The 115,343-nt window shown below is 59.5% G+C and carries 105 protein-coding genes and 1 pseudogene (2 of these 106 cut by a window edge); 54 read left to right on the top strand and 52 right to left on the bottom strand.

What is annotated here, in order from left to right:
- Positions 1–976: the 5' portion of a sigma-54-dependent transcriptional regulator gene (locus BLQ41_RS13170; RefSeq protein WP_090181473.1), read on the bottom strand. The gene continues 587 nt to the left of window position 1, outside the view; 976 of the gene's 1,563 nt are visible here — the first part of the coding sequence; its start codon is at positions 974–976; its stop codon lies beyond the left edge, outside the window.
- A 280-nt stretch (positions 977–1,256) separates the two neighbouring features.
- On the opposite strand from BLQ41_RS13170, the gene phhA reads away from it, so the two are divergent.
- The 6 genes from phhA (at position 1,257) to BLQ41_RS13145 (ending at position 5,666) form a co-directional block, all read left to right on the top strand.
- Positions 1,257–2,042 carry a phenylalanine 4-monooxygenase gene (phhA, locus tag BLQ41_RS13165; protein ID WP_090181471.1) on the top strand — a complete coding sequence of 262 codons (786 nt, stop codon included), beginning with the start codon at positions 1,257–1,259 and terminating at the stop codon, positions 2,040–2,042.
- Positions 2,043–2,147: 105 nt separating this feature from the next.
- The gene (locus tag BLQ41_RS13160; RefSeq protein WP_064679132.1) at positions 2,148–2,504 is read left to right on the top strand and encodes a 4a-hydroxytetrahydrobiopterin dehydratase; all 357 of its coding nucleotides are present in this window, start codon (positions 2,148–2,150) and stop codon (positions 2,502–2,504) included.
- The gene (locus tag BLQ41_RS13155) at positions 2,504–3,697 is read left to right on the top strand and encodes an amino acid aminotransferase (protein ID WP_090181469.1); all 1,194 of its coding nucleotides are present in this window, start codon (positions 2,504–2,506) and stop codon (positions 3,695–3,697) included. The genes BLQ41_RS13160 and BLQ41_RS13155 overlap by 1 nt, the downstream gene beginning before the upstream one ends.
- Before the next feature lie 274 nt (positions 3,698–3,971).
- Positions 3,972–4,103, top strand: a complete 132-nt coding sequence (locus tag BLQ41_RS31120) for a hypothetical protein (RefSeq protein ID WP_010461912.1) — start codon at positions 3,972–3,974, stop codon at positions 4,101–4,103.
- A gap of 76 nt (positions 4,104–4,179) precedes the next feature.
- Positions 4,180–4,362, top strand: a complete 183-nt coding sequence (locus tag BLQ41_RS13150) for a hypothetical protein (protein ID WP_090188525.1) — start codon at positions 4,180–4,182, stop codon at positions 4,360–4,362.
- A gap of 104 nt (positions 4,363–4,466) precedes the next feature.
- Entirely contained in the window at positions 4,467–5,666 is a 1,200-nt protein-coding gene (locus BLQ41_RS13145; RefSeq protein WP_090181467.1) for an MFS transporter, read from the top strand.
- On the opposite strand, the gene arfB is transcribed toward BLQ41_RS13145, so the two are convergent.
- Positions 5,663–6,076 carry an alternative ribosome rescue aminoacyl-tRNA hydrolase ArfB gene (arfB, locus tag BLQ41_RS13140; protein WP_090181465.1) on the bottom strand — a complete coding sequence of 138 codons (414 nt, stop codon included), beginning with the start codon at positions 6,074–6,076 and terminating at the stop codon, positions 5,663–5,665. The two genes, BLQ41_RS13145 and arfB, sit on opposite strands and share 4 nt — an antisense overlap.
- 219 nt (positions 6,077–6,295) lie before the next feature.
- Positions 6,296–7,711, bottom strand: coding sequence for an amino acid permease (locus BLQ41_RS13135; protein ID WP_090181464.1), 1,416 nt, complete (start codon positions 7,709–7,711; stop codon positions 6,296–6,298).
- Between the two features lie 930 nt (positions 7,712–8,641).
- Between BLQ41_RS13135 and BLQ41_RS30675 the strand changes: the two genes are divergently transcribed.
- Positions 8,642–8,779, top strand: a complete 138-nt coding sequence (locus tag BLQ41_RS30675; protein ID WP_167360483.1) for a hypothetical protein — start codon at positions 8,642–8,644, stop codon at positions 8,777–8,779.
- Between the two features lie 68 nt (positions 8,780–8,847).
- Positions 8,848–9,813 carry a M29 family metallopeptidase gene (locus BLQ41_RS13130; protein WP_090181462.1) on the top strand — a complete coding sequence of 322 codons (966 nt, stop codon included), beginning with the start codon at positions 8,848–8,850 and terminating at the stop codon, positions 9,811–9,813.
- A gap of 200 nt (positions 9,814–10,013) precedes the next feature.
- On the opposite strand, the gene rluB is transcribed toward BLQ41_RS13130, so the two are convergent.
- The 6 genes from rluB to BLQ41_RS13100 all read right to left on the bottom strand — a co-directional run bounded on the left by rluB (position 10,014) and on the right by BLQ41_RS13100 (position 15,095).
- Entirely contained in the window at positions 10,014–11,282 is a 1,269-nt protein-coding gene (gene rluB / locus BLQ41_RS13125; RefSeq protein WP_090181460.1) for a 23S rRNA pseudouridine(2605) synthase RluB, read from the bottom strand.
- 143 nt (positions 11,283–11,425) lie between these two features.
- Entirely contained in the window at positions 11,426–11,617 is a 192-nt protein-coding gene (locus tag BLQ41_RS13120; protein WP_090181458.1) for a DUF1289 domain-containing protein, read from the bottom strand.
- Positions 11,618–11,759: 142 nt separating this feature from the next.
- A complete protein-coding gene (gene scpB, locus BLQ41_RS13115) occupies positions 11,760–12,758 on the bottom strand; it encodes an SMC-Scp complex subunit ScpB (RefSeq protein ID WP_090181456.1) in 999 nt (332 codons plus the stop codon).
- 11 nt (positions 12,759–12,769) lie between these two features.
- The gene (locus BLQ41_RS13110; protein ID WP_197678948.1) at positions 12,770–13,528 is read right to left on the bottom strand and encodes a segregation and condensation protein A; all 759 of its coding nucleotides are present in this window, start codon (positions 13,526–13,528) and stop codon (positions 12,770–12,772) included.
- Positions 13,529–13,588: 60 nt separating this feature from the next.
- Positions 13,589–14,218 (bottom strand): L-threonylcarbamoyladenylate synthase, encoded by a 630-nt coding sequence (locus tag BLQ41_RS13105; protein WP_090188522.1) that lies wholly within the window; start codon positions 14,216–14,218, stop codon positions 13,589–13,591.
- Between the two features lie 13 nt (positions 14,219–14,231).
- Positions 14,232–15,095, bottom strand: a complete 864-nt coding sequence (locus BLQ41_RS13100) for a PHP domain-containing protein (protein ID WP_090181452.1) — start codon at positions 15,093–15,095, stop codon at positions 14,232–14,234.
- Positions 15,096–15,182: 87 nt separating this feature from the next.
- Between BLQ41_RS13100 and BLQ41_RS13095 the strand changes: the two genes are divergently transcribed.
- The 6 genes from BLQ41_RS13095 (at position 15,183) to BLQ41_RS13070 (ending at position 19,326) form a co-directional block, all read left to right on the top strand.
- The gene (locus BLQ41_RS13095; RefSeq protein ID WP_090181450.1) at positions 15,183–15,779 is read left to right on the top strand and encodes a septation protein A; all 597 of its coding nucleotides are present in this window, start codon (positions 15,183–15,185) and stop codon (positions 15,777–15,779) included.
- 1 nt (position 15,780) lies between these two features.
- Positions 15,781–16,080: a YciI family protein gene (locus BLQ41_RS13090; protein WP_090181447.1), complete on the top strand. Its 300-nt coding sequence runs from the start codon at positions 15,781–15,783 to the stop codon at positions 16,078–16,080.
- Between the two features lie 109 nt (positions 16,081–16,189).
- Complete coding sequence (locus BLQ41_RS13085; RefSeq protein WP_090181445.1) at positions 16,190–16,603, top strand: translation initiation factor 2; 414 nt, start codon at positions 16,190–16,192, stop codon at positions 16,601–16,603.
- A 7-nt stretch (positions 16,604–16,610) separates the two neighbouring features.
- Entirely contained in the window at positions 16,611–17,288 is a 678-nt protein-coding gene (locus BLQ41_RS13080) for a response regulator transcription factor (RefSeq protein ID WP_059407604.1), read from the top strand.
- Between the two features lie 125 nt (positions 17,289–17,413).
- Positions 17,414–17,872 carry a Spy/CpxP family protein refolding chaperone gene (locus BLQ41_RS13075; protein WP_090181443.1) on the top strand — a complete coding sequence of 153 codons (459 nt, stop codon included), beginning with the start codon at positions 17,414–17,416 and terminating at the stop codon, positions 17,870–17,872.
- A gap of 113 nt (positions 17,873–17,985) precedes the next feature.
- Positions 17,986–19,326 carry a sensor histidine kinase gene (locus BLQ41_RS13070; protein ID WP_090181441.1) on the top strand — a complete coding sequence of 447 codons (1,341 nt, stop codon included), beginning with the start codon at positions 17,986–17,988 and terminating at the stop codon, positions 19,324–19,326.
- Positions 19,327–19,569: 243 nt separating this feature from the next.
- On the opposite strand, the gene BLQ41_RS13065 is transcribed toward BLQ41_RS13070, so the two are convergent.
- Complete coding sequence (locus BLQ41_RS13065) at positions 19,570–20,136, bottom strand: nitroreductase family protein (protein ID WP_090181439.1); 567 nt, start codon at positions 20,134–20,136, stop codon at positions 19,570–19,572.
- 122 nt (positions 20,137–20,258) lie between these two features.
- On the opposite strand from BLQ41_RS13065, the gene BLQ41_RS13060 reads away from it, so the two are divergent.
- Complete coding sequence (locus BLQ41_RS13060) at positions 20,259–21,713, top strand: TrkH family potassium uptake protein (protein ID WP_090181438.1); 1,455 nt, start codon at positions 20,259–20,261, stop codon at positions 21,711–21,713.
- On the opposite strand, the gene BLQ41_RS13055 is transcribed toward BLQ41_RS13060, so the two are convergent.
- Positions 21,670–22,731, bottom strand: a complete 1,062-nt coding sequence (locus BLQ41_RS13055; RefSeq protein ID WP_090181437.1) for an AraC family transcriptional regulator — start codon at positions 22,729–22,731, stop codon at positions 21,670–21,672. The genes BLQ41_RS13060 and BLQ41_RS13055 overlap by 44 nt on opposite strands.
- Positions 22,732–22,894: 163 nt before the next feature.
- Between BLQ41_RS13055 and BLQ41_RS13050 the strand changes: the two genes are divergently transcribed.
- The gene (locus BLQ41_RS13050) at positions 22,895–23,206 is read left to right on the top strand and encodes an Mpo1-like protein (RefSeq protein ID WP_090181435.1); all 312 of its coding nucleotides are present in this window, start codon (positions 22,895–22,897) and stop codon (positions 23,204–23,206) included.
- Between the two features lie 95 nt (positions 23,207–23,301).
- Positions 23,302–23,892, top strand: coding sequence for an HD domain-containing protein (locus BLQ41_RS13045; RefSeq protein ID WP_090181433.1), 591 nt, complete (start codon positions 23,302–23,304; stop codon positions 23,890–23,892).
- A gap of 108 nt (positions 23,893–24,000) precedes the next feature.
- On the opposite strand, the gene BLQ41_RS13040 is transcribed toward BLQ41_RS13045, so the two are convergent.
- Positions 24,001–24,816: a UDP-2,3-diacylglucosamine diphosphatase gene (locus BLQ41_RS13040; RefSeq protein WP_063342878.1), complete on the bottom strand. Its 816-nt coding sequence runs from the start codon at positions 24,814–24,816 to the stop codon at positions 24,001–24,003.
- A gap of 129 nt (positions 24,817–24,945) precedes the next feature.
- Here BLQ41_RS13040 and BLQ41_RS13035 point away from each other — a divergent pair, with 129 nt between their 5' ends.
- Positions 24,946–25,710 carry a helix-turn-helix transcriptional regulator gene (locus tag BLQ41_RS13035; RefSeq protein WP_090181432.1) on the top strand — a complete coding sequence of 255 codons (765 nt, stop codon included), beginning with the start codon at positions 24,946–24,948 and terminating at the stop codon, positions 25,708–25,710.
- Between the two features lie 74 nt (positions 25,711–25,784).
- On the top strand, positions 25,785–26,678 hold the full coding sequence (locus tag BLQ41_RS13030; RefSeq protein WP_090181430.1) for a DMT family transporter: 894 nt from the start codon (positions 25,785–25,787) through the stop codon (positions 26,676–26,678).
- On the opposite strand, the gene BLQ41_RS13025 is transcribed toward BLQ41_RS13030, so the two are convergent.
- From BLQ41_RS13025 to recQ, 4 genes are all read right to left on the bottom strand, one after another.
- Positions 26,672–26,959, bottom strand: a complete 288-nt coding sequence (locus tag BLQ41_RS13025) for a SelT/SelW/SelH family protein (RefSeq protein WP_090181428.1) — start codon at positions 26,957–26,959, stop codon at positions 26,672–26,674. The two genes, BLQ41_RS13030 and BLQ41_RS13025, sit on opposite strands and share 7 nt — an antisense overlap.
- Before the next feature lie 45 nt (positions 26,960–27,004).
- The gene (locus tag BLQ41_RS13020) at positions 27,005–28,786 is read right to left on the bottom strand and encodes a FimV/HubP family polar landmark protein (protein WP_090181427.1); all 1,782 of its coding nucleotides are present in this window, start codon (positions 28,784–28,786) and stop codon (positions 27,005–27,007) included.
- Between the two features lie 128 nt (positions 28,787–28,914).
- The gene (locus tag BLQ41_RS13015; RefSeq protein ID WP_090181425.1) at positions 28,915–29,349 is read right to left on the bottom strand and encodes a MarR family transcriptional regulator; all 435 of its coding nucleotides are present in this window, start codon (positions 29,347–29,349) and stop codon (positions 28,915–28,917) included.
- Positions 29,350–29,468: 119 nt separating this feature from the next.
- Entirely contained in the window at positions 29,469–31,595 is a 2,127-nt protein-coding gene (gene recQ, locus BLQ41_RS13010) for a DNA helicase RecQ (protein WP_090181423.1), read from the bottom strand.
- A gap of 400 nt (positions 31,596–31,995) precedes the next feature.
- On the opposite strand from recQ, the gene BLQ41_RS13005 reads away from it, so the two are divergent.
- The 6 genes from BLQ41_RS13005 to BLQ41_RS12980 all read left to right on the top strand — a co-directional run bounded on the left by BLQ41_RS13005 (position 31,996) and on the right by BLQ41_RS12980 (position 39,525).
- Complete coding sequence (locus tag BLQ41_RS13005) at positions 31,996–32,583, top strand: UPF0149 family protein (protein ID WP_090181422.1); 588 nt, start codon at positions 31,996–31,998, stop codon at positions 32,581–32,583.
- A 10-nt stretch (positions 32,584–32,593) separates the two neighbouring features.
- A complete protein-coding gene (locus BLQ41_RS13000; protein WP_090181420.1) occupies positions 32,594–32,989 on the top strand; it encodes a YbaN family protein in 396 nt (131 codons plus the stop codon).
- A 92-nt stretch (positions 32,990–33,081) separates the two neighbouring features.
- Positions 33,082–33,789 (top strand): cysteine protease LapG, encoded by a 708-nt coding sequence (lapG, locus tag BLQ41_RS12995; protein ID WP_090181419.1) that lies wholly within the window; start codon positions 33,082–33,084, stop codon positions 33,787–33,789.
- A 22-nt stretch (positions 33,790–33,811) separates the two neighbouring features.
- A complete protein-coding gene (lapD, locus tag BLQ41_RS12990) occupies positions 33,812–35,752 on the top strand; it encodes a cyclic di-GMP receptor LapD (RefSeq protein WP_090181417.1) in 1,941 nt (646 codons plus the stop codon).
- A gap of 139 nt (positions 35,753–35,891) precedes the next feature.
- Complete coding sequence (locus tag BLQ41_RS12985) at positions 35,892–38,558, top strand: hypothetical protein (protein ID WP_157695017.1); 2,667 nt, start codon at positions 35,892–35,894, stop codon at positions 38,556–38,558.
- Positions 38,559–39,165: 607 nt separating this feature from the next.
- Positions 39,166–39,525 (top strand): DUF6124 family protein, encoded by a 360-nt coding sequence (locus BLQ41_RS12980; protein ID WP_090181413.1) that lies wholly within the window; start codon positions 39,166–39,168, stop codon positions 39,523–39,525.
- A gap of 165 nt (positions 39,526–39,690) precedes the next feature.
- Here BLQ41_RS12980 and BLQ41_RS12975 read toward each other — a convergent pair whose 3' ends face one another.
- A complete protein-coding gene (locus BLQ41_RS12975) occupies positions 39,691–46,863 on the bottom strand; it encodes a retention module-containing protein (protein ID WP_090181412.1) in 7,173 nt (2,390 codons plus the stop codon).
- 590 nt (positions 46,864–47,453) lie between these two features.
- Between BLQ41_RS12975 and BLQ41_RS12970 the strand changes: the two genes are divergently transcribed.
- The 3 genes from BLQ41_RS12970 to BLQ41_RS12960 are packed head-to-tail and all read left to right on the top strand — an operon-like array spanning position 47,454 to position 52,380.
- On the top strand, positions 47,454–48,812 hold the full coding sequence (locus BLQ41_RS12970; RefSeq protein ID WP_090181410.1) for a TolC family outer membrane protein: 1,359 nt from the start codon (positions 47,454–47,456) through the stop codon (positions 48,810–48,812).
- A gap of 19 nt (positions 48,813–48,831) precedes the next feature.
- On the top strand, positions 48,832–50,991 hold the full coding sequence (locus tag BLQ41_RS12965; protein WP_090181409.1) for a type I secretion system permease/ATPase: 2,160 nt from the start codon (positions 48,832–48,834) through the stop codon (positions 50,989–50,991).
- 9 nt (positions 50,992–51,000) lie between these two features.
- Positions 51,001–52,380, top strand: coding sequence for an HlyD family type I secretion periplasmic adaptor subunit (locus BLQ41_RS12960; protein WP_090181407.1), 1,380 nt, complete (start codon positions 51,001–51,003; stop codon positions 52,378–52,380).
- Positions 52,381–52,518: 138 nt separating this feature from the next.
- On the opposite strand, the gene BLQ41_RS12955 is transcribed toward BLQ41_RS12960, so the two are convergent.
- A complete protein-coding gene (locus BLQ41_RS12955) occupies positions 52,519–53,115 on the bottom strand; it encodes a tRNA-uridine aminocarboxypropyltransferase (protein ID WP_090181406.1) in 597 nt (198 codons plus the stop codon).
- Positions 53,116–53,119: 4 nt separating this feature from the next.
- On the bottom strand, positions 53,120–54,013 hold the full coding sequence (locus BLQ41_RS12950; RefSeq protein ID WP_007945995.1) for a LysR family transcriptional regulator: 894 nt from the start codon (positions 54,011–54,013) through the stop codon (positions 53,120–53,122).
- A gap of 335 nt (positions 54,014–54,348) precedes the next feature.
- On the opposite strand from BLQ41_RS12950, the gene speB reads away from it, so the two are divergent.
- From speB to BLQ41_RS12915, 6 genes are all read left to right on the top strand, one after another.
- The gene (speB, locus tag BLQ41_RS12945) at positions 54,349–55,299 is read left to right on the top strand and encodes an agmatinase (protein WP_090181405.1); all 951 of its coding nucleotides are present in this window, start codon (positions 54,349–54,351) and stop codon (positions 55,297–55,299) included.
- Between the two features lie 10 nt (positions 55,300–55,309).
- Positions 55,310–55,732, top strand: a complete 423-nt coding sequence (locus BLQ41_RS12940; RefSeq protein ID WP_090181403.1) for a YybH family protein — start codon at positions 55,310–55,312, stop codon at positions 55,730–55,732.
- 54 nt (positions 55,733–55,786) lie between these two features.
- On the top strand, positions 55,787–57,298 hold the full coding sequence (locus BLQ41_RS12935; RefSeq protein ID WP_090181402.1) for a purine-cytosine permease family protein: 1,512 nt from the start codon (positions 55,787–55,789) through the stop codon (positions 57,296–57,298).
- A gap of 192 nt (positions 57,299–57,490) precedes the next feature.
- Positions 57,491–58,870 carry a sodium:solute symporter gene (locus BLQ41_RS12925; protein WP_090181399.1) on the top strand — a complete coding sequence of 460 codons (1,380 nt, stop codon included), beginning with the start codon at positions 57,491–57,493 and terminating at the stop codon, positions 58,868–58,870.
- Positions 58,871–58,955: 85 nt separating this feature from the next.
- The gene (locus BLQ41_RS12920) at positions 58,956–59,681 is read left to right on the top strand and encodes an MBL fold metallo-hydrolase (RefSeq protein ID WP_090181397.1); all 726 of its coding nucleotides are present in this window, start codon (positions 58,956–58,958) and stop codon (positions 59,679–59,681) included.
- Positions 59,682–59,736: 55 nt separating this feature from the next.
- The gene (locus BLQ41_RS12915) at positions 59,737–59,988 is read left to right on the top strand and encodes a phosphopantetheine-containing protein (RefSeq protein WP_090181396.1); all 252 of its coding nucleotides are present in this window, start codon (positions 59,737–59,739) and stop codon (positions 59,986–59,988) included.
- A gap of 88 nt (positions 59,989–60,076) precedes the next feature.
- Here the strand turns inward: BLQ41_RS12915 and BLQ41_RS31115 are convergent, their stop codons facing one another.
- Positions 60,077–60,205: a PA1414 family protein gene (locus BLQ41_RS31115; protein ID WP_007914492.1), complete on the bottom strand. Its 129-nt coding sequence runs from the start codon at positions 60,203–60,205 to the stop codon at positions 60,077–60,079.
- 139 nt (positions 60,206–60,344) lie between these two features.
- The gene (ptrR, locus tag BLQ41_RS12910; RefSeq protein WP_090188520.1) at positions 60,345–61,238 is read right to left on the bottom strand and encodes a putrescine utilization regulator PtrR; all 894 of its coding nucleotides are present in this window, start codon (positions 61,236–61,238) and stop codon (positions 60,345–60,347) included.
- 103 nt (positions 61,239–61,341) lie between these two features.
- Here ptrR and BLQ41_RS12905 point away from each other — a divergent pair, with 103 nt between their 5' ends.
- Positions 61,342–62,523 (top strand): MFS transporter, encoded by a 1,182-nt coding sequence (locus tag BLQ41_RS12905; protein ID WP_090181394.1) that lies wholly within the window; start codon positions 61,342–61,344, stop codon positions 62,521–62,523.
- Here BLQ41_RS12905 and BLQ41_RS12900 read toward each other — a convergent pair.
- The 4 genes from BLQ41_RS12900 to BLQ41_RS12885 all read right to left on the bottom strand — a co-directional run bounded on the left by BLQ41_RS12900 (position 62,468) and on the right by BLQ41_RS12885 (position 66,667).
- Complete coding sequence (locus tag BLQ41_RS12900; protein WP_090181393.1) at positions 62,468–63,400, bottom strand: DMT family transporter; 933 nt, start codon at positions 63,398–63,400, stop codon at positions 62,468–62,470. The genes BLQ41_RS12905 and BLQ41_RS12900 overlap by 56 nt on opposite strands.
- Positions 63,401–63,565: 165 nt before the next feature.
- Positions 63,566–65,011 carry an NCS1 family nucleobase:cation symporter-1 gene (locus BLQ41_RS12895; protein WP_090181391.1) on the bottom strand — a complete coding sequence of 482 codons (1,446 nt, stop codon included), beginning with the start codon at positions 65,009–65,011 and terminating at the stop codon, positions 63,566–63,568.
- 380 nt (positions 65,012–65,391) lie between these two features.
- Positions 65,392–65,784 (bottom strand): DUF2177 family protein, encoded by a 393-nt coding sequence (locus BLQ41_RS12890; RefSeq protein ID WP_090181389.1) that lies wholly within the window; start codon positions 65,782–65,784, stop codon positions 65,392–65,394.
- A gap of 46 nt (positions 65,785–65,830) precedes the next feature.
- The gene (locus tag BLQ41_RS12885) at positions 65,831–66,667 is read right to left on the bottom strand and encodes a CvfB family protein (RefSeq protein WP_090181387.1); all 837 of its coding nucleotides are present in this window, start codon (positions 66,665–66,667) and stop codon (positions 65,831–65,833) included.
- Between the two features lie 351 nt (positions 66,668–67,018).
- On the opposite strand from BLQ41_RS12885, the gene BLQ41_RS12880 reads away from it, so the two are divergent.
- The 3 genes from BLQ41_RS12880 to BLQ41_RS12870 all read left to right on the top strand — a co-directional run bounded on the left by BLQ41_RS12880 (position 67,019) and on the right by BLQ41_RS12870 (position 69,080).
- Positions 67,019–67,207, top strand: coding sequence for a hypothetical protein (locus tag BLQ41_RS12880; RefSeq protein ID WP_017337097.1), 189 nt, complete (start codon positions 67,019–67,021; stop codon positions 67,205–67,207).
- A 209-nt stretch (positions 67,208–67,416) separates the two neighbouring features.
- Positions 67,417–68,133: a TorF family putative porin gene (locus BLQ41_RS12875; RefSeq protein ID WP_090181385.1), complete on the top strand. Its 717-nt coding sequence runs from the start codon at positions 67,417–67,419 to the stop codon at positions 68,131–68,133.
- Between the two features lie 77 nt (positions 68,134–68,210).
- Complete coding sequence (locus tag BLQ41_RS12870; RefSeq protein ID WP_090181383.1) at positions 68,211–69,080, top strand: DUF6279 family lipoprotein; 870 nt, start codon at positions 68,211–68,213, stop codon at positions 69,078–69,080.
- Between the two features lie 57 nt (positions 69,081–69,137).
- Here the strand turns inward: BLQ41_RS12870 and BLQ41_RS12865 are convergent, their stop codons facing one another.
- Positions 69,138–69,527 carry a transcriptional regulator gene (locus BLQ41_RS12865; RefSeq protein WP_090181382.1) on the bottom strand — a complete coding sequence of 130 codons (390 nt, stop codon included), beginning with the start codon at positions 69,525–69,527 and terminating at the stop codon, positions 69,138–69,140.
- 177 nt (positions 69,528–69,704) lie between these two features.
- On the opposite strand from BLQ41_RS12865, the gene BLQ41_RS12860 reads away from it, so the two are divergent.
- Both BLQ41_RS12860 and BLQ41_RS12855 read left to right on the top strand, forming a co-directional pair.
- On the top strand, positions 69,705–70,439 hold the full coding sequence (locus BLQ41_RS12860) for a DUF899 domain-containing protein (protein ID WP_090181381.1): 735 nt from the start codon (positions 69,705–69,707) through the stop codon (positions 70,437–70,439).
- Positions 70,440–70,613: 174 nt separating this feature from the next.
- Complete coding sequence (locus tag BLQ41_RS12855; protein WP_090181379.1) at positions 70,614–70,889, top strand: hypothetical protein; 276 nt, start codon at positions 70,614–70,616, stop codon at positions 70,887–70,889.
- Positions 70,890–70,961: 72 nt separating this feature from the next.
- On the opposite strand, the gene BLQ41_RS12850 is transcribed toward BLQ41_RS12855, so the two are convergent.
- Entirely contained in the window at positions 70,962–72,308 is a 1,347-nt protein-coding gene (locus BLQ41_RS12850; RefSeq protein ID WP_090181378.1) for a DEAD/DEAH box helicase, read from the bottom strand.
- 193 nt (positions 72,309–72,501) lie between these two features.
- Between BLQ41_RS12850 and BLQ41_RS12845 the strand changes: the two genes are divergently transcribed.
- A complete protein-coding gene (locus tag BLQ41_RS12845) occupies positions 72,502–73,800 on the top strand; it encodes a mechanosensitive ion channel family protein (protein WP_090181376.1) in 1,299 nt (432 codons plus the stop codon).
- A gap of 136 nt (positions 73,801–73,936) precedes the next feature.
- On the opposite strand, the gene BLQ41_RS12840 is transcribed toward BLQ41_RS12845, so the two are convergent.
- Positions 73,937–74,581 (bottom strand): hydrolase, encoded by a 645-nt coding sequence (locus BLQ41_RS12840; protein WP_090181375.1) that lies wholly within the window; start codon positions 74,579–74,581, stop codon positions 73,937–73,939.
- 159 nt (positions 74,582–74,740) lie between these two features.
- On the opposite strand from BLQ41_RS12840, the gene BLQ41_RS12835 reads away from it, so the two are divergent.
- On the top strand, positions 74,741–75,628 hold the full coding sequence (locus BLQ41_RS12835; protein WP_090181373.1) for a LysR family transcriptional regulator: 888 nt from the start codon (positions 74,741–74,743) through the stop codon (positions 75,626–75,628).
- A 2-nt stretch (positions 75,629–75,630) separates the two neighbouring features.
- Here the strand turns inward: BLQ41_RS12835 and BLQ41_RS12830 are convergent, their stop codons facing one another.
- From BLQ41_RS12830 to BLQ41_RS12810, 4 genes are all read right to left on the bottom strand, one after another.
- A complete protein-coding gene (locus BLQ41_RS12830; RefSeq protein WP_090181372.1) occupies positions 75,631–76,143 on the bottom strand; it encodes a MepB family protein in 513 nt (170 codons plus the stop codon).
- Positions 76,140–77,018, bottom strand: coding sequence for a carboxylate/amino acid/amine transporter (locus BLQ41_RS12825; RefSeq protein WP_090181370.1), 879 nt, complete (start codon positions 77,016–77,018; stop codon positions 76,140–76,142). Before BLQ41_RS12825 ends, BLQ41_RS12830 begins: the two co-directional genes overlap by 4 nt.
- A 347-nt stretch (positions 77,019–77,365) precedes the next feature.
- Positions 77,366–77,965 carry an FMN-dependent NADH-azoreductase gene (locus BLQ41_RS12815; RefSeq protein ID WP_090181367.1) on the bottom strand — a complete coding sequence of 200 codons (600 nt, stop codon included), beginning with the start codon at positions 77,963–77,965 and terminating at the stop codon, positions 77,366–77,368.
- Between the two features lie 150 nt (positions 77,966–78,115).
- Positions 78,116–78,445, bottom strand: a complete 330-nt coding sequence (locus BLQ41_RS12810) for a 3-phosphoglycerate kinase (RefSeq protein WP_090181365.1) — start codon at positions 78,443–78,445, stop codon at positions 78,116–78,118.
- A 49-nt stretch (positions 78,446–78,494) separates the two neighbouring features.
- On the opposite strand from BLQ41_RS12810, the gene BLQ41_RS12805 reads away from it, so the two are divergent.
- The 5 genes and pseudogenes from BLQ41_RS12805 (at position 78,495) to aqpZ (ending at position 83,698) form a co-directional block, all read left to right on the top strand.
- Complete coding sequence (locus tag BLQ41_RS12805) at positions 78,495–79,418, top strand: LysR family transcriptional regulator (RefSeq protein WP_090181364.1); 924 nt, start codon at positions 78,495–78,497, stop codon at positions 79,416–79,418.
- Positions 79,419–79,432: 14 nt separating this feature from the next.
- Positions 79,433–80,238, top strand: a pseudogene (locus BLQ41_RS12800) (alpha/beta fold hydrolase).
- A 3-nt stretch (positions 80,239–80,241) separates the two neighbouring features.
- The gene (locus tag BLQ41_RS12795; protein ID WP_090181360.1) at positions 80,242–80,799 is read left to right on the top strand and encodes a peptidylprolyl isomerase; all 558 of its coding nucleotides are present in this window, start codon (positions 80,242–80,244) and stop codon (positions 80,797–80,799) included.
- 85 nt (positions 80,800–80,884) lie between these two features.
- A complete protein-coding gene (locus BLQ41_RS12790; protein WP_090181359.1) occupies positions 80,885–82,717 on the top strand; it encodes an ABC transporter ATP-binding protein in 1,833 nt (610 codons plus the stop codon).
- Positions 82,718–83,002: 285 nt separating this feature from the next.
- Positions 83,003–83,698 carry an aquaporin Z gene (gene aqpZ / locus BLQ41_RS12785; RefSeq protein WP_090181358.1) on the top strand — a complete coding sequence of 232 codons (696 nt, stop codon included), beginning with the start codon at positions 83,003–83,005 and terminating at the stop codon, positions 83,696–83,698.
- 16 nt (positions 83,699–83,714) lie between these two features.
- Here the strand turns inward: aqpZ and BLQ41_RS12780 are convergent, their stop codons facing one another.
- Entirely contained in the window at positions 83,715–84,839 is a 1,125-nt protein-coding gene (locus tag BLQ41_RS12780) for a GNAT family N-acetyltransferase (RefSeq protein WP_090181356.1), read from the bottom strand.
- 283 nt (positions 84,840–85,122) lie between these two features.
- Here BLQ41_RS12780 and BLQ41_RS12775 point away from each other — a divergent pair, with 283 nt between their 5' ends.
- A complete protein-coding gene (locus BLQ41_RS12775; RefSeq protein WP_090181355.1) occupies positions 85,123–86,454 on the top strand; it encodes a putative porin in 1,332 nt (443 codons plus the stop codon).
- 136 nt (positions 86,455–86,590) lie between these two features.
- Here BLQ41_RS12775 and BLQ41_RS12770 read toward each other — a convergent pair whose 3' ends face one another.
- The 5 genes from BLQ41_RS12770 to aceK form a co-directional block, all read right to left on the bottom strand.
- Positions 86,591–86,827, bottom strand: coding sequence for an anti-sigma factor family protein (locus BLQ41_RS12770; RefSeq protein WP_090181353.1), 237 nt, complete (start codon positions 86,825–86,827; stop codon positions 86,591–86,593).
- Positions 86,821–87,432, bottom strand: a complete 612-nt coding sequence (locus BLQ41_RS12765; RefSeq protein ID WP_090181352.1) for an RNA polymerase sigma factor — start codon at positions 87,430–87,432, stop codon at positions 86,821–86,823. Before BLQ41_RS12765 ends, BLQ41_RS12770 begins: the two co-directional genes overlap by 7 nt.
- Positions 87,433–87,585: 153 nt before the next feature.
- Positions 87,586–88,707: a beta-ketoacyl-ACP synthase III gene (locus tag BLQ41_RS12760; protein ID WP_090181350.1), complete on the bottom strand. Its 1,122-nt coding sequence runs from the start codon at positions 88,705–88,707 to the stop codon at positions 87,586–87,588.
- Positions 88,708–89,081: 374 nt separating this feature from the next.
- Complete coding sequence (gene hrpA / locus BLQ41_RS12755) at positions 89,082–92,993, bottom strand: ATP-dependent RNA helicase HrpA (RefSeq protein WP_090181349.1); 3,912 nt, start codon at positions 92,991–92,993, stop codon at positions 89,082–89,084.
- Between the two features lie 178 nt (positions 92,994–93,171).
- Positions 93,172–94,890, bottom strand: coding sequence for a bifunctional isocitrate dehydrogenase kinase/phosphatase (gene aceK / locus BLQ41_RS12745; protein WP_090181347.1), 1,719 nt, complete (start codon positions 94,888–94,890; stop codon positions 93,172–93,174).
- Between the two features lie 157 nt (positions 94,891–95,047).
- On the opposite strand from aceK, the gene BLQ41_RS12740 reads away from it, so the two are divergent.
- A complete protein-coding gene (locus BLQ41_RS12740; protein ID WP_090181346.1) occupies positions 95,048–95,956 on the top strand; it encodes a DMT family transporter in 909 nt (302 codons plus the stop codon).
- Positions 95,957–96,030: 74 nt separating this feature from the next.
- On the opposite strand, the gene BLQ41_RS12735 is transcribed toward BLQ41_RS12740, so the two are convergent.
- From BLQ41_RS12735 to cysK, 4 genes are all read right to left on the bottom strand, one after another.
- Positions 96,031–96,894: a DMT family transporter gene (locus BLQ41_RS12735; RefSeq protein WP_090181345.1), complete on the bottom strand. Its 864-nt coding sequence runs from the start codon at positions 96,892–96,894 to the stop codon at positions 96,031–96,033.
- Positions 96,895–96,991: 97 nt separating this feature from the next.
- On the bottom strand, positions 96,992–97,156 hold the full coding sequence (locus tag BLQ41_RS30670; protein WP_167360482.1) for a hypothetical protein: 165 nt from the start codon (positions 97,154–97,156) through the stop codon (positions 96,992–96,994).
- 190 nt (positions 97,157–97,346) lie between these two features.
- Positions 97,347–98,285 (bottom strand): aspartyl/asparaginyl beta-hydroxylase domain-containing protein, encoded by a 939-nt coding sequence (locus tag BLQ41_RS12730; protein WP_090181343.1) that lies wholly within the window; start codon positions 98,283–98,285, stop codon positions 97,347–97,349.
- A gap of 221 nt (positions 98,286–98,506) precedes the next feature.
- A complete protein-coding gene (gene cysK / locus BLQ41_RS12725) occupies positions 98,507–99,481 on the bottom strand; it encodes a cysteine synthase A (protein ID WP_090181341.1) in 975 nt (324 codons plus the stop codon).
- A 127-nt stretch (positions 99,482–99,608) separates the two neighbouring features.
- Here cysK and BLQ41_RS12720 point away from each other — a divergent pair, with 127 nt between their 5' ends.
- Positions 99,609–100,685: a DUF748 domain-containing protein gene (locus BLQ41_RS12720; RefSeq protein ID WP_090181338.1), complete on the top strand. Its 1,077-nt coding sequence runs from the start codon at positions 99,609–99,611 to the stop codon at positions 100,683–100,685.
- Here the strand turns inward: BLQ41_RS12720 and BLQ41_RS12715 are convergent.
- A complete protein-coding gene (locus BLQ41_RS12715) occupies positions 100,682–101,185 on the bottom strand; it encodes a DUF2442 domain-containing protein (protein ID WP_090181337.1) in 504 nt (167 codons plus the stop codon). The two genes, BLQ41_RS12720 and BLQ41_RS12715, sit on opposite strands and share 4 nt — an antisense overlap.
- Positions 101,173–101,403, bottom strand: a complete 231-nt coding sequence (locus BLQ41_RS12710; protein WP_167360481.1) for a DUF4160 domain-containing protein — start codon at positions 101,401–101,403, stop codon at positions 101,173–101,175. Before BLQ41_RS12710 ends, BLQ41_RS12715 begins: the two co-directional genes overlap by 13 nt.
- 202 nt (positions 101,404–101,605) lie before the next feature.
- On the opposite strand from BLQ41_RS12710, the gene BLQ41_RS12705 reads away from it, so the two are divergent.
- Both BLQ41_RS12705 and BLQ41_RS12700 read left to right on the top strand, forming a co-directional pair.
- Positions 101,606–102,451, top strand: coding sequence for an AAA family ATPase (locus BLQ41_RS12705; protein ID WP_090181335.1), 846 nt, complete (start codon positions 101,606–101,608; stop codon positions 102,449–102,451).
- Between the two features lie 25 nt (positions 102,452–102,476).
- The gene (locus BLQ41_RS12700; protein WP_090181333.1) at positions 102,477–103,655 is read left to right on the top strand and encodes a vWA domain-containing protein; all 1,179 of its coding nucleotides are present in this window, start codon (positions 102,477–102,479) and stop codon (positions 103,653–103,655) included.
- Positions 103,656–103,745: 90 nt separating this feature from the next.
- Here BLQ41_RS12700 and BLQ41_RS12695 read toward each other — a convergent pair whose 3' ends face one another.
- From BLQ41_RS12695 to BLQ41_RS12680, 4 genes are all read right to left on the bottom strand, one after another.
- The gene (locus BLQ41_RS12695; protein ID WP_090181331.1) at positions 103,746–104,672 is read right to left on the bottom strand and encodes a 5-oxoprolinase subunit C family protein; all 927 of its coding nucleotides are present in this window, start codon (positions 104,670–104,672) and stop codon (positions 103,746–103,748) included.
- Positions 104,669–105,373 (bottom strand): 5-oxoprolinase subunit B family protein, encoded by a 705-nt coding sequence (locus tag BLQ41_RS12690; protein ID WP_090181330.1) that lies wholly within the window; start codon positions 105,371–105,373, stop codon positions 104,669–104,671. Before BLQ41_RS12690 ends, BLQ41_RS12695 begins: the two co-directional genes overlap by 4 nt.
- The gene (locus BLQ41_RS12685) at positions 105,370–106,122 is read right to left on the bottom strand and encodes a 5-oxoprolinase subunit PxpA (protein ID WP_090181328.1); all 753 of its coding nucleotides are present in this window, start codon (positions 106,120–106,122) and stop codon (positions 105,370–105,372) included. Before BLQ41_RS12685 ends, BLQ41_RS12690 begins: the two co-directional genes overlap by 4 nt.
- 78 nt (positions 106,123–106,200) lie before the next feature.
- On the bottom strand, positions 106,201–107,487 hold the full coding sequence (locus tag BLQ41_RS12680) for an MFS transporter (RefSeq protein WP_090181326.1): 1,287 nt from the start codon (positions 107,485–107,487) through the stop codon (positions 106,201–106,203).
- Between the two features lie 147 nt (positions 107,488–107,634).
- Between BLQ41_RS12680 and BLQ41_RS12675 the strand changes: the two genes are divergently transcribed.
- A complete protein-coding gene (locus tag BLQ41_RS12675; RefSeq protein ID WP_090181325.1) occupies positions 107,635–108,549 on the top strand; it encodes a LysR family transcriptional regulator in 915 nt (304 codons plus the stop codon).
- Positions 108,550–108,657: 108 nt separating this feature from the next.
- Here BLQ41_RS12675 and BLQ41_RS12670 read toward each other — a convergent pair whose 3' ends face one another.
- The 4 genes from BLQ41_RS12670 to ltrA form a co-directional block, all read right to left on the bottom strand.
- Entirely contained in the window at positions 108,658–109,200 is a 543-nt protein-coding gene (locus tag BLQ41_RS12670) for a DUF2937 family protein (protein ID WP_090181322.1), read from the bottom strand.
- Between the two features lie 13 nt (positions 109,201–109,213).
- Positions 109,214–109,990, bottom strand: coding sequence for a class II glutamine amidotransferase (locus BLQ41_RS12665; protein WP_090181320.1), 777 nt, complete (start codon positions 109,988–109,990; stop codon positions 109,214–109,216).
- A 26-nt stretch (positions 109,991–110,016) separates the two neighbouring features.
- On the bottom strand, positions 110,017–110,514 hold the full coding sequence (locus BLQ41_RS12660) for an MFS transporter (protein WP_090181318.1): 498 nt from the start codon (positions 110,512–110,514) through the stop codon (positions 110,017–110,019).
- Between the two features lie 95 nt (positions 110,515–110,609).
- Positions 110,610–112,307, bottom strand: a complete 1,698-nt coding sequence (gene ltrA, locus BLQ41_RS12655) for a group II intron reverse transcriptase/maturase (RefSeq protein ID WP_090181316.1) — start codon at positions 112,305–112,307, stop codon at positions 110,610–110,612.
- 1,208 nt (positions 112,308–113,515) lie between these two features.
- On the opposite strand from ltrA, the gene BLQ41_RS12650 reads away from it, so the two are divergent.
- On the top strand, positions 113,516–115,343 hold the 5' portion of the coding sequence (locus BLQ41_RS12650; protein WP_090181314.1) for a S9 family peptidase. Its footprint extends 227 nt past the window's final position; only the first 1,828 of its 2,055 coding nucleotides appear in the window; the start codon lies at positions 113,516–113,518; the stop codon falls past the right edge of the window.

Below are 115,343 nucleotides of genomic sequence, written 5' to 3'. Positions count from 1 at the left end.
CCTGCAGGAAACGCAGTAATTTCACCTGCAAGCGCGGGCTCATTTCCCCGACACCATCCAGAAACAGCGTACCGCCCGCCGTCAATTCCAGCAGCCCAAGCTTGCCTTCAGCCCTTGCGCCTTCGAAAGCGCCGGGGCCGTAGCCGAACAATTCAGTCTCGGCCATCGATTCCGGCAGACCGGCGCAATTGAGCGCCATCAAGGGTGACTGCCCTCGCGGGCTGGCCAGGTGACAGGCCCGCGCCAACAACTCTTTGCCAGTGCCGGTCTCGCCTTCGATCAAGAGCGGCGCATCCAGTGGCGCCATGCGTCGCGCCTCGCGCACCACCGCCGCCATCACCCTGGAGCTTTGGAAGATGCTGTCGAACCCGCGCAACTCCTGCTTGCGCACGTTATAAATGCGCTCGCCGACGCGGTCGGCGCGGTGCAACGTCAGCACCGCACCTGCCATCGCCTCGCTGTCGTCATGCTCCGATTGCAGTGGCGCGATATCGGCCAGAAACACGTCACCCTTGACCTTCACCCGCAAGCCGTTGATCCGCGACTTGTTGGCACGCACCAGTTCCGGCAAGTCGAAATCCTCGGCGTAACGCGACAGCGGAATCCCCGGCACTTCATCCACCCGAACCCCGAGCAACTGAGCCGCCGCACGGTTGGCCGCGACAATCGAGCCGCCCATGTCGATCGACAGCACCGGAAACTCCAAGGCACCGAGCAAGGCATTGAGCTCCATGTGCCGACGCTCGCTGGGCATCAGGCCTACGCGCTTGACGCCGAATACGCCGGCAATCGATTCAAATTTCGGACGCAGGGCCTGGAACTGGATGTTGATCAGGTTCGGGCAATGCAGGTAGATCGCGTTGCCGTGCTCACCGCCGACCTCGCCGCGAGCGACGTTGATTCCGTACTCGACCAGCAAGTTGAGAATATCGCGCAGGATGCCGATGCGGTTCTGGCAGTGGACTTTGATACGCATATAAAGGCCCGAAACAGGAGTGATCGAGGGCCCGCGTCAGGAATTTTCTGCGCAGGCGCCAACTTTGTCGTCAAGATTATGTGACACCTGTGGACTGATTCAACCCCGAAAATCTCAATACCTGCGCCATAGCGGCTAATCCGTAACGAATTCTTTACGAAAAATGACGATTTTTCCTACTCTCGACGCCTGACACCTGCTGCAACGCCTTACACCTTGGGGTATTTCTAGATCCATAGCAGGACATAACAAGAACGAAATCCCCTAGCAGGAGAGCAGCATGAAGCAGACGCAATACGTGGCTCGCGAGCCCGATGCGCAAGGTTTTATCGACTACCCCGCCGAAGAACACGCGGTGTGGAACACGCTGATCACCCGCCAACTGAAAGTGATCGAGGGCCGTGCGTGCCAGGAATACCTGGACGGTATCGAAAAACTCGGTCTGCCCCACGACCGCATTCCGCAACTTGGCGAGATCAACAAAGTCCTCGGCGAAACCACCGGGTGGCAAGTTGCCCGGGTGCCGGCGCTGATCCCCTTCCAGACCTTCTTCGAATTACTGGCCAACAAGCAGTTTCCGGTGGCGACGTTTATCCGCACCCGTGAAGAGCTGGACTACCTGCAAGAGCCGGACATTTTCCACGAGATCTTTGGCCACTGTCCGCTGCTGACCAACCCCTGGTTCGCCGAATTTACCCACACCTACGGCAAACTTGGCCTACAGGCTTCCAAAGAAGAACGCGTGTATCTGGCGCGCCTGTACTGGATGACCATCGAGTTCGGCCTGGTGGATACCGAACAAGGCCTGCGCATTTACGGCGGCGGCATTCTCTCTTCGCCCAAAGAAACCGTTTACTGCCTGTCGGACGAGCCTGAACATCAAGCCTTCGATCCGCTGGAATGCATGCGCACGCCGTATCGCATCGACATCCTGCAACCGCTGTACTTTGTCTTGCCGAACCTCGAGCGCCTGTTCGATCTGGCCCATGAAGACATCATGGGCATGGTCAAGCAAGGCATGCAGTTGGGCTTGCACACTCCCAAATTTCCGCCCAAAGCTGCTTGATCCGCAGCTTTTAGAATCAAGTGAGCCTGTCAGGACCCGACGCTTTGGTTTAGCGTGGGGGTACTGACGGTCGAATTCCAATAATCAGATTTCAGGAATCTCATCATGTCCACATTGAACCAAGCCCACTGCGAAGCCTGCCGCGCCGATGCCCCTCAGGTCAGCGACGAAGAATTGCCGGTACTAATCAAGCAGATCCCCGACTGGAACATCGAAGTTCGCGACGGTGTTATGCAGCTGGAAAAAATCTTCCTGTTCAAGAACTTCAAACATGCGCTGGCGTTCACTAACGCGGTCGGCGAAATCTCCGAGGCCGAAGGTCACCACCCGGGCCTGCTGACCGAGTGGGGCAAAGTCACCGTGACCTGGTGGAGCCACTCCATCAAGGGTCTGCACCGCAACGATTTCATCATGGCCGCGCGCACTGACGAAGTGGCCAAAGACGCCGAGGGCCGCAAATAATGCATTTTGACGCCATAGGTCGAGTGCCCGGCGACCCGATTCTCGGCCTGATGGAGGCCTATGCGCAGGACCCCAACCCGCGCAAATTCGACCTTGGCGTGGGTGTCTATAAAGACGCCCAGGGCCTGACCCCGATTCCCCAGTCCGTGAAGCTCGCCGAGCAACGCCTGGTGGATCGCCAGACCACCAAGACCTACATCGGCGGCCACGGTGAGCCTGCGTTCGGCAAGGCGATCATTGAATTGGTGCTCGGCGCCGATTCGCCGCTGATCGCCGAACAACGCGTTGGCGCCACCCAGACACCGGGTGGCACCGGCGCGCTGCGTCTGAGTGCGGACTTCATTGCCCACTGCCTGCCCGGCCGTGGCGTGTGGCTGAGCAACCCGACCTGGCCGATCCACGAAACCATTTTCGCGGCGGCCGGGGTCAAGGTCAGTCATTACCCGTACGTCGGCAGCGATAACCGCCTCGATGTCGACGCCATGCTGGCCGTACTCAACGAAGCGCCGAAGGGCGATGTGGTGCTGCTGCACGCCTGCTGCCACAACCCGACCGGTTTCGACCTGTCCCATGACGACTGGCGCCGCGTGCTGGACGTGGTGCGCAGTCGCGACCTGGTGCCGCTGATCGATTTCGCTTACCAAGGCTTCGGCGATGGCCTGGAACAGGATGCCTGGTCGACCCGTCTGTTCGCCGACGCGTTGCCGGAAGTGTTGATCACCAGCTCTTGCTCGAAGAACTTCGGCTTGTACCGCGACCGCACCGGCGCGCTGATTGTCTGTGCGAAAACCGCTGAGAAGCTGGTGGATATCCGCAGCCAGTTGGCCAACATCGCCCGCAACCTGTGGTCAACGCCGCCAGATCACGGCGCCGCCGTGGTCGCGACCATCCTTGGCGATCCGGAGCTGAAAAGCCTTTGGGCCGACGAGGTGGAAGCCATGCGCTTGCGCATCGCCCAATTGCGTAGCGGTCTGCTGGAAGCGCTCGAGCCACACGGCTTGCGTGAGCGCTTTGCGCACATGGGCGTGCAGCGTGGGATGTTTTCCTACACCGGTTTGTCGCCGGCGCAGGTCAAACAATTGCGTGATCATCACAGCGTTTACATGGTGGGCACTGGCCGGGCCAACGTCGCCGGAATCGACGCAACCCGACTGGATCTGCTGGCTGAGGCGATCGCCGAAGTCTGCAAGTAACCCTCAGGCAAAACACATCCTCCTGTGGGAGTGAGCCTGCTCGCGATAGCGATCCATCAGTCGGTACATCTGTTGACTGATCCACCGCTATCGCGAGCAGGCTCACTCCCACATTGTTTTGCGTCACCCCTCTCGACCTGTCTAGACAATCCCATCCGTCGAAACATATGGATATAAAAGTCTATTTGTCATTTCTCCTGCTGTATCCTGCCCAAGCTTTGTAAAAGCGCGGATCTACCAGATCTATCAACAGACTTTGCGAGGAGCGCGAAACATGCACGAGATCCCTAATCTCCCCTTCCCAAGCCTGCACGAAACTGAGCAGACAACCACGCAACAAGCCGGTGCCCAACAGCCCGAGCCGAAAGAAGCCACTGAACGCCGCCAGGCTGACAGCGAAGACTGAAACACCCGCAATGCCAGACCGTGTGGAAAGCGCTAACATGCGCTTTCCACACCGCCTGAACCGCGAGTTCGACACCATGAGCGATGATTTCACTGAAACCCAAGCCAGCGTCCTGATCGGCACCGCCGAAAAAATGATCGAGATCTGGAATCGCCTTTCCCCCGAAAAACAAGCCACGCTGCTCGCCCGTTTTGGCAGCGAAGAAAACGCCCTGGCCGCCCTGGTCACGACGCAACTGGTCGCCCCCACCAAAACCTGACTTACGCCACCCGGCAAATAGTTTTACTTTTTCCACGCCTCTCGGCCGCCCGCGCCGGTATCATAAGCAGCCTATCTATCCTGCTTTCCCGTGGACCTTTACCCATGTCTGAAAACCAGCGCCCCCTGGCGGTCACGCTGCAAGTCGTTTCCATCGTTCTCTTTACCTTCATCGGCTACCTGAACATCGGCATTCCCCTCGCCGTATTGCCCGGCTACGTCCACAGCGATCTCGGCTTTGGCGCCGTGATCGCCGGGTTGGTGATCAGCGTGCAATACCTGGCCACCCTGCTCAGCCGGCCGTACGCCGGGAAAATCATCGACAACAAGGGCAGCAAACTCGCGGTGATGTACGGCCTCGCCGGTTGCGGGCTAAGCGGCGTATTCATGCTAATTTCGGCTTGGACCCAGAGCCTGCCGATGCTGAGCCTGATCAGTCTGTTGATCGGCCGCCTGGTGCTCGGCAGCGCAGAAAGCCTGGTGGGTTCGGGCTCGATTGGCTGGGGCATCGGCCGGGTCGGTGCGGCGAACACCGCCAAAGTCATATCCTGGAACGGCATCGCCAGTTACGGCGCACTGGCGGTCGGCGCGCCGCTGGGCGTGTTGCTGGTCAGTCAATTGGGCTTGTGGAGCATGGGCGTGAGCATCGTGTTGCTGGCCATCCTTGGCCTTGCGTTGGCCTGGCCGAAAACTGCCGCGCCGATTGTGGTCGGTGAACGGCTGCCGTTCATGCATGTGCTGGGACGGGTACTGCCCCATGGTTGCGGCCTGGCACTCGGCTCGATTGGTTTCGGCACCATCGCCACCTTCATCACCTTGTATTACGCCACGCAACACTGGAACAACGCGGTGCTGTGCCTGAGCCTGTTCGGCGCCAGTTTCATCGGCGCGCGACTTCTGTTCGGCAACCTGATCAACCGCCTCGGCGGCTTTCGCGTGGCAATTGCCTGCCTGTCGGTGGAAACCCTGGGCTTGTTGCTGTTGTGGCTCGCACCGGATGCGCATTGGGCGCTGGCCGGCGCGGCATTGAGCGGTTTCGGCTTCTCGCTGGTATTTCCGGCGCTGGGAGTTGAAGCGGTCAACCTGGTGCCCGCCTCCAGCCGTGGCGCGGCGGTCGGGGCCTATTCGTTGTTCATCGATTTGTCGCTGGGAATCACCGGACCGCTGGCCGGTGCGATTGCCGCAGGCTTTGGTTTTGCCTCAATCTTCCTGTTCGCCGCGTTCGCTGCGTTGAGCGGATTGGCACTCAGCGTGTACTTGTACCGGCAGGCGCCAAAGTATCGGGAAGAACGCGACGCCCGCTAGAAATCCACCTTGCCGCGCCCGGCCTTGATGCTGCCGCGCTTGGTCTTGGATTCGAGCCGACGCTTCTTCGAACCGAGGGTCGGCTTGGTCGGGCGGCGTTTCTTTTCGACCTTGGTGGCGCTGAGAATCAACTCGACCAGCCGTTCCAGCGCATCCGCGCGATTGGCTTCCTGCGTGCGGTATTGCTGGGCCTTGATGATCAACACCCCATCACTGGTGATGCGACTGTCACGCAGCGCCAGCAGCCGTTCCTTGTAGAACTCGGGCAAGGACGACGCCGCAATGTCGAAGCGCAGGTGCATGGCGCTGGAGACCTTATTGACGTTCTGCCCACCGGCGCCCTGGGCGCGAATGGCCGTCAACTCGATCTCGGCATCCGGCAGATGCACATTGTTGGAAATCACCAGCATGGAAAAGCGTCCGTATTCAGAACGTGCAGGATACCGCGAATGGACTGAACGAATGCGGCCCTTGTGGGAGCGGGCTTGCCCGCGATTCAAACACTTCGGTCTATCAGGTGTGCCGCGTTATCGTTCATCGCGGGCAAGCCCGCTCCCACAGGGTTTTGCGTGAAGCCTGAAAACAAAACCCGGCACATTGGCCGGGTTTGTTGTTTCTGCGTGCTGCGCTTACTTGGCGTTTGCCGCGTGCAACGCATGTTGCGCACTGCGCTTGTTCTTGATGCCGTAGCAAACCCACATGAACGCCACCCACACCGGGATCGCGTACACCGAGATCTGAATCCCCGGGATCAGCAGCATCACGCCGAGAATGAACACCACGAACGCCAGGCAGATGTAGTTCCCGTACGGGTACCACAGGGCCTTGAACAGCGGCGTCTGTTTGGTCTTGTTCATGTGCTGGCGGAACTTGAAGTGCGAGAAGCTGATCATCGCCCAGTTGATCACCAGGGTCGCAACCACCAGCGACATCAACAGTTCCAGCGCGTTTTGCGGAATCAAATAGTTGAGCAGCACGGCGATCAGCGTCACCGCCGCCGAAGCGAGGATCGAACGCACCGGCACGCCGCGCTTGTCGATTTTCGACAAAGCTTTGGGCGCATCGCCCTGCTCGGCCATGCCCAGCAGCATGCGGCTGTTGCAGTAGGTGCCGCTGTTGTATACCGACAACGCCGCGGTCAGCACCACGAAGTTCAGGATGTGCGCGGCGGTGTTGCTGCCGAGCATCGAGAACACCTGAACGAACGGGCTGCCGCTGTAGGAATCGCCAGACGCGTTCAGAGTTGCCAGCAGACTGTCCCAAGGGGTCAGCGACAGCAGAATGACCAGCGCACCGATGTAGAAAATCAGGATCCGGTAGATCACCTGGTTGATGGCTTTGGGGATCACGGTTTTCGGTTTGTCGGCTTCGGCGGCGGTGAAGCCGAGCATTTCCAGACCACCGAAGGAGAACATGATGATCGCCATCGCCATTACCAGACCGCTGACGCCGTTCGGGAAGAAGCCACCGTGGGACCACAGGTTGCTCACCGAGGCTTGCGGGCCGCCGTGGCCGCTGACCAGCAAGTAGCTGCCCAACGCAATCATGCCGACGATCGCCACGACCTTGATGATCGCGAACCAGAACTCGGCCTCGCCAAAGACTTTGACGTTGGCCAGGTTGATCAGGTTAATCAAGACGAAGAAGCCGGCCGCGGAGACCCAGGTCGGAATGTCCGGCGCCCAGTAGTGGATGTATTTGCCGACCGCAGTCAGCTCCGACATGCCCACCAGAATGTACAGGATCCAGCAGTTCCAGCCCGACAGGAAGCCGGCAAAACCGCCCCAGTATTTGTGCGCGAAGTGGCTGAAGGATCCGGCCACGGGCTCTTCGACGATCATTTCGCCGAGCTGGCGCATGATCATGAACGCGATGAAGCCGCAGATGGCATAGCCGAGGATCATCGATGGGCCGGCGGATTTGAGTACGCCGGCCGAACCGAGGAACAACCCCGTACCGATCGCGCCACCGAGGGCGATCAGTTGAATATGGCGATTTTTCAGGCCGCGTTTCAGCTCGCCTGAATGCGAGTTTTGTCCACTCATGAAAAGGGTCTCACGCAAGGTTTGATGATGTTCAGTAGACGTTGCTGCTCAGTTGCACTTTCAAGCAGCGCCGATCAAACCCCAGCGCAAGCACCAGGAGTTCAGCGTATTTACTACGGTCATGCGTCACCTGTTTGTTTTTATCTGTGACGAAATCGAACCCGACACGCTCGTGACGCGACGGAGTGAACAAGGCGGATAGCCTCGAAATTTGCGCATTTGCGCAGGAGGTCACAGGTAAAACGCGGCGCATTGTACACCTGTAACCCCCTGCTGCCAGACACCACTGGATCAGCGTGTCATTTGCCGGGATTGCCTGTGTCCGCCCCGAGGATCTCGGGCGGCTGCATAAATAGGGTCAGACCTTTGCGGGTCATCGACGGGAGCAACGACAAAATCGCCCCACAGGGAGAGATGGAGATGAGTCACGGCGTTCATTGCGCCTCCTTCTTGTTATGCACCTGCACGACAGGCATGGGGCGCATCTCACCCTTCCAGCGCGCCTGAAACAAGCCGGCCAGAGCCCTGCCACCGGGGTAAACAATGTCATGACGGCAGGTTTTCCTTACAGGCTTTCCGTGCGCGTCAATCCAAGGGTTTTGAAGGGCATTTTCGTCAGCATTTCTTTACAACCCGTAACGTATATTTTCCAGATCAGATCGCTTCGCAGGACGACTGCAAATTGACGGTAGGACGCTTCTTACGGAGAAGGTCGAGTTAGTTTTTTGTTTTTTATTAATAAATCCGCCCCCTCAAAACAGAATAAAAAGTTCAAATAAATCTTATTTAATTATTTTTTTGCAATTTAAAAAACCCTGAACTAGGTTTTCAGCGACTTGCCGAGACGCATCGACCGGCAAGTTGGCGCGTTATTCAATGACTGAAAAATGCGCCGCTGCACTTACCGAAAAGTCATCTAGGAGATTCACAATGCAAGCACTTGAAAAAGACTTGGACACTGAACTGCAACTGGACGATTGGTTTGAAGCACCGACCCATGAAGCCGCCGTTGAAATGATGCAAGCCGATGCGGTTGTTCCGTTCGGCACGGCGATGTGGCCTTTGTAAGCCATCCTGGCGGGCATAGTCCGGCTGGTTGTGCCCGCCACTTTTCTCGCTTTGTCAGGGAGGACTACATGGATAAGCAACGCGCCATTTCGCATTTCCTTTACTACCTCGAACATCACCCTGCCCTTGCCGGGATTCACCCGGCGAAGGTCTTGCTGGGCCATACGGCTGATTACGAGGCGCTGACCGGCGCCATCGTTGAACAGGCCACTGGCAGCCAGTCATTTTGTTTCAGCACCCTGCGCCTGGACCTCGAACCGACAGAAAGGCTGGCTCAGGCGATTGTCGACAGCGACCTGTACATTTTCTTCTATGACTCTTCCACCCTGGCCAATCCACGGCCCGAAGGCCCGGAGTTTGTCCGCGCGCTGCAAGGCGTAATGGCCGAGAACTGGAAGAAGTCGCTGCTGTTCAAGGATTACGGCGATTACTTCTACGACACCTTCAGTGTCACGCCGCAACGTATTGCCGGCTTGAACAGCCACTTGATCCAGCGCATGTCTCACGCGACCACCTTAAGTTTCAAAGATGATCACGGCTCGTGGTTTGAAACACCGCTGAGCAGCATCAAGAAGTGGACCGACATCAACGGCGTCGGCAACTTTGATCTGGCCCCCGGCGAAATCGCAACGCACAGCGAAGCCATTAATGGCCGGGTGAAGTTCATGGGGACGTTCCTCAGCACTATCCCGTTTGCCCGCAAATACGGCGTGCTGGATTCACCGCTGGAATTGTGGATCGAGAACTCGACCATCAGCAAAATCGCCACGGACGTGCCGGGGCTGGAACACGACTTCAACAAATACCTGGAAGCCAACCCATCGAATCGGCGGATCGAGGAGCTGGGGATTGGCACCAACGAAGGCGTGAAGGCGCTGTACGCGCGCAATGCCGGGTTTGAGGAACGCCATTGCGGATTGCATCTGGGGTTGGGTGGCGGGGCCAAGGGCAGCCATCATCTGGATCTGATTTTTTCCAGTGGCGTGTTGGCGCTGGATGATGAGCCAGTGTTTGATGGGCGGTTTGTGTTTTAGCCAGAGCTAGCAACACAGGGCCACAGGCCCCATCGCGGGCAAGCCCGCTCCCACAGTGGATCGCATTCCTATGTCATACCTCGATCACCTGTGGGAGCGGGCTTGCCCGCGATAAGGCCCGCCCAGGCACCCTGGAACCAAAGCCAGGCCCAAAAAAACGCCAACCCGAAGGTTGGCGTTTTTTATGGGGCGCTTACCGATTACTCAGGCTTGCGACGACCAAAGCCCGGGCGCTGGCCCGAACCGGCTGGTGCACCGCGACGCTTGCCCGATGGCGCGTCCTTGTCGACCAGAACGATGCCTGGGCGTTTCTTCGGCGCTGGCTTGGCCGGGCGCTTGGTGTCCGAAGGACGGTCTGCCACAGGCGTACCGCGACCTGCTGGAGCACCGCGATCACTGCGACCACCGCTTGGCGCACCGCGGCCTTCGCCACGTTCAGTGCGACCATTGGCCGGACGCGGCGTGCGTGGACCGCGCTCGCCATCGGCACGCGGTGCCACTGGCTTGCGGGCCGGACGCTCGCCTTCGATCTTCGGCTCACGTGGAGCACGTGGACCGGCAGCCGGGGCGCCAGCAGCTGGGCGCAACGTACGCACGCGTTCGGTCTTGCCGACCGGACGGGACGATTTGCGCTGCATACGCTCAAGCTTGTCTTTGCTCTTGGCGTTCATCTGCGGCATGGCCACCGGGGTCAGGCCCACTTCAGCACTCAGGATGTCGACTTCGTACTGGCTCATTTCGCGCCAGCGACCCATCGGCAGGTCGGAGTTCAGGAACACCGGACCGAAACGCACGCGTTTCAGACGGCTGACCACCAGGCCCTGGGATTCCCACAGGCGACGGACTTCGCGGTTGCGACCTTCCATTACCACGCAGTGATACCAGTGGTTGAAACCTTCGCCGCCCGGAGCCTGCTTGATGTCGGTGAACTTGGCCGGGCCGTCTTCGAGAACGACGCCTGCTTTCAGACGCTCGATCATCTCGTCATCGACTTCGCCACGTACACGTACCGCGTATTCACGGTCCATTTCGTAGGACGGGTGCATCAGGCGGTTAGCCAGCTCACCGTCGGTGGTGAACATCAGCAGACCGGTGGTGTTGATGTCCAGTCGACCGATGTTGATCCAGCGGCCTTCTTTCGGTTTCGGCATTTTGTCGAACACGGTCGGACGGCCTTCCGGGTCGTCACGGGTGCAGATTTCACCGTCGGGCTTGTTGTACATGATCACGCGGCGTACCGACTCGGCGGCTTCTTCGCGCTTGATCACCTTGCCATCGATGGTGATGGCGTCATGCAGGTCGACGCGCAGGCCAAGCGTGGCGTCTTTGCCGTTGACCTTGATGCGGCCATGACTGATCCAGGCTTCTACGTCACGGCGCGAGCCGACGCCGATACGGGCGAGGACTTTCTGCAGCTTTTCGCCTGCAGGGCCGATTTCCTGGTCGTCTTTCTGGTCGTTGATACTCATCTGGGCACCTCCCGGTGTGGTCTGTTCAGGCCTTGCCTGAAGCGATGTAAAACTGAGTCCTGGGCGAAGGGATCGCTCGGGGGTCGCGAATCATACGCTCATGGAAGCATTCGCGCATCAGAGACTAGCTGAGGAATGGAGAGTTACTTGTTTTTCCGCCGACCGGTGGCGCCGAGTTTGATCAGTCGCAAGGAGGCTTCGGCGAGGATTGTATGTTTGTCGGTCTTGTCGAGTTTCTTCCAGACCCTGATCTCGCGCTTGCTGCGGCCACAACCGAGGCAGATGTCGTCGGTGAATTTGCAGATGCTGATGCAGGGGTCTTTTGTAGAACTCATCAAATACTCCAGGCAACACATTCCCCTGTGGGAGCGGGCTTGCCCGCGATGGGGGAGTGTCAGCCGACATCATGGTTGCCTGACCCACCGCAATCGCGGGCAAGCCCGCTCCCACAGGGGGCCATCGTTCTTGGGGTATGCGTCAGTCGTCGAACTCGCGGCGTTCAGCTTCGATCGCTTCAGCGAGGGCGCGGGCTTCGGCGTCTTCGTCGCTTAGCTCGGGTTCGGGCTCGGGTTTGCGCTGCTCAAGTGCAGCGACGGCGGCCAGGAGTTTCTCTCGCGCTTCGGCAACACCGAGGACGTCGTCTTCGCGCTCTTCTTCCGGATCGTCTTCAATTGTGGCTTCCGGCTCAGGTTGAAGTTCAACCTCGATTTCTGGCTCAGGCGCAGGCTGATCCTGCACCTCTTCAGTCTCGGTCACCGCGCCATCGCGCAGAATGTCGTCGAAGTCGGTCTTGAGCCCCTCCTCCATGGTGTCCAGTTCCAGCAACAGCGTATGGAAACTGGTTTCTTCCTTGGGCTCCTCGGGTTCGGCGCTGGCATCGGCCAGTTCCTGCAAGCTGGCCGGGACTGGCGCGTCGTCGAAGTCGAGCACTGGATCAGGCTCCAGCTCACGCAAGTCAGCCAGTGGCGGCAAATCGTCGAGGTTTTTCAGGTTGAAGTGATCGAGAAAAGCCTTGGTGGTGGCGAACATCGCCGGTTTGCCGGGCACGTCACGGTAACCAACGATGCGAATCCACTCGCGTTCCAGCAGGGTCTTGACGATGTGACTGTTGACCGCCACGCCCCGCACGTCTTCGATCTCGCCCCGGGTGATCGGCTGGCGATAGGCGATCAGGGCGATGGTTTCGAGCATGGCGCGCGAATACCGCTGCGGGCGTTCTTCCCACAAGCGTCCGACCCACGGCGAGAACTTTTCGCGAATCTGCAAGCGATACCCAGAGGCCACTTCCTTCAGTTCGAAGGCGCGACCGTCGCAGGACTTGGCCAGAATCGTCAGGGCTTTCTTGAAGACCGGCGGCTCCGGTCGCTCGCCCTCTTCAAAGAGTTCGAAGAGGCGTTCCAGCGATTGCGGTTTTCCCGAGGCCAACAGAAAGGCTTCAAGCAGTGGCGCCAGCTCGCGGGGTTCAGTCAGGTTCATGATTCAACTCGTTATTCGGCTCGGGCTCGCACGTGGATCGCCGCGAACGGCTCATTCTGCACCAGCTCGACCAAAGATTCCTTGACCAGTTCAAGGATCGCCATAAAGGTCACCACGACCCCCAGGCGTCCTTCTTCAGCGGTGAACAGCTCGACAAAGGGCACGAAACCGCCGCCCTTGAGCCGGTCCAGCACGTCGCTCATACGCTCGCGGGTAGACAGCGCCTCGCGGCTGACCTGGTGACTTTCGAACATGTCGCCACGGCGCAAGACTTCGGCCATGGACAGCAGCAGCTCTGACAGGCGCACGTCCGGCAACAGCTTGCGCGCCCGGGCTTCGGGCGCATCGAGCTTGGGCACTACCACGTCGCGCCCGACCCGGCTCAGGCCATCGATGCCTTCGGCGGCCGCCTTGAAGCGTTCGTACTCCTGCAAGCGCCGGATCAGCTCGGCGCGCGGGTCGTCTTCTTCGTCTTCGATGGTTTCGGCACGCGGCAGCAACATCCGCGACTTGATCTCGGCCAGCATCGCGGCCATCACCAGGTACTCGGCGGCCAGTTCCAGGCGCACCGACTGCATCAACTCGACATACCCCATGTACTGACGGGTGATTTCCGCCACCGGGATGTCGAGGATGTTGATGTTCTGTTTGCGGATCAGGTACAGCAGCAGGTCGAGAGGACCTTCGAAGGCTTCGAGAAAAACCTCGAGCGCGTCCGGCGGGATGTACAGGTCCAGCGGCATCTCCATGACCGCCTGGCCATAAACCATGGCGAAGGGCAGCTCCTGCTGGGCGCCGGCCTGACTGTCAACGGGTTCTACTGCGGACATCTACGCCTCGGCCATGAACGGCGCAGGGTCGCCGCAACCAACGCGGATCACTTCCGGCTCGCCGTCGGCGAGGTTGATCACGGTAGACGCCTTGATCCCGCCGAAACCGCCATCAATGATCAGGTCGACCTGATGCTCGAGTGCCTGGCGCATTTCGTAAGGATCGGTCATCGGATCGGTTTCGCCGGGCAGGATCAGGGTCACGCTCATCAGCGGCTCACCGAGTTCTTCAAGCAGCGCCAAGGCTATCGGATGGCTTGGCACCCGCAGGCCGATGGTGCGTTTTTTCGGATGCAGCAACAGCCGCGGGACTTCGCGGGTGGCGTTCAGAATGAAGGTGTACGGTCCCGGCAGGTGGGCCTTGAGCAACCGGAAAAGTCCGGTATCAATCTTGGCGAACACCCCCAGTTGCGACAGGTCGCTGCAAATCAGCGCGAAGTTGTGCTTGTCGTCCAGCCCGCGCAACCGGCGCACGCGCTCCACGGCGTTCTTGTCGCCGATCTGGCAACCAATCGCGTAGGACGAGTCTGTGGGATAAATCACCACCCCGCCTTTGCGGATGATCTCGACAGCCTGTTTGATCAGGCGCGCTTGCGGGTTTTCCGGATGAATCTGGAAAAATTGACTCACATTCTCTACCTGTTCAGACGGCGGCAATAATTGGGTCATGTTTGAATCGACACCACAGTGGTGGCAGATCCTCCGGGAGCGGGCGATATTCACCGATCTCGGACCAGCCTCCAGGGCCATGAAAATCACTGCCGGCGCTGACCAGCAGACCGAATTCACGGGCGAGAATCGCCAGGCTGCCCACTTGTTCGGCGGGCTGATGGCCATTGACCACTTCGATAGCGTGGCCCCCAGCTTGAATATAGTCAGAAATCAGGCGGCGGCGCTTGCTGCGAGTGAAATCGTAGTGCCACGGATGCGCCAGGCTGACCCAAGCTTGCGCGGCCCTGAGGGTTTCGACCGTGTCTTCGAGCGTCGGCCAGTGTTGCTTGACGTCGCCCAGCTTGCCGGCGCCCAGCCATTTACGGAACGCTTCGGCGCGATCCTTGACGAAACCTTCACGCACCATCCAGTCGGCGAAATGCGGACGGGCCGGCGCGTTGCCGCTGTCACCCAGCTCTTGCTGCATGGCCCGGGCACCGTCCAGCGCTCCCGGCATGCCTTTCAACGCCAGCTTGCGGCTTATTTCTTCGGACCGTAGCCAGCGGCCATCGTGCAATTTGGCGATGGCCTCGACCAACGGTGCGGCATTGACATCAAACCCGTAGCCCAGCACATGAATGGTCGCCCCACCCCAGGTGCAGGACAATTCAACGCCATTGACCAGCTGCATTCCCAGTTCGGACGCGGCGGTGCGGGCCTCATCGAGGCCTTCCAGGGTGTCGTGATCGGTCAAGGCCAGGACTCGCACGCCTTTCTCGTACGCACGCGCAACCAGAACTGCCGGCGCGAGTGCGCCATCGGAAGCGGTGCTATGGCAGTGCAAATCGACATTCACGGGGATGTGTTACCTCAAATCAGCTGGCGCTATCGCGCGCCCATATGTTTGTTATTATGCCGCCACATCCTGCTTCTGGCTGCCACTGTGAAACAATTCATCGATTTCATCCCGCTTCTGCTGTTTTTCATCGTCTTCAAGATCGATCCACGGGTCGTCGACGTCGCCGGCCATGAAGTGACTGTAGGCGGTATCTACAGCGCCACCGCGATGCTGATCATCAGCTCCCTGGTGGTTTACGGCGCGCTGTTCATCAAGCAGCGCAAGCTGGAGAAGAGCCAGTGGCTGACCCTCATTGCCTGTCTGGTGTTCGGTAGCCTGACATTGGCGTTCCACAGCGAGACCTTCCTTAAATGGAAAGCGCCGGTGGTCAACTGGCTGTTCGCCCTGGCCTTCATTGGCAGCCACTTCATCGGCGACCAACTGCTGATCAAGCGCATCATGGGCCACGCACTGACGCTGCCGGACCCGATCTGGACGCGCCTGAACATCGCCTGGATCGGATTTTTCCTGTTTTGCGGTGCCGCCAACCTGTTCGTCGCGTTCACGTTCCAGAGCTACTGGGTCGACTTCAAGGTCTTCGGCAGCCTGGGCATGACGTTGCTGTTCCTGGTCGGCCAGGGCATTTACCTGTCCCGCCACCTGCATGACGCCGATACCACAACGCCAAAAACCGAGGACTGACATGCTTTACGCAATCATTGCCACAGACGTTGCCGACTCCCTCCAAGCCCGCCTGGCCGCACGGCCTGCACACCTTGAGCGCCTGCAAGTGCTCAAGGGCGAAGGGCGTATCGTGTTGGCCGGTCCGCACCCGGCGGTCGACAGCAATGATCCGGGCGCTGCGGGTTTCACCGGCAGCCTGATCGTCGCCGAGTTCGATTCCCTGAGCGCGGCACAAGCTTGGGCAGATGCGGATCCTTACATCGCCGCAGGCGTCTACGCCAACGTTTCGGTCAAGCCGTTCAAGCAAGTCCTGCCATAAAGTCCTGTCTCGCGGTGAACCTTGTCGGTTCATCGCGCTCTCAACGCTCATTATTCTCGTTTGACTGCCGACAACCTGCCCAATACTCGTATTGGAATCAGGAGTGGCGATGCGCAAAGGTCCGTTGTGTCTGATGTTGGTGACGTTGTCGATTGTGGCCCCTGCCCACGGTGAGGAACGCGCCGAGGGCGCCGGTTCGACGCCGTTGTCATTGAGCGCCGGCAGCCAGATCACCGAGTTGCAACAACGCTTGAAGGTGAGCGAACAGCAACGAGAAGAACTGAGCAAACAACTGCAAAATACCGATAACGAACGTGAAAGCGCTCAACTGACCCGGTTGCGCCAAGAGAATCAGCGCCTCAAGCTGCAACTCAAGGAAACCCAGGCCAGCAACCCGCTGCCACGCCTGCTGACCGATCAACAGCAATGGTTCGTCATTGGCGCCGCAGTTGCGCTTTTGGCACTGCTCTGCGGTATCTTCGCCAGCGGTGCCACGAGAAAACGTAGGCAATGGCTAAATTGAGTGAGTCATGAGCGAGCTGTTATTAATTGATGATGACCAGGAGCTGTGTGAGCTCCTGAGCAGTTGGCTGAGCCAGGAAGGCTTTCAGGTCCGTGCCTGTCACGACGGCCAGAGTGCCCGCCGTGCGCTGGCCGAAACGTCTCCGGCGGCCGTGGTGCTGGACGTGATGCTGCCCGACGGCAGCGGCCTGGAGCTGCTCAAGCAATTGCGCAGCGATCATCCCGATTTGCCGGTGCTGATGCTCTCGGCCCGTGGCGAGCCACTGGATCGCATCCTCGGCCTGGAACTGGGCGCCGACGATTACCTGGCCAAGCCGTGCGACCCGCGGGAACTGACAGCCCGTCTGCGCGCCGTATTGCGCCGCAGTCATCCGGCGGCCGTGTCGAGCCAGCTCGAACTGGGCGACCTGTGTTTCAGCCCGGTGCGCGGTGTGGTCAGCATCGACGAACAGGAATTCACCCTCACCGTCTCCGAAAGCCGCCTGCTCGAAGCCCTGCTCAAGCAACCTGGCGAGCCGCTGGACAAGCAGGAACTGGCGCAAATCGCCCTCGGTCGCAAACTGACCCTGTACGACCGCAGCCTGGACATGCACGTCAGCAACCTGCGCAAAAAGATCGGCCCGCACCCCGACGGCCGTCCGCGCATCATTGCCCTGCGTAGCCGCGGTTATTACTACAGCCTGTAAGATTTGTCAGGTCGGCGAGAAATCGTCTTTACCCAAGCTTTACGCTGCGCTGACCGCCGCTTACCTTGATCCTCGTAATCTGTACTCATCCGGAACGTACCGGGAACGAGACAAGGAGATACACCATGCGCAAGACTCTTATCGCTCTGATGTTCGCTGCCGCTCTGCCGACCATTGCCATGGCTTCGCCTGAAGGTGCCGGCCCGATGGGTGGCCCGATGGACGGTTCGCACCACGGCGGTCAGATGCACGGCATGCACGGCAAAGGCCCGTACAGCCAGCTCGACCTGAGCCGCGAACAGCGCGACCAGATCCGCAAGATCATGGGCGAGCAGATGCACGAGCGTAAGCAACTGGTCGAAAAATACCTGGAAAAACTATCGCCAGCCGACCAGAAAGCCATGAAAGACGAAATGGCCGCCAACCACAAGAAAGCCGAAGCCGATGTGCGCGCCCTGCTGAAACCGGATCAACAGAAGAAATTCGACGAGATCCAGAAAAAACAGGCTGAGCGTCGCGCCGAATGGGCTGAGTTCAAGGCCTGGAAAGCGCAGCAACAGCAGCAACAGCCAAAAGCGCAATAATGCGCTAACCCCGGACCCGACGGCTAAACCCGTCGGGTCCTTTTGCCATCTGTTCCAATGCGGGAGCGGCGATGCCGCTTCCACACTGATCTGTGATTGTTCGAGGATTTCCTGTGCGCTCATTGTTCTGGCGTATTCTGGCCAGCTTCTGGCTGGCCATCGCTCTGGTTGCGGGATTGTCCATTCTGCTCGGGCACATGCTTAACCAGGACGCGTGGATACTCAGTCGCCACCCGGGCCTCAACAACCTGGCCGAACAGTGGACGCAAACCTACGAATCTCAGGGCGAGGAAGCGGCCCAGGACATTCTGGAACAGCGCAAACGCCAATATCACATCGACGTTCAAGTGCTTAACGAGAGCGGCGATCCCGTGGTGCGCGGCACATTCCCCCGTCGTGCGGCAGCCTTCGAAGCACGACAGAACAATGACGACCGGCGCCTGCCGTGGCGGCGCCTGACCGCCGAATACACCAGTGACAAAACCGGCGACACCTACCTGCTGATCTACCGCATTCCACACCCGGAACTGGACGCCTGGCACCGCGAAAGCCTGCTCTGGCCGTTGAGCGCATTGGGTATTGCATTGGTGGTGCTGACCCTTTTCAGCCTGTTCGTCACCTTGTCCATCACCCGACCGCTGAGTCGCTTGCGCGGCGCGGTGCATGATTTGGGGCAAACCACCTATCAGCAGAACAGCCTGGTGAAACTGGCCAACCGCCGCGATGAATTTGGCGTGCTGGCCAACGACTTCAACCGCATGGGTGCGCGCCTGCAAAGTTTGATCGGTAGCCAGCGGCAATTACTGCGCGACGTTTCCCACGAATTGCGCTCCCCTCTCGCCCGACTGCGCATAGCGCTGGCACTGGCCGAACGGGCCACGCCCGAGGAACGGGAAAAACTGGCACCGCGCCTGACGCGCGAGTGTGATCGGCTGGAAGCGTTGATCAGTGAAATTCTGGTGTTGGCGCGAGTCGATGCCGACAACGCCAGCGCCGAAGACGTTGATCTCAATGCCCTGCTCAACACCCTGCAAAAGGATGCGCAATTGGGTTCGCCGGAGCAAAACGTACACCTCGAGGCCGAACCGCAGCTGAACCTCAAGGGTTGGCCGACGATGATCGAACGCGCCGTGGATAACCTGCTGCGCAACGCTCAGCGATTCAACCCGGTGGGTCAGGCGATTGAAATGCAGGCGGTGCGTCAGGGCGAGCGGATCGTGGTCAGCGTGCGTGACCATGGGCCGGGTGTCGATGCCGGGCACTTGAGTCAGTTGGGCGAGCCGTTCTACCGCGCTCCCGGGCAAACAGCACCCGGACATGGCCTTGGATTGGCGATTGCGCGCCGGGCGGCAGAGCGCCACGGCGGGAGCCTGGTGCTGGCCAATCACCCGGATGGCGGGTTCATCGCCAGCCTGGAATTACCGTTGGTGCCGGGGGCGGTGGTTCAACCCTAGTGCAGTGGTGATGCTAAAAGATCGCAGCCTCGTTGCACTCGACAGCTCCTACAGAGGGACGCATAGCCCTTGTAGGAGCTGTCGAGTGCAACGAGGCTGCGATCTCTTGATCTTCAGCCCTTACCTGGCCATGCGCTGACGAACGCCACGCGCGGTTCTTTCTGCGGCGTGCCGATATAGGACAAGGGCTGCACGCCCTCTGTAGGAGCTGTCGAGTGCAACGAGGCTGCGATCTCTTGATCTTCAGCCCTTGCCTGGCCATGCGCTGACGAATTCGGCCAGATTGACCTTCTCCGCTACGCGCGGTTCTTTCTGCGGCGTGCCGAGATAGAGAAACGCGATGACCTGCTCACCGTCCGCCAGCCCCAACCTTTTGGCAACATGCGCCGAATAGGCCAGATCACCTGTGCGCCACACCGCGCCAATGCCTTGCGCATACGCAGCCAGCAAAATCCCGTGAGCCGCACACCCCGCTGCCAGCAACTGCTCGGACTTCGGATACTTGATGTGATCCTGCAACCGCGCGATCACCACCACCACCAACGGCGCGCGCAATGGACCGTTACGCGCCTTGTCCAGCGCCGCTTCCGACACGTCGCTGTCCTGCAGCTTCGCCGCTTCAGCCAGCAACTCGCCCATTTGCTCACGCGCCGCGCCTTCGACTGTCAGGAAGCGCCAAGGCTGCAAGTGGCCGTGGTCGGGTGCGCGCATCGCGGCGGCGAACAGCACTTCGCGTTGTTCCGCGGTGGGTGCCGGGTCGATCAGTCGTGGAACGGAAACACGGTTGAGCAAAGCGTCGAGAGCCTGCATCGGCCACCTCCTGTAAAAAATGTTTGGCTATTCTAGCGGTAACCACCTCGGGAGTGCCGGTTTACATAGCAGGCCCCACGGGTAGAATGGCGCCCTTCCCATTATCAGCCCGAGCGGACTTCATGGCGTTGCCGACCTTACGGACTATTGGTTTCATCATCGGCATCTTCCTGATCACGCTGGCCATCGCCATGGTCGTGCCCATGGCCACGCTGGTGATTTTCGACCGCACCAGCGACCTGCCATCGTTCCTCTGGGCGAGCATGATTACCTTTGTCGCCGGCCTTGCACTGGTCATCCCCGGTCGCCCGGAACATGTACACCTGCGTCCACGAGACATGTATTTGCTGACCGTCAGCAGCTGGGTGGTGGTGTGCATCTTCGCTGCGCTGCCCTTTCTGCTGACTCAGCGCATCAGCTACACCGACTCGTTCTTCGAAAGCATGTCCGGCATTACCGCCACCGGGTCGACGGTGCTCACGGGCCTGGACACCATGTCCCCCGGCATCCTGATGTGGCGTTCGCTACTGCACTGGATCGGCGGCATCGGCTTCATCGGCATGGCGGTCGCGATTCTGCCGTTGCTGCGCATCGGTGGCATGCGGCTGTTTCAGACGGAGTCGTCGGACCGTTCCGAAAAAATCATGCCCCGTTCGCACATGGTGGCGCGCCTGATCGTGGCGGCCTATGTCGGCATTACCGTTCTGGGCAGCCTCGCGCTCTGGTGGGCCGGGATGAGTCCGTTCGATGCGATCAACCACGCCATGTCAGCGATTTCCACCGGTGGATTCTCCACGTCCGACCAGTCACTGGCGAAGTGGACACAACCGGCGGTGCACTGGGTGGCGATCGTCATCATGATCCTCGGCAGCCTGCCGTTCACCCTGTATGTGGCGACCTTGCGCGGTAACCGTCGGGCACTGATCAAGGACCAGCAAGTTCAAGGTTTGCTCGGCATGTTGCTGGTGACCTGGCTGGTGCTGGGGACCTGGTATTGGTGGACCACCAAACTGCACTGGCTCGAGGCCCTGCGCCATGTGGCCCTGAACGTGACGTCGGTGGTGACCACCACCGGTTTTGCACTGGGGGACTACAGCCTCTGGGGCAATTTCTCGCTGATGCTGTTTTTCTATCTGGGCTTTGTCGGAGGTTGCTCGGGCTCGACGGCCGGCGGGATCAAAATTTTCCGCTTCCAGGTTGCCTATATTCTGCTCAAGGCCAACCTTAATCAGCTGATTCACCCACGCGCGGTGATCAAGCAGAAGTACAACGGCCACCGTCTCGACGAAGAAATCGTGCGTTCGATCCTGACGTTTTCGTTCTTCTTCGCCATCACCATTTGCGTGATCGCATTGCTGCTGTCGCTGCTCGGCGTGGACTGGATGACCGCCCTGACCGGCGCAGCCAGTACCGTCTCCGGCGTGGGTCCGGGCCTGGGCGAAACCATCGGCCCGGCGGGCAACTTCGCCACCCTGCCGGACGCCGCCAAGTGGATTCTCTCGTTCGGCATGCTGCTGGGACGACTGGAGATCATTACGGTGTTTGTTCTGTGCATTCCTGCGTTCTGGCGCCACTGACAGGCGCGGGCGTTTCCATCAGCCGCGCCCGGTACTCGCCGGGCGTGGCGTCGAACCAGCGGCGAAAGGCGCGGAAGAAATTGCTCGGGTCGGCAAACCCCAACAGGTAGGCAATTTCCAGCAGCGTCATGGTTGGCTGCGCCAGGTATTGCTCGGCCAGTTCGCGTCGCGTGTCGTCCAGCAACGTCTGAAAACTCGTGCCTTCTTCCTGCAAGCGTCGCTGCAGGGTCCGTTGCGACAAGTGCAGCGTCTGCGCCACGGTGTCGCGCTTGGGCTCGCCCTGGGGCAGCAAACGGCACAGCACCTGCCGCGCCTTGTGGGTCACCCGACTCTCTGAAAACCGCGCCAGATACTCACCGGCAAACCGGTCATGCAGCAACGCCATCGCCTCGTTGGCGGTCGGTAGCGGCGCCTCCATGTCGGCGCGTTCGAAGATCAACGCGTCATAAGGCGCGTTGAACACCAACGGCGCATGGAACGCTAGTTTGTAGGGTTCTAGATTGCTCGGCTGATCGCCCTGCACCAGCACTTTTCGCGGCTGCAGCGTGCGCCCGGTCAACCAGCCACACAGCGCCAACGCACAGGCCAGCGATGCTTCGGCACTTTGTCGGGTCGGCGGCAGATGGTCGCCATGGACCGTCAGAATCAGCGCATACCCTTCATCCAGCAACCGGAAGCTCAGGTCAGCACTTTCGGCAATGATCCGTTGATAGCGCACCAGTCGTTGAAAGCCTTCGGCCAGGGTCCGGCTGGACATCAGCGCGTAACCGGCGACATGAAAGGACGCCGGGCGCACCACTTTGCCCATGTTCAGGCCGATTGCGGGGTTGCCGGACAGCTCGACCGCGCGCTGCCACAGTCGTGTCATGGAGTCTTGCGGGAAGCGCGCATCGGGGTCATCCAGTGCCGCGTAGTCGAGCCCCAGCTGCTTGAACAGAACCCGACAATCCAGGCCGTCCATCTCCAGTGCTTTGACAATCCCCATCGCCCAGCTTGCAGAAGTCGTTCGTTCGCTCATGGCGTTTACTTACTACGTGGTGAGCCGTCTAACGCGGCAAGTTTTCGAAGGATACTAAAGTGGCGCCTATTGTCACTGGCTGACGCCATTGATCACTCTAGACTCAAATAAGCTACCCGCAGAACAACTTGCAATCAGAACAACAACCACAGAGATCGCAGTCGTGGAAAACATCAGACGTTTCAACAGTTTCGCTGAGTTTTACCCGTACTACCTCAGCGAACACAGCAACAGCACTTGTCGACGATTGCATTTTGTCGGTACCAGCCTGGTCATCTTCATTCTGGCATTGGCTATTGGCAAAGGCGCATGGCTGATGTTGCTCGCCTTGCCGCTGGCGGGTTACAGCTTTGCCTGGCTCGGCCATTTCTTCTTCGAGAAGAACCGCCCGGCGACCTTTCAGCACCCTCTTTACAGCCTGCTCGGCGACTTCGTCATGTACCGCGACATGGTGCTGGGTCGGGTGCCGTTCTAGGTTCCCCCGAGTCAGCGTCCTGCGTGGCCAGTGCAAAATTGGATCCAAGCTCTACACTCAAAATGTCCCTTTCGCTCAGAACAAGAGGATAGCTGATGAATGCCAGCGCTCGTTTCACCCACATGCAGGATGGCACGCAGGAAGACTGGGCGATCATCGCCGCGGACTTCAGTGCCTACGCGAAGCAACTACCGACACGGATCGTGACGCACCTGAAATTGCTGGAGGGTGATTTTGGCGGCTTCCCGGTTGATCGCCTGACCCATTCCCTGCAAACCGCCAGCCGTGCCTGGCGCGATGGCCGTGATGAAGAATATGTGGTCTGCGCGCTGCTGCACGACATCGGCGACACGCTGGGCTCCTACAACCATCCAGACATTGCCGCGGCGATCCTCAAGCCATTCGTCAGCGCCGAGAACCTGTGGATGGTGGAGAAGCATGGGATCTTCCAGGGCTATTATTTCTTCCATCACCTGGGGATGGACCGGCATCTGCGCGAGCAATTCAGCGGGCATCCGCAATATCAGGCGACCATTGAGTTCTGTGCCAAGTACGATGCGGCGGCGTTTGATCCAGCGTATGAGACGTTACCGCTGAGTTTCTTCGAACCGATGATGGAGCGCTTGTTTGCTCAGCCTAAACACTCGATCTACAAGGCGGCGATGGAAGAGCACGCGCCAGCTTAAGATCAAAAGATCGCAGCCTCGTTGCACTCGACAGCTCCTACAAGGGTTATGCGCAAACCTGTAGGAGCTGTCGAGTGCAACGAGGCTGCGATCTTTTGATGTTGCTGTTCACGCCGGCTCTGCGACTTTGATAGCTTTCAATTCAGCCTCCCGCGCCTGCGCATCCGCCAACCGATACAACTCGATCGACCCGTCCCAATGCTCGATCAACGCCGTACACGACTCCACCCAATCCCCGCAATTGAGGTAGTCCACCTCGCCGACCTTGCGGATCTCGGCATGGTGAATGTGCCCGCACACCACACCGTGCAATTCGCGCTTCACGCATTCGTGGGCAATGGCCTCTTCAAAATCGCTGATGAAGCTGACCGCCGTTTTCACCTTGTGCTTGAGGTAGGCCGACAACGACCAGTAGCCATAGCCATAACGGGCGCGCCAGTGATTCAGCCAGCGGTTGAGGGTCAGGGTGAATTCGTAGGCCGAGTCGCCAAGAAAGGCCAGCCAGCGGTGATAACGGGTGATGACGTCAAACTGATCGCCGTGGATCACCAGCAGATGGCGGCCATCGGCGGTCACATGCACCGCCTCGTCCACCAGTTGGATGTTACCCAGCATCAGCTTCGAATAACGGCGCAGGAATTCGTCGTGGTTACCGGTGACGTAGATCACCTCGGTGCCCCGCTTGCTCATGGTCAGCAGCCGGCGGATCACATTGGTGTGCGCCTGTGGCCAGTACATGCCGCTGCGCAGTTTCCAGCCGTCGATAATGTCGCCGACCAGGTAAATCTTGTCCGCGTGATAGCCCTTGAGAAACTGCGACAGGTGTTCGGCCTGGCAATCCCGGGTGCCCAGGTGCACATCGGAAATCCACAAGGTCCGCACACGTTGCTTACGGCTGGGTTTGGCGAGCTCGGCGCTGGTCATGGGTAACCCTCAGGACAGATTTTGGCAAGCTTGCGCCGGTCGGGTTAATGGCCCATGACAGTGGCGAGTCAGTCCTGTGACAGCACCCGGGCGGTGTAGACTGGCCGCATCTTGCCCGGGAGACCTGCGATGAGACCGATCCTCACGCTCCGCCAGTACACCGAAGACCTGATCGTCCACAGCCACGACCACGCACAACTGGTCTTCGGGCTCTCGGGCGCGCTGGACTTCGAAGTCGGCGGGCGTGGCAGTCAGGTGGTGCAACAGAGTTTCGTGGTGGTGCCGTCCGGCTTCCATCACGCCTGCGGCAGCAGCAATGGCAGTCGCTGCCTGGTGCTGGATGTGCCGAGCGACCAATGGATTTCGCAGTCTCTGGGCGATCACGCCGAGGCCAGTCGACGCCTGCTCGACAATGCCGGTCGCCTGCCGTTGGACGCCGGGCAAAGCCAGTTGGTGAGTTGGCTTGCGGCCAGTCAGGTCAGTGATCCGTTGATTGCCCAGCAAGGCGCGGTGCTGTTGCTGGCCAGCCTCAACAACGCCAAGCCTGACGTCGTGGGCGGTCGACGCTTGCCGTATGCCGCGCTGAATGCGCACATCGATCAGTACGCGGCTTATCCGCTGCAGGTCGCCGATCTGGCGCGCATCGCCGGTTTGTCGAGCGCTCGGTTGCACGCACGGTTTGTCACGGAATGCGGGCAGACGCCGATGGATTACATTCGCAGTCGACGACTGCATATAGCGGTGGGATTGCTGCGTGACTCGCCGTTGCCTGTCGGCGAAATTGCCAGTCGGGTCGGTTACAGTTCCCAGAGCGCATTCGCTGCGGCGGTGTTGCGCGAGTTCGGTGCGACGCCGGGTAAACTGCGCCGCGAGGCTGGCGACAAAAGTCGATAGTTTGCCGACAGACATAACCCGCTTCACACGGTTCAATGTAGGACTGTTGGCCCGGTTCAATTTCAAGGATTGCAATGACTCCCCGTACCGCCCTCGGCGCCCTGCATATCGGCGCACTGATGTTTGGCCTGACTGGTGTGTTCGGCAAACTCGCTGCCGCCTCCCCCGCGGTCATCGTTTTTGGTCGGGCCGCTTTTGCCGTACTGGCCTTGGCATTCTTCGCACGGTTCGCCAGCAACACGCGTTGGCAGAAACTCGAAGCGCTGGACTGGCGACGCCTGCTGCTCAGCGGCTTGCTGCTGGCAGGGCATTGGGTGAGTTTTTTCATTGCGGTGAAAGTGGCGGGCGTGGCGATTGCGACCCTGGGTTTCGCCAGCTTCCCGGCGTTTACCGTGATCCTCGAAGGGCTGATTTTCCGTGAGCGGATTCGCGCCAATGAAATCCTCTTGGTCGTGCTGGTGAGTGTCGGGCTGGTGCTGGTCACGCCTGACTTCGATCTGGCAAGTGGTGCCACCGTAGGCCTGCTCTGGGCAGTCGGTTCAGGCTTGCTGTTCGCCCTGCTGTCGCTGACCAACCGCGCCAGCTCCGGGCGAATCCCGGCGGTGCAGGCCGCGCTGTGTCAGAACGTGGTGGTCGCGCTGTGCCTGCTGCCAGTGGCAGCGCCGCAATTGAGCGAGGTGCGTGCTATCGACTGGCTGTGGATCGGTCTGCTCGGCGTGTTCTGCACCGGGGTTGCCCACAGTTTGTTCGTCGCCAGCCTGGCAGTCATCAAGGCGCGCACCGCCGCCGTGGTGTTCGCCCTGGAGCCGGTCTACGGGATCACCGTGGCATGGCTGTTGTTCGATGAAAACCCGACGCTGCGCATGCTGATCGGCGGTGCGTTAATCATCGTCGCAATTGTGGTTTCCAGCAGGTTGTCGGGCGGTTCCAGCAAAAAAACCGTGGCGGCCGAGGCCGCCTCTCACTGAGTCCGGTCGTTGTGGCCCAGGTCGCGGTCAGGATCGATCTGATCGCGGACCCGCTGCTTGAGCACCTTGGCTTCCGGGAAACCACCATCAGCCTTGCGCTCCCAGAGCTGCACCTCGTCACAGAAAATGTGGAAGACACCGCCAGTGCCAGGCACCAGCGAGACCTTGCCCAGGTCGTCACCGAAGGTGCTGAGCAGTTCTTGCGCCAACCAGGCTGCGCGCAACAGCCATTGGCATTGCGTGCAGTAGGTGATGACGATTTCCGGTTTTTGCGTGGTCATGATGGGCCGAATTCCTGAACCTGAGTGCGCCGCCAGTGTAGTGGCTCAGCGGATTCCGGCCAACAGACTCCGGGCGGTCTGCTTGAGCGGCTCATCCCCTTCTTTCAACAACTCGTTGAGCAGTTCGATGGCGCTGTCCAGATCACCGTCGTCGATGCAGTTCTGGGCTTGTTCCAGCTTGCCAGCGCTGGTCGGCCTGGCCGGTTCAAGGTCGAGGGGTTCAAGCGCAAGCGATTGCCCGCTGTCGCTGAACGCGTCGAGAAAGTCGTCACCCAGAGACTGTGAGTCTGGTTCGGGCCCCCATTCGAGTTCGGATTCGGGTTCGTCCAGGGTGATCTCGTCGGGCATCTCGAACACATCGGGCAATACGTGCAGGTTTGAAGCGAACGCAGGCTCAGCTGCCTTGGGCGGTGCATTGGCAGGTTTGGTCGTTTCGAAGGGGCTGACCAGATCCCAATTCGCATCCATCGACAGGTCATCCAGGTTCAACTGGAATTCGTCGGCGGGCGCGCTTTCGGGTTTCACCGCAACGATGTTTGTCGCCGCCGCAGCTACCGGCACGGGCACCGGCATCGCGCTCAGTTTCGGATACCGGGCGCGAATGTCCTGAAGTGTTTGCAGGTCGAACCCGGCGTCGCGCAAGCTGTTTTCCTGCGCCTCATAGGCGCGAACATCACCTTGTTTGCCGAGAACTTCCAGCAGTTGCACTGCCAGCTCCGTGCGCTGTGGTTGCTTGGCCAAGGCGTCTCGCAACAAACCGGCTGCTTCGGAATAACGGCCATAAGCCAGGTAGATGCCAACGCCTTCCAGCACATCACCCGTCGTCGTTTCCTCATGGTGTTCGGGGGGCACTGCGGGCGTTGGAGCCTTTTCCACCGCAGCTGCGGCCCGATCGAGCAACGGCTCGTGGCGTGACGGCAAAACGGCTGGATCCGGCGCCAGTACCTGAGCGCGCTGTTGTCGGCGGCGAACAAACAGCCCCAGCAACACCAACGCTATCAACCCCAGCAAGCCGATGATCAGCGGCCACTGGCTGTCGGCCTCTTGAACAACGACCGGGGCAGCAGGCGCTGCCGCGACTGGCGTTACAGGCGGTGCCTGCTTGATCTCCGCCAGTTGGGTTTGCAGTTCGGATACCTGTTTTTTCTGGCCAGCGGCCTGTTCGTCCTGAACCTTGAGCTTCGCGCTCAACTCATCGACGGTCTTTTGCAGTTGCTGGTTTTGCAAAATGCTGGCGGCCAGTTGTTCGGCAACGGGATCGCTCACAGGGGGCGAGACAAGTGGATCGACCTTGGGCGCCGTCGCGGACTTCTTCGCCGCTGGTGCTGACGCAGTGGCCGGTTTGACACTCGGGAAGGGAGAGTTTGGCTGGCTGGCGAGCGGTTCGTCATCGGCCGGCACAATCCCGGGTGAACCCGGCGGATCGATCAGTACCGTGTACTCGCGCAGCAAACGTCCGTTGGGCTGATTGAGCTGCACCAGGAAATTCAGGAAGGGTTCATTGACCGGTTTGTTGGAGGTCACCCGGATGAAGCTGCGGTTGCCCCGCAGCACCGGTGTGAACTTCAGGTCGTTGAGGAAGAACACCCGATCGACGCCGGCGCGGCTGAACTCATCCGCCGTCGCCAGGCTGACGGAGAGCTCGCCCTCCTCCAGACTGCCGATATCCACCAAGGCAATGTCGGCACGCAACGGCTGATTCAACGCGGAATGAAGGGTGATCTCGCCCAGTCCCAGCGCAGGGGCCAATGCCGAGTAAGTGACAGCACCACCGACCAGAAGCAGCCTGGCGCAACACCGCAAAACAACGTGCCAACTCTCGAGCATGTGCATCCCTTAGATAACCAGAACCAACCTGTACGTGTTCGCACATCCGGTACGAACACGATATTGCCTAGTAGTTCTTTATAGTCCGCTCAACGGGGTATCTCAAAAAGCTGACACGCGGTTATGCCTCAAGATTTTTCCAGGTTCGCCAGAATGTGCCCGTGAACGCGCATGCAGATCTTCAAGTCCGCTTCATCCACGCCTTCGAACAGTTCGTGGCGCAACTGATTGGCAATGGTTTCAATTTGTTCGATCAGGGGTCGGGCCGGGGAGCACAGGACGATTTTCTTCGCCCGACGGTCTTCCAGCACCGATTGGCGCTGGACCAGTCCCTGACTTTCCAGGCTATCAAGCAACCGGGCCAGGGTCGGCCCTTCGACGCCGACGCTTTGCGCCAGTTCACGTTGGGTCGGCGCTTCCTCGAAACGCGCCAGGTGCAGCAGCACCAGCCAGCGAGCCTGGGACAATCCGAGGCCTGCCAGACGGCGGTCCAGTTCGGCACGCCAGCCACGCGACATCTGGGCCAGTTGCATGCCAAAACGGTGTTGATCGGTTAACGGCATAAAACACTCATGATCAGACTGAAATAGAGAAAAACTAATTATTAGTCAGCTAAGCATGACCATTGGCTTGAGGCAAGGACTGGCCTGTAGTGAATCGTTAAACCACCCCGGCAGGTCACTTAAACCTCAAATTCAGATTGCAGCGCCGCCCGTACGCAGTACAAAACCCCTTCCGGCACTCTCCCCGCAAACAACGCGGCGATCTCCGAAACCGGCGGCAACTCGCCTTCGCCGTCGAGGAATGCGTCCTGGACTTCGCCCATCAATTCTTCCGGCAGATCCAGCGCCTGTTCCAGCGATAACTGCTGTTTGCCGATGGCCTCGGCGAGCATGGTGTAGACATTCTTTTCCGAACATTGCAGCTGACCGGCAATTTGTAGCGGTGTCATGCCGGCCCGGGCCAGGGTGATCAGCTCGTGGCGTACGTCGGCCACCACTTTCGGCGCCTCGACCTGCCCACCCAACACTTCGAGGAAGGCATCGCCGTAACGCTCCAGCTTGCGCGCGCCGACGCCGCTGACCGTGGCCATTTCCGCCAGCGAGGTCGGCTGGCTGCGGAGCATTTCCAGCAAGGTCGAGTCGGGGAAGATGACGTAGGGCGGTACACCATGTTCTTCGGCAAGCTTGCGACGCAGGGCGCGCAAGGCTTCCCACTGTTCGCGCTCTTCGCCGCGCACCAGTTGGCTCGCCTGGCTCTTGCTGCTTTTGGCGGTGGTTTGCGGTTTCAGGTCGCGGCGCAATTCCAGGGTCACTTCGCCCTTGAGCAGCGGTCGGCAGGTATCGCTCAGGCGCAGGCCGCCGTAGCCTTCAAGGTCGATATCGGCCAGACCACGGGCCACCAGCTGACGGAACAGGGAGCGCCATTCGCTCTCGCCCATCGCTTTGCCGACACCATAAACCGACAGATGTTGATGACCGAAGCTGCGGACCTTTTCGTTGTCCTTGCCCAGCAACACATCCACCAGATGGCCGACGCCATAACGCTGGCCGGTGCGGTAGATCGCCGAAAGCGCCTGACGGGCCGGCTCGGTGGCGTCCCAGGTCTGCACGCCGTCGACGCAGTTATCGCAATGACCGCAAGGCTCTGGCATGTCTTCGTCGAAGTAGGCCAGCAGGGTCTGGCGACGGCAGCGGGTTTCTTCGCACAGCGAGAGCATGGCGTCGAGCTTGTGCTGCTCCAGACGCTTGTGACGCTCATCGCCTTCGGAGTTTTGCAGCATCTGCTTGAGCATCACCACGTCTTGCAGGCCGTAGGCCATCCAGGCATCCGCCGGCAGGCCATCACGGCCGCCGCGACCGGTTTCCTGGTAGTACGCCTCAAGGGATTTCGGCAAGTCGAGGTGAGCGACAAAACGCACGTTAGGCTTGTCGATGCCCATGCCGAACGCCACGGTGGCGACCATGATCAGGCCCTCCTCGTTGAGGAAGCGCTTCTGGTGATGGGCGCGGGTGTCGTTGGGCAACCCGGCGTGGTACGGCAGCGCCGGGAAGCCTTGCTCACTGAGAAACACCGCCACTTCGTCGACTTTCTTGCGCGACAGGCAATAGACGATGCCGGCATCGCTGCGGCGCTCGGCGAGGAACGCCAGCAACTGCTTGCGCGGCTGCTCCTTGGGCACGATGCGGTAGAAAATGTTGGGACGGTCAAAGCTCGACAAAAAGCGCTCGGCATTGTGCAGATGCAGTCGGTCGACGATTTCTTCACGGGTGCGTTTGTCCGCAGTGGCCGTCAGGGCTATGCGCGGGACGTTGGGGAACAACTCCGCCAACTGGCCCAGTTGCAGGTATTCGCGACGGAAATCGTGGCCCCATTGGGACACACAGTGCGCTTCGTCGATGGCGAACAGGGCAATTTCAAGACTTTGCAGGAAGGCCAGCATCCGAGGCTGGACCAGTCGTTCGGGCGCCAGATACAGCATCTTCACTTCGCCGCGTTTGATCCGCGCAGCGAGGTCGCGCTGCTGCTCGGCACTGAGCGTTGAGTTCAGTGCAGCGGCGGCGACACCCAGTTCTTCGAGGGTGGCGACCTGATCGTCCATCAGCGCAATCAGCGGCGACACCACCACGGCCAGACCTTCGCGCAGCAGTGCGGGCACCTGGAAACACAGGGATTTGCCGCCACCGGTAGGCATCAGCACCAAGGCGTCGCCGCCACTGGCCACGCGCTCAATGATTGCACCCTGACGGCCACGGAAACTGTCGTAGCCGAAGATGTCCTTGAGGACGCGTTGAGCCTGCTCGAGCATAAAAACTCCAAAAATCACCGAAACATCCCTGCAAGGCTGGTTCAGAACCACGAAAGCTGCACCGACAAATCGTAAGTGCGCGTTGCATGACGCTTCACATTTCAGCCGCGACGCCAGCAGGGCATCACAAAACGCGCGAGTATACCCGAGGCCTCCTCCTCAAAGGGTGCCGCTGAGAAGACACACCTACGTCAATACACCGCAAAACCTGTGGGAGCGGGCTTGCCCGCGATGGCGGCGTGTCTGGCGATAGATGTATTGGATGTACCGGCCCATCGCGGGCAAGCCCGCTCCCACAGGGATTGTGGTGTTCCGGGGTGCAAATATGCCGCGCGGCTGGCCTGTGTGCTCAAGAAGGCCTAGAATTCCCGCATCTGTTAATTCCCAAGGTAGCCCTTTAATGTCCTTCGCTGAGCAACTAACCCGTTTGCAAGTCTTCCTCGACGCCGACGAACTGCATGACGAGGCGCTGGACTATGTGGCCGCCCACGGCTACCTCACCGCGCTGTCGATCTGCTCCGAAGTGGTGCCGGATCGTGAATGGATCGACGCCCTTTTCGCCGAAGAGCCGCATTACGCCGACGACACCGAGCGTGAAGCCATCGAATCCACCCTGCTCGCGCTCAAGGCGCACATCGCTCGCCAACTGGCCTCCGATGAAGAATTCGAGCTGCCGTGTGAGCTGGACCTGGGCGAGGAGCCGGACGATTCCGACCTGCGCGGCTGGTGCATCGGCTTCATGGAAGGCGTGTTCCTGCGCGAAGCGGCCTGGTTCGAAACCGCCGAAGACGAAGTCAGCGAAATGCTGCTGCCGATCATGGTCGGTTCGGGTCTGTTCGACGAACAGCCTGAGTTCGAAGACATCGCCAAAGACGCCAACCTGATGGACGACATGATCGTGCAGATCCCGGAAGCGCTGACCGCCCTGTACCTGCTGTGCCAGGCGCCAGACGAAAAACCGGCGATCCTCAAGCCACGTCACCACTAAGGTTTTGCCTATGGACAAACCCATAGGCAACCGCTCCCTGATGTTGCGTTACGTGCTGCTGGCCATCGGCTGGCTGAGCGTAGCGCTGGGGGTGATCGGGATTTTCCTGCCGGTGTTGCCCACCACCCCGTTCCTGCTGCTGGCGGCCGCCTGCTTCGCTCGAAGTTCGCCACGCTTTTACCAGTGGCTGGTCGAGCATCCGCAGCTTGGCCCGTGGATTCGCGACTACCTCGACGGCAACGGCATCCCGCTCAAGGGCAAGGTCTACGCCATCGGGCTGATGTGGGTGAGCATCCTGTTTTCCTGCTATCTGGTACCACTGCCGTGGGCCCGTGGATTCATGCTGACCAGCGCGGTGCTGGTGACGATCTACATCCTCAAACAGAAAACCCTGCGCAAATCCTGAGCCCTGATCCGCGGACTGACCCGACGATCACCCCACCCTTTTAAAGAACTGCGCCTAGACTTCAGTCATCTGCACCCGAGCAGCAGCCAGACATGTCCAGTCGCCGGCGTAGTCCAGGATGGCCAGCGCTCCGATTTCGGCTCGGCGGATGGCTGCTGCTGGCGGGTTTTCTACTGACTGGACTGGGCAGTGTCTGGGCCAACTGGGAGATTTCACAGATTCTGCAGACAGCCGAAAAGCGCTACGGCCCGCTCGGCGCTGCCCAAGGAAGAATCGAGGCCTGGAGTCAAATGCTTAAAAGCGAAGCCAACCAGCCTGAGCGCGAGCAACTGGACGCGGTGAATCGCTTTTTCAATCAACAGCTGAGTTTCCAGGACGACACCCGCATCTGGCGTCAGACCGATTACTGGGCCACGCCAGAAGAATCACTGATCAAGGGCGCTGGAGATTGCGAAGACTACGCTTTGGCGAAATATTTCAGCTTGCGCCAACTCGGGATTCCCAGCGAAAAGCTGCGCATCACCTACGTCAAGGCCCTGACCCAGAACCAGGCGCACATGGTGCTGACCTTCTACAGCAACCCTGCGGCCGAACCGCTTGTGCTGGATAACCTGATCGGCGACATCCGCCCCGCTTCCCAACGCAAAGACCTGTTGCCGGTGTATGCCTTCAATGCAGAAGGCCTGTATTTACCGGGGGCCAATGGCGGCAAGCGCAGCAGCGACTCGAAAAAGCTGTCGCGCTGGCAAGACGTATTGAAAAAGATGCAGGCTGAAGGGTTCGCCGTGGGCGAAGGCTAGCGGCCATCGCAAGGAGCGTTGTATGTCACTGCGCAAACAGTTGTTCATCGCCATTTGCCTGTTCTTGCTGGTGGCGTTCAGCGGCAGTTTTTTTGTCAGTCTGGAAAGCTCGCGCGAACAAATGCTCGGCCAGTTGCGCTCCCACGCCCAGGACGCGGCCACCGCATTGGGCTTGTCGCTGACGGAGCAGATCGACGATCCGGCAATGACCGAATTAATGGTCAGCTCGATCTTCGACAGTGGCTATTTCCGCAGCATACGTATCGTCAACATCGTCGATGGAGAGGTGCTGGTAGAGCGCAACGCAGCGACGCACATCGAGGGCGTGCCCGGCTGGTTCGTGAGCCTGGTCAACTTGCGCCCGGAAGGTGGCGATGCACTGATCATGCGTGGCTGGGAACAGGTGGCGCGAGTCGAAGTGCTGAGCAATCCGCAGTTTGCCCTGGCCAAACTCTGGGACAGCACACTCGGTAGCCTGATCTGGTTGCTGATCTGCGGACTGCTCAGCGCCGTGTTCGGTGGCTGGCTGCTACGTCGGCAGTTACGCCCGCTCGACAAAATGGTCAAACAAGCCCAAGCCATCAGCAAGCGCGAGTTCCTGAGCCTGCCAAAACTGCCACGCACACCCGAATTGAAGCGTGTGGTGCTGGCGATGAACCAGATGGTCGAAAAGCTCAAGGCGCTGTTCGCCGAAGAGGCCGCGCGCAGTGAAAAACTGCGCGTCGAGGCCTATCAGGACGGCCTCACGGGACTGGCCAACCGGCGCTTGCTGGATGAGCAACTGGCCGATCATTTACTGGTCGGCGAACAGAGCAGCGACGGCCATCTGCTGATGCTGCGGATCAACGATCTGATCGGGCTCAACCAACGCCTGGGCGGTCAGCGCACCGATGCGCTGATCAAGACCGTCGGCGAACTGCTCAAGCGTCTGACTCAGGTCCCAGCACGGCGCACCTGGCTGGCAGCGCGCAATCGGGGCGGCGAATTCTGCGTGCTGGCACCGGGTCTGGACAGCACGGGCGCGGCGCGCCTGGCCTCGGAAATCAGCGCCACCCTGGAAAACCTGCGCCTGACGGGCGCCAGCGACTGCATGCCCGTGGCGCACCTGGGCGTGGTCGCCTATCACCCCGGCGAACCGGCCAGCAACGTGTTGCTGCGCCTCGACCAGGCGTTGACTCAGGCCCAGCAACATCCCGAACGCCCGTGGATACACCTGGCCCACACCGATACCGTGCCGAACCACTCTCAACACGACTGGCGCACCTGGATCGACGATGCGCTGACCGAAGGCAAGATGCAGCTGTATTTCCAACCGGTGGTGCAATGCGCCGACACCAGCCAGGTGCTGCACCACAAAGTCCTTGCGCGTCTGCTCGACCCACAGGGCGAGGCGATACCCGCCGGGCATTTTCTGCCGTGGATCGAGCGTCTTGGCTGGTCAGCGCGCTTCGATCTGGCGATGCTCGAAGCCACCCTCGAATACCTCGTGGTCAATCGATGGCCGCTGGCGCTAAGCCTGTCGGGCAACACCCTGCGTGATCAAACACAGCTTAAACAAATCATCGACATGCTCGAATCACTGCCCGAACTGGCGCCCCTGCTGATCCTGGAAATCGACGAACGCCAACTGCCGCCCCCGGAAGAATTGCAGCGCTTGAGCCATAGTTTGCTCAACACCGGGTATCGCATCGGATTGCAGCATTTCGGTGGCAGCTTCAGCCAGATCGGCAATCTGACGCAATTGGGCCTGGCGTACTTGAAAATCGATGGGGCGTACATCCGTCACATTGACGAGCAGCCTGACAAGCGGCTTTTCATCGACGCAATTTACAGGGCAACCAACAGCATCGATTTGCCATTGATAGCGGAGATGGTCGAGACCAAAGGGGAACTGGAGGTGATTCGGGAGCTGGGATTGTTTGGGGTGATGGGGAGGTTGATCGGGCCGCCGGAGCCGATGTGAAGGGGATTACCGTTCGTCTTAAAGTAGTGAGTACCTGTCAGATCTGACAGTAGGCAAACATCCGTGGCGACGCTCTAATCCTTCCATATCGGTGCCGCCCAATCGGGAAGCCGGGCGCCTCTCTGGAAGGTACGCATTCATGAACAGCCCCATGACAAACGCTGACCCCGCCGCCAATGGACAAGTTGTCGTCTTCCCGCCCAAAAGCGAATACGGCGCGCTGGCGGTCGCTCCACCCTACCCGCCTGGCTACAAACCGCAGAGCGACGGTGCGTTGGGAATCAACATCAACATGGTGCACAGTGATCGTGACGGATTGCTGGTCTATATCCTGGCCTACGGGAGCATGGCCATCGGCGACTACATCAAGGTGTACATCGAAACAAAAAACGTTCCCGTCGCAGAGTTCTCGGTTACCGAAGCGCATTTCGATGCAAACGGCAACGCGAAAAACATTCCCTTCTACATTGCCTCTAATGTCATGGAAACCAGGTTTCTGCCCCTCCAGGCCAACAACCTGCCCCTCTGGTTCGATGTTACGCGCGTGAGCGGAAACGGCACCGAGGGATCGCCACCCGTTCCGCTGTTTTACAAGTACCCGGCGCCGGGTGAAGCGGACACGGACGGGGGCAAGCCGTTCAACCAGGGCCTGAAATTGCCCGTCGCCTCGGAAAGCATCATCGATCAGACCGTGATCGACGAAGGCATGTTCGTGACCGTGCTGGCGTACTTCAACCAGTCCATTCATGACGTGGTGGTGCTTGCCTTTGGAACTTTGCTCCTGGAACACATCGTCACCGTGTTGGGTGACATTGTCTTTGAACTGACACCGCAAATGCTCGCTAGCCTTGCGCCCACCAACAGCCTGGTGGTGCGCTACGTATTGTTCGACTCGGTGGAAAACACCAGCGGCTGGTCGGATGCGCTCATCCTCACGGCCAAACCCGGCACGGTGTTGCTGATCGCGCCGATTTTTGACCAGGCTGATTTGGACAATGTGGTGAATCACGATGGGCTTATGGACGATCCCCTGAATGTCCTGGTCACTGGGGTATTTGCAGCGAAAGATCTGATCGAGCTAGAGCTGATAGGGCTCACCAAAGGCGGCGACCCGATTATCCAGACCTTCAGTCGCACGCTAACTGCCGCTAGCAGGACCGTGAACTTTGCGGTTGAGAATGAATGGGTCCGCAACCTGATCGGAGGTTCGGCGCGAGCGTCATACCAACTGATCAGAGCCGGCAAGACCCAGTTCTCGAAACCCGCCGATGCCACTTTCAGCGGCTCATCCCTGCCCTTGGGCGTGCCGATTGTCGATCCGCTGGTGGAGAACAAGCTACCGGTCGACACCACCATGGCCACGGTGCAGGTCGCCAAATACTGGCCATTAAAAATAGGCGCGATTGTCAAACTCAACTGGCAAACCACTGATCAGGCCGGGATTAAAGCCCTGTTCATTTTTCAATTGATCGTCACCGACCCGACACAGCCCGTCATCTTCCAGGTGCCCGCCAAATACATCGTCCCCTATGCCAACACCCCGTTGACCGTGCAATGCACGGTGACAAACCCGGGAGAGGTGGAGGTGTTTTCGAACTTGCTGCAATTGATGTTTGGCGAGGAAGCAATCGGTGATTTGCTGCCACCCTTTGCGGTGCCTCCAGCGACCAACAATATCGATGTGTTGGACTCTCTCAACGGAATCACCGTTAGGGTGGAACACCTGCCTGCGAAGACCAATGATAAGGCGCTGTTTATAGACGCAAATCCAATGCCGGGCGATAAGCCATTTCCCGTGCAGTTGATCAATCAAAACAAGCGGGCCAATCTCAAGTTGAGTTTTGCGTACCTGTTGGCCCGAATGGGTAGCGAAACCAACTTGTATTGGCAATTGATTCGCGACGGGAAGTCCGCGGGGGAATCGCTGCCGTTGACGTTGAATATTCGCCGGATCGTCGACGGTGATGTTCGATTAGGAACCTCCATTATCGATCAGGCTGACAGTGCCGGGGTAGTGGATATCAATGAATTTGAAGGTGACGGCACCGTCTCTTGCAAGACCTGGCCATTGCGGGGCGGGCGTTATCTTTTTGATATAAGTGTTATTGGAACAGGGGCCAATGGAAGTGCGCATGTTATTGAGCTGGTCACCGCAGGTTCCCTGACACCGGACGAGGAAAGTAACGGGTTCAGCAGAACACTGCCACGGGCACAACTGTTGTTGCTTCAGGACAACTCATCTCTTCATGTCGAAATAAAAGCCCATTTCAAAGAAAAGGCCCCCATAACGATCACATTCCCGACCTCCAGAAAATACAGCATCAGGAACAAACGCCCTATCTTGTCGGAAAACTTCGATCATCTCGCTACGCAACTCATCACACCCGGTGGGCGTATCGAGCTGGACAGCATGATCATCTCTTTCCCTGCAGGGAGTGGTTATCTGGGGATCACTTCATTAGCCAACGTCATCACGGGTCCTTATCCTCAAATACCGGGCCAGAGTTACGGGCAGGTTCTGGAGATGCATTGGCAGGCAAGTGGCACTGCGCAACACATGCACATCCAATTCCACTGGAATTATTCCTTTGTTAGTTTCTGGTGCCGATTCGCGCAATTCAACGACCTCTGGGTTTTCTACCGGGACGAACGAGGTAATCTCCTCCACAGCATGCCTCTCCCCAACAACTTTAATCCACAGCCGATTACATACTCGACCCTTCAGAACCGCATCCGAAGCATCGAAATCGTCACCCCTAGGATGGACCTCATCACGCTCGACGACTTCAAAATGAGCCGCGTATAAGTTGGTCGGAAGCGCGGAAAGGGACGTCCCTGTTTTCGCCTGGGCAGGAAATAAACAGCGATGTTTTTGATCGTTCCCACGTCGAGGCGTCGAACCGTCCGCGTGGGAACGATCGACGTTAATGCCCATACAACAAAAACCCGCCATTCCTTGAACAGGAATGGCGGGTTTTGTCATTTCAGGTCACACGGTATTCACCGTCAGAACTGAGCTAAGCGGACGTATTTATTTATCACTGGAGTGAGAATTAAACGGAGATGTTTAAAAGACATTTCCAGACACTCTCTCAGGCTACACATCCTTGCGCCGTTGCCTACGACTGCGCCAGAATCCGCCGGCTTGTGCGCCTTGTGCCGGGTCTCTATTGTTTCCCGGTCGCTGACAAATCAGCGATCGGGTTTAGCAGCTCGGAAAATATCAAGGCACGTCAGTGCCGCCCCTGATCAACCGACGATGTTTTCGTCAGTTGGTCTGCATTATGGCGGCTTGCGTGGGGCACTTCGGTGCGCCGGGTTCCTTGATGCCTGGTCTGCTAACCCGCGTACAGCCGCCACCCACTTCGTTTAGCAGCGATGGATGACGGCTCCAATCATCAAGGAGTTTCACCATGCCCAAGATCACCCCCAACCCGCCCGAAACCGACGACGTTTCCCCCTACGAATCCACCGATCCCAAAAAGCTCAACGAAGCCGCCGACCGCGCCCTCGATTACTACCTCAAACCGGTCATTTCCCAAGACATTCCTCGCAAACCCAGCACGATCTACTTGATCGCCCCCGACACCGATGACGAAACCCTGCTGGTCAACGCGTGTGAGTCCTTGGCATCCGCGAGTGTGATGCTGAGCGATTTCGCAGGGTTGATGGAGGGCACGCATCGCAACACCTTGCTGGGGATTCAGCAGGTGGTGATGCTGGGTGAACTGGCGGTGAATCGGGTGCTGGTCAGGATTGATCCACAGCACTAACGGTAGATCAAAAGATCGCAGCCTCGTTTCACTCGACAGCTCCTACAGGTGCGTGCAAATCCGTGTAGGAGCTGTCGAGCGAAACGAGGCTGCGATCTTTTGACGTTAAAACAACAAAAAACCCGCCATTCCTTGAACAGGAATGGCGGGTTTTGTCGTTTCAGGTCACACGGTATCCACCTTCAGCGAATGGTCGTTCAGCATGCCGTTGATGATGGTCGCGGTGTCATGTCCGCCTGCAACCACGCCGCCCGCCCCCGGCGTGACGCCGTAGTGGCTGGCCAGGTTCACGCCGGCCAGGTCGATGGTCTGGTTCGGGGCTGCGCCGGCCATGGCGCTGACATCGATGCTGGTGAGGACCGAGGCGCCGCTGCCGACGACTTTGAAGTGCAGGTAGTCATCCAGTGACGCCGCGGTGCCGTTTTCACCTTGTAACAGTTGTGACAAGTCGAGTTTGTCGGTGCCTGGGGTGAAGTCGGTGACAACGTCGTGGCCGCTGTTGCCTTTGAGCCACTGGAAGGTGTCGGCCCCTGCCCCGCCGGTGAGGGTGTTGTTGCCGAGGCCGCCAATCAGGAGGTCGTCGCCGCCACCACCATTGAGGATGTCGTCACCCAAACCACCGTTGATGACGTTGTTATGGCTATCGCCCGTGAGGGAGTCGTTGAAGTTTGAGCCGACGAGGTTTTCGATTCCGGTCAGGGTATCGGTGCCAGCGCCTCCGGTGTTTTGCGCGGTCGCCAGATTCAGGTCGACGATGACGCCCGCCGTAGCGTGTGCGTAGCTCACGGTATCGATACCGGGGCCGCCGTCGAGCAGGTCGTTACCAGGGCCGCTGAACAGCAAGTCGTTGCCGGCGCCGCCGTGCAGCTCGTTATTGCCGGAACCGGCGGTCAGCACATCGTTGCCGTCGCCGGCATTGATCACGTTGTTGCCGGCGCCTGCCACCAACACGTCATCGCCTGCGGTGCCGGTGAGGGTATGGCCGTCCTGGTAGCTGATGGTCACGCCTGCACTGTCACTGCCGCCGTGATTGTCGTTGGCGGTGTAGGTGCCGTGGGCGTCCGGGGTGATGTCGTGGGCGCCGGCGTAGTTGACGGTCATGGTCAGCTGGTAGTTTTCCGACCCCGACCCGCTGTTGCCCGGACCATTGGGGATGTTGGTGATGTGGATCTGGTAGGTGCCGTCCGCCGCAGCCGTGAGGGTCTGGCCGTCGGCGAGGGGGATCCATGCGCCGCCGTTGAGCGAGTACTCCATCGTGACGTGTCCGGCCGCCAGGTTGTGGTCCAGGTTGAGCGTTTCGCCCTGTTTGAGATCGACGGTGATGCGATCCTCATCGTTGGTGCTGTTGTTGCTGACCGAGCCGAGCGCTCCGCTGACCACCAACACGGCCGTCATGGCTGCGGTGTTGGCGACGAAGGCGCTGCGGGCGATGGTCACCGCCTGGGCGTTGCTGCCGGTGAAGTTGAAGTTCTGATTGGTGCCGATGAAGTCCCCGCCCTTGGCCACCCAACCGGTGTTGAAGGTGGTCGGCGATGCGGTCATCGGATCCTTGTCCGCATCGGAGTCGTTGGCCAGCAGCAATTCGCCTGGCACCACGATGTTGCCCGACAGCACGTTGGTGATGATGTGGTCATCGACCGCCACCGGCGCCGTATTCGGAATGACTTTGACCGTCAGCGTCGAACTGGCCAGGTCGCCATCGTTGTCGCTGAGCGTGAAGCCGATGTTTTCGGTGATCACCACCGATGTGGTTTTTTGCGAGGTGTAGTTGTACTCGCCGGTGTCGAGGTTCACCACCAGGGTGCCGCCATTGTTGGTGGCGATGCTGAGGGTGTTGTTCACCGTGTTGAACGTGCCGTGGTTGACGCCGCCGCTGAAGTTCAGCGCGCCCTGGTTGCTGTTGCCTTTCGGGTCGTAGGTGTACGTCGTGCCGTCGACCACGAGGGTTTTGATGAAGCCGCCATCGGCACCGAATGTTCCACCCTCCAGCAAGGTGCCCGTGACTGGCGCGCCCATCACCGTGCCTGAGAGCACCGAGTTGAGTTGGTTCAGATCGGTCACCACCACCGCATTGGTGTTGGTGTGGTTGCTGCCGTCATAGGCCAGCGGATCGAGGTAGGCGTTGCTCACGCCACTGCCCAGGCCAATCGCATAGTTCTTGATGCCATTGGCGTCGAGGAAGGCTTTGAGCGCGGCCTCATCCGCACTACCGATGTCGCCTTCGTTGGGTTTGCCGTCGGAGAAGAAGTAGCCGACGTTCTGCGCCCCGGTCAGTTTGCCCGAGGTGTCGAACGCGGTTTGCATCGTCGCGACCGCCGCGTCGTAGTTGGTGCCACCGCCGGCAGTCAGGCCGGAGATAATCGATTTGGCCGTCGCCACATCGACCCAGATCGACGTCTTGTCGGTGGCATTGCTGCTGAACGTGACGATCTGCACCTTCACATCGCCCAGGTCGTCGTATTTGTCGAGCAAGGCACTGATCGCCTGCTTGGCCAGTTCGAGGCGCGACAGCCCCGGCACACCGGAGGGGTCGACCATGCTGCCGGAGACGTCGATTACCAACAGCACGTTGGAATCGATCTCCACAGCCGCGACCGAACGCTCCGCGCCAACCGCTTTCGGCACGTCATCGACGATATTGACCACGATGGTGCTGGTGGTGCTGTTGCCCAGCGCATCGGTGGCCTTGTAGGTGAAGCTTTCGCTCAGGGTGTTCGCGCCGTCGTTGGCGTTCGGCGAGGTTTTCGGTGCGGAGGTCAGGGTGTAGGTGTAGGTGCCGTTGGGGTTGAGCAGGATTTGTCCGTAGGTCCCGGTGGCGCTGCCGACCAGGGTGTACGTGACTGCGCCAGTCGCACCGGTGACGGAGCCGACCAACGTGCCCGAGGCGGTTTCACCGGTATGGCCCGGATCGCTGCCGGTGACGGTGCCGGCCGCCAGGTCCTGGCCATCCTTGCTCAGGTCCAGGGCTTTCTCGTAGACCGTCACGTCGTTGTCGCTGACCGCTTTGATGCAGCTGTTGTAGACGTCAATAGTGATGGTCGTGGTGCTTTCATCACCATCAGCATCGCGCACGGTGTAGGTGAAGGTGTCAGTGGCACCCGCCCCGCTCACGGCGTCCGGATTGCTGTGATAGACCGCGTTGCCGTGGGCGTCCAGGGTCAGGTAACCGTAGGTGCCATTGATGTTCGAACCGAGGCCGCCAATGGCCGAGGTCGAGGTGTCGCCGCCTGCGCGCACGCCAACCACCGCACCACTGACTGCCGGACCGTCGGCGCCGCCGATGTCGTTGTCCAGCACATTGCCGCTGACTGTGCCGCCCTCGACCACGCTTGCCGTATCCGCTTTGGCGGTCGGCAAATCATCGATGATGTTGACGTTGATCTGCCCCGACGCAGTGCTGCCATCGGCGTCCGTGGCAACCACGTTGATGTTCTCGGTGAGGCTGTTGGCACCGTTGCCGGTTGGATGGGCTTCGTTTTCCACCAGGGTGTAGCTGTAGCTGAGCACGCCGCTGGCCGGATTGAAGCCGGTGATGGTCAGCGTGCTGCCCAACGCAGTGACGATCGATTGCGGGAAGCCTGCCGCGACGCCACCGACCACCACATGAATGCCGCCGACATCGAGAGTTTGCAGACCGTCGAGCGCCGTCACGGTGAAGGTGCCGCTCTGGGTCAGGGCCGGCGCATTGGGGCTGGTGCCGTCGCTGAGGTTTTTCTCGTAGACGGTCAGTTCACCGCCGCTGACGTTCAGGCCGTTGAGGGTGACCGGGTCGTCGTTGTTGTGGACATTCAGCACCAGGTTGGCGGTGCTGGTATCGCCGTCGGCATCGGTGAGGGTGTAGGTAAAGGTTTCGGTGCCGTTGCCGCCGCCGTGCAGGTTTTTGAAGTCCGCATCATTGGTGTTCAGCGTGTAGGTGTAGGTGCCGTTGGCATTGAGCACCAGGGTGCCGTAGGTGCCGGTGAATGTGCCAGGGGTGATAGGCCCGGCGTTCGGCCCTGTGGCGACGTGGTCCGCACCTTGAACATCGTTGGTCAGCACGTTGCCGTTGAGGGTCAGAACGTTTTCCGCTGCGGTGCCGACGTTGCTGTCGTTGAAGGCTTTGGGCACATCATCGACGATGTTGACCACGATGGTGCTGGTGGTGGTGTTGCCCAGCGAATCGGTGGCTTGGTAGGTGAAGCTTTCGGTCAGCGTATTGGCGCCGTCGTTGACATGCGGTGTGGTGGTCGCCGGCGATGTCAGGGTGTAGGTGTACGTGCCGTTGGGGTTGAGCAGGATTTGTCCGTACGTCCCGGTAGCGCTGCCGACCAGGGTGTAAGTGATCGCGCCAGTCGCGCCGGTGACGGAGCCGACCAAAGTGCCCGTGGCAGTTTCGCCGGTGCTGGTCGGGTCGCTGCCGGTGACCGTACCGGCGGCGAGGTCCTGGCCATCCTTGCTCAGGTCGAGGGCTTTTTCGTAAACGGTTACGTCGCTGTCGCTGACCGCTTTGATGCAGCTGTTCGACACGTCGATGGTGATGGTGGTGGTGCTTTCGTCGCCGTCGGCATCGCGCACGGTATAGGTGAACACATCGGTCGCGCCCGGGCCGTTCACCGCGTTGGGATTGCTGTGGTACGTCGCGTTGCCGTGGGCATCCAGGGTCAGATAACCGTAGGTGCCGTTGATGTTCGAACCCAGACCGCCGATGGCGGATGTCGAGGTGTCCGAGCCTGCTCGTACGCCGACCACCGCACCACTGAGGGCCGGACCGTCGGCGCCGCCGATGTCGTTGTCCAGCACGTTGCCCGAGACCGTTGCGCCCTCGGCCACCGAGGTGTGGTCCGGGTTGGCGGTGGGCAGGTCATCGACGATGTTGACGTTGATCTGACCCGACGCGGTGCTGCCATCGGTGTCCGTCGCCACCACGTTGAAGTTTTCGGTGATGCTGTTGGCGCCGTTGGCAGTTGGATGCGCTTCGTTATCGACCAGGGTGTAGGTGTAGCTGACGACGCCCGTGGCCGCGTTGTAGCCGGTGACGGTCAGCGTGCTGCCAAGCGGCGTGACAATCGATTGCGGGAAGCCTGCGGCGACGCCACCGACCACCACATGAATACCGCCGACATCGAGGGTTTGCAGGCCATCGAGGGCAGCCACCGTGAAGGTGCCGTTCTGGGTCAGGGCTGGCGCGTTGGGGCTGGTGCCGTCACTGAGGTTTTTCTCGTAGACGGTCAGTTCGCCGCCTTCGACATTGAGGCCGCCGAGGGTCACCGGGTCGTCGTTGTTGTGGATTTGCAGCACCAGATTGGCGGTACTGGTATCGCCGTCGGCATCGGTGAGGGTGTAGGTGAAAGTTTCCGTGCCGTTGCCACCGCCGTGCAGCGCTTTGAAATCCGCATCGCTGGTGTTGAGGGTGTAGGTGTACGTGCCGTTGGCGTTCAACACCAGCGTGCCGTAAACCCCGGTGAACGTGCCGGGGGTGATTGGCCCGGCATTTTCGCCGACGGTCACGCGGTCAGCGCCTTGCACGTCGTTGGTCAGCACGTTGCCGTTGAGGGTCAGCAGGGTTTCCGAGGCGGTGCTGGCGTGGCTGTCATCGACCGCCTTGGGCAGATCGTCGACGATGTTGACGTTGATCTGGCCCGATGCGGTGCTGCCGTCGGTGTCCGTCGCCACCACGTTGAAGTTTTCGGTGATGCTGTTGGCGCCGTTGGCGGTTGGATGCGCTTCGTTATCCACCAGGGTGTAGGTGTAGCTGACGACGCCCGTGGCCGCGTTGTAGCCAGTGACGGTCAGCGTACTGCCGAGCGGCGTGACAATCGATTGCGGGAAGCCAGCCGCGACGCCACCCACCACCACATGAATACCGCCGACATCGAGGGTTTGCAGACCATCGAGGGCAGCCACCGTGAAGGTGCCGCTCTGGGTCAGGGCCGGCGCGTTGGGGCTGGTGCCGTCACTGAGGTTTTTCTCGTAGACGGTGAGTTCGCCACCTTCGGCGTTAAGGCCGCCGAGGGTCACCGGATCGTCGTTGTTGTGGATTTGCAGCACCAGGTTGGCAGTACTGGTATCGCCGTCGGCATCGGTGAGGGTGTAGGTGAAAGTTTCGGTGCCGTTGCCGCCACCGTGCAGGGCTTTGAAATCGGCATCGTTGGTGTTCAGCGTGTAGGTGTAAGTGCCGTTGGGGTTGAGCACCAACGTGCCGTAGGTCCCGGTGAACGTGCCGCCAATGATCGGCCCGCTGTTGGGTCCGACGGGAATGCGGTCAGCCCCTTGCGAGTCATTGGGGAGCACGCTGCCGGTCAGGGTCAACAGGGTTTCCGAGGCGGTACTGGCGTTGCTGTCATCGACTGCCTTGGGCACGTCATCGGTGATGTTGACGTCCAGCGTGCCGGTGGCGGTATCGCCGTTGGAATCACCGGCCACCACGGTGAACTGTTCGCTGAGGTTATTGGCCCCGTCGCCGGCCGAATGGGTTTCGTTGCCGACCAGGGTGTAGCTGTAACTCAACACGCCCGTGGCCGGGTTATAGCCGGTGACGGTCAGGGTGTTGCCCAGTTGCGTGGTGATCGACTGCGGAAAGCCGATAGCCACTCCGCCCGTGATCACGTTGATCCCGCCGATGCTGAGGCTGGTCAGGCCGTCAGGCGCGGATACGGTGAAGGTACCGTTCTGGATCAGCGCGCCCGGGTTGCTGGCGGAACCGTCGGCGAGGTTGGCTTCGTTGAGGGTCAGCTCACCGCCCGCCACAGACAGGCCACTGAGGGTGACCGGGTTGTTCGGGACATCAGGAACGGTGGGCACAACGCCTGTGCCCCCGGCACCGCCTGCACCGTTGTCGCCGTTGTTCGGATCACCGGCCAGACGCTCAAGGGGAAACTCGGGAATGCCGTTGAAGCCTGCGGTTGGAAAACCAATGGTTGGATCGACCCGGCCGCCCACTTCTTCGAGCATGACAAAACTGTGGCCGCCACCCGCGGCACCACCGGGTGCGCCAGTCGGTGCCGGACCGGCGGCCGTGGCTTCAGCGTTCTGGGTCGGGTCATCACCGGCCGCGATGGCTTTTTGCAGTTGTTCGACATCGGTCAGTTGCGCTTGCGTCGGCGTCACTGCTTCGGCGGTGTCCACATGGGGCGCCTGATGCGCCAGCAACTGCGGCGTCATCTCCAGGCTGCTGCCACGCCCAAGGGTCAGTTCCTGGCCACTTTGCAAATGCACCGCCACCGCGCCTTCGGCCCCTGTGACCAGTTGATCGCCAGCGAACAATCGATCGCCCTCGACCAGTGCGCGTCGAGTGCCGTCGCCCGCCACCGCGAACACATCACCAATGACCTTACTGACGATACCGATGAGCGTAGCCATGTGCATTTCCTCCGCTGCCAACAGCTGTCGGCATCCTGTTGTTTGCGAAGAATGTGCTCATGGTTCAAGCAGGTGACCTGGCGGATCGCCTGCCGGGTGCGTTTACCTGAGTAAGCCGCTGCCCGGGCGATCGTCTCGCCAAGCGTCTCGTTCACGGGCGAAGTGACCGGATTTTTTTTAAACCTCAATGCAATCAATGACATTGAAGTTCTGTTCCGGGTCAACCTGCTCCGTGAACGATGCGTAACGATTTTGAAGCAACAGAGTGACAAAAAACCGTCACCCCAAAACCGTTCGCTTCCCTCCCCTTCAGCACTTCTCCGCCCTATGTCGATAAGTGGATGGAACTTTTTCCAAGTCCCGAGAAGCTCCCTAAGGCTCCTAAATCAAGGGCTTTCGGAGTGAACAATGTGCTGGATTTGGCAGAGCGCATAAGTTTTTTTTGGCATAAGGCTTATGAAAAAAATTTCTTAGCTATTCTCTAGAATGTTCTTAGCTCTGTTGTTACAAGAGTGAAACGGTTTCACCTATAAAGTCGTCAAATAATTGGCGATCGATAAAGCACCATCAGGACTCAGGGAGATGTACCCATGCGCGTTTTAAACCCCCTATGCAGCGCAATTCTGCTGGCCATGGCCTGTACATCCCAGGCTCAAGCCATGTCATTGACCGAGGCGATTCAAAGCACCATTGCGACCCACCCAGAGCTGGCGTCGCGCGTTGACAGCCGCCTCTCGGCCGATGAGCAAGTGAAAGTTGCCAAGGGAGGCTTTTATCCATCAGTTGATCTGAACGCCGCCTACGGGCGCGGGTACAGCGATAACACCAACACCCGGGCGTTAGGCAATCACAACACCGAAACCCTCACCTACACCCAGTCAGAGCTGCGTCTGCGGCAAATGCTCTTCGACGGTTTCAACACCGCCAACGAGGTTGAACGCACCAAAGGCGTGGTCAATTCCCGGGCCTATTACGCCCAAGGCACCGCCCAGGATCTGGCATTGCGCACCATCGAGGTCTACCTCGAAGTGCTCAAGCGTCGTGAACTGGTGACCCTGGCCACGAACAACCTGCAGGCGCACTTGCGGGTCAACGACCAGATCGGCCTGCGCACCCAGCGTGGCGTCGGCAGCAACGCCGACTCCGACCAATCGGTAGCCCGTAAGGCGCTGGCGCAAAACAACCTCGACACCGCCGAAGTCGATCTGGCGGACGCCGAGTCGAATTTCTACGCCGTCACCGGGCGCATGCCCGATGAGCTCGAAACACCGCCCTCGATCCGTGGCGAGCTGCCCGCCACCCTGCCGGAAGCCCAGCAGAGCATGGTGGAAAACAACCCGTACCTGAAATCCGCGCAGGCCGATGTGCAATCGGCCGAGAGCCAGTACGAAGTCGCCAAGTCGCCGTTCTACCCACGTTTCGACGCCGAAGCGGCGGTGGGCGCCAACAACAACGTGCAAGGCGATATCGGTCACGACAATGAGTGGCGCGCGGGTGTGGTGATGAACTACAACCTGTTTCGCGGTGGCAGCGACAAGGCGCGCCTGGCCTCCGACGCGCACCAGATCAACCAGGCCATGGACATTCGTAACAATGCCCTGCGCCAACTCAACGAAAACATCCACCTGGCCTGGAACGCCATGGTCAACGCCAAGAAACAAACCCCGACCGCCCGCGAATACGCTGACACCAGCCGACGCGTTCGCGTGGCGTATCAGGATCAGTTCGGCCTCGGCCAACGCACCCTCCTCGACTTGCTCGACAGTGAAAATGAGCTCTACAACGCCAATCGCCGCTACACCGAAGTGCGGTACATCGAGGAATTCTCGATGTACCGCGTGCTGGCGAACATGGGCCAGTTGCTGAGCAAACAACGCGTGGTGCTGCCCGCTGATGCGATCGCCTCTTCCGAAGTGAAAAACGAAGCGCGCTTGCCTGAACTGAAATAGCTCAACCGGAGCGATCAATGTGACCAGCATGGAACCCGGCAACATCGGAGTTGATCCGCGCCTGAGCTTCGATGACCCGCTTCTGGACGGTCTGTTGATCCTCTGCAAACTCCACGGCGCGACGGTCAGTCGCGCCAGCCTGAGCGCCGGACTGCCCTTGAACAAACAGCGTCTGAGCCTGGACCTGTTGCCGCGCGCAGCGGCTCGGGCCAGCTTGCAGGCGCGTTTGCTGCGCCGTGAACTGGCGGATATTTCCGCGCTCAACCTGCCGGTGATGCTGATTTTCAATAACGGGCGCACCGCCATCCTGCGACGTTTTGGCGACGACGGCCGGCTGTTGATCCTGCCCAGCGAAGCCGACGGCGGTGAACAATGGGTCAGTCGTGAGGAACTGGCTGAAAATTACAGTGGCCAGGCCTTGTTCGCCCGGCCACGTCACGAACTCGAAGACTTGCGCTCGCCACTGGTGCCGCGCGTGGAGGCGTGGTTTCGCGACACGTTGAAGCTGTCGAAATGGCTGTACAGCGATGCGATTCTGGCGAGTTTCCTGATCAACCTGCTGGGGTTGATGGTGCCGTTGTTCGTGATGCAGACCTATGATCGGGTGGTGCCGAACCAGGCCACGTCGACCTTGTGGGTGCTATCGATCGGTCTGTTGATCGGCACCGGTTTCGAACTGGTGTTGCGGGTAGTTCGCGCGCACTTGCTGGACACTGCCGGGAAGAAAACCGATGTGATTCTTTCCGCGACCTTGTTCGAACGCATCACCGGCATGGCGATGAAAGCACGGCCGGCGACCATCGGTGGTTTCGCCCAGAGCATTCATGACTTTCAGGGCCTGCGTGAGTTTCTCACGGCGGTCACGCTGACCAGCCTGATCGACCTGCCCTTCGCCGTGCTGATGCTGGTGGTGATCGGCTTGCTCGGCGGCTGGCTGGTGGTGATTCCGCTGCTGGCATTTCCGATCACGATCATTTTCGCCATGGTGATTCAGGTGCGCCTGCGCGACACCGTGCAGAAAAGCCTGAGCCTGGGCGCGGAACGCCAAGCGTTGCTGGTCGAAACCCTCGGCGGCCTCGAAACCCTCAAGGCCTGCAGCGCCGAAAGCGAACGCCAGCACAAATGGGAAAGCACCCACGGCGCCCTCACCCGCCTCGACAGCCATGCGCGCAACCTCTCGGCGCTGGCCACCAACGGCACGCTGTTCATCCAGCAATTCTCCGGCATGGCGACCATCGTCGCCGGGGTCTACAGCATCATCGCCGGTAACCTCAGTGTCGGTGCGCTGGTGGCGACCTACATGCTCGGCAGCCGCGTACTCGCGCCACTGGGGCAGATCGCCGGTCTGATCACCCGCTACCAGCAAGCGCAACTGACCATGAAAAGCACCGACGCGCTGATGTCGTTGCCGCAAGAGCGTGACGCCAAACAAAGACCGCTGGAGCGCACGCAACTGCAAGGTGCACTGGACGTCAGCGGCGTGACCTTCCACTACAACGGCCAGAATGCGCCGGCACTGGCCAACGTCAGCTTCAGCGTCAAACCGGGCGAACGGATCGGCATCATCGGTCGCAGCGGCTCGGGCAAAAGCACTTTGGCGCGGCTGGTGATGGGGTTCTATGCCCCGGAGGAAGGCCAACTGCTGCTCGATGGCCTGGACCTGCGCCAACTCGATGTCGCCGACCTGCGCCAGCAAATCGGCTACGTCGCCCATGACCTGCCGCTGCTGGCCGGCAGCCTGCGCGACAACCTGACCCTCGGAGCGCGTTACATCAGCGACTCGCGGATGCTTGAGGTGGCTGAATTGACCGGCGTCACCGAGCTGGCTCGCCAGCATCCACAAGGCTTCGACCGGCCGGTGGGCGAACGCGGCCAATTGCTCTCGGGCGGCCAGCGTCAAGCCGTGTTGCTGGCCCGGGCGTTGTTGCTCGATCCGCCGATCATGCTGCTAGACGAACCGACCAGCGCGATGGACAACAGCAGCGAAGACGTCTTGCGGCAGAAGCTTCACGGCTGGGTCCAGGGCAAAACCTTGTTGTTGGTGACCCACCGCACCTCGATGTTCAGCCTGGTGGATCGGCTGGTGGTGCTGGACAACGGGCGGATCGTGGCCGACGGTCCGAAAGAAGCGGTCATCGATGCACTGCGCAAGGGCCGTGTCGGCTCTGCGGCTGTCTAGGAGCTCACCATGGCCCGTTCATCTTCCGACGCGTCGCTCCCTGAATCGAAGTCGCGCGGCTATTTCGGCAGCTTCGGCAAAACCGCCGAGAGCGAGTTCATGCCGGAAACCGCTGGCGCTTCATTGCAGGACTCTCCACGTGGTTCGCGGATCACCGTCTGGCTGGCTGCCGGGCTGATTATTGCGGCCCTGGTCTGGGCCAAGTTTGCGGTGCTGGAAGAAGTCACCATGGGCGAAGGCAAGGCGATTCCATCCAGCAAGGTGCAGGTGATCCAGAACCTGGAGGGCGGCATCGTCACCGAGATCTTTGTCCGAGAAGGACAAATGGTGAATAAGGGCGACACTTTGCTGCGCCTGGATGACACGCGGTTTCTGTCGAACAAGGGCGAGAGTGAAGCGGATCGTTACGCGCTGACGGCGCAAGTCGAACGTCTTTCGGCGGAAGCGGAAGGCCGGCCGTTCAAGCTCTCGCCCGAAGTGATCGCCAAGGCGCCGCAAGTGGCCGAAGACGAGCGCTCGCTTTATGAACAACGCCAGCGCCGACTGGCCAGTGAACAGCGCACGCTCAGTGAACAACTGCGGCAGAAAACCCAGGAACTGGCGGAGTTTCGCTCAAAACAAGGGCAATTCAGTTCAAGCCTGGCGCTGCTGCAACAAGAGATGAACATGTCTGCGCCGCTGGTGGGCACCGGGGCGGTGTCACCGGTGGAAATCCTGCGCCTCAAACGCAGCGCGGTGGAAATTCGCGGCTCGTTGAATGCGACGACGCTGGCGATTCCCCGGGCCGAATCGGCGATCAACGAGATCAAGAGCAAGATTGACGAATCGGAACAATCCTTCCGCTCGGACGCGGCGAAAGAGCTGAATGAAAAACGCACCGATTTGTCGAAAATCACCGCGTCGAGCATCGCCATCGACGACCGCGTGAGCCGCACCACGGTGGTGTCGCCGGTGCACGGAATTATCAAGGTGCTGAAGGTCAACACCATCGGCGGCGTGGTCCAGCCCGGCAGTGACATGGTGGAAATCGTGCCCCTGGAAGACAACCTGCTGATCGAAGCCAAGGTGCGGCCGCAGGACGTGGCGTTTCTGCACCCGGGGCAGAAAGCGATGGTCAAGTTCAGTGCGTACGACTACACGATTTATGGCGGGCTGAGCGCCAAGCTCGAGTTGATCGGGGCGGACACGATTACCGATGACAAGGGCAACAGCTTTTATTTGATTCAGGTGCGCACGGACAAGAATCACTTGGGCGGGGATGTGAAGCCGTTGCTGATCATTCCGGGGATGGTGGCAACGGTCGATATCATTACCGGTGAGAAAAGCGTGCTGGATTACCTGCTTAAACCCGTGTTGAAAGCCCGGACTGAGGCGATGCGGGAAAGGTAGTCTCTGCTGGGATTTTCTTTGATTTTGCTACCGCTATCGCGGGCAAGCCCGCTCCCACAGGTGACCGAGTTCTTCCTGAAGAAATGCGATCAAATGTGGGAGCGGGCTTGCCCGCGATGAGGCCATCAGCGTCACCACCTATTTCGGCCCATGGTTACGCTGGAAGGTCTCCTCCCCCATCGCCGCAATCTGCCCCTCGATCAACGCCTCGAACGGTTTTAACAACGGCTCGAACGTCGTCGGCGCCTCCAGCGTCTGCAACGCCTGGACTATCGCCTCCACCGTCGACAACGCCCCCGGCCCCGGCGCCTTGCGCAGCCGATATCGCGACACGCCGCCGTCCGCCAGCGTCACCCTCGGCAACGCCACCAGCAACGGGTTGAGGTGCAATATCTTGCGCGCCTTGCGCCAGGTGCCGTCCGGGACCACCAGCAACAGCGGCTCCTCGCTCGCGGTGTACGCCTGCAACGGTTGCGCATCGTCAGCCGGAAACAACAAACGCGCCTGATAACCCGACTGATTCAACAACGCCGGCAGATCCTCGAATACCTCGCCCACCACCAACTCGGCATTCTTCAAGCCCAGCGCCGCCAATCGCGCGGTGTTCAGCGCATGGTTCACCTCGCTCGGATGCTGCAACAACAGCACCCGCGTGCGGCTGTCGAGGCTGGGGATCAGTGGGCACAGGCAATGGGATTGTGGGCGCAGGCAGCGCGGACATTGGGCTCTGGACATGTTCTCAAGCCTGATTCAGTTGTGCTTTAAGCAGATCGCGGAAAGTCTGGATCAACGGTTCGCGGCTGCGGCCACGGCGCACGATCATCGAGAACGGCGCCTGATAACCAAAGGTCGCCGGCAGCAACACGCGCAAATCGCCCTTGTCGGCCCACGCCTGGGCGTAATGCTCCGGCAGGTAACCGATGTAGGCGCCGGACAGCACCAGGATCAGTTGCGCCTCCATACTCTCCACGGTCGCGGCGCTGTGCTTGAAACCGTGGCGTGCCAGTTCAGCCTGGCTCCAATAGCCCCGGCCGACCATGCGCTGCTGGGTGATGACTTGTTCTGGGATGCGCCGCTCGGTGAACAGCGGATGCCGGCTGCTGCAATACAACCAGTGCTGCTCGCGGTAAAGCGGCATATAGACCAGGCCACTCATGCGCGTGGAAAACGCCCCGATGGCCAGGTCGAGGCGGTTGTCCTGCACGCCGAGCTGCAATTCGTAGGGGCTCATGACCGACAGGTGCAAGTGCACCGCCGGGTGCTCCTGGCTGTAGGCGCCGATGGCTTCGGCGAAAGGCAAGGCCTTGTCGCTGACGGTGGAGTCGATCACGCCGAGGTTCAAGGTGCCGCGCAGTTCGCCCTTGAGCGCCGCCGCGTATTGCTCGAACCCTTCGAGCTCGCCGAGCAGGCGCAGGGTTTCCTGATGGAACAACTCGCCCTTGCTGGTCAGGCTGAACCCGCCGCGACCGCGATGGCAGAGCACCAGGCCAAGCGCGGCTTCGAGCTGGCTCATGTAGGTGCTGATGGCCGAAGTCGAGAGGTTGAGCTCTTGCTGGGCGTTGGCAAACCCCTGATGGCGAACCACGCTGACGAAGATGCGTAATAGTTTCAGATCGGGTAAAGCGTTGGCCATGGGGTTCTCCAAAAACCAGCGAAATCGTTGCGTTGCGTAAGAGCTCTGTAGGAGCTGTCGAGTGAAACGAGGCTGCGATCTTTTGATCTTGTTTTTAAAAAATCAACGTCAAAAGATCGCAGCCTCGTTTCACTCGACAGCTCCTACAGGATCGTCTTAAGCGCAGGAGTCTATCGCCGTCGTCGCCATTAGTTTAGAAAAATCTGAACTAAGTATTTGCCCGTAGCGATTCTTCCCGTGCACTACATTTCGCAGAATCGCCCCACAACGGTGCCTGTGTCTGTCCAGACCTGCGCAACCGACATAAATAAAACAACGACGATGAGGCCTTTCCTGTGGACAAGATTCTTCACCAACCACTGGGCGGCAATGAAATGCCGCGCTTCGGCGGCATCGCCACCATGATGCGCCTTCCCCATTTGCCAACCGCTGCCGGTCTGGATGCTGCTTTCGTTGGTGTCCCGCTGGACATCGGCACCTCCCTGCGTCCGGGCACCCGTTTCGGACCTCGCGAAATCCGCGCTGAATCGGTCATGATCCGTCCGTACAACATGGCGACCGGTGCTGCCCCCTTCGACTCGCTGTCGGTGGCCGACATCGGCGACGTGGCAATCAACACGTTCAACCTGCTGGACGCCGTACGGATCATTGAAGAGTCCTACGACGCCATCCTCGAACACAATGTGATCCCCCTGACCCTGGGTGGCGACCACACCATCACCCTGCCGATCCTGCGTGCCATTCACAAGAAGCACGGCAAAGTCGGCCTGGTGCACATCGACGCTCACGCTGATGTGAACGATCACATGTTCGGCGAGAAAATCGCCCACGGCACCACGTTCCGTCGCGCGGCCGAAGAAGGCCTGATCGACTGCGATCGCGTGGTGCAAATCGGTCTGCGCGCTCAGGGCTACACCTCTGAAGACTTCAACTGGAGCCGTAAACAAGGCTTCCGCGTGGTTCAGGCCGAAGAATGCTGGCACAAATCCCTGGCCCCGCTGATGGCTGAAGTTCGCGAGAAGGTCGGCGGCGGTCCGGTGTACCTGAGTTTCGACATCGACGGCATCGATCCAGCGTGGGCGCCCGGCACCGGCACCCCGGAAATCGGTGGCCTGACGACCATTCAGGCGATTGAAATCGTTCGTGGCTGCCAAGGCCTCGACCTGATCGGCTGCGATCTGGTAGAAGTCTCGCCCGCTTACGACACCACCGGCAACACCTCGCTGTTGGCCGCCAACTTGCTGTACGAAATGCTCTGCGTACTGCCTGGCGTGACCCACCGCTGAGGGATGGTTGATGAACGAACGTGATCAGGTTCTGAAAGCCGCCGCCGACCTGGTGTCGGCGTTTGCCCGCAACGATCGCGAAGCCTACTTCGGCGCCTTCAGCGCCGATGCCAGCTTCGTCTTTTACACCCTCGAACAGCCTTTGCTGTCGCGCGATGCCTATCAGGCGTTGTGGGACACCTGGCGCTCGGAGGATGGCTTCGAGGTGCTCTCGTGCACCTCGAGCAACGCCTTCGTCAGCTTGCAGGGTGATGTAGCGATTTTTATCCATGACGTCGCCACCGAGCTGCGCATGCAGGGGGAACAACACTTCAGCCAGGAGCGCGAGACGATTGTTTTCAAGAAACAAGCGTCTGGCCAAGAACAACAAGGCCTATGGCTGGCCTGCCACGAACATTTGTCCGCGATGCCGGAAGGGCTGCCAACCCCTTAGCCAAACAGGTGACGCTCACACACGATGAGCGCGCCTTTATGATCGGAGCTGATCATGAATAACAACAACAAAGACCAAAGCCTTACGCAAATTGAAACCTACGGGGTGGAACAGATCCCGGACAACGAACGTACCGCAGGCCCGACGGACCTGTTCCGGATGATCTTCGGTGGTTCGAATACCTTTGCCACCGCCGTGCTCGGCAGTTTCCCGGTGCTGTTCGGCCTGTCTTTTCAGGCCGGCGTCTGGGCGATTGTGCTGGGTGTGTTGCTGGGTTCGCTGATCCTCGCGCCGATGGGCCTGTTCGGCCCGATCAATGGCACCAACAACGCCGTGTCTTCCGGTGCGCACTTCGGCGTGCACGGGCGAATCGTCGGTTCGTTTCTGTCGCTGTTGACCGCCATCGCCTTCTTCTCGCTCTCGGTGTGGAGTTCGGGTGATGCGCTGATCGGTGGTGCAAAACGCTTGATCGGCCTGCCGGAAACCGACCTGACCCTGGGCCTGGCCTATGGTCTGTTCGCGATCCTGGTGCTGACCGTCTGCATCTATGGCTTCCGCTTCCTGCTGTGGGTCAACAAGATCGCCGTGTGGAGCGCCAGCTTGCTGTTCCTGCTGGGCATCTTCGCCTTCGCCGGGCCTTTCGATGTGAACTACGCCGGCACCGTGAGCATGGGCCAACCGGGCTTCTGGGCGGCCTTTATCGGCGCTGCGCTGGTGGCGATGAGCAACCCGATTTCCTTCGGTGCGTTCCTCGGCGACTGGTCGCGCTACATCCCTCGTGAGACGCCCAAAGGCCGGATCATGGCGGCGGTGGTGATCTCGCAGGTTGCGACCTTCATCCCGTTCCTGTTCGGCCTGGCCACCGCCACCATCGTGGCGATCAAGGCGCCGGACTACATCGCGGCCAACAACTACGTCGGCGGTCTGCTGGCTGTTTCGCCGAGCTGGTTCTTCCTGCCGGTGTGCCTGATTGCGGTGATCGGCGGCATGTCCACCGGCACCACGTCGCTGTATGGCACCGGGCTGGACATGTCCAGCGTGTTCCCTCGGGTACTGTCGCGGGTCAAGGCGACGTTGCTGATCGGTGTGATGTCGATCGCGTTCATCTTCATCGGTCGCTTCGCGGCGAACCTGGTGCAGAGCGTGTCGACCTTCGCCGTGCTGATCATCACCTGCACCACTCCATGGATGGTGATCATGATCATCGGCCTGGTCGTGCGTCGTGGCTTCTATTGCCCGGATGACCTGCAAGTGTTCACGCGCGGCGAGAAAGGTGGTCGTTACTGGTTCACGCACGGCTGGAACTGGCGTGGCCTGGGTGCCTGGATCCCGAGCGCACTGGTGGGTCTGTGCTTCGTGAACCTGCCGGGGCAGTTCGTGGGCGTGCTGGGCGATCTGGCGGGCGGCATCGACATCAGCCTGCCGGTCACCCTCGGCCTGGCGTCGTTGGTGTACCTGACGTTGCTCAGCCTGTTCCCGGAATCACGGGAAGTGTTCGGCCCGCAGGATGCACGCAGCAAGGGTTCCAATTCGCTCGGTAAATCGGCGGCTCGACAAGTCGCCTGATCAAACGCAATACCTGTGGCCAACGCATGACCTGTGGGAGCGAGGCTTGCCTGCGAAGAACGATGACGCGGTCTGTCTGACGGACCGCGATACGCCCTTCGCGGGCAAGCCACGCTCCCACAGGAATTGATTGTCCCCACAGGGTTTTATTTTTCGCTTCACCATAAAAAAGACAATCGGAGACACGCCAACATGGCACTGGATTTATTCGTCGTACTCATCTACGCAGCCGCAATGCTGATACTCGGCTACTACGGGATGCGTAAGGCCAAGACCAACGAAGACTTTTTGGTCGCCGGGCGTAACCTCGGCCCGAGCCTGTACATGGGTACCATGGCCGCCACCGTACTGGGCGGCGCTTCCACCGTCGGCACCGTACGCCTGGGCTACGTCCACGGCATTTCCGGTTTCTGGCTTTGCGCCGCACTGGGTTGCGGGATCGTGGCGCTGAACCTGTTCCTCGCCAAACCGCTGTTGAAACTGAAGATCTACACCGTTACCCAGGTGCTGGAAAAACGCTACAACCCGATGGCCCGCTCCGCGAGCGCGGCGATCATGCTGGCGTATGCGCTGATGATCGGCGTGACTTCGATCCTGGCGATCGGCACGGTTCTGCAAGTGCTGTTCGGCCTGCCGTTCTGGGTCTCGGTATTGCTCGGTGGCGGCGTCGTGGTGATCTACTCGGCGATCGGTGGCATGTGGTCCCTGACCCTGACCGACATCGTCCAGTTCGTGATCAAGACCGTAGGCCTGATGTTCATCCTGTTGCCGATCTGCCTGTATCGCGTCGGCGGCTGGGATGAGTTGGTGCTGAAACTGCCGGCAACCGCCTTCAGCTTCACCACCATCGGTTGGGACACCATCATCACCTACTTCATGATCTACTTCTTCGGCATCCTGATCGGTCAGGACATCTGGCAACGGGTGTTCACCGTCAGGTCTGCCAAAGTCGCCCAGTACGCCGGTACCTTCGCCGGGTTCTACTGCATCCTTTACGGACTGGCCTGCGCCCTGATCGGCATGGCCGCTCACGTGCTGATCCCGGACCTGGACAACGTCAACAACGCCTTCGCCGCCATCGTCAAACTGTCCTTGCCGGACGGTATCCGTGGCCTGGTGATCGCGGCTGCACTGGCGGCCATGATGTCCACCGCCAGCGCCGGCCTGCTCGCCGCTGCCACCACCTTGACCGAAGACCTGCTGCCGAAACTGCGTGGCGGTAAACAGTCGAGCCTGGGCATCAACCGCCTGTTCACCCTGCTGACCGGTATCGTTGTGCTCGGCATCGCGCTGGTGGTCAACGACGTGATCAGCGCCCTGACCCTGGCTTACAACCTGTTGGTCGGTGGCATGTTGATCCCGCTGATGGGTGCGATCTTCTGGAAGCGCGCAACCACCGCCGGCGCTATCGCCAGCATGGGCATGGGCTTCGCTACCGCGCTGGTGTTCATGTTCAAAGACGGTCTGGACGCCAACACCCCGATCTACTACAGCCTCGGCGTCGGCCTGGTGAGCTTCGTGCTGGTCAGCTTGCTGTCCCCGCGCCCGGCAGCCGTGGCCAGCCCCGCCTAAGCTGAATATAACGACTTGATGCTTTCTTCGACGGGTGTGGCGTCGGTTGCCACACCCGTTTTTTTTCGCCTGAAGGAAACTGCTTATGAAGATCGTCAGCCGCGACCAGTGGTTCGAAGTCAAACAGCTCAGTGACGGCATTCGGCTGATTCACGAGCCTTACATCCGGCCCTTCTACCGCTGCAATCTCTGGCACATTCAGGGCCGCGACAAAGACCTGTTGCTGGACAGCGGGTCCGGGTTGGTGAGCCTGCGCGAGCAACTGCCGTGGATCACCGAGCGGCCGTTGGTGGCGGTGGCCAGCCACTGCCATTTCGACCACATTGCCGGGCATCACGAATTCCCCGAACGACTGGTGCATCCGGCCGAAGCCCAGATTCTTGCCGCACCCGATGGCGAGAACACCCTGAGCACGGCGTTTGTCGGTGACGACATGTTCGAGGCGCACCCGGACTGTCCGTTGTGCTACGCCGAATACCGGGTCAAAGCAGCACCGGCCACCGGCATGATTGAAGAAGGAGACGTGCTGGATCTCGGTAATCGCGTGCTGCAAGTGCTGCACACACCGGGGCATTCACCCGGCGGCATCAGCCTGTATGAAGCGGCGACCGAAACGTTGTTCAGCGGCGACATCATCTACGACGGCCCGCTGATCGAAGACGCCTACCACTCCGATCTCGACGACTACGCCCGCAGCCTGCAGCGCTTGCGCGAGTTGCCGATCCGCACGGTTCACGGCGGGCATTTCGGCAGTTTTTCCGGGGAGCATCTGCGCACGATGATTGACGAGTGGCAGCGCTCACATGCCTGAAGCCTGCTGTACTCAACGTCAGGGAAAACAACAATAACGCCCTCGAAGAACAGCCATGAAAAGAGCCGCCGTTCGCGCCGCCGTGCATCGCTTTATCAGCCGCCTGCTGGAAAGTCAGGATGACTTCGACGACAACGCCAGCCTGGCGCAGTTGGGATTGGATAAAGAGGAAATCGAAGAGTTGATCTTCCATTTGGAAGATGAGCTGGGGTTGACGGCGTTTACGGCGGAAGAAGACCAGATGCTCAAGACCGCCCGGACGGCGAATGACCTGAGTCGGTTTTTGATCGAGATCGGGCGGCATTGAAGTCCGCCCACACTATTGGATTTGCGTCTGCGCCGCCGAACGCGGCCTAGCGGGCTCGGCAGCGGCGACAAACACTACTTGCGCCGCGTTACCGGCGGCGCTGCTGGCGTCGGCGTTGTTCGTCGTCAGTACGAATAGGCACAGGTTGCAAAGGCGGTTCGATCAAACCGAGTGCAACACCCAGATCGTGCAGCCAGTTTTGGATTTTCTCTTTCATGGTGCCCCCTTCAGGGTAGTGCCGAGCGACCGGAATTCTGTAGCCGCTTCGCACTGATAATAGTCCGAAGTCCTACGTATTGCTCGTCCAAATCCGCAATGATCTGTTACTGAATTGAACAAAATACTTGACCATTAGTTCAAGCAATCGCCTGATCCTCAAACGCTGTCGATGGATAGACCGCTTGCTGCTGTTCGATCCAGGCATTCAGATTGGCCCCGACCATGCCCTTGCGCCACATCAGCCAGGTGGTTGCACTGGCAAATGGTTCGGCCAACGGGTGTACCGCCACGCTTTCGCGGCCCGGCAGGCTGGCAAGCATCGACTCCGACATCAGTGCCACCCCTGAACCCGCAATCACACAGGCGAGCATCCCCGGATAGGACTCGATCTCCATCGCCCGGCCCATGGCGGCGTGGTCATGCGCAAACCAGGCCTCCAGACGCATCCGGTACGAACAACCCTGACGAAAGGTGAACACCGACCGGCCTTCCACATCCCGCGCGCTACGCACCGGCGGATGGTCGGCCTCGCTGATCAGCACCAACCGTTCGTCGCACAATGGCACGCCGTCCAGGCCCGCCAACTCCAGCGGGCCATCCACCAACGCGGCATCGAGACGACCGGTAAGCAAGCCTTCGAGCAATTCGCCGCTGGGCCCGGACTGCACCTGCAGGTTCACCGCCGGGTACGTGCGGTGATAACGCGCCAACAACCCAGGCAGATGAATCGCCGCCGTGCTGTACATGGTGCCCAGCACAAAATCCCCGGCCGGTTGCCCGCCCTGCACCGCCGCACTGGCTTCATCACGCAGGGCGAACAGCTTGGCGGTGTAGTCCAGAAGGACTTTTCCGGCAGGCGATAACTGCAAACGCTGACGCTCGCGGACGAAAAGTTCTACGCCCAGTTGCTCTTCAAGTTGTTTGAGCCGGGTCGACAGGTTTGACGGCACCCGATGCAAACGCTCGGCGGCGCGGGTGATCGAGCCCTCCTGCGCGACAGCCTGAAAGATCCGTAATTGGCTGAATTCCACGATCTTCTCCAATTCAGAACAAGTTCCTCACTATTATTCATTTTTAAAGAAAGTCAATCAGTCCTAGCCTGACGGTCATTGATCCTCTGCTGGAACTCAGACCATGTCCCCTCTGATCCGCTTGTCCGCCAGTTTTATCGCCCTGATGATGGCCATGGGCATCGGGCGTTTCGCCCTCACCCCGCAAATGCCGCACTTGCTCAGCGAAGGTCAGATCGACCTGACCGCCGCCGGTCTGATTGCTGCGGCCAACTATCTTGGCTACTTCGTCGGCGCCGTGGATGCGATGTTCTCCCGTCGTCCCGAGCAGGTCCGGCGACGTCTGCTGGGAGGTTTGTGGCTGTGCGTACTCCTGACCTTGGCGTCGTTCTGGGCCAACGGTTTCTGGTCGCACCTGGTGTTGCGCTTCGGCACCGGCGTCGCCAGCGCGTGGGTGTTGGTGATGATTACGGCGTTGAGCCAGCCACTGGCCGCAGCGGCCGGACGTCCACGCCTGGGTGCTCTGGTATTTGCCGGACCGGGTCTGGGGATTTTTCTGACAGGGTTGTTGGCTTTGGGCTCGAACCTGCTGGGGCAGACCTCTGCCACCCTGTGGCTGGTGTATGCCGGTGTGGGGCTGGCGATGCTGCTTGGGATTCTGCCTTTTCTGCCGCAACCTGGCGCGAGTGCGCCCACCGTGCAACACGCCGCCACTTCGGGCAATCGAGGCATCGGCCGTTTGGGCTTGATCTACGGTTTGTACGGTTTGGGCTACATCATCCCGGCCACGTTCCTCTCGCAAATGGCCAGCGCACAGTTTCATGGCCAATGGCAGGCCGACCTGTTCTGGCCGTGCTTCGGCCTGGCGTCGGCCATCGGCGTGGTGCTGGTCAGCCTGCGTCGGCAAACCGCGAATGGCACGCGTCACTGGTTGATAACGACATTGTGGCTTCAGGCGGCCGGGGTTTTCGCCTGCCTGTTGGGCAGCGGTCCGGGCCTGGCATTGGGGGTGATCCTGTGCGGCACGCCGTTCCTGGCCTGCATGCAACTGGTGATGCAACGCTCCCGGGAGCTGGCGCCCCACGCCACCCAGCGCAATGCCGGGCTGCTGACCGCGTGCTTTGCCGTGGGCCAGCTCTGCGGGCCGTTGCTGGCGGCGCTGAGCAGCCACTTCAGTGGCGGATTGGCGCCAGCGCTGGTATTCGCCGGCAGCGGCCTGCTCATCGCCGGCGGGCTGTTACTGCGCCCGGTCAGTGCTGCCCAAGGGCTTTGCGCAAACGACGGCGCACCCACTGCTCAGCGCTGACAAAGGTGATGCCGAGCAACACCAGCACGGCGCCGATGATGAAGTTGAGGCTCAATTCCTCACCCAGCAGCACCACGCCGAACGTGACGCCGAACAGCGGCGTCATGAACGAAAAAACTGCCAGGTTCGCCGCCAGGTAACGGCGCAGCAGCCAGAACCATGTCAGGTAGCTGAAGAACGACACCACCAATCCCTGAAACAGCACGCTCGCCACCGCCAAGGTGGTCAGGCTGACATGGGTGACCTGGCCACTGAGCACCGCGATCAGCAGCAGGCCGACGAATCCGACGATCAGTTGATAAAACAGGGTCAGGGTGACGGGCGCCTCCGACAGTCGCGAGGCACGCACCACCACTGTGGTCGCTCCCCAGGAGGCACCCGCCAGCACGCCCAACGCATCGCCCATCAACATGCGGTGATCGAGGTTGTCCCAGGACACGCCGCCGGCAAAGGCAACGGCGATCCCGACGAACGCGAGGAAAATCCCCAGCCACTGCACCGGCCTCAAACGCTCACTGGGCAGCAGCCAGTGCACGCCCAACGCGGTGAAGATGGGCGCGGTGTAAAGGAACACCGACATGTGCGCGGCCGTGGTCAGTTGCAAACCTTCGGAGATGAAGAAGAACTCCAGTCCGAACAATGCTCCCGCCAGCAACCCGCCACGCCAAGTGCTACCGACCTGATCCCAGCCGCCCTTCCAGCAGATCAACAGTCCTACAAGCAACGCGGAAATACCTGACCGCCCCGCCGCTTGCATCACCGGTGCAATATCGGGCGCCGCCCACTTGATCATGACCTGTTGCACGCCCCAGATCAGGCACAACCCGATCATCACTTGCAGGGCAAATCCATCGGCGCTACGCCGGGTGGCGCTCACCGGAACACCTCGACAACACAATCCATGGCAGTGACTCGACAGTAAAAAGCAAAGCCCCGGCGTGCTTGTTCAAAAGCATCGCCGGGGCGAAAAATTATGCTGTCGATTATTAACCAGATGCCCAGAAATTGCCGCCTGAACGGGACCTTTAAATTCCCGATTGCGTCATCCGGCGGCGGCCACGGCCGTGGTTTGCTGGGTTTGTTCGCGCCAGGCCAGCAAGAGATACAGGGCGCCCCCGAGGAAGCAGCCAGTGAACCAGGCGAAGTTCGCCATCGGTTGCAGCACAGGGGTAAAGGTAATGGCCACGCCCGTGAGGGTTGCAGGAATCAGCGCTTTGACCGCCGTCCAATTGACCCCGCCGCTGTAGTAATACTTACCGCTGGGGCCATCATCGAACAGCGCATCGACGTCAATCTGCTGCTTTTTGATCAGGTAGTAATCCACCAACAGAATCCCGAACAGCGGACCGATGAACGCCGCCAGCACGTCGAGGGTGTAGTGAATCACTTCGGGGTTGTTGAACAGGTTCCACGGGGTGATGAAGATCGAGGCCACCGCCGCAATCATCCCGCCAGCGCGCCAGCTGATTTTGCTCGGGGCAACGTTGGCGAAATCGAACGCCGGGGACACGAAGTTGGCGACGATGTTGATGCCGATGGTCGCGGTGACAAAGGCGAAGGCGCCGAGCAGCACGGCAACGCTGTTGTCGATGCGCGCCACAGTGGCGATCGGGTCGTGCAGCATTTCACCGAACACCGGCAACGTGCCGGAAACGATGACCACCGTGACCAGGGAGAAAGCGAGAAAATTCACCGGCAAGCCCCAGAAATTTCCACGCCGCACGTCCTTCATGCTCCGGCAGTAGCGACTGAAGTCTCCGAAATTCAGGGTCGGGCCGGAAAAGTACGAGACCACCAGCGCCGTGGCGACAATCACTTGTCCGAATGCTTCCCAGCCGGACAGGGATTTTTCCGCGAGGGTGAAACTGATGTTGCTCCAGCCGGCCTGCCAGACGATCCAGCCAGCGAGCATAAACATCACGCCATACACCACCGGCCCTGCCCAATCGATGAAACGCCGGATCGACTCCATGCCCGCCCAGAACACCAACGCCTGGACACACCACAAGCTAAGGAAACCGAACCAGCCGAGGTAGGACAAACCGGCAAAATGCGGTTCGGCGTAGGCCGCCATTGAAGGAAAGAATCGCAACACAACGATGATCAAGGCGCTGGACGCCAGGTACGTCTGAATTCCGTACCAGGCCACGGCGATCAGTCCGCGGATGACCGCAGGAATATTCGCCCCGAACACGCCGAAGGCCAGTCGACAGATCACCGGGTATGGCACCGCCGCTTGTTGGCTCGGCTTGGCCACCAGGTTGGCGATTAGTTGCACGATGCAGATCCCGCCAAGCAACGCGATCAATACCTGCCAACTGGCCAGGCCCAGGGCGAACAGGCTGGCGGCGAACACATAACCGCCGACGCTGTGCACATCGCTCATCCAGAAAGCGAAGATGTTGTACCAATTCCATTTCTGCGGCAGCGGCCCCAGATCCTCGTTATACAGGCGGGGGCTGTAGCCGTTGGGCACTTGCTCGGTCATCGCGGGGCTCCTCGAAACAGCCCCCGGAATTGATGCAGCAACCACACTGCACACGGGAGCTGGCATGGTTTGTATACGAGTTGCTACGCAGAATGCGTGCCATAGGCATTGAATATGTGACGAAGCATGGCTTTCACGCTAACAAGAGAGAGGTCTTGGGTAGAGGCTAGTATCGAGAATGCCCATGAACAGGGCATGAATGCCTGCATACAGTGCAAATTTATGTGTATACAACTGCGGAGGGAATGACTGCTGCGCAGTCAAATCGCCGGCAAGCCCGCTCCCACAGGAATATTCGCCGTTAATCACATCTTCGGCGAACCACAAATCCACTGTGGGAGCGGGCTTGCCCGCGAAGGCGTCTTTGCAGGCAACCCGGATTACAGCACCTTGCGCGTAACCCAATACCCAACAGTGCATGCAATGCAGGTAGCAAAAGCACCCCAGGCCATATCCATCAACGCCAACTGTGCCGACCACCCATGCAGCGTCGCCCAATTACTCAAGTCATACGTGCCGTAAGCCACTAGCCCCAACAACGCGCCCAACGCCGAGGCATGTCGCCAAGACTTCGCCGGCAACACCACGAACACCACGCAACCAAATACATAGAGCAGGTAGAACAACGCTGCCGGGGCCAGCAGCGGTGAATCGAGCATCAGCGAACCGAGCAGCGCCCGATAAGTAGGCGCCATCAACACGCCAAGCCAGAGGCCGTCGAGCACGAGAAACGCCAGCAAGGTGCCAGCGTATGCCCACAATGATTTCTTCATAACCGCTCAACCCCATGCCATCGACCTGCATGGGGCCGATGCGAGGTCAGCTTAGTTCAATGCGATCGGCATGAATGACGATCTGGCCATTCTTGTACAGCGCGCCGATGGCCTTCTTGAAGTTGCCTTTGCTGACGCCGAACAGATTGGTGATCACGGTCGGGTCGCTCTTGTCGCTGACCGGCAGGGTGCCGTTGTTTTCACGCAACTTGGCAAGGATCTTCGAATTGAGGCTGGTGGCCGCTTCTTCGCCGACCGGTTGCAGGCTCAGGCTGATCTTGCCGTCGGCACGGACTTCTTTGATAAAGCCCTTCTCTTCTTTACCGGCGCGCATGAACTTGAAGATTTCGTTCTTGTGAATCAGGCCCCAGTGCTTGTTGTTGATGATCGCCTTGAAGCCCATGTCGGTCGCTTCGGCCACCAGCAAATCAACTTCCTGACCGGGGGTGTAATTGGCCGGGGTCTTGTCCAGGTAGCGATCCAGACGCGCCGTCGCGGTGATGCGGCGGGTGTGTTTGTCGAGGTAAACGTGCACCACGACATACTCGCCGGCCGTCATCTGGCGCTTTTCTTCGGAGTACGGCAGCAGCAGATCCTTCGGCAGACCCCAATCCAGGAAAACACCGATGCTGTTGACTTCAACGACTTTCAAACTGGCGAATTCACCGACCTGAACTTTCGGCTTTTCGGTAGTTGCGATGAGTTTGTCATCGCTGTCCAGATAAATAAAAACGTTGAGCCAATCTTCATCTTCGCTGGGAATATCTTTGGGGATATAACGATTAGGCAGAAGGATCTCGCCTTCCGCGCCACCGTCCAGATATAAACCGAAGTTAGTGTGTTTAACCACTTGCAAACTGTTGTAACGCCCGACTAAAGCCATTTCCAATACCCTCATTGCGTGGGCGACATTCTACCCGGTTTTGCGCGCGGCGTTTCCGTGGCCAGCCCGGTGACAGCGGAATTTCTTCTGAACGCCTTGATTTCCTTGGGTTCTGCCGGCTGCGGCCGGCCGCTCGTCTGACCGTACAGACGATTTCTACCCTCCTCGCCCGATCAAACGGCTGAATTCCCTCACCCTCGTTCTTATTTAAAACAGCGGCTTAGGGGCTTATTTCGAATAATAATCGGCGAATAAATACGCCCTACGATGTGTATTTTGAGGGGATATTTGCCAAGCAATTGTCAAGTATTTCCTGTACGATGCCTGGCCAAGTTAATTTTCTACAGGTTAATGGCCGCCATGCGTGTAAAAGCATCCAACAGCAAAGCAAAGCCAGCTCCAGCCGTTGAAACCAGCGAATCGATCAACAACCAGATTGCTGCGTTCCTCAAGTCCGGCGGCGAGATCCAGCAAATTGCCAAAGGCGTCAGCGGCCAGACGTTCGGCCCGTCCAAGCAGATTACGCTGGGCAAGAAGTAAACACCCTGCGTTAACTGGTCCATAAGCGCTTTGAGCTTCGAAGCGCTTGGACTGGAACCCTCCCCGTAACACCCCGTAAAACCCATCTAATTTTCAAAAATCGACGAACGGCCCTCAATGCCGAGCATTCGCCGGTATGCTTGCACACGTCTAGATCAAGCGTTTCAGTAGGTTTTAGTTCCTGCTCCCTCGCGGTCATGGAGTGACGCATGCTCAAACCCTCCTGTTTATTACTCGGCACCCTGTTGTCGTGTTCGTTCGCCAACGCGCAAGTGTTCCAGCGCGAATTGGGCGATTTCGATCTCAAACTTGGCACCACCGCCAGCCGCAGCATGGCGCAGGGACTGGTCAAGCCCTCCACCACCGGCTCGTTCCACGGTGGACTCGACCTGAGCCACAACAGCGGCTTGTATGTGGGCCAATGGGCACCCAGCATGGGCTTGACGCCTGGGGCCAACCTTGAAGTCGATTCCTACATGGGCTTCAAACAGTCTTTCGATCATACCCTCGGGTATGAAGTCGGCATGATCCATTACAGCTATCCGAAAGTGGACACCCTCGACAGCCAGGAGCTGTTCGGTGGCCTGACCTTTCTGGGCAGCCGTTTCGGCGCAGCGTTCAGCAACGACCCCGACAAACAGAACAGCACCGTCTTCGCCGACCTGGGCGGCAATCAGCCGTTCGGCATCGGGATCAGCATGAAATACACCACCCACCAGCTCAACAGCCCGGTGTCCGTCGACGGCGGGTATGTCGGCAGTTTCACCGATTGGTCGGTGCAACTTTCCCGGCCCTTCATGGGCGTCGACCTGGACTTGATCTACAGTGGATCCAGCCTCAGCGGCGGCGATTGCTCGGCCTATTCCGGGCACAACAGCCAATGCGACGGACTGGTCACCCTCAAGGCCGAACGCGCATTCTATTAATGGTCTGAACTGCCGGGCTCGTGCGGCGCTCTTATAAGAATCCACTCAAGAAGCCAGAACTTCGCAAGGATTCACCCATGCCGCGCTGGTTAAAGTGTCTCGCCGTCATCATCACCCTCAGCCTCGCACTCGGTGCGTGCAGCCGCGTGGGCCTGGCCTATCGCAATCTCGATGTGATCATTCCATGGACGCTCAGCGATTACCTGGACATGAACGGCGAGCAGAAAGGCTGGTTCAACGAGCGCCTTAAAGAGCACTTGAGCTGGCACTGCAGCACGCAGCTGCCGGGTTACCTCGACTGGCTCGACCGCTTGCAAACCATGGTCGAGACCAATCAGGTCACCGACGCCGCGCTGCAAACCCGCACCGAAGAAGCCAAAGCCGCCATCGCCCAGACCGCGCGGGAAATCACCCCGTCGGCCATCGAATTGTTACAGGGGCTGGACGACAAACAAGTCGCAGAGATGAATGACGCCTTCGCCAAGGACCAGCGCAAGCGCCAGGAGGAATACGTCAAACCGACCCTCGATCAGCAGGTCAGGGATCGAGCCGAGCGCATGCAAAAGCGTCTGAATGACTGGCTCGGTCCACTCAGCCCGACCCAGCAACAACGGGTGGTCACCTGGTCGAATGCCTTGGGCGACCAAAACACCCAATGGATCGCCAACCGCGCCCACTGGCAGAAACAGTTCAGTGCAGCGGTCGAGCAACGGCATAGTCCAGAATTCCCACAGCGAATCGAGACACTTCTGGTCAATCGCGAGAGCTTATGGACACCGGCTTACCGTCAGGCCTACGCCAACACTGAGGCTCAGGCACGAGGATTGATTGTGGACCTGATGGCCGAGAGTACGCCGGCTCAGCGCCAGCGGTTGCTGAAAAAGATCGAAGGGGTGAGGAAGGACTTCAACGATCTGAAGTGCCTGAAAGCCGCTAAACAAGGCTAAGCGCAACACGAAACAAATGTGGGAGCAGGCTCGCTCCCACATTGATATGAGGGGCATTCAGGCAATCTGCGCCTTCGACGCCACCTCATCAAACGTCACCTTATCCAGCGCATCTTCCTGCTCATCCAATACCTGGCGCGGATGGTCATTACCCGGAATGCTGCTGTCGATCAGGCTCAACAAACTCAAGCCTCGCGGCGTCAAAAGGTAATTGGAGCCCGTACCACCCTGCTCTTCAGGCCGAGACTCAATGTAGCCGCGATCCAGCAGTAATTTTTCGTACTCGCCCGCCACCGCTTTCAGGTGATCCAGGTTTTCCGTCTGCTCACCTTCCGTACCTTTCTCGGCTGCGTAATCTTCGGCATAAGCCCGTGGGGTATAGCTGGGGGCACCGTTCTGCACTTCGTGCAGCAAGCGTTCAATCAAATCCCAGTTGTAAGTTGTCATCCTGATTCAACCTCCGAAGCCTGTGAGTGAAATGGCCTTCTTAAGTTGTGACCCACTGGGTGTGCAGCCGTTCAGCCGAGGTTTCGAACAGCACCGACCGACGGCATGTCGAATGTGACGTAGGTCAAACGACTAGGCTATGTCAGTCAGCTCCCAGCACATCGCAGGAGAAAGCCAATGAACATTCAGAATCATCCCGTCGTGTCCCGCGAAGAATGGCTCGTCGCCCGTAAACAACACCTGGCCCACGAAAAAGCCTTCACCAAGGAACGAGACAAACTCAGCGCCGAACGCCGCGCCCTGCCCTGGGTGAAAATCGACAAGGACTACCGCTTTCAGGGCCCGAACGGCGAACTGAAACTGGCAGACCTGTTCGGCGGCCGTAGCCAGTTGATCATCTACCACTTCATGTTTGGCAAAGGCTGGGACGAAGGCTGCCCCGGCTGCTCGTTCCTATCTGATCACATTGACGGCGCCAACCAGCACCTGGCCCACCATGACGTCGCCGTGGTCGCCGTTTCCCACGCGCCCTTCGCCGAATTCCAGGCATTCAAACGGCGTATGGGCTGGAAATTTGACTGGGTGTCGTCAGCTGGCAGTGATTTCAACTACGACTTCGGCGTATCAGCCCGAGCCGAAGATGTTGTCGCCGGTAGAGCTACGTACAACTACGAAAAGTCCGACGGCGCCGAGGAAGAACTTCCCGGTCTCAGTGTGTTTTATCGCAATGAGGCGGGAGAGATATTTCACACCTATTCCACTTATGCGCGGGGGCTCGACCTGTTGGTTGGCGCCTATAACTACCTGGATTTGATGCCCAAGGGCCGTAATGAAGAGGAAATCATGGAGTGGGTGAGGCATCACGATAAATACGAAGAAAAGGGATCGCAGAGTTGCTGCCATGGGGGATAGCCGGTAGACAGCGAGTCGCGGCCATTGCAGGTAAGCCTGCGGCGTTGATATACACCTTGTCGACAGCCTTTGTTGAGGTATTTCCGAAGAGCGATGCGTCCTACAGCCAGATGAACTTTCAGCTACCGGCAACCTCAACCGTTTAACCGCCCAATACGGAATTCGAGGCCTGCCATGAAAACCCTGATAACGCTCACCCTCGCCGCCACGTTTGCCTGCGCCCTCCCCGCTTGGGCCTGCACGCCAGAGGAAGCCACCGCCAAGCGCGAACAGCTGGCCAAGGAAGTGACCAAGCTCACCGAGCAGAATCCGACCAAGGCCAAAGAGATGAACGCCGAGCTGCAGAAGATGGATCTGGGTACCGCCAGCAAGGATTTGCCGGACAAGTGCCAGTTGATTGATCAGCGCTTGAAGGAGCTGGGAGTCGCGGAGAAGAAAACCGAAGGTTGATCAAACCGTAGGAATTGCAGGCGTAAAAAAACCGGACATCAGTCCGGTTTTTTTATGGGTCGCTACAACAGCTTATTCAGCTGCTGGCGCTTCCGGCTTGCGGCGCTTGAGCGGCGCCATGCCGTCCTTGCTGACCAGCGACAGTGCGTCGGTCTTCGGGCGGTTAGCGATCTTGCGTTTGGTCGGTGCCTTGGCGCCGGTTTTCTTCTTGTCGCCCTTGGCGTCGACCTTTTTCTTCTTCACGCCAACGGCTTTACCCGAGGCCTTGACCTTTTTCGGTCCGCCGTAGGTGCCTTTGACTTCCTTGATGGTGCGGCGCTCGAAGCTCTGCTTGAGGTAGCGCTCGACGCTCGACATCAGGTTCCAGTCGCCGTGGCAGATCAGCGAGATGGCCAGGCCATCGTTGCCGGCGCGGCCGGTACGACCGATGCGGTGAACGTATTCGTCGCCGCTGCGCGGCATGTCGAAGTTGATCACCAGGTCCAGGCCTTCCACGTCGAGGCCGCGAGCGGCGACGTCGGTGGCGACGAGGATCTTCACGCCGCCTTGCTTCAGGCGGTCGATGGCCAGCTTGCGGTCTTTCTGATCCTTGTCACCGTGCAGGACGAACGCTTTGTAGTCCTGCGCCACCAGGCGGCCGTAGATACGGTCGGCCATGGCCCGGGTGTTGGTGAACACGATGGCCTTCTGATAGGTCTCGTTGGCCAGCAGCCAGTTCACGATCTGTTCTTTGTGCTGGTTGTGGTCAGCGGTGATGATCTGCTGACGGGTGGTCGCGTTCAGATCGCTGACGTTGTTCAGCTGCAAGTGTTCCGGATTGTTCAGGACCTTGGCGACCATCTCGCGCAGGCCCGAACCACCGGTGGTGGCGGAGAACAGCATGGTCTGCTGGCGGTTGGTGCACTCTTCCACCAGGCGCTGGACGTCTTCGGCAAAGCCCATGTCGAGCATGCGGTCGGCTTCGTCGAGCACCAGCACTTCAACTTCCTTGAGGTCGAGGTTGCCGGCGTTCAGTTGCTCGATCATCCGGCCCGGCGTACCGATCAGGATGTCCGGCACCTTGCGCAGCATGGCGGCCTGGACCTTGAAGTCTTCACCGCCGGTGATCAGGCCGGATTTGATGAAGGTAAACTGCGCAAAGCGCTCGACTTCCTTGATGGTCTGCTGCGCCAGTTCGCGGGTCGGCAGCAGGATCAGGGTCTTGATGCTGACGCGGACTTTCGCCGGGCCGATCAGACGGTTGAGGATTGGCAAAACGAAAGCAGCGGTTTTGCCGCTACCGGTTTGCGCAGTCACCCGCAGGTCACGCCCTTGGAGCGCCAGCGGAATAGCCGCTGCTTGCACTGGCGTTGGCTCGACAAATTTAAGCTCGGCCACGGCTTTGAGCAGGCGTTCGTGCAGGGCGAATTGGGAAAACACGGGTGCTACCTCGAAGAAATACAAAAAAACAGCTGCATAGGGTAACGGTTTCGAGCGCTAAGGCCGAGTGTCTTTATACAAACGACAGTAAACAGTGGCTTTTTTGTTGCCTGATTTGTCTCCAAACGTCATGCATTGCGTCTTAAATGCTCTAATCGCCCCGTCGCGTCCTATAGAAGAACCGTTTTCGCCCATGGATATCAAACAGCTCTGGCTCAACGCCCAAGACCTCTGGGGTGCCCTCGATCAGCACCCGCTCCTGCATTCCAGCCTGGCGCTGATCCTGCTGCTGATGATTGCGCTGGTCCTCGGACGAGTGGCGCGCTACCTCATTCTGCATGCGACCAAAATCCTCGGTCGCCAGCCAGCGCTGCACTGGATCAACGACTTTCGCCACAACAAAGTGTTTCATCGGCTGGCGCAGATGACGCCCTCGCTGGTGATCCAGTTCGGCCTGCATCTGGTGCCGGAATTGAGCAAGACCAGCCTGATCTTCCTCGGCAATGTCGCGCTGGCGTTCACCATTCTGTTCCTGTTACTGGCGGTCAGTGCCCTGCTCAGCGCCCTGCTGGACATCTACGCGCGCACCGAACACGCCCGCACCCGCTCGATCAAAGGCTACGTGCAGCTGACGAAAATGGTGCTGTATGTGTTTGGCGCGATCATCATCGTCGCCACGTTGATCGACCGTTCGCCGCTGTTGCTGCTGTCTGGTCTGGGCGCCATGTCGGCGGTGATTCTGTTGGTCTACAAGGACACCCTGCTGTCGTTCGTTGCCAGCGTGCAGCTGACCAGCAACGACATGCTGCGGGTCGGCGACTGGATCGAGATGCCGCAAGTCGGTGCCGACGGTGACGTGGTGGACATCACGCTGCACACGGTGAAAGTGCAGAACTTTGACAAGACCATCGTCTCCATTCCGACCTGGCGCCTGATGTCCGAGTCGTTCAAGAACTGGCGCGGCATGCAACAGTCCGGCGGACGACGGATCAAGCGCAGCCTGTTCATCGACGCCAGTGGCGTGCGCTTCATTCGCGATGACGAAGAATTGAAGTTGTCCCAGGTTCATCTGCTGACCGACTACATCAGCCGCAAACAGGCTGAACTCAAGGCCTGGAACGAGGCTCAGGGCAATGTCGCGGCGATGTCCGCCAACCGTCGGCGGATGACCAACATCGGCACCTTCCGCGCCTATGCGCTGGCGTATTTGAAGAGTCACCCGGAGGTCCAGCCGAACATGACGTGCATGGTCCGCCAGATGCAGACCACCGCCCAAGGCATCCCGCTGGAAATCTACTGCTTCACCCGCACCACGGAGTGGGCCGATTACGAGCGGATTCAGGGGGATATTTTCGATTACCTGCTGGCGGTGCTGCCGGAGTTCGGCTTGAGCCTGTATCAGCAGCCGAGTGGTGGGGATTTGCGAGCGGGGTTGCTGCCGGCCATGCTCGGTGCAAGCCACATTCCCGAGCCTGAAAAACACATCATGTAAACACCGCAAAACCCAATGTGGGAGCGGGCTTGCTCGCGAAGGCGGTGTGTCAGTCAAAGCAGATGTCGACTGACACTTCGCCTTCGCGAGCAAGCCCGCTCCCACAGGGGATTACATCGTTTCCTGGATTGACCGATTACTTGACCTGACGCTGAGGCGCCTTGTGCACCATGGTGTAAGCGTAATCCACGCCCATGCCATACGCGCCGCTGTGTTCCAGCACCAATGCCATCACCGCTTCATAAGTGTCCTTGTGTGCCCAATCACGCTGATACTCAAGCAGGACCTGTTGCCAGGTTACCGGTACGGCACCGGCCTGAATCATCCGCTGCACCGACATGTCGTGGGCTTCCTTGGTGGTGCCGCCGGATGCGTCAGTGACGATGTACACCTCGTAACCTTCAGCCAATGCTTCGAGTGCCGGGAAGGTCAGGCAAACCTCGGTCCACAGCGCAGCAATGATCAGCTTCTTGCGGCCGGTGGCTTTCACTGCGTCGACCAGTGCCTTGTCTTCCCACGAGTTCATCGAGGTGCGCTCGATCGGCTTTTGCTCCGGGTGAACTGCCAGCAACTCGGGCCAGATGTAACCGCTGAAGCTTTCAGTTTCCACCGAGGTGTAGATGGTCGGCACGTTGAAAATCTTGGCGGCCTTGGCCAGGCCTACCGTGTTGTTCTTCAGCGTTTGACGGTCGATTGACTGCACGCCAAAAGCCATTTGTGGCTGGTGGTCGATCAGGATCAGGGCGGAGTTGGTTGGGTTGAGCAGTTCACGAATAGACATGGCGCGTTCCTTTTGATGTCGATTTTCAAAGTCAGTAATGGGTGAGTCGACGTTGCCGTCAGCGGCTTTGTCGTCGGCTTGGATGTCACTTTAGGAGCTGGCACAAAAAGGGACAATCCCATAAAATCGAGAATCATTGATTCTAAAATAGGGACAATCATGGATCGCATCGAATGCATGCGCGCCTTTGTCGTCACGGTCGGCGAGAATGGTTTTGCCGCGGCTGCACGGGCAATGGATGTGCCGCGATCAAAAGTCAGTAAACAGATTCAGGCGCTGGAGGAAGCCATCGGTGTGCAATTGCTGCAGCGCACCACCCGCAGCCTGCACTTGACCGAGGCTGGCGCCGAATACTTCGAGGCTGCACGCGAAGTGCTGGCCGCACTGGACGAGGCCGAACAGCGCGCACGTAATGGCATCGGTGAATTGCGCGGAGTGTTGCGGGTCAATGCGCCGATGTCCTTTGGCTTGCGCCGCCTGGGGCCGCTGATCCCGTTGTTCCATGAGCAGCACCCGAACATCGAGCTGCAACTGGTGCTCAGCGACCAGCAGGTTGACCCGGTACGTGGTGGTTTCGATGTGACCATCCGCATCGCCAGCCTGCCGGACTCGACGATGATCGCCCGGCAGCTGGCGCCGGCCCCGCGCATCATGGTGGCGTCCCCGGCGTATCTGGCACGCGCCGGCATACCGCAGACCCCACAAGACTTGCGCGCCCATCAGTGCCTCAACTACGGGTACCTGCAAAGTGGCGTCAGCTTGCAGCTGTGTAATGGCACGGAAACTCAACGGGTCAACGTGACCGGCCCGTTGCACGCCAACAATGGCGACTTGCTTGCTCAGGCCGCCGAAGCCGGCATGGGCATCGCCCTGTTGCCAAACTTCATTGTCGAGGATGCGCTGGCGGCTGGCCGCCTGGTGCCGGTGCTGTGTAAATGGCAGGCGCCCGCGATCACGATCAACGCGGTGTACCCTTCGGCACGTAAGGTCCCGCAGAAAACCCGGACGTTCATTGAGTTTTTGGTGGCGCAACTGGCAGAAAAATAACGCTATTTCCCAAAGAGTCGGCGTACCCGATCCGCGTCGACGCTGCCGTTCTGTTCAAGCGCGAGGAAATACTTCAACTGCCATTGCTGCGTCTTGATCGCCTGTTTTGCGACAGGTCTGACCCAGGGCGGATAGACGCGAATTGCGCGCTTGCCACCCTCACCGTCAATCGACATGACCCCTTTGGCGGCCAGAATCTTCTGATCGAACACGAACTGCCCGCGGTGGATGTCATCAGCAACGCTCACCACCACAAAGGCGATGCCATCTGCGATGTCGAACGGTGCAATCTCGCTGACCAACGTTGGCCGCTTCCATAGCGTAACGAACTGGCCAATCTTGGTCGGCGTGGTTTTCGCCACACGGAAGACCACTTCCTGGTCATCGAGGCCAAGGCGGCAGGCTTCGTACTCGGCGCTCTGCGGCTCGCGCCGAATCTCCTGCGTCAATGTCATGCCTGCCGGTTTGTACACCTGCTCAACGGCAGAGACCAGTTCGCGTGGAACGTCCGTCATTGTCGTTCCTGCACCGGCTGAGCCTCTCGTCTGATGCCCAACCGACTGATCCAAACCGCCGCAAGAATCACCGCCCCACCAAAGAACAACCGCCCCAGTGCTTCATGCTGATTCCAGATCAGCAGATTGATCAGCAGCCCCACCGGGACATGCAGGTTATTCATCACCGCCAAGGTCCCGCCGTTCACCAGGCACGCGCCCTTGTTCCACCAATACATCCCCAGCGCGGTCGAGACCAGGCCGAGGAACACCAGCACGCCCCATTGCAGCGGTGCTTCAGGCAGGAAATTCTGTTTGCCGAACAACAGGAACGCCGGCAATGCCACCGCCAACGCGCCCAGATAGAAGTAGCCGAAACGTCGATAATGCGGCAGATCGCTCGGATGTCGCGCCACCAGATGCTTATAAAGCACCTGCCCGGCGGCGTAGGTGAAGTTGGCCAGTTGCAACAGCAGGAAGCCCATGAAGAAGTCCGGGTTGATCCGGTCGTAGCGAATCACTGCCGCGCCCATTACGGCCACCAATGCCGCGACCAGAGCCCAGGGATTGAAACGTCGGTTCAGCGCGTCTTCGATGAGGGTGACGTGCAGCGGCGTGAGGATGGTGAACAGCAACACTTCCGGCACGGTCAGCACCCGGAAGCTCAGGTACAGGCAAACGTACGTCACGCCAAACTGCAACGCGCCGATCAGCAGCATGCCGCGCATGAACGCCGGTTCTACCGAACGCCAGCGCGTCAGCGGAATGAACACCAGCCCCGCCAGCAACACCCGCACCAGCACCGCGAAGTAACTGTCGACGTGACCGGCCAGGTATTCGCCGATCAGACTGAAGGAAAACGCCTGGATCAGCGTGACAAAAAGTAGATAGCCCATGCTCGCCTCGTTTCGAATGGCGGCGACGATAGCGGTTTTTTTTCGTTATCGCGAACAGTCAGCCAACACACACATCCCCTGTGGGAGCGGGCTTGCCCGCGAATGCGGTGTGTCATTCGACTTCAATGCAGCCTGATACACAGCTATCGCGGGCAAGCCCGCTCCCACAGGGTTATGGGTATGCCCGTCAAATCGCAGGCAAAAAAAAGCCCGATCTCGCTAAAGCGTTCAATCGGGCTACAGCACTCAGGAGCAACAAGTGCAAAGGGAGGTTCGATGCGCGTAAAGCCTTGAAGGGGTTGCGCCAGGTCACTTGAACATCAAGGGATTATCTGGCGATTAAAGCCTCAAGCCACTTGGGAAAGTTTGGCGTTGGCCTGGTTCAGGCCTTTCTCCTGGAAGTCACCGCCCAGGTTCATGCCTTCGGCGTGAATAAAGGTCACGTCGTGGATGCCGATGAACGCCATCACCTGACGCAGGTACGGTTCCTGATGATCGGCGGTGCTGCCGGCATAGATCCCGCCGCGAGCGGTCAGCACGTAGGCGCGCTTGCCGCTGAGCAGGCCTTGCGGGCCGGTCTCGGTGTACTTGAAGGTCACACCGGCACGCAGCACATGGTCGAGCCAGGCTTTCAGGGTGCTTGGGATGGCGAAGTTGTACATCGGTGCGGCCATGACCAGCACGTCGGCGGCCAACAGTTCGTCGGTCAACTCATTGGAGCGGTCCAAGGCAACCTGTTCGATGTCGTTGCGTTGGTCGACAGGTTTCATCCAGCCGCCGAGCAGGTTGATGTCCAGATGCGGCACCGGTTTGACCGCAAGATCACGCACGGTGATCTGGTCGGCCGGGTGGGCGGCTTTCCACTGGCTGATGAAGGTCTGGGTCAGCTGACGGGAAACCGAGTCTTGCTGACGGGCGCTGCTTTCGATGATCAGAACGCGTGACATGGGATGTAGGCTCCATCTGAGAATGCTGTAAGGCGATGGAGTGAAGGTTAAACAGAGTCATATCGATGAAAAAGCGCAAATAACTGCTATAACCCATCAATAATTTCGTTTATAAGCGGAGCATGCCGTGTGGGTGTGCTCCGCCGAGTGTCATTTAGGCGAGCACGTCAGGTCGATGCGCATCTTGATGATGGTGCGGGTGAACTTGGCGGTGGCGTTTTTGTGTTTGCCGGCGGGCACGTCGATCTTGCGGGTGCGCGGCGCTTCCGGGCCATTGTTGAACACCGCCGTACAGTTCGCATCGGTGGTGCCGTAGTTGCTCACCTTGATGGAGGCGATGTCGCTATCCGTGTCATACGCCTCGTAGTCGATGCTCATGCCGTTCAGCTTTTTTTGAACATCGACCGGATAAGCAAACGCCGTCAGCGGCAGCATCGCCAGCAGCATGCAACCCGATACCACACAACAAAGCTTTTTCATTCAGCAGTCTCCATAAAGGGCTGCCAGCTTAGGACAAGAGGAGCTATTCATGAAAGCGCCCCGCGTGACCCTTGATCAATGGCGAACGTTACAGGCCGTGGTCGACCACGGCGGTTTCGCCCAGGCCGCCGAAGCGCTGCATCGCTCGCAATCGTCGGTGAGCTATACCGTGGCGCGCATGCAGGACCAGCTTGGCGTACCGCTGTTGCGCATCGACGGCCGCAAGGCGGTGCTGACCGAGGCCGGCGGCGTGTTGTTGCGTCGCTCGCGACAACTGGTGAAACAGGCCAGTCAGCTGGAAGACCTGGCCCACCACATGGAGCAAGGCTGGGAAGCGGAAGTGCGGCTGGTGGTCGACGCCGCGTACCCGAGCGCGCGCCTTGTGCGCGCCCTGACTGCGTTCATGCCGCAAAGCCGCGGTTGCCGGGTGCGCCTGCGTGAAGAAGTGTTGTCGGGGGTCGAGGAAGTGTTGCTCGAGGGCGTAGCTGATCTGGCCATCAGTAGTTTCAGCATTCCGGGTTACCTGGGGGCGGAGTTGAGCGACGTCGAATTCGTCGCGGTGGCCCACCCCGAACATGCCCTGCATCGCCTCAACCGCGAATTGAATTTCCAGGACCTTGAAAGCCAGCTGCAAGTGGTGATCCGCGACTCCGGTCGCCAGCAACCCCGGGACGTCGGCTGGCTCGGCGCAGAACAGCGCTGGACCGTCGGCAGCTTGGCCACCGCGGCGACCTTTGTCAGCAGCGGCCTGGGTTTCGCCTGGCTGCCCCGGCACATGATCGAACGCGAAATCAAGGAAGGCACGCTCAAGCTGCTACCGTTGGACCAGGGTGGCAGCCGCAATCCGAGCTTCTACTTGTATTCGAACAAGGAAAAACCTTTGGGCCCGGCCACGCAGATTCTCATCGAACTGCTGCGCACATTTGATACAGCGCCGCTGGATGCGCCGTTCGCCGCCCCTGAACAAGCCTGACACGGAGTGAACTCATGGCCTATTTCGAACACGAAGGTTGCAACCTGCACTATGAGGAATACGGCCACGGCACGCCGCTGCTGCTGGTCCACGGCCTGGGTTCCAGTACCCTGGACTGGGAAGAACAGATCCCGGCGCTGTCGGCCCGTTACCGGGTCATTGTCCCGGATGTGCGCGGCCACGGCCGCTCGGACAAACCCCGCGAGCGCTACAGCATCGCCGGGTTCAGCGCCGACCTGATCGCCCTGATCGAGCATCTCAATCTGGGGCCGACACACTATGTCGGACTTTCGATGGGCGGCATGATCGGCTTTCAACTGGCCGTGGATCAGCCGCAATTGCTCAAAAGTTTGACCATCGTCAACAGCGCGCCCGAGGTCAAATTGCGCAGCCGTGACGACTATTGGCAATGGTTCAAGCGCTGGAGCCTGATGCGCGCCCTCAGTCTGGGCACCATCGGCAAAGCCTTGGGCGCTAAACTGTTCCCTAAACCGGAACAGGCCCAATTGCGTCAAAAGATGGCCGAGCGCTGGGCAAAAAACGACAAACATGCTTATCTCGCCAGCTTCGATGCGATCGTTGGCTGGGGGGTTCAGGAACGACTTTCAAGGGTGTCCTGTCCAACCCTCATCATCAGTGCCGACCGTGACTACACACCGGTCTCGCTGAAAGAGACGTACGTAAAACTGCTGCCCGATGCGCGGCTGGTGGTGATCGCCGATTCGCGCCACGCCACCCCGCTGGATCAACCCGAACGCTTCAACCAAACCCTGCTCGAGTTTCTCACCGCAGTCGACACCACCCCACTCAGGATCACTGACCCATGCTGAAAAAAATCGCCCTCGTCGCTGGCTCCGTTCTGTTTGCCGCCAACCTGATGGCCGCCACACCTGCCAAGGCGCCGCACGTTGAATTGATCACCACCAACGGCACAATTGAGATCGAACTGGACCCGGTCAAGGCGCCGATCAGTACCAAGAACTTCCTTGATTACGTGAACAGCGGCTTCTACAACAACACGATTTTCCACCGAGTGATCCCGGGCTTCATGGTCCAGGGCGGTGGTTTCACCCAACAAATGCAGCAAAAAGACACCAAGGCAGCGATCAAGAACGAATCCAAGAACGGTCTGCATAACGTACGTGGCACATTGTCCATGGCTCGCACTTCCGATCCGGATTCGGCCACCAGCCAGTTCTTCATCAACGTCAAGGACAACGATTTCCTCGACAGCGGTGACGGTTATGCCGTGTTCGGCAAAGTGGTCAAAGGCATGGACGTGGTGGACATCATCGTCAACACCCCGACCACCACCAAGAGCGGTATGAAAGATGTTCCGGCCGACCCTGTGTTCATCAAATCGGCCAAAGTCATCAACTAAACTGCACAGGAGTGCTTGAGCGGCTGCCGGTATACGGCGCCGCTCATATTGTTTAAAGGAGAGCCCGTGCGCGGGCGGAGAACTGATGCTTTATCGCCGTTTTGAAAAACTGATCGACATTTTCCGTGATGCACCGACGGCGGCTCCGCCGGATCGGGTTCTCCCCTTCTATACCTATTACCTGAAGCAGGTCTGGCCGAGTTTTGCCGCCCTGCTGATCGTCGGCCTGTTTGGTGCACTGATCGAAGTGGCGCTGTTCAGCTACCTGAGCCGCATCATTGACCTCGCCCAAGGCACGCCCGACGTCAACTTCTTCAAGGAACACGGCATCGAACTGGCGTGGATGGCCGTCGTGGCGCTGATCCTGCGCCCGGTGTTCGTGGGTCTGCATGACCTGCTGGTGCATCAGACGTTGAGCCCCAGCATGACCAGCATGATCCGCTGGCAAAACCACAGCTACGTACTCAAACAGAGCCTCAATTTCTTCCAGAACGACTTCGCCGGGCGTATCGCCCAACGCATCATGCAGACCGGCAACTCGTTGCGTGATTCCGCCGTACAAGCGGTGGACGCGCTATGGCACGTGCTGATCTATGCGATCAGTTCGCTGGTGCTGTTTGCCGAAGCCGACTGGCGCCTGATGATTCCGCTGCTGAGCTGGATCGCCGCCTACGTCGGTGCGCTGTACTACTTCGTGCCACGAGTAAAGGAGCGCTCGGTGGTGTCCTCGGATGCGCGCTCAAAACTGATGGGGCGCATCGTCGATGGCTACACCAACATCACCACGTTGAAGCTGTTTGCCCACACCAATTTCGAGCAGCAATACGCCAAGGAAGCCATCGAGGAACAGACGGTCAAAGCCCAACTGGCCGGCCGCGTGGTCACCAGTATGGACGTGGTCATTACCACCATGAACGGCTTGCTGATTGTCACGACCACAGGCCTGGCCCTGTGGCTGTGGACACAGTCGCTGATCACGGTCGGCGCCATTGCACTGGCCACCGGTCTGGTGATCCGCATCGTCAACATGTCCGGCTGGATCATGTGGGTGGTCACCGGCATTTTCGAAAACATCGGCATGGTCCAGGACGGGTTGCAGAGCATCTCGCAGCCGGTCAGCGTCACCGATCGCGATCAAGCCAAACCGCTGGCTGTCGCCCGTGGCGAGGTGCGCTTCGAGCATGTGAATTTCCACTACGGCAAGAAGAGCGGGATCATTGGCGACCTCAATCTGGACATCAAGCCGGGTGAAAAAATTGGTCTGATCGGTCCGTCCGGCGCCGGCAAATCGACGTTGGTCAACTTGCTGCTGCGCCTGTATGACGTCGAGGGCGGACAGATTCTGATCGACGGGCAGAACATCGCCGACGTCGGCCAGGAAAGTCTGCGCGAACGGATCGGCATGATCACTCAAGACACTTCGCTGCTGCACCGCTCGATCCGCGACAACTTGCTATACGGCAAACCCGACGCCACCGACGCGCAACTCTGGGAGGCCGTGCACAAGGCCCGCGCCGATGAGTTCATTCCCTTGCTGACGGACTCCGAAGGCCGAACCGGTTTCGATGCGCATGTGGGTGAACGCGGGGTGAAACTCTCCGGTGGCCAGCGTCAGCGGATTGCGATTGCTCGCGTGCTGCTCAAGGACGCGCCGATCCTGATCATGGACGAAGCCACCTCGGCACTGGACTCGGAAGTCGAAGCGGCGATCCAGGAAAGCCTGGAAACCTTGATGAAGGGTAAAACCGTGATTGCCATCGCCCACCGGCTCTCGACCATCGCCCGGATGGACCGGCTGGTGGTGCTGGAAAACGGCAAGATCGCCGAAACCGGCACCCACGCCGAACTGCTGGCCCATGGCGGATTGTACGCGCGGCTGTGGCAGCACCAGACGGGCGGTTTTGTCGGGATCGACTGATTCACCACCTAACCCCTGTGGGAGCGAGCCTGCTCGCGATGGCGGTGTAACAGCCGACATGTGTGCCGACTGGCACGCCGCCATCGCGAGCAGGCTCGCTCCCACAGGGGTCTACGACAACTTGAAAACCGCCACAGCCCTTTAACCACGGGCTCTGGCGGTTTTTTTATCGCCACTGGAAATCCGCAAAAATCCTGCTGTACTCAGCCAAGGTTCTGGAAACGAGCCTGTAGTAACTGCAGGAAGCATCACTCAATGATAGGTCCGCCTATCAAGGACGCTCTCATGTCTCTGTTCAAACGTTCAGTCACTGAGTTGTTGGGTACGTTCTGGCTGGTGTTGGGAGGTTGCGGCAGTGCAGTCCTCGCCGCATCTTCTCCGCTTGGGATTGGAGTGCTGGGCGTGGCCATCGCGTTTGGCCTTACCGTGTTGACCATGGCGTTCGCCATTGGCCATATCTCCGGTTGTCACCTTAACCCTGCCGTCTCGGTCGGATTGTGCGTCGGGGGTCGCTTCCCGGCCATAGAGCTGCCCGCCTACATCATCGCCCAGGTCATTGGCGCGATTATCGCCGCCGCATTGATCTACTACATCGCCAGCGGCAAGGAAGGCTTCGATCTTTCGGCCGGACTCGCCTCCAACGGCTACGGCGAACATTCTCCCGGCAAATACTCGATGGCCACAGGCTTTGTCTGTGAACTGGTGATGACCGCAATGTTCGTGCTGATCATCCTCGGCGCCACCGACAACCGCGCGCCCGCCGGGCTGGCACCGATCGCCATCGGCCTGGCCCTGACGCTGATCCACTTGATCTCGATTCCCGTCACCAACACCTCAGTCAACCCGGCACGCAGCACAGGCCCGGCGCTGATCGTCGGCGGCTGGGCCATCGCGCAATTGTGGATGTTCTGGGTGGCGCCACTGCTAGGTGCGGTGATTGGCGGCGTGACCTATCGCTGGCTGGGCAAGGCAGGCACTTGATGCCTCACGGCGAGGATCAGTCTTGTCGATAGGGCAAGGCGGTCCTCGCTTCTTCGGCATAGGCCAACACCCCGAGACGTTCCTGCTGCAGGAAGTCTTTGACCGCCGCTTTCAGGCCCGGGTGACGCAAGTAATGCCAGGAATGGGTGATGACCGGTTCAAAGCCGCGAATCAGCTTGTGCTCGCCCTGTGCGCCAGCATCAAAACGCTGCAAGCCATTGGCGATCGCGTAGTCCATGCCCTGATAAAAACAGGTCTCGAAGTGCAGGCGGTCGAATTCCGCCAGGCACCCCCAATAACGCCCATAAAAGCTGTCGCCGCCCACCAGGCTGAAAGCCATCGCTACCGGCCGTGAGCCTTGCTTGGCCAGGACCACGCGAATCGATTCGGGCATGCGTTCGGCCAACAGACTGAAAAACTCTCGCGTCAGGTATGGCGCTTGTCGACGCACCGCGTAGGTATTGGCGTAACAGGCGTAGACGAAATCCCACTGCGCCTGATCCAGCTGCCCACCTTCAAGCCATTCAAACTCGATGCCCTGCCCCGCCACCTGCTCGCGTTCCTTGCGCATCTGCTTGCGCTTGCGGGAACTGAGAGCATCGAGGAAGTCCTGAAAATCCCGATAACCGCGATTCTGCCAATGGTACTGACAGCCAATTCGCTGCAACCAGCCGGGTTGTTCGGCCAATGCGGCGTCAGTGAACGGGTCGGTGAAATTGATGTGAGCGCTGGAAAGTTCTTCGATCTCAAGGTAGCCCGGCAGGCTCTTCAGCAACTCGAAACCGTCCTCGACACTGGCCGCCAGCAAGCGCGGCCCGCTGACCGGGCTGAACGGCACGGCGGTCAACAGCTTGGGGTAATAGTCGATACCGGCACGCTCGCAGGCATCGGCCCAGGCGTGATCGAACACGTACTCGCCATAGGAATGCCATTTGCGGTAACTGGGCAACGCCGCGATCAGGCGCCCGCCTTCGGTGTGCAGTAAATGCTCGGGCTGCCAGCCGGAATGCGGGCCAAGGCTGGCGCTGTCCTCCAGCGCACTGAGGAAAGCGTGGCGCAGGAACGGCTGAGCCTGCGGCACCAAGGCATCCCAGGCGCGCGGTGAGACATCGGACAGACTTTCCAGACGTTGCAACGGCATCAACTTCCTCTCCACTTCTTGGCGCGACAGCCCCCGCGAGTATCGCTTATCGGGGCGCAATCCACACTCGCGATTCGCTGACAAAGCCCGGAATAGAAAGTTCACCCGTGCTTTGTATCGTCATCGAGCCGCCATCACTTTGCCACTGCTTTGTCATAAACCATCGCGATACTGGCGCCAGTTTTTAGAGCGATGGGTTCTAACCCTTCCCCTGTTTCCGTCCATCAATGGTCGGTTGTGTCCTGGATGGCTTTGTCATCCCCTTACATCTTCGGAGATTGATATGCGTCTTGCTTCCACGAAAACTGCGGCAGCCCTGTGTGGCGGTCTGCTGCTGGCCATGAGCGTTCCGGCCAGCGCCGCAGTCGACGCCAAACTGCTCGACATGCTCAAGGCGAATGGCTCGATTTCGCCTGCGCAGTACACCGAACTGCAAGCAGAGCTGGCCAGGGATCAGAAAGACCAGCAAATCGCCCGTCAGGCCCAACAAGAGACCAACGAGCAAATCGCAGCCACCGCGAAGAAGACCACCGAACTGAGCACCTTCGACCAGAAACTGGCCTGGGCCGCCAAGACCCAATTCAAGGGTGACGTACGATTCCGTCAGGAAACCGTTAAAAACGATGGCGTTCCAAACAACAAAGACCAGGATCGCCAGCGCATTCGTGCCCGCCTGGGTGCCTACAGCGAAATCAACCCGCAAGTCGACACCGGCATTCGCATTGCCACCGGCAGCAACGATGACGCCCGCTCCACCAACCAGGACCTGAACAACTACTTCGACAAGAAGTCGATCTGGCTGGACCAGGGTTACGTCGATTACCACCCGGACGCGATCAAGAACCTGCACCTCGTCGGCGGCAAGATGCCGCAACAATGGGTGAGCATGGGCGACATCATTTGGGATAGCGACATCAACCCGGAAGGCCTGGCAGCGACTTACAAATACCCGTTGGGCGGCAGCACCGAGCTGTTCGGTAGCGCCGGTCACTACACCCTCAAGGACAACGTCGATGGCGAGGGTGTGCAGTTCAAACACGACCTGCGTCTGTACGCTGGCCAGTTGGGTGCGCGCTTCGCCATCACCGACAGCATGAAAATGACCTTGGGCGGCAGTATCTATTCGTACGACAACGACAAGAACAGCGCCTGCCCTACCACCGGCACCGTCACTGCTCCATGCGCACTGGCCGTCAACGGCAACAGCCCGAACGAAGCCTTCAAACTGTACGAAGGCTTTGGTCAGCTCGACTTCAGCAACCTGCCAGTACCGCTCTCGTTGTACGGTCAGTACGTCAACAACAAAGACGCGAGCAACGATCAGGACACTGGCTGGTTGGCCGGTGTCAAGTCCAAGATCTACGGCTTCGCAGTGGACTACAACTACCGCGATGTACAGCGTAACTCGGTGGTCGGCGCCTTCACCGACTCCGACTTCGCCAACGGCTTCACCGGTTCGCGCGGCAGCAAGTTGAAAGTGAGCTACGAGTTGGACAAGAACTTCAACCTGGGCGCGACGTACTTCCTGGCGACGTCTGACCAAACCAACGCCAACATCAACAAGAAAGACTCCGACATCAACACCCTGCAACTGGACGCCGAAGCCAAGTTCTAAGCACCGCCGCCATACGCCTCAGGTCATGGACGCTTGAGGCGCTTTTACAGTCTGGCCTGGATGGATCGATCCCCATCATCCGTTCGGTGCATCCACGCCGGCCTGCTTCTCTTCCCCCGCGCCAACGTCACCCAATCTACGGAATGTCCTTGCGACGCTCCGCAGCGAGGCGTTCGGCGAGCGCATCGATATCCGGCACAGCCTTTTGCGGCAAAATACGCAACGTTGCCTGCATCAAGCGCATTTGCCGAATGAACCGCCGACAATTGGGGCAGAACATCAGATGATGGCGCACCATCAGTCGCTCACGAAAACTTAGTTGGCCATCGAGATAGTCGCTGGAGCGGGCTACTTGTTCCTTGCAGGTCAGCATTCGCCGGTTTCCTCAAAATGTTCTACGGTCGCAAAGACCTTCAACCGTGCCCGATGCAGCAGCACGCGAACATTGGAGAGTGAGATTTCCAGAAGATTACAGATCTCTTCCAGCTCCAGCCCCTGACGCTCGCGAAGTAACAGAACACTGCTTTGCAGTTCCGACAAGCTTAGCAACGTGTGCTCCAGGCACTCGCGCAACTCGTTTTCGGTCAACAGCGCCTCAGGGGTGTCTTGATGCCAGGCGAACGGGGCGATCAGCCAGTGGCCATCTCCGGGAGAAAAGCGATCGTCATCGAGGGTGCCATGAGGCGATGGAAGGTCATCGAGCAAGACTTCCCGACGATTTTGTCTGTAGCGACCTTTGGCCGAGTTTGCAGTGATGGTCAGCAACCAGGTCTTGAGGCTGGAACGCCCCTCGAACCCTTTCAGGCTGCGCACCACCGACAGCCAGGCATCCTGCACCACTTCGTCGGCATGCCGGTTGCCGACAATGGCGTATGCCACTGCGCGCATGGCGCTCTGGTAAGTGCTGACCAACTCTTTGAAAGCCAGTTGCTCACCTGCCAGTAACCGCTCCAGCAGTTGCCCGTCGTCAGCCGCCATGTGCAAATCCCCTTGTCCTGACCTCGAATATGCGCCAGCAGGATCTTGCCGTAGGCAAAATCCTGCTGTCATGTCCGAAAATTACAACGTCCTGACGGCTTCGAATGTAGGAAAAGTCTTCGAGAGCCAAAGGAAAGTGCGACAACCGCTCACTTAACGTTTGCGCAGAATCACGCTGCCGATCGAGTAACCGGCACCGAACGAGCTGAGCACGGCCAGGGAGCCCGCGGCCAGATCGTCCTGATTCTTGTGAAACGAAATCACCGAACCGGCCGAGCTGGTATTGGCGTAGGTGTCCAGAATCACCGGTGCTTCTTCTTCGGTGGCTTCGCGGCCCAGCAGTTTCTTGACGATCAGGTGGTTCATGCTCAGGTTGGCCTGGTGCAACCAGAAGCGTTTCACGTCACCGATGTTGAGCTTGTTTTCTTCCAGGTGTGTAGCGATCAGCTCGGCCACCATCGGGCAGACGTCGCGGAACACCTTGCGGCCTTCCTGGACGAACAGCTTGTCCTTGGTGCCGATGCCCTCTTCCGCTGCGCGGTTGAGGAAACCGAAGTTATTGCGAATGTTGTTGGAGAACTTGGTCAGCAGTTTGGTGCTGACCACATCGAACTGATACTTGGACGTCGCCAGATCAGCACGCTCGATGATCACCGCCGTGGCGGCGTCGCCGAAGATGAAGTGGCTGTCGCGGTCGCGGAAGTTCAGGTGACCGGTGCAGACTTCCGGGTTGACCATCAGGATCGCCCGGGCCTGGCCCAGTTGCACGCTGTTGGCGGCCGCCTGGATGCCGAAAGTCGCCGAGGAGCACGCCACGTTCATGTCGAAACCGAAACCCTGGATGCCCAGCGCTTCCTGAACTTCGATGGCAATGGCCGGGTAAGCCCGTTGCAGGTTGGAACACGCGACGATCACGCCGTCGATGTCCGCGGCGGTCTTGCCGGCGCGCTGCAAGGCTTGTTCGGCGGCGCCGATGGCCATCTGGCAGAGCACCGACCATTCGTCGTTGGAACGCTCAGGCAGCCGTGGCGCCATGCGTTTCGGGTCGAGGATGCCGTCCTTGTCCATGACAAAGCGGCTTTTGATGCCGGACGCTTTTTCGATGAACGCAGCGCTGGACTCGGTCAACGCTTCCACTTCACCACGGGCGATGGCCTCGGCGTTGTCGGCGTTGAACTGCGCGACGTAAGCGTTGAAAGACTGCACCAGCTCTTCGTTGGAAATGCTGTTGGCCGGGGTGTACAGGCCGGTGCCGCTGATGACGACGTTATGCATGGTCGTTTCTCTAATCTGTTCAGGCAGAAAGTATTGGCACCGACGTACCAACACACAAAGGGTCTGCTCCCGTCACGGGAAGCACACCTGGCATCGCTTTATTCCGTACCGCCCGAACCTGAAATGGCTCAAAACCGCGGGACCGGCGTTTATAGGCGCGAAGTTTGCCATAAACATTGGGGTTTGGCGCCTTTTGCTGGATCAAACACACGCTACCTGCAGGCCTGTAGGCCTGTAGGCCTGTAGGAGCTGTCGAGTGAAACGAGGCTGCGATCTTTTGATCTTAAAAAATCAAGATCAAAAGATCGCAGCCTCGTTTCACTCGACAGCTCCTACACGCTTACAGTGGATCGCGGTGATTGCAGGGTTTCGGTTTAGGGTTCGACCTGGGTCCACTGCTTGTTCAGGCGCTTATCGGAGATCGGCACCTTGGTCCCCAATTGCTGGGCGAACAGCGAAACCCGGTATTCCTCCAGCCACCAGCGGTAAAGCTCCAGCTGCGGGTCGCGCTTGCCTTCCTGGGCGTGTTTGTTGGCACGGGTCTGGTATTGCGTCCAGAGACCGGACAATTCGCCGCTCCAGACCCGGTCCCTTTGCACCTGAGCACCGATTTTCTCGAAGCGTTGCTCGACCGCTTTCAGATAGCGCGGCAGTTCCTTGAGCCACTGCATCGGGGTTTCCCGGACGAAGCCCGGATACACCAGATGACTGAGCTGCTGCTTGATGTCGTTCAGGGCCACGGCTTGCGCCAGGTCGATCTTGCCCTTGAAGCGTTTTTGCAGACCGTGCCAGAGCTTCAAAATCTCCAGCGTCAGCTTCGCCAGGCGTTCGGCGTGCTCGGTCCAGCCGCCGCGCTTGCGCTCAGCCAGGGACGCCAACCCGGCGCCATCGCGAGGCAACGGGTCTTCGCCATCCAGAATGCAGTTGTCGAGGCTTGCCAGCAGGATGTCTTCCACCAGCGCATCGATGCGCCCCAGTTCGCGGTACATCAGGCCCAACTCGGTCAGCCCGGGCAACTTGCCACGCAGGAACTTCGCCGGTTCGGCCAGTTGTTGCATGAGCAAACGCTGCAACGCGCGACGATGCTGGAACTCGGCTTCGGCCGGGGTCGAAAAACGCCCTTCCTTGACCGTGCCGCTCTCCTCCACCAGCGCCGGATACACCGTCATCGACAGCCCGGCGATCTTCTGCTGGGTTTTCTCGGCAACGGCGGCAAAGACTTTCGGCTCGACCGGCTGTTGATTCTTCGCAGTTTGCGGCACGGCCAATGCGGCCTGACTGGCTTCGGCAAAGCGTGCAGTCAGTTCCGCCAGGTCTCGTCCTTCGCCGAGGAACTTGCCTTGACCATCGACGATTTCCAGGTTCATGCGCAAATGGCTGTCGACCTGTTGCGCGGCTTCCGCCCAGGCTTCGTCGCTGACCCGTGCACCGGTCATGCGCAGCAGTTCACGGCCCAAAGCCTGAGGCAACGAGCCTTCGGCGAAGGTCATGCGCTGCAAGGCGGCTTTGACGAAGTCGGGCACCGGCACGAAATTCTTGCGCAGGGCTTTAGGCAGGTTACGGACCAAGGCAATGCACTTGGCCTCGATAACGCCCGGCACCAGCCATTCCAGGCGTTCCGGCGGTAGCATCGGCAGCAACGGCGCCGGCACGCGCAGGGTCACGCCGTCCCGTGGATGGTTAGGCTCAAAGTGGTAACTGAGCGCCAGCTCCAGATCGCCGATGTGCAACGTGTCCGGGTAATGCATTGCGGTGACTTCACTGGCCTCGCGGGCCAGCACGTCTTCTTCGCGCATGATCAGCAGTTGCGGGTCTTTTTGGCTGTTGACCTTGTACCAACTGTCGAAGGTCGCGGTCTGGTGAATCTCCGCCGGCAGTCGCGCATCGTAGAAGGCAAACAGAGTTTCTTCGTCGGCCAGAATGTCGCGACGGCGGGCCTTGGCTTCCAGTTCGTCGAGCTGTTCGAGCAACTGCGCATTGGCAGCCAGGCACTTGGCCTTGGATTGAATCTCGCCGCGCACCAGGCCTTCGCGAATGAAAAACTCACGGGAAACGACCGGATCGATCGGCCCGTAATGCACCGGGCGGCGACCGACTATGATCAGTCCGAACAAAGTGATCTGTTCAAACGCCACCACCTGGCCGCGCTTCTTTTCCCAATGCGGTTCGAAATGGTTTTTCTTGATCAGGTGCCCGGCCAGCGGCTCGATCCAGTCGGCGTCGATCTTGGCAACCATCCGCGCGTAAAGCTTGGTGGTTTCCACCAGTTCGGCGGTCATCAACCATTGCGGGCGTTTTTTGCCCAGCCCCGAGGACGGGTGAATCCAGAACCGCCGCTGACGGGCGCCAAGGTAATCGCCTTCATCGGCTTTCTGGCCGATCTGGCTGAGCAGGCCCGACAGCACGGCTTTGTGCAGTTTCGGGTAATCCGCCGGCTCTTTGTTGATGCTCAACTGCATGTCACGGCAGATCAGGCTCAGCTGACGGTGAGAGTCGCGCCATTCGCGCAGACGCAGGTAATTCAGGAAGTTCTTGCGACACCAGTTACGCAACGGGCTGGCCGTCAGTTCCAGGCGCTGTTCTTCAAAACCGCGCCACAGATTGACCAGCCCGGCGAAGTCCGAGTCCACGTCTTTCCACTGCGCGTGGGCCTGATCCGCCGCTTGCTGGCGTTCCGGCGGACGTTCGCGCGGGTCTTGAATCGACATGGCGCTGGCGACGATCAGCACTTCCTGCAAGCTGCCCAGTTTCGCCGCTTCCAGCAGCATGCGGCCCATGCGCGGGTCCACCGGCAGCCGCGCCAATTGGCGACCAAGCGGTGTCAGCTGACTGTTGCGGTCGACTGCGGAGAGTTCTTGCAGCAAGTTGAAACCGTCGCTGATGGCTTTGCCATCCGGCGGCTCGATAAACGGGAAGTCGGTGATCTCGCCGAGGCGCAGATGCAGCATCTGCAAAATCACCGCCGCGAGGTTGGTACGGAGGATTTCCGGGTCGGTAAATTCCGGGCGGCCAATGAAATCTTCTTCGGCGTACAGGCGGATGCAAATACCTGGCTCGACCCGGCCGCAACGGCCTTTGCGCTGGTTGGCGCTGGCCTGGGAAATCGCTTCGATGGGCAGGCGCTGGACTTTGGCGCGGTAGCTGTAACGACTGATGCGCGCGGTGCCGCTGTCGATCACGTAGCGGATGCCCGGCACGGTCAGCGAGGTTTCCGCGACGTTGGTTGCCAACACCACGCGACGGCCCGGGTGCGACTGGAATATCCGCTGCTGCTCGGCCGGCGACAATCGCGCGTACAACGGCAGAATCTCGGTGTGCTTGAGCTGGGCCTTGCGCAGCATGTCCGCCGCGTCACGAATCTCGCGCTCGCCGGGCAGGAACACCAGCACATCGCCGGGGCTCTTGCGCTCGCTGCGTTCGAACGCGGCGATTTCGTCGAGGGTGGCGAGGATCGCCTGATCGACGGTCAAGTCATCCTCGACCCGATTGCCCTCTTCGTCCTGCTCCAGCGTCAGCGGGCGATACCAGGTTTCCACCGGGAAGGTGCGGCCAGAGACTTCGACGATGGGTGCATCATCGAAATGCTTGGAGAAGCGCTCAAGATCGATGGTCGCCGAGGTGATGATGACTTTCAGGTCCGGACGACGGGGCAGCAGGGTTTTCAGGTAACCGAGCAGGAAGTCGATGTTCAGGCTGCGTTCGTGGGCTTCGTCGACGATGATCGTGTCGTAGCGTTCGAGGTAGCGGTCGTTCTGGGTTTCCGCCAGCAGGATGCCGTCGGTCATCAGTTTGATCAGGGTGTTGGAATCGCTCTGGTCCTCGAACCGCACCTGATAACCGACCAGCGCGCCCAACGGCGTCGCCAATTCCTCGGCAACGCGGCTGGCCACGCTGCGCGCCGCGATTCGGCGCGGCTGGGTATGGCCGATCAGGCCGTGCTGGCCGCGACCGATTTCCAGGCAGATCTTCGGCAACTGGGTGGTTTTGCCCGAGCCGGTTTCGCCGGCGATAATCAGCACCTGGTGCTTGAGCAACGCTTCCTTGATTTCATCGCGCTTGGCGGCGATCGGCAAACTGTCGTCGTAACGAATCACCGGCAGGCTGGCACGCCGCGCCAACACCTGATCACAGGACGCCTGCATGCGCGTCACCCACAGGGCCAGCTTGGCCTCGTCGGGTTTCTTGCGCAGCTCAAGCAACTGCCGCCGCAGCCGGTGGCGGTCGGCAAGCATGGCGTGATCGAGGTTTTTCAGCAGTTTGTCGATGGAGGGCGATTCGTCGGTCATCAGGTACGCAATTCAGTCGTCTAGTGGCGCAGGGGGTCGATTGTCGCAGATTTGCGCCGCCATGTGATCGTTCCCACGCTCTGCGTGGGAATGCAGCAAGGGACGCTCTGCGTCCCAAAAGCGGACGCGGAGCGTCCGGGGAGGCATTCCCACGCAGAGCGTGGGAACGATCAGTACGTTATTCGTTATCCAGACCCTTGCGCCGATACGGGAACACGTCGATGACCTTACCGGCGCGGATGGCTTCCTGAAGGCTCTTCCAGTAATCGGCGTTGTACAACTCGCCATGCAACTGATCGAACAACTTGCGCTGCCCGGCATCGGCAAACAAAAACGGCGGAAACTCTTCGGGGAATACGTCCAGCGGCCCGATCGAGTACCACGGCTCGGACGCCATCTCGTCTTCTGGCGTGCGCGGTTCCGGGATGTGGCGGAAGTTGGCCTCGGTCAGGAAGCAGATCTCATCGTAGTCATAAAACACCACGCGCCCGTGACGGGTCACACCAAAGTTCTTCAGCAGCATGTCACCCGGAAAAATGTTCGCCGCCGCCAGTTGCTTGATCGCCAGGCCGTAATCTTCCAGGGCTTCGCGAACCTGTGCGTCGTTGGCGTTTTCCAGATACAGGTTCAACGGTGTCATCCGCCGTTCGGTCCAGCAGTGACGGATCAGCACCGTATCGCCTTCCACCGACACGGTGGACGCCGCCACTTCGAGCAGTTCTTCCAGGCACGCCGGATCGAATTTGCTCAACGGGAAACGGAAGTCGGCGAACTCCTGGGTGTCGGCCATGCGCCCGACCCGGTCGACGCTCTTCACAAGGCGGTATTTTTCGATCACCGTCGCGCGGTCAACGTTTTTCGACGGTGAGAAACGGTCTTTGATGATTTTGAAAACGGTGTTGAAACCCGGCAGGGTAAACACGCTCATCACCATCCCGCGCACACCCGGCGCCATGATGAACTGGTCGTCGGTGTTGGCCAGGTGATTGATCAGCGCGCGGTAGAACTCGGACTTGCCGTGTTTGTAGAAACCGATCGAGGTGTACAGCTCGGCGATGTGCTTGCCCGGCAGGATGCGCTTGAGAAAACCGATGAACTCCGCGGGCACCGGCACATCCACCATGAAATACGAGCGGGTGAACGAGAAGATGATCGACACGTCCGCTTCATCGGTGATCAGCGCATCGATCTGAATCCCGCGCCCTTCGCGGTGCAGCAGCGGAATCACCAGCGGCCACTGTTCATCCTGGGTATAGATGCGCCCCACCAGGTACGCGCCTTTATTGCGGTACAACACCGAGGAAAACAACTCGACACTCAGTTCCGGGTCCTTGCAGACCCAGTCCGGCAGGTTTTCGCGCAGCTGTGCTTCGAGACGACGCAGGTCGCCGGCCAGGTCGGCGTAGTCTTCGCTGAACCGGTAGTCGGCAAAAATGCTCCCGAGCATGCCGGACAACTGCCCCTGAGGCTTGTAGGTACGGGTTTGCGCGGCGCGGGCTCGGCGCAGGCTCGGCCGGGTGGTGTGGATGAACATGCAGCCGTCGCTGATCAGGTCATGGCTGAACAGCCCGCAGAAAATCGAGTTGTACCAGGTTTCGGACAGTTCATCGTCGAAACGCAGGTCGATCAGGGTGATGTAGGCGCTTTTGACCAACGGCCAACAGCTGACGTCCAGCGTGTCGGCGTCAAAAGCGATGTGCAGGCGCTCGACCGTTTCGCCGACCTTCTCTTCGTACAGATTAATCCGCGCGGCCGAGGCAACTTGCGCCTCCTGCCACTTGGCCTGCTCGAAGCGGGCTCGCGCGCCGTCGGTGATCTGCCGGAAATGCTCGCGGTAATCGTCAAAGCCATCGAGGATCATTCGGGCGATGTCGGCGGCTGGCCATTGCTGCGGCATGGTGAGACCTCTGCGGGAATTCGGAAGCCCTGAGCTTAGCCAGTGAACCGGGTGCAGGAGAAGCGTAATTTTCGAGCACAATTATTTGCTCGTTTTCCGGTTGCCATCGATCAGGCGCTCGGCAACACTCTCGTCCCCATCCAGCAAGGAGCACACCGTGAACCCCGTCGATATTTTCCGTTTACTATCACTGGCGGCGATTTGGGGTGCGAGCTTCCTGTTCATGCGCATCATCGCCCCGGTGATTGGCTCGATCCCCACGGCTTTTTTCCGTGTGTCGATTGCCGCCGTCGGCTTGCTGGTGATTCTGGGGTTGATGCGCATCAGCTGGGATTTCAAAGGCAAACTCAAGACAGTGATGCTCTTGGGGGTGATCAACTCCGGCATTCCGGCGACGCTCTATTCGGTGGCCGCCCAGGTATTGCCAGCCGGGTACTCGGCCATTTTCAACGCCACCACGCCGCTGATGGGCGTGCTGATCGGCGGTCTGTTCTTCCATGAAAAACTCACCGCCGCCAAGCTGGGCGGAGTGCTGCTCGGCCTGATGGGTGTCGGCGTCCTGACCCGTGCCGGTCCGGTGGCGTTCGACATGCAATTGCTGATGGGCGCTCTCGCCTGCCTGCTCGCGACCACGTGTTACGGCTTCGCCGGCTTCCTGGCCCGCCGCTGGCTCGATCACGCGGGCGGTTTGGACAGTCGCCTTTCGGCGGTGGGCAGCATGATGGGGGCCACGTTGTTTTTGCTGCCACTGTTCGGTTACAGCGTGATTACCCAGCCACCTGCGAGCTGGGGTGGCTGGAATGTCTGGCTGTCATTGCTGGGGTTGGGCCTGGTGTGCACGGCGTTGGCGTACATTGTTTACTTCCGCCTGCTCAGCTCGGTCGGGCCGGTGAAGTCGATGACCACGACCTTCCTGATCCCGCCGTTCGGAGTGCTGTGGGGGGCGTTGTTGCTGGATGAACCGCTGTCGATGGCGCATCTGTACGGCGGGGTGTTGATTGCAGCGGCGTTGTGGCTGGTGTTGAAGCCTGCGGTGGTGAAGTCGAAAGAGGCAGTTGCTCGCTAATTCTGCGGCGCTACTGAGATTGCGCTGGCCAAATGAAAAAGGCCCGGAGCGCATGCCCCGGGCCTTGTTTTGCTTCAAGCGGTTTTACGGAACACGAACACCAAACCAATGATGATCAGCAGCATGCCGAGCATGCTCAATGCCGCTAGCCGATTACCGAAAATCAGATAGTCCATGACCGCCGTCACCGCCGGCACCAGGTAAAACAGACTGGTGACATTCACCAGATTGCCCCGGGCGATCAAGCGGTACAGCAACAACGTCGCCAGCACCGACACCACCAATCCCATCCACAGCACGGGCACAAAGAACCCGGTGCTGTGTTCAAAATGAAACGGCTGGAACGGCACGAAGATCCCGCAGAGCAACAGTCCTGCCAGGTACTGCACCGGCAGCGTGCCGAGGGGATTGTCAGTGATGCGTTTCTGCATGATCGAGCCGAACGTCATGCTCGCCAGCGCCAACAGACCGAAGAGCATTCCGGCCAACGACATGCCGGCCAGACCAATGCCCTGGTAAACCACCATGATCAACCCGGCCAACCCCAGCATCAGACCGAACATTCTGCTGGCTGAGCGCTGCCGCTCCATGATCGCCACCGTGAGAATCGGTTGCACGCCCATGATCGTGGCCATCATCCCGGGCGTCACTTTCAGGTCCAGGGCCAACAGATAGAAAATCTGATAAGCCCCCAGCAGCACCACGCCCGTGGCCATTGCATACAACATCGGTTTGCCGCCCTTGGGCAGTTTCAGCTTGAGCAACGGCACCAGCAGCATCAAGCCACACAAGGCGATCACGAAGCGAATCAGCAGAAACGCAAAGGGTGACGCGTGGGCCAGGCCCCATTTGGAGAAGATCGCCCCGCTGCTCCAAAGCAGAACGAACAGGCTCGTGGACGCCGCCGCGAGCGCGGATTGTTTCGAAAGGACAAACATGAATACCACCTGTAGTCAGGCAAAAAGCCAATCCAGCCGAAGCTGAAGTTCAGTAGTTTTTTCAGGCGGGCATGGGGAACAGCAGAGAAGCAGCTGATCAGCCCGAGAAGCCAACGCCTGGCGGTGAAACCACCGCGCACACTGGTGTGCGACTGACAGGAGGGGGGTAGTGACTGATCTGCGCAGGCTGCACATTCCCGCACGGCACGACGCCAGCGTTGACCGCTGAATCGACTACCGCGTTGATGAGGGAAGCAGGCATGGGCTGATCTTTTTTTGATGGGTAGAACGGTGGCTCAGGAAACCACCGAGCGCCGACTATAACCAGCGCGGGACAACAATTGCAATGGCTTGACGGAAGAGCCCAGGAAACAGGAGCCCGTTACAAGTCCGAGCAAGCGCGCATAAAAAAACCGCTCCCAAGGAGCGTTTTTTTCATTCCATGGTTGGCCTCAACCGAACAACCAGTACCCCAACAACGTCAACACCACTACCGCCAACACTGGCCGCAATACGCGGTAGGCCTTGGGATTACGGCGTTTCCAGCGTTTGACTACGCCACTGAATTTGTCGCTGGAGTTCTTGCTCCAGGCGTAAGCCTGGTTAATCCCGCCAACACGTTCATCATCAAGGTTCTGAGGGGCCGTGGCGCGACCGAGCAGGCCGCTGATCCAGCGGTTGATGCGCGTCATGACGCGATTGCTCAGCGGTCGTTCGATGTCGCAGAACAGAATGACGCGGGTTTTCTCGGTTTCGTTCTTGACCCAGTGCACGTAGGTTTCATCGAACATCACGTCTTCGCCATCGCGCCAGGCGTAAACCTGGCCGTCGACGAAGATGCGGCAATCATCGGAATTCGGCGTCGACAGCCCCAGGTGATAACGCAGGGAACCGGCAAACGGATCTCGGTGCGGGTTGAGATGACTGCCACCTGGCAGCAACGCGAACATGGCGCCTTTGACATTGGGAATGCTGCTGACCAACGCCACGGTTTTCGGGCACAAGGCTTCAGCCGAAGGCAGCGGTTTGTCGTACCACTTGAGGTAGAACCGCTTCCAGCCCTTCTTGAAGAACGAACCGAAACCGGCGTCGTTGTTCTTTTCGGCGGCGCGAATATACCCCTCGTCGAACAGGTGCATGGCTTCGTCGCGGATGACTTCCCAGTTGTCCTTGAGCACGTCGAGCTCCGGGAACTTGCTGCGGTCCAGATAGGGCTTGGACGGCACACCGGAGAACAGGTACATCAAGGCGTTATAAGGCGCAAACAACGCGGAGTGGTTGACGAACTGACGCAAGACGGGCAAGCGCGCCTTGCCGCGCAAATGCACATAGAGAGTGCTGCCGAGGAACAGCAACAACACTGACGCTTTCGCGGCTAAGGAAAAGGTCATCAATGACTCCTTGAGAATAGGCTCTATGCACAACGCCTTTTACCCGACGTGGCAGCCGGCCATGATAAACATTACCGGCCTCGAGAAAAACCCGCCAAACCAAACATTCAGTATTAAGGATTGTGCAATAAAGCACTTATTAGCATAGGGCTCCTGAACCGGGGCTGACCTGAATCAGCCCTTTGGCCATACGATCAAAAGAACACCTGGCGCGATCGCTATTACTGTTCATTCTCCTGATCGGTAAACAGATCGCTGAACAACATGCTAGTCAGGTAGCGCTCGCCGGAGTCCGGCAGGATCACGACGATGGTCTTGCCCTGCATTTCCGGTGTTTCGGCCAGGCGAACCGCGACCGCCATGGCGGCACCGCAGGAGATACCGCACAAAATCCCCTCTTCCTGCATCAGGCGCAGTGCCATGGCCTTGGACTCCTCGTCGGTCACCAGCTCAACGCGGTCGACCATCGACAAGTCCAGGTTTTTCGGGACAAATCCGGCGCCAATGCCCTGAATTTTATGAGGGCTGGGCTTGATCTCATCACCGGCCATCGCCTGGCTGATCACCGGCGACACCGCCGGCTCTACCGCCACCGAGATAATCGGTTTGCCCTGCGTATTCTTGATATACCGCGATACCCCGGTAATGGTTCCACCCGTTCCGACCCCGGCCACCAGCACATCTACCGCGCCGTCGGTATCGTTCCAGATTTCCGGGCCGGTGGTTTTCTCGTGAATCGCCGGGTTGGCCGGGTTCTCAAATTGCGCCGGCATGAAGTATTTGGCCGGGTCGCTGGCAAGGATCTCACTCGCCTTCTCGATGGCGCCTTTCATGCCCTTGGCCGGTTCGGTCAGCACCAGTTCGGCGCCCAGTGCCTTCAGCACCTTGCGACGCTCGATACTCATGGAGGCCGGCATGGTCAGCATCAGTTTGTAACCACGAGCCGCCGCAACGAACGCCAGGCCAATGCCGGTGTTGCCCGACGTCGGTTCGATGATGGTCATGCCAGGCTTGAGTTTGCCGGAGCTTTCGCCGTCCCAGATCATGTTCGCACCGATCCGGCACTTGACCGAATAGCCAGGGTTGCGCCCTTCGATCTTGGCCAGGATGGTCACGCCGCGCGGGGCAATGCGGTTGATCTGCACCAGCGGCGTATTGCCGATGGAATGGGCGTTGTCAGCGTAAATACGGCTCATGGCTGGGTCCTTGTACAGCGTTGAATAAGCTCCCAAAGGTATGCCTGTTGCCGCTGGTCGTCCAGTCAGGTCGAACGTCCGCTGTCCGGCGCAGTCAATGGCTTTACAACGCCAGAGAAATGCCATCATGAAACGTCGATACAGTTGGCCCCTGTGGACCCTCGCCGGCCTCGCTGTGGTACTGATTGCCCTGCATATCGCTCTGCCGTACCTGGTGCGTGACTACCTGAACGACAAACTGGCGAACATGGGCGATTACCGAGGCCAGGTGACCGACGTGGATCTGGCCTGGTGGCGCGGCGCCTACAAAATCAACGGACTGAAAATCGTCAAGGTTGAAGGCAAGGTGCCGGTACCGTTCGTCAACGCGCCGTTGGTCGACCTCGCTGTCAGCTGGCATTCGCTGATCTATGACCATGCCGTGGTGGCCGAAGTGAAGTTCTTCAACCCCGAGGTGAACTTCGTCGACGGCGGCGCCAACAAACAGAACTCCCAAACCGGTAAAGGCACCGACTGGCGGGCGCAGTTGAGCAAACTGGCGCCGTTCACCTTGAACGAAGTGCGCATCTACGACGGTAAAATCAGTTTCCACAATTTCAACTCCACTCCCCCCGTCAACATGACCGCCACTCAAGTCAACGCCAGCATTTTCAATCTGACCAACGTGGTCGATACCGAAGGTAAACGCGAGGCCCGCTTCGAGGCCAAGGCGCTGTTGCTGGGGCACGCGCCACTGGAGACCAGTGCCACCTTCGACCCGATGAGCAATTTCGAAGACTTCGATTTCCGCCTGCGGGTCAAGGACATCGAACTCAAGCGCATGAACGACTTTGCCTCGGCCTACGGCAAGTTCGATTTCAACGCCGGTCACGGCGATGTAGTGATTGAAGCGCAAGCCAAAAAGGCCAAATTGACCGGCTACATCAAACCGCTGTTGAAGGACGTCGACGTTTTCAATTGGCACCAGGACGTGGAAAACAAGGACAAAGGGCTATTTCGTTCAATCTGGGAGGCCATCGTCGGTGGCTCCGAAACCGTGCTGAAAAATCAAGGCAAGAACCAGTTCGCAACGCGGGTTGAACTGAGCGGCAATGTGCATCGACAAGATATCAGCGCGTTCGGTGCGTTTTTGCAGATTTTACGCAATGGTTTCATCCAGGCATTCAACGCCCGGTATGAACGACCGAAGCCGGAAGCAGGTTAAGGTTTGCGCGTCACGGTGTAGCGACCGGTGTCTTCGGCAGCCCGCGCCGGGTTCGATTGCAGCTGGAGGAAATCCCAACCCAAACAAGCGAGTGCCAACGAACGGGGCACCGCTTCACGGCCACTGCTGTAGCGCGTGATGCTGCGGGCGCTGACGCCCAGCGCCTCGGCCGCCTGACTCAGGGGTAAACCGGTGCGAGCGCGCCAGTCGATGAAGATCCGGGTGTTTTCGTCCGATGCGTTTTGTGCCAAAGCATCCAGATAAAGGGTGTCTGCGCCGATCTGGATATCCAGTTCAGGCCACTCGGCGCTCCAGCCATCGTCGCCCAGGGTTACACCGGCGAAGGCGCTTCCCTCCAGCAGCGGCTGCAGTCCCGAAAAGGCGCGAAGGTCGCGGCTCAAATCGAGGGTTAGCTGCTGGCCGTCGATAAAGGTCAAGTCGAGACGATAATCCGGCAACGCTTGCACAGACGCCAGCCGTGGTCGTTTCATGGGTAACATCGTTTCCAGTCCTCCAGCAGTTGCACTTGGTGGGCTCTGACCCACTCCAGTGCTTCCTTGATAATCAGCGGCGGTGCCTTGCCGGCCATCACTTCGACGGTGTGCAGGCTCAGCACCACATCGACCTCGCCACCGGTAAGGTGGACATGAGGCGGTGGATGATCCTTCTCACGCAACTGAATGCGGTATGTATCGCGAAATCGGTATTGAGTAGACATGCCTCGCAAGCTATCGCCAATATGGCGATATCTCAATGCTGGCCAGCAGCCGAGACTGAGTCAAGATGTGACGCTCCATTCAGAGACTGAATAAGTCGTCTGCGTTCACAGTCGACCGGCCTGCGCGTTATAGTCGGGAACTACAATTATTGCGCCCCGCCCTGCCCCGTTCAGGTCGGCGTTACCGTTCGAGGATTAGCAGATGAAGTTCGAAGGCACCCAGGCCTACGTCGCCACCGATGACCTGAAGCTGGCGGTCAATGCCGCCATTACCCTGGAGCGCCCACTGCTGGTCAAGGGCGAGCCGGGCACGGGCAAGACCATGCTCGCCGAGCAACTGGCCGAATCCTTCAATGCCAAGCTGATCACCTGGCACATCAAGTCCACGACCAAGGCGCATCAGGGCCTGTACGAGTACGACGCGGTCAGTCGCCTGCGTGACTCGCAGCTGGGCACCGAGAAAGTCCACGACGTCCGCAACTACCTGAAAAAGGGCAAGCTCTGGGAGGCTTTCGAGTCCGAAGAGCGGGTGATCCTGCTGATTGACGAAATCGACAAGGCCGACATTGAGTTCCCCAACGACCTGCTGCAAGAACTCGACAAGATGGAGTTCTACGTTTACGAGATCGACGAGACCATCAAGGCCAAGAAGCGCCCGATCATCATCATTACTTCCAACAACGAGAAAGAGCTGCCGGACGCCTTCCTGCGTCGCTGCTTCTTCCACTACATCGCGTTCCCCGATCGCGTGACGTTGCAGAAGATCGTCGACGTGCACTACCCGAACATCAAGAAAGACCTGGTCAGCGAAGCGCTGGACGTATTCTTCGATGTGCGCAAGGTCCCCGGCCTTAAGAAAAAACCCTCGACCTCCGAACTGGTGGACTGGCTCAAACTGCTGATGGCCGACAACATCGGCGAAGCCGTACTGCGCGAACGCGATCCGACCAAGGCCATCCCGCCACTGGCCGGCGCGCTGGTGAAGAACGAACAGGATGTGCAATTGCTCGAGCGCCTGGCGTTCATGAGCCGTCGTGGCACTCGCTAAGCTCCATTAGATAGAGGCCAACGCCATGCTGCTCAACCTGTTCAATGAAATGCGCGCCGCCAAAGTGCCGGTCTCGGTGCGTGAGCTGCTGGACCTGATCAACGCGCTGAAACAGCGCGTGACCTTCGCCGACATGGACGAGTTCTATTACCTGTCCCGGGCGATTCTGGTGAAGGACGAAAAGCATTTCGACAAGTTCGACCGGGCGTTCGGGGCTTACTTCAACGGCCTGGAAAAACTCGACGATCACCTTCAGGCGTTGATTCCCGAAGATTGGTTGCGCAAGGAATTCGAGCGGTCACTGACCGACGAAGAGCGAGCGGCGATCCAGTCACTGGGGGGCCTGGACAAGCTGATCGAAGAGTTCAAGAAGCGCCTCGAAGAACAGAAAGAACGCCACGCCGGCGGCAACAAGTGGATCGGCACCGGCGGCACCAGCCCGTTCGGTTCCGGCGGCTTCAACCCGGAAGGTATCCGGGTCGGCGATGCCGGCAAACGCCAGGGCAAAGCGGTCAAGGTGTGGGATCAGCGCGAGTACAAGAACCTCGACGACTCGGTGGAACTGGGCACGCGCAACATCAAGGTTGCCCTGCGCCGGTTGCGCAAGTTTGCGCGTCAGGGCGCGGCGGAAGAACTGGACATCGACGGCACCATCGATCACACCGCCAAAGATGCCGGATTGTTGAATATCCAGATGCGCCCGGAGCGGCGCAACACCGTCAAGCTGTTGCTGCTGTTCGACATCGGCGGCTCGATGGACGCGCACGTGAAGATTTGCGAGGAATTGTTCTCGGCCTGCAAGACCGAGTTCAAGCACCTGGAGTACTTCTACTTCCACAACTTCATTTATGAGTCGGTGTGGAAGAACAACATGCGCCGCACCTCCGAGCGCACCGCAACCCAGGACCTGCTGCACAAGTATGGCGCCGACTACAAAGTGATCTTCATCGGTGACGCCGCGATGGCGCCCTATGAAATCACCCAGGCCGGCGGCAGCGTCGAGCACTGGAACGAAGAAGCCGGTTACGTGTGGATGCAGCGGTTCAAGGAGAAGTACAAGAAGCTCATCTGGATCAACCCGTATCCGAAAGATACGTGGAGCTATACGTCGTCGACCAATATCGTTCGGGACCTGATTGACGACCAGATGTACCCGCTGACGTTGCGGGGGTTGGAGGAAGGGATGCGGTTTCTCTCCAAGTAATTTTCTGTGCCTGTTCCGGCGCAATCGCGGGCAAGCCCGCTCCCACAGTTGGCCGTATTCTCTGTGGGAGCGGGCTTGCCCGCGATGCATTTAGCGGTTCAAAAACCGGCGTAGATAGTGGACCTGCTCCCGATGCGCCACGTCCTGCAACACCGGCCGCAGCCGCACTTTCGTCCCCGGCAGGCACTGCGCCAGACGCGCCAACGCCAAGGGCGTCAACGCGCCCAAGCGCGGATAACCGCCAATGGTCTGCCGATCGTTGAGCAACACAATCGGTTGCCCATCCGGCGGCACCTGGACCGCGCCCAGCGGGATACCTTCGGAAATCATCGGTTTGCCCTGATAGTGCAATGCCGTTCCCAGCAAGCGGATGCCCATGCGGTCGGCGCGGCTGTCGAGCGTCCAAAAGCTGTTGAAGGCATCGAACAGGCTTTGTCCGCTGAACTCACCGATCTGGGCACCGAGCACCACATCCAGCGGTGAATCGACGTTGAAATCCGGTCGATGTTCTTCCGGCAACTCCCGCAGCAACAGTAGCGAACTGCCGCGATAACTCAGCTGCGCACCTTTGGCCAGTGCCCGGCCCATGCCATCCAGGCCACCGAGTTCTTCGCGGACCACCGTCGCGCTGCTGCCCAACACCTTCGGCGCATCAAACCCACCCGGTGCCGCCAGATAGGCGCGCGCCCCGAGCAGCGGTCGAGTGAATTGCAGTCGCTGACCTTTGTTCAGTCGGAAACTGCGCCACGGCGCCACGGCCTCGCCGTCCACTTGCGCGCCCAGGTCCGCGCCGGCCAGCGCCAGCACGCAATCATCCTCGGCCACCACGGTGAACCCACCCAGGGTGATTTCAACCACCGTGGCATCCAACTCATTGCTCAGCAACCAGTTGGCCCACGACATGGAACGCCAATCCAGCGCCCCGCCCTGAGTCACGCCCAAGTGCCGTACGCCGAAACGGCCCGCGTCCTGTAACAGACACAGCGGCGTACTCGCTTCAATCGATAGATGGCTCATGCCTGTGCCTCCAACGGAGTGTCGTCGCCGCCCAGGTTGATGAACTCGGCATGGCTGACCACTTCAAAGCGCACCGTATCGCCCGGTTGCATCAGGCTGTAACCGTCGCGTTCGCGGTCGAACAGTTTGGCCGGCGTGCGGCCTATCAGATTCCAGCCGCCTGGAGAAACCACCGGATAAGCAGCGGTTTGCCGTTCGGCGATGCCCACGCTGCCAGCGGCAACCTTTTTACGCGGCGTGTTCAGACGCGGTGCGGCGAGCACTTCTTCCACCAGCCCCATGAAGGCGAAGCCCGGCGCGAAGCCCAGGGCGAACACTTGATATTCGCGTTCGCTGTGCCGGCGGATCACCTCTTCCATCGTCAACCCGCTGCGCCGGGACAACAGGCTCAACTCCGGGCCGACGCTCAGGTCATACCAGACCGGCAGCGCATGGCATTTGCCGCCAGTGCGGGCATTCGGTGACAGGTCGATCAAGGCTTCAGCGATCAACTCCCGAGCCTGGGACGGACTCAATGCGCTCAAGTCGTAATGCACCATCAGCGTCGTGTACGACGGCACCAGATCGATCAAATGCCCGGCGAATGCCGCACGCAGGCTTTCGCTGGCAGCCAGCATCCACGGCATGTTTGCTTCGGCGATCTGGTCAAACAGACGCACCATCAGGCAATCCAGCGCCACCACCTCTACCCGCGGTTTCATGGTGCGCTCTGCTGATCGAGGGCGGCGCGGATCCGGCGCACGGCGGCCACCGAACTGGTGTTATCGCCGTGCACGCAGAGGGTATTGGCTTGCAGAAACAAGGCGCTGCCGTCGCTGGCCGTCAGGTTGTCGCCACGGGCAATGGTCAGTGCCTGCTCGATGATTGTCTCGGGATCGTGATGCACCGCGCCCGGCAGTTGCCGTGAGACCAGCATGCCCGCGCTGTCGTAGGCCCGATCGGCGAAGGCTTCGAACCACAGCGTCACGCCATATTCATCGCCTAACTGCTGCGCGGCGCTGTTGTCGCGGGTCGCCATCAGCATCAGCGGCAAGCTCCGGTCATACGCCGCCACGGCCTGAAGCACCGCACGCAGTTGCGCCGGATTGGCCATCATGTCGTTGTACATCGCGCCGTGCGGTTTGACGTAACTCACCTGCCCGCCCTGAGCCCGGCAGATGCCGTCGAGGGCACCGATCTGGTAATGCAAAATGTCTTGAAGTTCCTGGGCGGTGTACGCCATGGAACGACGGCCAAAACCGACCAGGTCCTGATAGGCCGGATGCGCGCCAATCTTTACGCCGTTGCTCAGGGCCAGGCTGACGGTCTTGCGCATGATGCTCGGGTCGCCGGCGTGGAAGCCGCAGGCGATGTTGGCGCAATCGATAAAGGGCATGACCTCGGCGTCCAGACCCATGGTCCAGTTGCCAAAGCTCTCGCCAATGTCGCAATTCAATAGCAGGCGGCTCACGGTGAACACTCCTGTAGGCATTTTCTTTTTTTGCTGCGGGGCAGATACCCCGCAGATTATCAGTTGCTGCCGTTTTTGTTATTCGGCATCCAGTTGTTTGCCACGGGTCTCCGGCAAGCTCAGCGCCGCGAGAATCACCACGCCGTAGGACACCGCCGCAAACGCCCCGATGCCGACGCTCAACGGCACCTTTTGACTGAGCAAGCCGATCAGCAGAGGGAACAGCGCCGCCAGTGCCCGACCGATGTTGTAGCAAAAACCCTGGCCCGAGCCGCGAATCCGCGTCGGAAACAACTCAGTCAGAAAGGCGCCCATGCCACTGAAAATCCCTGAGGCAAAAAAGCCCAACGGAAAGCCCAGCCACAGCATCACAGCGTTACTGACCGGCAATTGGGTGTAGAGCAACACGATGGTGAACGAGCCAACCGCGAACAGAATGAAATTCTTCTTACGGCCAAGGATGTCAGTCAAATACGCGCTGATGACATAACCGATGTAGGAACCGACGATCACCATCGCCAGGTAACCACTGGTGTTGAGTACGCTCAATCCCCGCTCGTTTTTGAGGAACGTCGGCAACCAGGAGGTGATCGCGTAGTAACCGCCCAGTGCGCCCGTGGTCAGCACCGACGCGCGAATCGTGGTGAACAGGATGCCGGGGGCAAAAATCTCGTAGAACTTCGCCGGATTGCTTGGCTCCTGTTTGGCCTTGGCTTCGCGGTAGATTTCCGGGTCCTTGACCAGCCGACGGACGAATATCACGAAAATCGCCGGCACGATGCCCAGGATAAACAGCGCACGCCAGGCGTCTTCCGGCGGCAACACCGAAAACAGCAGCGCGTACAGAATTGCCGTCAGTCCCCAGCCCAGCGCCCAACCCGATTGCACCATGCCCACAGCCTTGCCACGGTCCTTGGCGCGAATCACCTCGCCCATCAGCACGGCGCCAGCTGTCCACTCGCCGCCGAAGCCGAACCCCATCAAGGTGCGGCTGATCAGCAATTGTTCGTAGTTTTGCGCGAAGCCGCAGAGGAAGGTGAAGCCGGCGAACCACAGCACCGTCAGTTGCAAGGTGCGTACGCGACCGATGCGGTCGGACAGAATCCCCGCCACCCAACCACCGATGGCCGAAGCGATCAGCGTGCTGGTGTGAATCAGCCCGGCCTCGCCGGTGGTGATGCCCCACATTGCAATCAGAGTCGGGACCACGAAGCTGAGCATCTGGGTGTCCATGCCGTCCAGGCCATAGCCGATCTTGCAGCTCCAGAAGGTCCGGCGTTCCTGCTGATTGATGTTGCGGTACCAGTCGAAAGGTCCCGGGCGAGCCGTGGCCTTGGGGATGTCTAGCGTGTCGGGCGCACTCATGGCAACTCTCCGTACAAATTTTATTGGTATTGTTCTGAGCCCCGACGACGCCTATCGTGGGAACCGGATGGCCTGATTTTTGGGCTGCCGGCCCTGCTGCGTCCAACTAATAAAAACCCGCCCTAGACATAAGAAAAACTTTATCCCATGAACCTGAAGTTTCTTGAGACCTTTGTCTGGGTCGCCCGCCTCAAGAGTTTTCGCCTGACGGCTGACAAGCTGTTCACCACCCAGGCGTCGATTTCCAGCCGCATCGCGGTGCTCGAAGGCGAGCTCGGCGTGAAGCTGTTCCTGCGCGATTCACGCGGTGTGAGCCTGACGCCCGAAGGCTTGAAGGTGCTTGAATACGCCGAGCAGATGATGGACACCATGCAGGCGCTGAAGCAGTCGATCGAGACGCGTTCGAGCAAAGTCGGGCGTGTGCGGATTGGCGTGATGGACACGGTGATTCACACCTGGCTGAGTCCGTTGGTGGCGCAGATGATGGATCACTACCCACTGGTGGAAATCGAACTGGTAGCCGATACCGCGCTGAACCTCTGCGATCAGCTGCAAAAAGGCTTCCTCGATCTAATCTTGCAGACCGACCTGATGCGCCAGGAAAGCGTGCGCAGCCTGGAGCTGGCCAGCCACCCGATGGGCTGGATCGTGGCGAGCAGTTCGATCTACAACCGCGAGTATTCAGGCATTGCCGACCTGGCTCGCGAACGCATCATTACTTACTCAAAAAACTCCCATCCGCATCAGGACATCCAGAGCCTGATGCAGGCGAACGGGATTCTTACGCCCCGGCTCAATTGCGTGAATTCGGTGTCGGCGATTACCCGGTTGCTGCGCGACGGATTTGGCATTGGCGCGTTGCCGCCGGTATTGGTGGCCGAGGAGCTGGCGCGGGGGGAATTGACCCTGCTGGCCATCGATCAACGGCCGCCGAATTTGCAGGTGGTGGTGTCGTGGCGGGTGGGCGTGGAATGGGTCGAGGAGATTGTGATGCTGTGTCAGCAAGTGCTGGAGGGGTATGCGCAGAAGGTGGGTGAGGACTACATCACTTTGAGTGGTTGAAGATCAAAAGATCGCAGCCTCGTTTCACTCGACAGCTCCGACAGGGAAATGCAAAACCCTTGTAGGAGCTGTCGAGTGAAACGAGGCTGCGATCTTTTGATTTTTCTCTTACAACCCCCGCACATCCCTGTCTACGATCGGTCGGCTCTGCCGCAGGCGTTTGCCGCCCAGCACCACCCAGTCGATCAGACGGAACAGGCATTCAATCCCGAACGACAGCAGCAACGCGCCGCTCATGCCCCAGATCATCGCTTCCGGCGTCAGCAGGATCTGGTAGCTGTAGCCGTACCAGGTTTCCTTGCGAATATCCGGGTCAGCGGCCAGCGCCACTTGCAGGAAGCGGATGTACCACGGCCCCTGCATGGCCTGGAACTGCTTGTCGAGCGCCAGCTGGCGGGTAAGCATGGTGCTCAGGCTATCGGCATCGCTGCGAAAGATCGGGTCTTCGCTGGCACGATAATGAGCGACCAGCGCCTGCATATCGCCCTTGAAGAACTCATTGGCCGTGCCCTGAAAACCACTCAGGCCGGTCTGGGCCTCGATCAGATGCGCTTCGACCCGTTTCGCGTAATCGCTGATAAACCCAGGCACCTGAACACCAATCAACAGGCCCGCCGCAAACAACACCAGCCGTAGATAACTGAGCAACATGAGGGGTGAGTCCTTATTCGGTCTTGCCTTGGCTGACGCATTCGCCGCGTCGCCAGAGGCTCCATTGGCCCGGTTCGTAGCGGGTCCAGGTTTCGTTTTCGGTGAGAGGTTCGGTGGCGATAACCGTGACCACGTCGTTGGGCGTGGTTTCGGCCTGGAAATCGACGATCACATCGACATCTTTCAGACGCGCCGGGCCGAAGGGCGCGCGACGGGTAATCTGCGCCAATTTGGTCGAGCAATAGCAGAACAACCAGTCACCGTCGCTGAGCAGGCAGTTGAACACGCCTTTGCTGCGGTACTCGGCACAGGCGGCCACCAGGTCCGGCAACAAGTCTTCGACTTCAACCGGCTCCGGGAACGCTGCGCGAACACGGTTGAGCAGATCGCAGAATGCCGCTTCGCTGTCGGTATCGCCGACCGGACGATAGAAGCTGGCGGTCGGATTGAAATCGGCTAACTGACCGTTGTGGGCGAAACACCAGTTGCGCCCCCACAGTTCACGCACGAATGGATGGGTGTTGGACAGGCAAACCTTACCGACGTTGGCCTGGCGGATGTGCCCGATCACTACTTCACTCTTGATCGGATAGCGCTGCACCAGGTTGGCGACTTCCGACTCGCAGCTCGCGGCCGGGTCCTGGAAAAGCCGCAGGCCACGTCCCTCGTAGAAGGCGATGCCCCAACCATCACGGTGCGGGCCGGTGCGGCCGCCGCGCTGCATCAGCCCGGTGAAGCTGAACACGATATCGGTCGGCACATTGGCGCTCATGCCCAATAACTCACACATGCTCGGATTCTCGCTTCAAGGCCGGATTACAAACGCGGTTCGACCCGCAAACGCTGAGGGTTGCTCGGCACGGGCGGACGACCGTACCGATCATCGCCAGCCCCGCCGAAGGGCTGATCGTCTTCAGGTTCGTCGGCCCGGGCCGCGGCCTTGGCGGCAGCCGCCTGTTCCTTGCGAGCCCTGGACGCGCGCTCGATCGGAAACCGGATCGCCACGACCACCAGATAGAGGCCGAAAGCGATCATGGCGTACATCATCAGGTCGGAAATCGCTCGCCAGGCGTTGTTGCCGACCTTGAAAGCCAGGTCCAGCGTGGTTATGGCGATGGCCGGGGCCACTTTTTCCTTCACCGGGTCGATGATTGTCGGGCTGAACAGCAGCACGGCGACCAGCAGTTGCAGCGGCTCACGCAACCAGCGCCACATCCAGCGGGTCATGCGCATCCACACCAGCAGGCAGCCTAAAGCGGCAAAGGCGTAGAGGCCCCAAGCGATCAGATAGTCGTTCTCGGTCATGGTGTCCATGGCAAGGCAGGCAAGTCGGGTGGAGACAGACCATTACTGGCCTGCCTCCCCCTAAGAACCGTACGTGCGCCTTTCAGCGCATACGGCTCAAGTCTTTAGTAAGCTCCTCGCGGAGCCGGCTTGTTCACTGTCAATCCACGGCTATGAAGCTGTTGGTGACAAACTGGATGCAATAGTACTCGGTTATCCAAGGTGTCTCCACCGCCTTGGGAGCGATGAACGATGTGATGGTCATGCCATCCCGTCTCCTTGTTAATCGGTTCCTTGCACAGCAGACACACTCCTTTTTGGCTCTGGAATAGGCTCAAAATCTGCTTGCGGTACTTCAGCTTGTTCAGCATCCGCGCCATACGCAGCTTCTCACCCATTTCTTCCATTGAAGGATCGAAGGGGTTGTACTCCCCACTCACCTTCTTGTGCCTCTCAATCGGCGTATCCGCTAGCGAATACAACGCGATCGTCCGTTTTGTCCCGCTCTCTTCCAGCACAACGGTGGAGAACACCCAGTTTTTACTTTCGTGACCTTGGAAATACTTCTTCCTGATCCACTCCAGCGATTTGTTAGGGTGCCGCCGTTTCGCCCAACGCCATAAAGCATGGAATATTTGGTTATCCATGCGGCTATACGCCTGCTTGGCGACTACTGGCTGGTGATACAACGCCCAGCCTTTCAAGATCGGATTAAGCAGACCTATCAGATAGTCCTGCGTCACCGTCTTGTTGGTGCTGATGACCTCCTTCACTTTGCAGTAAAACGCCTTGACGTTCTTCTTGCTCGGTTTGATCAGAAGCTTCCCATCGAACTTACGGAAATTCCAACCAAGGAAGTCGAAGCCTTCTTCTATATGGATGACATGGGTTTTCTCGGGTGACAACTGCAATCCACGCGTCGCGAGGAATTGCTCTACCCAAGGTCTAACTTCAGTTTCCAGCACCTCTCGCGAGGTTCCAGTTATCACAAAGTCATCCGCATAACGCACCACATTGATTTTCAGCTTCTTGGCCTTTGTCACCCCCCAGTACAGCTTGAGTTGTGACTCCAGCCCATCCAGCACCAAATTTGCCAAGGTGGGCGAGATAATCCCGCCCTGTGGCGTACCGGCATCCGTTGCCTGTAGCTGGCCTTTATGAATCACACCAGCTTTCAACCATTTCCGGAGAACCACTTTGTCCGTTGGGACGTTGGCGATTAGCCAGTCATGATTGATATGGTCAAAACAGCCTTTGATGTCCGCTTCCAAAACCCATTGGGCCGAAACCTTCTTGGATAGGCAAACGAACAGCTGCCCCATCGCATCCGCCGTAGAGCGTTCGATCCTGAAGCCGTAGCTATTTGGATCACCCGTGGTTTCTGCAATAGGCGCCAGAGCCAGCAGATACAGCGCCTGCATAGCCCTGTCCGTCATGGTTGGAATGCCCAGAGGACGCTCCTTTCCATTTGACTTCGGAATAAACACACGTCGTAAAGGCCGCGGCTTATATCCATGGCGCTTCAACCCATTTGCCGCCTTCCATTTGGCATCGGGTGTATCCCAGAGCACGCGGTCGACTCCCGCCGTGCGCTTACCCTGGTTTTCAGTGACTCGCCGTACGGCCAAGTATCTGGCCGAGCGAGAGCGGGTCAGCATCCGCTGCAGGGTTTTCATCCTGCGCCAGTTGCCTTCCCGACAAGCCTTCGCAATCCGTATCTGCATCGCCCGGACATTCCGCTGGACACGCCACCAATCGATGTCATGCCAGTGCTGCGGAGCGCCGGAAGGCGCAGACACGGCCATTTGGCTATGTTCTAACATGCTGCCTTCCTCTCAAGTTTCCCCAAGCGAAAGACGTACGCATCCCCTGACGGGAATGGACGCTCCCGTTAGGGCTAGATTAATAAATGGTCCGTTACAGCTGGACCTCTACGTTCATTGAGACAGGTTTACTCAGAGTTCATGCGACGAAAGACCACGCAGAAGTCTGCCCGGTTTCCCGTGGGGTAATGTCCCAACCCCTATCCGAGCCATTACAGCCCGGCTTTCGCTTTCTCTGCGATCCCATACCCGCACAGCCAACAGCTCACCTTACGGTTCACCTGCCCGAAGGGCAGCCATACGGGCTTACCACGTTCCCTGCCTGTCACACGATTGGTTTAGGGTCTGCCTTTTCACCGATGGTCCTATGACGACGTACCTCAAGCCTCTACAGAGGTATCCGACCACGTGCCTTTTGGCTCAAGCCTGACAGCAGTTTTGGCTTGTTTATAATCACGGCGTTTATCAGCAGTTCACTTACGTTACCCATGCCAACCAGCCTAGCGTCTCAACCCGGCACTGCTCCGAGCATCTATGCTTTGCCTCGCGGCAAAAGCACACCCTGACGGGGACTACATTGTGAGAAGAGCTTCACACCTCACCGTTGCCAGTGACGCATGTCTTCCTAGGCTATCGTTGGTCGCACAACGAGTCCGCTGCCACTCCAAACAGGCAATGGCTGGACAATGACAGACAGAGCTTTCGCTCATGTCTCCGGTTTGATGTGAGCAGGGACTGCCGAAGCAGCATGCCCAAAGAATTGTTACCTCCTGTTTCAAAAGCAGGAGGGAACCCCAGCGGGGATTCTCTCCCGCATGGGTTTAGCCCTGAAAAGGGCTGATGTGTAGTAGGCACTCCAATACCGGAAAATCCAGTACTGCGGTCGAGCCACCGAGCGCTAATCGACCTTGAGTTTGCCACCGCCGCTGCGGCAAGTCCTTGAAGGCATTGGACTTCTGGGAGGGTTTTGTTTCTTGGGATTGGGTACCCAAGCTCTTGGCTTCCTTTCGGAAGCCCTTCAAGATGACTCTACACCTCGAAGTCTTGGAGACACGCTACGCGTGTCGCACAGAGGCGCTTATAGTAACGACTTTTCGCACATCAGGCTTGTCCCAATGCCAGTCGGTCAAGACAAAGGGCCGGCAGAGACATCAAGATTTGCATTGCGCCTGAACAACCCTATTTCGTACAACGCCCGAGAGTCCTTCATGCCCCTATCCGTCAACGTTTCCGACGCGCCCATTGCCCGCAAGGCCGACGGCGATGACCCGTATGCCTGGCTGCAGGAGCGCGACACCGACGCGGTGCTCGACTACCTCAAGGCTGAAAACAGCTATCAAGAAGCGCAAACCGCCGATCAGGCCACGTTGCGCGAAACCCTTTTCGAAGAGATCAAGGGCCGGATTCTCGAAACGGACCTGTCGCTGCCCTCCCCTTGGGGCCCTTACCTGTATTACACGCGCACCACGGCCGGTGATGAATACGCCCGTCATTACCGCTGCCCTCGCCCGGCCGATGACAGCCTGCAGCTCGACGAAGCCCGGGAGCAACTGCTGCTGGACCCGAACGAACTGGCCAAGGGCGGCTTCTTTTCCCTCGGCGCCTTCAGCATCAGCCCGGACCACCAACGTTTGGCCTACAGCATCGATTCCACGGGCGATGAGATTTACACACTGTTCGTGAAGGAATTATCCAACGGTCGTGTCAGCGAACTGGAGTTCCAGGACTGCGACGGCAGCATGACCTGGGCCAACGACAGCCTGACGCTGTTTTTCGGTGAGTTGGACGACACCCATCGCCCACACAAACTGTTGCGCTATCGACTGGACGGCACGGCGGCCGAAGAAGTCTTCAATGAGCCCGACGGACGGTTCTTCCTGCATTGCTACCGTTCCAGTTCCGAGCAACAGTTGCTGTTGTCACTGGGCAGCAAGACCACCAGCGAAGTCTGGGTCCTCGACGCCTCGCAGCCGCATCAGGCATTCACCTGCATTGCGCCACGGGTTGAAGACCATGAATACGACGTCGACCACGGCACGCTGGACGGTGAGTGGGCCTGGTTCATTCGCACCAACCGCGACGGAATCAATTTTGCCCTCTACACCGCTGTCGATACCGGCGTGGCGCCGACCGAGGCCGACTGGCAGAACCTGATCCCCCACAGCGACACCACGATGATCGAGGGCATGAGCCTGAACGTCGGCGTGATGACCCTGAGCCTGCGTGAAGGTGGCTTGCCGATCATCGAGGTTCATCCACAGGAGTTGTCGCCTTACCGCGTGCAGCTGCCGGATGCGGCTTACAGCCTGCATGTGCAGAACAGCCTGGAGTTTGTCAGCGACAAGATCCGCCTGCGCTACGAAGCATTGAACCGGCCGGCGCAAATCCGCCAGCTGGACCTGGCCAGCGGCGAACAGACCGTACTGAAGCAAACCCCGGTGCTGGGCCCGTTCGATGCCGATGCCTATGTAAGCCAACGCTTGTGGGCCACCGCGCCCGACGGCACACAAGTGCCGATCAGCCTGGTGGTCAAACGCGAAGCACTCGGAAAACCTGTGCCGCTTTATCTCTACGGCTACGGCGCTTATGGCGAAAGCCTTGACCCGTGGTTCTCCCACGCCCGTTTGAGCCTGCTGGATCGCGGCGTCGCGTTTGCCATCGCTCACGTGCGGGGCGGCGGCGAGCTGGGCGAAGCCTGGTATCGCGCCGGCAAACAGGAACACAAACACAACACCTTCAGCGATTTCATCGCCTGCGCCGAGTACTTGATCGCCAACGGTTTCACCACGCCCCCTCAATTGGCAATCAGCGGCGGCAGCGCCGGTGGCTTGCTGATCGGCGCGGTGCTCAATCAGCGTCCCGACCTGTTCGGCGCGGCGATTGCCGAGGTGCCGTTCGTCGATGTCCTCAACACCATGCTCGACCCGGACCTGCCGTTGACCGTTACCGAATACGACGAGTGGGGCAATCCCGAAGAGCCGGAGGTCTATGATCGGATCAAGGCCTACGCCCCGTACGAAAACGTCACCGCACAAG

This window comes from Pseudomonas arsenicoxydans, from assembly GCF_900103875.1.
Classification (GTDB): domain Bacteria; phylum Pseudomonadota; class Gammaproteobacteria; order Pseudomonadales; family Pseudomonadaceae; genus Aquipseudomonas; species Aquipseudomonas arsenicoxydans.
Note: the sequence above shows the minus strand (reverse complement) of the source record. Positions and strands in the feature narration are given on the sequence as shown.

Coding starts and splice junctions, on each gene's coding strand:
- BLQ41_RS12810 (WP_090181365.1), bottom strand. CDS start 78,445: ATGAAAAAGCTTTGTTGTGTGGTATCGGGTTGCATGCTGCTGGCGATG.
- BLQ41_RS12760 (WP_090181350.1), bottom strand. CDS start 88,707: ATGCATAACGTCGTCATCAGCGGCACCGGCCTGTACACCCCGGCCAAC.
- BLQ41_RS12805 (WP_090181364.1), top strand. CDS start 78,495: ATGAAAGCGCCCCGCGTGACCCTTGATCAATGGCGAACGTTACAGGCC.
- BLQ41_RS12830 (WP_090181372.1), bottom strand. CDS start 76,143: ATGACGGACGTTCCACGCGAACTGGTCTCTGCCGTTGAGCAGGTGTAC.
- BLQ41_RS13035 (WP_090181432.1), top strand. CDS start 24,946: ATGAGACCGATCCTCACGCTCCGCCAGTACACCGAAGACCTGATCGTC.
- BLQ41_RS12660 (WP_090181318.1), bottom strand. CDS start 110,514: ATGGACACCATGACCGAGAACGACTATCTGATCGCTTGGGGCCTCTAC.
- BLQ41_RS13160 (WP_064679132.1), top strand. CDS start 2,148: ATGTCCACATTGAACCAAGCCCACTGCGAAGCCTGCCGCGCCGATGCC.
- BLQ41_RS12790 (WP_090181359.1), top strand. CDS start 80,885: ATGCTTTATCGCCGTTTTGAAAAACTGATCGACATTTTCCGTGATGCA.
- BLQ41_RS13110 (WP_197678948.1), bottom strand. CDS start 13,528: ATGGTTTATGGCCAGGCGGTCATGGAGATGCCGCTGGACCTGTACATC.
- BLQ41_RS12835 (WP_090181373.1), top strand. CDS start 74,741: ATGGATCGCATCGAATGCATGCGCGCCTTTGTCGTCACGGTCGGCGAG.
- BLQ41_RS12695 (WP_090181331.1), bottom strand. CDS start 104,672: ATGAGCCATCTATCGATTGAAGCGAGTACGCCGCTGTGTCTGTTACAG.
- BLQ41_RS13130 (WP_090181462.1), top strand. CDS start 8,848: ATGGATAAGCAACGCGCCATTTCGCATTTCCTTTACTACCTCGAACAT.
- BLQ41_RS12700 (WP_090181333.1), top strand. CDS start 102,477: ATGCTGCTCAACCTGTTCAATGAAATGCGCGCCGCCAAAGTGCCGGTC.
- BLQ41_RS13000 (WP_090181420.1), top strand. CDS start 32,594: ATGGACAAACCCATAGGCAACCGCTCCCTGATGTTGCGTTACGTGCTG.
- BLQ41_RS12710 (WP_167360481.1), bottom strand. CDS start 101,403: ATGTCTACTCAATACCGATTTCGCGATACATACCGCATTCAGTTGCGT.
- BLQ41_RS12950 (WP_007945995.1), bottom strand. CDS start 54,013: ATGGCCAACGCTTTACCCGATCTGAAACTATTACGCATCTTCGTCAGC.
- BLQ41_RS12955 (WP_090181406.1), bottom strand. CDS start 53,115: ATGTCCAGAGCCCAATGTCCGCGCTGCCTGCGCCCACAATCCCATTGC.
- BLQ41_RS13080 (WP_059407604.1), top strand. CDS start 16,611: ATGAGCGAGCTGTTATTAATTGATGATGACCAGGAGCTGTGTGAGCTC.
- BLQ41_RS12975 (WP_090181412.1), bottom strand. CDS start 46,863: ATGGCTACGCTCATCGGTATCGTCAGTAAGGTCATTGGTGATGTGTTC.
- BLQ41_RS12720 (WP_090181338.1), top strand. CDS start 99,609: ATGAAACGTCGATACAGTTGGCCCCTGTGGACCCTCGCCGGCCTCGCT.
- BLQ41_RS12815 (WP_090181367.1), bottom strand. CDS start 77,965: ATGTCACGCGTTCTGATCATCGAAAGCAGCGCCCGTCAGCAAGACTCG.
- BLQ41_RS13025 (WP_090181428.1), bottom strand. CDS start 26,959: ATGACCACGCAAAAACCGGAAATCGTCATCACCTACTGCACGCAATGC.
- BLQ41_RS13045 (WP_090181433.1), top strand. CDS start 23,302: ATGAATGCCAGCGCTCGTTTCACCCACATGCAGGATGGCACGCAGGAA.
- BLQ41_RS12735 (WP_090181345.1), bottom strand. CDS start 96,894: ATGTTTGTCCTTTCGAAACAATCCGCGCTCGCGGCGGCGTCCACGAGC.
- aceK (WP_090181347.1), bottom strand. CDS start 94,890: ATGCCGCAGCAATGGCCAGCCGCCGACATCGCCCGAATGATCCTCGAT.
- hrpA (WP_090181349.1), bottom strand. CDS start 92,993: ATGACCGACGAATCGCCCTCCATCGACAAACTGCTGAAAAACCTCGAT.
- BLQ41_RS12980 (WP_090181413.1), top strand. CDS start 39,166: ATGCCCAAGATCACCCCCAACCCGCCCGAAACCGACGACGTTTCCCCC.
- BLQ41_RS13145 (WP_090181467.1), top strand. CDS start 4,467: ATGTCTGAAAACCAGCGCCCCCTGGCGGTCACGCTGCAAGTCGTTTCC.
- BLQ41_RS12680 (WP_090181326.1), bottom strand. CDS start 107,487: ATGAGTGCGCCCGACACGCTAGACATCCCCAAGGCCACGGCTCGCCCG.
- BLQ41_RS31115 (WP_007914492.1), bottom strand. CDS start 60,205: ATGAAAGAGAAAATCCAAAACTGGCTGCACGATCTGGGTGTTGCACTC.
- BLQ41_RS31120 (WP_010461912.1), top strand. CDS start 3,972: ATGCACGAGATCCCTAATCTCCCCTTCCCAAGCCTGCACGAAACTGAG.
- BLQ41_RS12765 (WP_090181352.1), bottom strand. CDS start 87,432: ATGGCGGCTGACGACGGGCAACTGCTGGAGCGGTTACTGGCAGGTGAG.
- BLQ41_RS12890 (WP_090181389.1), bottom strand. CDS start 65,784: ATGAAGAAATCATTGTGGGCATACGCTGGCACCTTGCTGGCGTTTCTC.
- BLQ41_RS12880 (WP_017337097.1), top strand. CDS start 67,019: ATGGCCGCCATGCGTGTAAAAGCATCCAACAGCAAAGCAAAGCCAGCT.
- BLQ41_RS12925 (WP_090181399.1), top strand. CDS start 57,491: ATGGCACTGGATTTATTCGTCGTACTCATCTACGCAGCCGCAATGCTG.
- BLQ41_RS12885 (WP_090181387.1), bottom strand. CDS start 66,667: ATGGCTTTAGTCGGGCGTTACAACAGTTTGCAAGTGGTTAAACACACT.
- BLQ41_RS12665 (WP_090181320.1), bottom strand. CDS start 109,990: ATGTGTGAGTTATTGGGCATGAGCGCCAATGTGCCGACCGATATCGTG.
- BLQ41_RS12970 (WP_090181410.1), top strand. CDS start 47,454: ATGCGCGTTTTAAACCCCCTATGCAGCGCAATTCTGCTGGCCATGGCC.
- BLQ41_RS13155 (WP_090181469.1), top strand. CDS start 2,504: ATGCATTTTGACGCCATAGGTCGAGTGCCCGGCGACCCGATTCTCGGC.
- BLQ41_RS12960 (WP_090181407.1), top strand. CDS start 51,001: ATGGCCCGTTCATCTTCCGACGCGTCGCTCCCTGAATCGAAGTCGCGC.
- BLQ41_RS12690 (WP_090181330.1), bottom strand. CDS start 105,373: ATGAAACCGCGGGTAGAGGTGGTGGCGCTGGATTGCCTGATGGTGCGT.
- BLQ41_RS13030 (WP_090181430.1), top strand. CDS start 25,785: ATGACTCCCCGTACCGCCCTCGGCGCCCTGCATATCGGCGCACTGATG.
- BLQ41_RS13015 (WP_090181425.1), bottom strand. CDS start 29,349: ATGCCGTTAACCGATCAACACCGTTTTGGCATGCAACTGGCCCAGATG.
- BLQ41_RS12985 (WP_157695017.1), top strand. CDS start 35,892: ATGAACAGCCCCATGACAAACGCTGACCCCGCCGCCAATGGACAAGTT.
- BLQ41_RS12855 (WP_090181379.1), top strand. CDS start 70,614: ATGAAAACCCTGATAACGCTCACCCTCGCCGCCACGTTTGCCTGCGCC.
- BLQ41_RS12770 (WP_090181353.1), bottom strand. CDS start 86,827: ATGCTGACCTGCAAGGAACAAGTAGCCCGCTCCAGCGACTATCTCGAT.
- BLQ41_RS13075 (WP_090181443.1), top strand. CDS start 17,414: ATGCGCAAGACTCTTATCGCTCTGATGTTCGCTGCCGCTCTGCCGACC.
- phhA (WP_090181471.1), top strand. CDS start 1,257: ATGAAGCAGACGCAATACGTGGCTCGCGAGCCCGATGCGCAAGGTTTT.
- BLQ41_RS12860 (WP_090181381.1), top strand. CDS start 69,705: ATGAACATTCAGAATCATCCCGTCGTGTCCCGCGAAGAATGGCTCGTC.
- BLQ41_RS12875 (WP_090181385.1), top strand. CDS start 67,417: ATGCTCAAACCCTCCTGTTTATTACTCGGCACCCTGTTGTCGTGTTCG.
- BLQ41_RS12670 (WP_090181322.1), bottom strand. CDS start 109,200: ATGTTGCTCAGTTATCTACGGCTGGTGTTGTTTGCGGCGGGCCTGTTG.
- lapD (WP_090181417.1), top strand. CDS start 33,812: ATGTCACTGCGCAAACAGTTGTTCATCGCCATTTGCCTGTTCTTGCTG.
- BLQ41_RS12840 (WP_090181375.1), bottom strand. CDS start 74,581: ATGTCTATTCGTGAACTGCTCAACCCAACCAACTCCGCCCTGATCCTG.
- arfB (WP_090181465.1), bottom strand. CDS start 6,076: ATGCTGGTGATTTCCAACAATGTGCATCTGCCGGATGCCGAGATCGAG.
- BLQ41_RS13040 (WP_063342878.1), bottom strand. CDS start 24,816: ATGACCAGCGCCGAGCTCGCCAAACCCAGCCGTAAGCAACGTGTGCGG.
- rluB (WP_090181460.1), bottom strand. CDS start 11,282: ATGAGTATCAACGACCAGAAAGACGACCAGGAAATCGGCCCTGCAGGC.
- ltrA (WP_090181316.1), bottom strand. CDS start 112,307: ATGTTAGAACATAGCCAAATGGCCGTGTCTGCGCCTTCCGGCGCTCCG.
- scpB (WP_090181456.1), bottom strand. CDS start 12,758: ATGAACCTGACTGAACCCCGCGAGCTGGCGCCACTGCTTGAAGCCTTT.
- BLQ41_RS13090 (WP_090181447.1), top strand. CDS start 15,781: ATGCTTTACGCAATCATTGCCACAGACGTTGCCGACTCCCTCCAAGCC.
- BLQ41_RS12705 (WP_090181335.1), top strand. CDS start 101,606: ATGAAGTTCGAAGGCACCCAGGCCTACGTCGCCACCGATGACCTGAAG.
- lapG (WP_090181419.1), top strand. CDS start 33,082: ATGTCCAGTCGCCGGCGTAGTCCAGGATGGCCAGCGCTCCGATTTCGG.
- BLQ41_RS12780 (WP_090181356.1), bottom strand. CDS start 84,839: ATGCCGTTGCAACGTCTGGAAAGTCTGTCCGATGTCTCACCGCGCGCC.
- BLQ41_RS12865 (WP_090181382.1), bottom strand. CDS start 69,527: ATGACAACTTACAACTGGGATTTGATTGAACGCTTGCTGCACGAAGTG.
- BLQ41_RS12940 (WP_090181403.1), top strand. CDS start 55,310: ATGAACGAACGTGATCAGGTTCTGAAAGCCGCCGCCGACCTGGTGTCG.
- BLQ41_RS13085 (WP_090181445.1), top strand. CDS start 16,190: ATGCGCAAAGGTCCGTTGTGTCTGATGTTGGTGACGTTGTCGATTGTG.
- BLQ41_RS13020 (WP_090181427.1), bottom strand. CDS start 28,786: ATGCTCGAGAGTTGGCACGTTGTTTTGCGGTGTTGCGCCAGGCTGCTT.
- BLQ41_RS12825 (WP_090181370.1), bottom strand. CDS start 77,018: ATGGGCTATCTACTTTTTGTCACGCTGATCCAGGCGTTTTCCTTCAGT.
- BLQ41_RS12920 (WP_090181397.1), top strand. CDS start 58,956: ATGAAGATCGTCAGCCGCGACCAGTGGTTCGAAGTCAAACAGCTCAGT.
- BLQ41_RS13120 (WP_090181458.1), bottom strand. CDS start 11,617: ATGAGTTCTACAAAAGACCCCTGCATCAGCATCTGCAAATTCACCGAC.
- BLQ41_RS12795 (WP_090181360.1), top strand. CDS start 80,242: ATGCTGAAAAAAATCGCCCTCGTCGCTGGCTCCGTTCTGTTTGCCGCC.
- BLQ41_RS13005 (WP_090181422.1), top strand. CDS start 31,996: ATGTCCTTCGCTGAGCAACTAACCCGTTTGCAAGTCTTCCTCGACGCC.
- BLQ41_RS12870 (WP_090181383.1), top strand. CDS start 68,211: ATGCCGCGCTGGTTAAAGTGTCTCGCCGTCATCATCACCCTCAGCCTC.
- recQ (WP_090181423.1), bottom strand. CDS start 31,595: ATGCTCGAGCAGGCTCAACGCGTCCTCAAGGACATCTTCGGCTACGAC.
- BLQ41_RS12675 (WP_090181325.1), top strand. CDS start 107,635: ATGAACCTGAAGTTTCTTGAGACCTTTGTCTGGGTCGCCCGCCTCAAG.
- BLQ41_RS30675 (WP_167360483.1), top strand. CDS start 8,642: ATGCAAGCACTTGAAAAAGACTTGGACACTGAACTGCAACTGGACGAT.
- BLQ41_RS13150 (WP_090188525.1), top strand. CDS start 4,180: ATGAGCGATGATTTCACTGAAACCCAAGCCAGCGTCCTGATCGGCACC.
- BLQ41_RS12905 (WP_090181394.1), top strand. CDS start 61,342: ATGTCCCCTCTGATCCGCTTGTCCGCCAGTTTTATCGCCCTGATGATG.
- cysK (WP_090181341.1), bottom strand. CDS start 99,481: ATGAGCCGTATTTACGCTGACAACGCCCATTCCATCGGCAATACGCCG.
- BLQ41_RS12715 (WP_090181337.1), bottom strand. CDS start 101,185: ATGTTACCCATGAAACGACCACGGCTGGCGTCTGTGCAAGCGTTGCCG.
- BLQ41_RS12915 (WP_090181396.1), top strand. CDS start 59,737: ATGAAAAGAGCCGCCGTTCGCGCCGCCGTGCATCGCTTTATCAGCCGC.
- BLQ41_RS13135 (WP_090181464.1), bottom strand. CDS start 7,711: ATGAGTGGACAAAACTCGCATTCAGGCGAGCTGAAACGCGGCCTGAAA.
- BLQ41_RS13060 (WP_090181438.1), top strand. CDS start 20,259: ATGGCGTTGCCGACCTTACGGACTATTGGTTTCATCATCGGCATCTTC.
- BLQ41_RS12895 (WP_090181391.1), bottom strand. CDS start 65,011: ATGACCGAGCAAGTGCCCAACGGCTACAGCCCCCGCCTGTATAACGAG.
- BLQ41_RS13055 (WP_090181437.1), bottom strand. CDS start 22,731: ATGAGCGAACGAACGACTTCTGCAAGCTGGGCGATGGGGATTGTCAAA.
- aqpZ (WP_090181358.1), top strand. CDS start 83,003: ATGTCTCTGTTCAAACGTTCAGTCACTGAGTTGTTGGGTACGTTCTGG.
- BLQ41_RS12730 (WP_090181343.1), bottom strand. CDS start 98,285: ATGACCTTTTCCTTAGCCGCGAAAGCGTCAGTGTTGTTGCTGTTCCTC.
- BLQ41_RS30670 (WP_167360482.1), bottom strand. CDS start 97,156: ATGCCTGCTTCCCTCATCAACGCGGTAGTCGATTCAGCGGTCAACGCT.
- BLQ41_RS12935 (WP_090181402.1), top strand. CDS start 55,787: ATGAATAACAACAACAAAGACCAAAGCCTTACGCAAATTGAAACCTAC.
- BLQ41_RS12845 (WP_090181376.1), top strand. CDS start 72,502: ATGGATATCAAACAGCTCTGGCTCAACGCCCAAGACCTCTGGGGTGCC.
- BLQ41_RS13065 (WP_090181439.1), bottom strand. CDS start 20,136: ATGCAGGCTCTCGACGCTTTGCTCAACCGTGTTTCCGTTCCACGACTG.
- BLQ41_RS12775 (WP_090181355.1), top strand. CDS start 85,123: ATGCGTCTTGCTTCCACGAAAACTGCGGCAGCCCTGTGTGGCGGTCTG.